The sequence below is a fragment of the Plantactinospora sp. WMMC1484 genome (assembly GCF_049315195.1).
Classification (GTDB): Bacteria; Actinomycetota; Actinomycetes; order Mycobacteriales; family Micromonosporaceae; genus Plantactinospora.
In genome coordinates, this window is sequence record NZ_CP186055.1 from 1,204,549 (window position 1) to 1,319,891 (window position 115,343).

General features: G+C 71.7%; 94 protein-coding genes, 2 tRNA genes and 1 pseudogene (2 of these 97 only partly in view). 39 read left to right on the plus strand and 58 right to left on the minus strand.

Features of this window, described 5'->3' with window-relative positions:
• Window positions 1-480, plus strand: the 3' portion of a protein-coding gene (locus ACN28C_RS05305) for a snapalysin family zinc-dependent metalloprotease (protein ID WP_422772453.1). The gene continues 93 nt to the left of window position 1, outside the view; 480 of the gene's 573 nt are visible here — the last part of the coding sequence; its start codon lies beyond the left edge, outside the window; it ends in the stop codon at window positions 478-480.
• Window positions 481-802: 322 nt separating this feature from the next.
• On the opposite strand, the gene ACN28C_RS05310 is transcribed toward ACN28C_RS05305, so the two are convergent.
• The 6 genes from ACN28C_RS05310 to ACN28C_RS05335 all read right to left on the minus strand — a co-directional run bounded on the left by ACN28C_RS05310 (window position 803) and on the right by ACN28C_RS05335 (window position 9,423).
• Window positions 803-1,450 (minus strand): MBL fold metallo-hydrolase, encoded by a 648-nt coding sequence (locus ACN28C_RS05310; protein WP_422772454.1) that lies wholly within the window; start codon window positions 1,448-1,450, stop codon window positions 803-805.
• 112 nt (window positions 1,451-1,562) lie between these two features.
• Window positions 1,563-2,453 carry a hydroxymethylglutaryl-CoA lyase gene (locus tag ACN28C_RS05315; protein WP_422774532.1) on the minus strand — a complete coding sequence of 297 codons (891 nt, stop codon included), beginning with the start codon at window positions 2,451-2,453 and terminating at the stop codon, window positions 1,563-1,565.
• Window positions 2,454-2,461: 8 nt separating this feature from the next.
• Window positions 2,462-3,790 carry an acetyl-CoA carboxylase biotin carboxylase subunit gene (locus ACN28C_RS05320; RefSeq protein ID WP_422772455.1) on the minus strand — a complete coding sequence of 443 codons (1,329 nt, stop codon included), beginning with the start codon at window positions 3,788-3,790 and terminating at the stop codon, window positions 2,462-2,464.
• 88 nt (window positions 3,791-3,878) lie between these two features.
• Complete coding sequence (locus ACN28C_RS05325) at window positions 3,879-4,487, minus strand: TetR/AcrR family transcriptional regulator (protein ID WP_422774533.1); 609 nt, start codon at window positions 4,485-4,487, stop codon at window positions 3,879-3,881.
• A 93-nt stretch (window positions 4,488-4,580) separates the two neighbouring features.
• Window positions 4,581-7,625, minus strand: a complete 3,045-nt coding sequence (locus tag ACN28C_RS05330; protein ID WP_422772456.1) for a hypothetical protein — start codon at window positions 7,623-7,625, stop codon at window positions 4,581-4,583.
• Between the two features lie 4 nt (window positions 7,626-7,629).
• Window positions 7,630-9,423: an HSP90 family protein gene (locus ACN28C_RS05335; RefSeq protein ID WP_422774534.1), complete on the minus strand. Its 1,794-nt coding sequence runs from the start codon at window positions 9,421-9,423 to the stop codon at window positions 7,630-7,632.
• Between the two features lie 212 nt (window positions 9,424-9,635).
• Between ACN28C_RS05335 and ACN28C_RS05340 the strand changes: the two genes are divergently transcribed.
• The 4 genes from ACN28C_RS05340 (at window position 9,636) to ACN28C_RS05355 (ending at window position 12,794) form a co-directional block, all read left to right on the plus strand.
• On the plus strand, window positions 9,636-10,958 hold the full coding sequence (locus ACN28C_RS05340) for an MFS transporter (RefSeq protein ID WP_422772457.1): 1,323 nt from the start codon (window positions 9,636-9,638) through the stop codon (window positions 10,956-10,958).
• A 428-nt stretch (window positions 10,959-11,386) separates the two neighbouring features.
• On the plus strand, window positions 11,387-11,632 hold the full coding sequence (locus ACN28C_RS05345) for a hypothetical protein (protein WP_422772458.1): 246 nt from the start codon (window positions 11,387-11,389) through the stop codon (window positions 11,630-11,632).
• Window positions 11,629-12,354: a DddA-like double-stranded DNA deaminase toxin gene (locus ACN28C_RS05350; protein WP_422772459.1), complete on the plus strand. Its 726-nt coding sequence runs from the start codon at window positions 11,629-11,631 to the stop codon at window positions 12,352-12,354. Before ACN28C_RS05345 ends, ACN28C_RS05350 begins: the two co-directional genes overlap by 4 nt.
• Window positions 12,351-12,794: an Imm1 family immunity protein gene (locus tag ACN28C_RS05355; RefSeq protein ID WP_422772460.1), complete on the plus strand. Its 444-nt coding sequence runs from the start codon at window positions 12,351-12,353 to the stop codon at window positions 12,792-12,794. The genes ACN28C_RS05350 and ACN28C_RS05355 overlap by 4 nt, the downstream gene beginning before the upstream one ends.
• Window positions 12,795-12,950: 156 nt before the next feature.
• Here the strand turns inward: ACN28C_RS05355 and ACN28C_RS05360 are convergent, their stop codons facing one another.
• The gene (locus ACN28C_RS05360; protein WP_422772461.1) at window positions 12,951-13,898 is read right to left on the minus strand and encodes an NAD-dependent epimerase/dehydratase family protein; all 948 of its coding nucleotides are present in this window, start codon (window positions 13,896-13,898) and stop codon (window positions 12,951-12,953) included.
• Between the two features lie 72 nt (window positions 13,899-13,970).
• On the opposite strand from ACN28C_RS05360, the gene ACN28C_RS05365 reads away from it, so the two are divergent.
• Complete coding sequence (locus tag ACN28C_RS05365; protein ID WP_422772462.1) at window positions 13,971-14,420, plus strand: MarR family winged helix-turn-helix transcriptional regulator; 450 nt, start codon at window positions 13,971-13,973, stop codon at window positions 14,418-14,420.
• 178 nt (window positions 14,421-14,598) lie between these two features.
• Window positions 14,599-16,062, plus strand: a complete 1,464-nt coding sequence (locus ACN28C_RS05370) for a hypothetical protein (RefSeq protein ID WP_422772463.1) — start codon at window positions 14,599-14,601, stop codon at window positions 16,060-16,062.
• Between the two features lie 22 nt (window positions 16,063-16,084).
• Here the strand turns inward: ACN28C_RS05370 and ACN28C_RS05375 are convergent, their stop codons facing one another.
• Window positions 16,085-16,987: a sulfurtransferase gene (locus ACN28C_RS05375; RefSeq protein WP_422772464.1), complete on the minus strand. Its 903-nt coding sequence runs from the start codon at window positions 16,985-16,987 to the stop codon at window positions 16,085-16,087.
• A 63-nt stretch (window positions 16,988-17,050) separates the two neighbouring features.
• Between ACN28C_RS05375 and ACN28C_RS05380 the strand changes: the two genes are divergently transcribed.
• A complete protein-coding gene (locus tag ACN28C_RS05380; protein ID WP_422772465.1) occupies window positions 17,051-17,662 on the plus strand; it encodes a pentapeptide repeat-containing protein in 612 nt (203 codons plus the stop codon).
• Between the two features lie 62 nt (window positions 17,663-17,724).
• Here the strand turns inward: ACN28C_RS05380 and ACN28C_RS05385 are convergent, their stop codons facing one another.
• The gene (locus ACN28C_RS05385) at window positions 17,725-18,510 is read right to left on the minus strand and encodes an SGNH/GDSL hydrolase family protein (protein WP_422772466.1); all 786 of its coding nucleotides are present in this window, start codon (window positions 18,508-18,510) and stop codon (window positions 17,725-17,727) included.
• A gap of 227 nt (window positions 18,511-18,737) precedes the next feature.
• Here ACN28C_RS05385 and ACN28C_RS05390 point away from each other — a divergent pair, with 227 nt between their 5' ends.
• Window positions 18,738-20,483 carry a proline--tRNA ligase gene (locus tag ACN28C_RS05390; protein ID WP_422772467.1) on the plus strand — a complete coding sequence of 582 codons (1,746 nt, stop codon included), beginning with the start codon at window positions 18,738-18,740 and terminating at the stop codon, window positions 20,481-20,483.
• A 7-nt stretch (window positions 20,484-20,490) separates the two neighbouring features.
• Here the strand turns inward: ACN28C_RS05390 and ACN28C_RS05395 are convergent, their stop codons facing one another.
• Window positions 20,491-21,147, minus strand: coding sequence for a dTDP-4-dehydrorhamnose 3,5-epimerase family protein (locus ACN28C_RS05395; RefSeq protein WP_422772468.1), 657 nt, complete (start codon window positions 21,145-21,147; stop codon window positions 20,491-20,493).
• Between the two features lie 206 nt (window positions 21,148-21,353).
• Between ACN28C_RS05395 and ACN28C_RS05400 the strand changes: the two genes are divergently transcribed.
• Window positions 21,354-21,791: a SufE family protein gene (locus ACN28C_RS05400; protein WP_422772469.1), complete on the plus strand. Its 438-nt coding sequence runs from the start codon at window positions 21,354-21,356 to the stop codon at window positions 21,789-21,791.
• A 112-nt stretch (window positions 21,792-21,903) separates the two neighbouring features.
• Here the strand turns inward: ACN28C_RS05400 and ACN28C_RS05405 are convergent, their stop codons facing one another.
• Window positions 21,904-22,986 (minus strand): helix-turn-helix domain-containing protein, encoded by a 1,083-nt coding sequence (locus tag ACN28C_RS05405; RefSeq protein WP_422772470.1) that lies wholly within the window; start codon window positions 22,984-22,986, stop codon window positions 21,904-21,906.
• A 426-nt stretch (window positions 22,987-23,412) separates the two neighbouring features.
• On the opposite strand from ACN28C_RS05405, the gene ACN28C_RS05410 reads away from it, so the two are divergent.
• Complete coding sequence (locus ACN28C_RS05410) at window positions 23,413-23,697, plus strand: hypothetical protein (protein WP_422772471.1); 285 nt, start codon at window positions 23,413-23,415, stop codon at window positions 23,695-23,697.
• Window positions 23,698-23,958: 261 nt separating this feature from the next.
• Here the strand turns inward: ACN28C_RS05410 and ACN28C_RS05415 are convergent, their stop codons facing one another.
• Both ACN28C_RS05415 and ACN28C_RS05420 read right to left on the minus strand, forming a co-directional pair.
• Window positions 23,959-24,510, minus strand: a complete 552-nt coding sequence (locus ACN28C_RS05415) for a YbaK/EbsC family protein (RefSeq protein WP_422774535.1) — start codon at window positions 24,508-24,510, stop codon at window positions 23,959-23,961.
• Between the two features lie 75 nt (window positions 24,511-24,585).
• Window positions 24,586-24,780 carry a hypothetical protein gene (locus ACN28C_RS05420; protein WP_422772472.1) on the minus strand — a complete coding sequence of 65 codons (195 nt, stop codon included), beginning with the start codon at window positions 24,778-24,780 and terminating at the stop codon, window positions 24,586-24,588.
• A gap of 126 nt (window positions 24,781-24,906) precedes the next feature.
• Here ACN28C_RS05420 and soxR point away from each other — a divergent pair.
• The 4 genes and pseudogenes from soxR to ACN28C_RS05440 form a co-directional block, all read left to right on the plus strand.
• A pseudogene (gene soxR, locus ACN28C_RS05425) lies at window positions 24,907-25,344 on the plus strand (redox-sensitive transcriptional activator SoxR); the annotation flags it as partial.
• A 365-nt stretch (window positions 25,345-25,709) separates the two neighbouring features.
• Complete coding sequence (locus tag ACN28C_RS05430; protein WP_422772473.1) at window positions 25,710-30,191, plus strand: HAD-IC family P-type ATPase; 4,482 nt, start codon at window positions 25,710-25,712, stop codon at window positions 30,189-30,191.
• A 237-nt stretch (window positions 30,192-30,428) separates the two neighbouring features.
• Window positions 30,429-32,339, plus strand: coding sequence for a PPC domain-containing protein (locus ACN28C_RS05435; RefSeq protein ID WP_422772474.1), 1,911 nt, complete (start codon window positions 30,429-30,431; stop codon window positions 32,337-32,339).
• A 215-nt stretch (window positions 32,340-32,554) separates the two neighbouring features.
• Window positions 32,555-33,532, plus strand: a complete 978-nt coding sequence (locus tag ACN28C_RS05440) for an aldo/keto reductase (RefSeq protein ID WP_422772475.1) — start codon at window positions 32,555-32,557, stop codon at window positions 33,530-33,532.
• A 101-nt stretch (window positions 33,533-33,633) separates the two neighbouring features.
• Here the strand turns inward: ACN28C_RS05440 and katG are convergent, their stop codons facing one another.
• Together katG and ACN28C_RS05450 are read right to left on the minus strand one after the other, a co-directional pair.
• Window positions 33,634-35,865, minus strand: coding sequence for a catalase/peroxidase HPI (gene katG, locus ACN28C_RS05445; RefSeq protein ID WP_422772476.1), 2,232 nt, complete (start codon window positions 35,863-35,865; stop codon window positions 33,634-33,636).
• Window positions 35,866-35,916: 51 nt separating this feature from the next.
• Complete coding sequence (locus ACN28C_RS05450) at window positions 35,917-36,357, minus strand: Fur family transcriptional regulator (protein ID WP_422774536.1); 441 nt, start codon at window positions 36,355-36,357, stop codon at window positions 35,917-35,919.
• A gap of 291 nt (window positions 36,358-36,648) precedes the next feature.
• Between ACN28C_RS05450 and ACN28C_RS05455 the strand changes: the two genes are divergently transcribed.
• Both ACN28C_RS05455 and ACN28C_RS05460 read left to right on the plus strand, forming a co-directional pair.
• Window positions 36,649-36,927: a type II toxin-antitoxin system Phd/YefM family antitoxin gene (locus tag ACN28C_RS05455; RefSeq protein ID WP_422772477.1), complete on the plus strand. Its 279-nt coding sequence runs from the start codon at window positions 36,649-36,651 to the stop codon at window positions 36,925-36,927.
• Window positions 36,924-37,334, plus strand: coding sequence for a type II toxin-antitoxin system VapC family toxin (locus ACN28C_RS05460; RefSeq protein ID WP_422772478.1), 411 nt, complete (start codon window positions 36,924-36,926; stop codon window positions 37,332-37,334). Before ACN28C_RS05455 ends, ACN28C_RS05460 begins: the two co-directional genes overlap by 4 nt.
• A 231-nt stretch (window positions 37,335-37,565) precedes the next feature.
• Here the strand turns inward: ACN28C_RS05460 and ACN28C_RS05465 are convergent, their stop codons facing one another.
• The 8 genes from ACN28C_RS05465 to gyrB all read right to left on the minus strand — a co-directional run bounded on the left by ACN28C_RS05465 (window position 37,566) and on the right by gyrB (window position 45,607).
• Window positions 37,566-37,967, minus strand: a complete 402-nt coding sequence (locus ACN28C_RS05465; protein WP_422772479.1) for a type II toxin-antitoxin system VapC family toxin — start codon at window positions 37,965-37,967, stop codon at window positions 37,566-37,568.
• The gene (locus tag ACN28C_RS05470; protein WP_422772480.1) at window positions 37,964-38,218 is read right to left on the minus strand and encodes a FitA-like ribbon-helix-helix domain-containing protein; all 255 of its coding nucleotides are present in this window, start codon (window positions 38,216-38,218) and stop codon (window positions 37,964-37,966) included. Before ACN28C_RS05470 ends, ACN28C_RS05465 begins: the two co-directional genes overlap by 4 nt.
• Before the next feature lie 113 nt (window positions 38,219-38,331).
• Window positions 38,332-38,404 (minus strand) — tRNA-Ala (locus ACN28C_RS05475).
• A 48-nt stretch (window positions 38,405-38,452) separates the two neighbouring features.
• Complete coding sequence (locus ACN28C_RS05480; RefSeq protein WP_234359542.1) at window positions 38,453-38,581, minus strand: DLW-39 family protein; 129 nt, start codon at window positions 38,579-38,581, stop codon at window positions 38,453-38,455.
• A 43-nt stretch (window positions 38,582-38,624) separates the two neighbouring features.
• Window positions 38,625-38,698, minus strand: a tRNA-Ile gene (locus ACN28C_RS05485).
• A 174-nt stretch (window positions 38,699-38,872) separates the two neighbouring features.
• Window positions 38,873-39,778, minus strand: a complete 906-nt coding sequence (locus tag ACN28C_RS05490; protein ID WP_422774537.1) for a DUF3566 domain-containing protein — start codon at window positions 39,776-39,778, stop codon at window positions 38,873-38,875.
• A 162-nt stretch (window positions 39,779-39,940) separates the two neighbouring features.
• Window positions 39,941-43,501, minus strand: a complete 3,561-nt coding sequence (gyrA, locus tag ACN28C_RS05495) for an intein-containing DNA gyrase subunit A (RefSeq protein ID WP_422772481.1) — start codon at window positions 43,499-43,501, stop codon at window positions 39,941-39,943.
• A 162-nt stretch (window positions 43,502-43,663) separates the two neighbouring features.
• On the minus strand, window positions 43,664-45,607 hold the full coding sequence (gene gyrB, locus ACN28C_RS05500) for a DNA topoisomerase (ATP-hydrolyzing) subunit B (protein ID WP_422772482.1): 1,944 nt from the start codon (window positions 45,605-45,607) through the stop codon (window positions 43,664-43,666).
• A 598-nt stretch (window positions 45,608-46,205) separates the two neighbouring features.
• Here gyrB and ACN28C_RS05505 point away from each other — a divergent pair.
• Window positions 46,206-46,760 carry a hypothetical protein gene (locus tag ACN28C_RS05505; protein WP_422772483.1) on the plus strand — a complete coding sequence of 185 codons (555 nt, stop codon included), beginning with the start codon at window positions 46,206-46,208 and terminating at the stop codon, window positions 46,758-46,760.
• A 47-nt stretch (window positions 46,761-46,807) separates the two neighbouring features.
• On the opposite strand, the gene ACN28C_RS05510 is transcribed toward ACN28C_RS05505, so the two are convergent.
• The 5 genes from ACN28C_RS05510 to dnaA form a co-directional block, all read right to left on the minus strand.
• Complete coding sequence (locus tag ACN28C_RS05510; RefSeq protein ID WP_422774538.1) at window positions 46,808-47,482, minus strand: DUF721 domain-containing protein; 675 nt, start codon at window positions 47,480-47,482, stop codon at window positions 46,808-46,810.
• 73 nt (window positions 47,483-47,555) lie between these two features.
• A complete protein-coding gene (gene recF, locus ACN28C_RS05515) occupies window positions 47,556-48,731 on the minus strand; it encodes a DNA replication/repair protein RecF (RefSeq protein ID WP_422772484.1) in 1,176 nt (391 codons plus the stop codon).
• Window positions 48,732-48,733: 2 nt separating this feature from the next.
• Window positions 48,734-49,606 carry a phosphogluconate dehydrogenase (NAD(+)-dependent, decarboxylating) gene (gnd, locus tag ACN28C_RS05520; protein ID WP_422772485.1) on the minus strand — a complete coding sequence of 291 codons (873 nt, stop codon included), beginning with the start codon at window positions 49,604-49,606 and terminating at the stop codon, window positions 48,734-48,736.
• Between the two features lie 49 nt (window positions 49,607-49,655).
• Window positions 49,656-50,789, minus strand: a complete 1,134-nt coding sequence (dnaN, locus tag ACN28C_RS05525) for a DNA polymerase III subunit beta (protein ID WP_422772486.1) — start codon at window positions 50,787-50,789, stop codon at window positions 49,656-49,658.
• A 733-nt stretch (window positions 50,790-51,522) separates the two neighbouring features.
• A complete protein-coding gene (gene dnaA / locus ACN28C_RS05530) occupies window positions 51,523-53,712 on the minus strand; it encodes a chromosomal replication initiator protein DnaA (RefSeq protein WP_422772487.1) in 2,190 nt (729 codons plus the stop codon).
• Between the two features lie 659 nt (window positions 53,713-54,371).
• On the opposite strand from dnaA, the gene rpmH reads away from it, so the two are divergent.
• The 9 genes from rpmH (at window position 54,372) to ACN28C_RS05575 (ending at window position 63,140) form a co-directional block, all read left to right on the plus strand.
• Complete coding sequence (gene rpmH / locus ACN28C_RS05535) at window positions 54,372-54,509, plus strand: 50S ribosomal protein L34 (RefSeq protein ID WP_318399805.1); 138 nt, start codon at window positions 54,372-54,374, stop codon at window positions 54,507-54,509.
• Window positions 54,510-54,544: 35 nt separating this feature from the next.
• On the plus strand, window positions 54,545-54,970 hold the full coding sequence (gene rnpA / locus ACN28C_RS05540; protein WP_422772488.1) for a ribonuclease P protein component: 426 nt from the start codon (window positions 54,545-54,547) through the stop codon (window positions 54,968-54,970).
• 26 nt (window positions 54,971-54,996) lie between these two features.
• Window positions 54,997-55,260: a membrane protein insertion efficiency factor YidD gene (gene yidD, locus ACN28C_RS05545; protein WP_422774539.1), complete on the plus strand. Its 264-nt coding sequence runs from the start codon at window positions 54,997-54,999 to the stop codon at window positions 55,258-55,260.
• Complete coding sequence (gene yidC, locus ACN28C_RS05550; protein ID WP_422772489.1) at window positions 55,257-56,309, plus strand: membrane protein insertase YidC; 1,053 nt, start codon at window positions 55,257-55,259, stop codon at window positions 56,307-56,309. Before yidD ends, yidC begins: the two co-directional genes overlap by 4 nt.
• A 222-nt stretch (window positions 56,310-56,531) precedes the next feature.
• Window positions 56,532-57,203: a protein jag gene (locus ACN28C_RS05555; RefSeq protein WP_422772490.1), complete on the plus strand. Its 672-nt coding sequence runs from the start codon at window positions 56,532-56,534 to the stop codon at window positions 57,201-57,203.
• Window positions 57,204-57,210: 7 nt separating this feature from the next.
• Complete coding sequence (locus ACN28C_RS05560; protein WP_422772491.1) at window positions 57,211-58,113, plus strand: 16S rRNA (guanine(527)-N(7))-methyltransferase RsmG; 903 nt, start codon at window positions 57,211-57,213, stop codon at window positions 58,111-58,113.
• 880 nt (window positions 58,114-58,993) lie between these two features.
• Window positions 58,994-60,091 carry a ParA family protein gene (locus tag ACN28C_RS05565; RefSeq protein ID WP_422772492.1) on the plus strand — a complete coding sequence of 366 codons (1,098 nt, stop codon included), beginning with the start codon at window positions 58,994-58,996 and terminating at the stop codon, window positions 60,089-60,091.
• 27 nt (window positions 60,092-60,118) lie between these two features.
• The gene (locus ACN28C_RS05570) at window positions 60,119-61,156 is read left to right on the plus strand and encodes a ParB/RepB/Spo0J family partition protein (protein WP_422772493.1); all 1,038 of its coding nucleotides are present in this window, start codon (window positions 60,119-60,121) and stop codon (window positions 61,154-61,156) included.
• Between the two features lie 1,081 nt (window positions 61,157-62,237).
• Window positions 62,238-63,140, plus strand: a complete 903-nt coding sequence (locus ACN28C_RS05575) for a hypothetical protein (RefSeq protein ID WP_422774540.1) — start codon at window positions 62,238-62,240, stop codon at window positions 63,138-63,140.
• Between the two features lie 234 nt (window positions 63,141-63,374).
• Here the strand turns inward: ACN28C_RS05575 and ACN28C_RS05580 are convergent, their stop codons facing one another.
• The gene (locus ACN28C_RS05580; RefSeq protein WP_422772494.1) at window positions 63,375-64,403 is read right to left on the minus strand and encodes a D-alanine--D-alanine ligase family protein; all 1,029 of its coding nucleotides are present in this window, start codon (window positions 64,401-64,403) and stop codon (window positions 63,375-63,377) included.
• A gap of 8 nt (window positions 64,404-64,411) precedes the next feature.
• The gene (locus tag ACN28C_RS05585; RefSeq protein WP_422772495.1) at window positions 64,412-65,728 is read right to left on the minus strand and encodes a PLP-dependent aminotransferase family protein; all 1,317 of its coding nucleotides are present in this window, start codon (window positions 65,726-65,728) and stop codon (window positions 64,412-64,414) included.
• 306 nt (window positions 65,729-66,034) lie between these two features.
• On the opposite strand from ACN28C_RS05585, the gene ACN28C_RS05590 reads away from it, so the two are divergent.
• Window positions 66,035-66,694, plus strand: a complete 660-nt coding sequence (locus tag ACN28C_RS05590; protein ID WP_421496240.1) for a GNAT family N-acetyltransferase — start codon at window positions 66,035-66,037, stop codon at window positions 66,692-66,694.
• A 34-nt stretch (window positions 66,695-66,728) separates the two neighbouring features.
• On the opposite strand, the gene ACN28C_RS05595 is transcribed toward ACN28C_RS05590, so the two are convergent.
• From ACN28C_RS05595 to murJ, 7 genes are all read right to left on the minus strand, one after another.
• Window positions 66,729-67,895, minus strand: a complete 1,167-nt coding sequence (locus ACN28C_RS05595; protein WP_422772496.1) for an N-acetylmuramoyl-L-alanine amidase — start codon at window positions 67,893-67,895, stop codon at window positions 66,729-66,731.
• Between the two features lie 389 nt (window positions 67,896-68,284).
• On the minus strand, window positions 68,285-68,608 hold the full coding sequence (trxA, locus tag ACN28C_RS05600) for a thioredoxin (protein ID WP_422772497.1): 324 nt from the start codon (window positions 68,606-68,608) through the stop codon (window positions 68,285-68,287).
• 37 nt (window positions 68,609-68,645) lie between these two features.
• On the minus strand, window positions 68,646-69,602 hold the full coding sequence (gene trxB / locus ACN28C_RS05605) for a thioredoxin-disulfide reductase (protein ID WP_422772498.1): 957 nt from the start codon (window positions 69,600-69,602) through the stop codon (window positions 68,646-68,648).
• Window positions 69,603-69,785: 183 nt separating this feature from the next.
• On the minus strand, window positions 69,786-70,910 hold the full coding sequence (locus ACN28C_RS05610; protein ID WP_422772499.1) for a hypothetical protein: 1,125 nt from the start codon (window positions 70,908-70,910) through the stop codon (window positions 69,786-69,788).
• Complete coding sequence (gene sigM, locus ACN28C_RS05615; protein WP_422772500.1) at window positions 70,907-71,827, minus strand: RNA polymerase sigma factor SigM; 921 nt, start codon at window positions 71,825-71,827, stop codon at window positions 70,907-70,909. Before sigM ends, ACN28C_RS05610 begins: the two co-directional genes overlap by 4 nt.
• Window positions 71,828-71,873: 46 nt before the next feature.
• Window positions 71,874-73,496, minus strand: a complete 1,623-nt coding sequence (locus ACN28C_RS05620; protein WP_422772501.1) for a protein kinase family protein — start codon at window positions 73,494-73,496, stop codon at window positions 71,874-71,876.
• Window positions 73,497-74,077: 581 nt separating this feature from the next.
• A complete protein-coding gene (gene murJ / locus ACN28C_RS05625; RefSeq protein WP_422772502.1) occupies window positions 74,078-75,796 on the minus strand; it encodes a murein biosynthesis integral membrane protein MurJ in 1,719 nt (572 codons plus the stop codon).
• A gap of 155 nt (window positions 75,797-75,951) precedes the next feature.
• Between murJ and ACN28C_RS05630 the strand changes: the two genes are divergently transcribed.
• Complete coding sequence (locus tag ACN28C_RS05630; RefSeq protein ID WP_422772503.1) at window positions 75,952-77,430, plus strand: CCA tRNA nucleotidyltransferase; 1,479 nt, start codon at window positions 75,952-75,954, stop codon at window positions 77,428-77,430.
• A gap of 41 nt (window positions 77,431-77,471) precedes the next feature.
• Here ACN28C_RS05630 and ACN28C_RS05635 read toward each other — a convergent pair whose 3' ends face one another.
• Entirely contained in the window at window positions 77,472-78,209 is a 738-nt protein-coding gene (locus tag ACN28C_RS05635) for an NIPSNAP family protein (protein ID WP_422772504.1), read from the minus strand.
• Window positions 78,206-78,673, minus strand: a complete 468-nt coding sequence (locus tag ACN28C_RS05640) for an Rrf2 family transcriptional regulator (protein WP_422772505.1) — start codon at window positions 78,671-78,673, stop codon at window positions 78,206-78,208. The genes ACN28C_RS05635 and ACN28C_RS05640 overlap by 4 nt, the downstream gene beginning before the upstream one ends.
• Window positions 78,674-78,794: 121 nt before the next feature.
• On the opposite strand from ACN28C_RS05640, the gene ACN28C_RS05645 reads away from it, so the two are divergent.
• Window positions 78,795-79,415: a hypothetical protein gene (locus tag ACN28C_RS05645; protein WP_422772506.1), complete on the plus strand. Its 621-nt coding sequence runs from the start codon at window positions 78,795-78,797 to the stop codon at window positions 79,413-79,415.
• A gap of 92 nt (window positions 79,416-79,507) precedes the next feature.
• On the opposite strand, the gene ACN28C_RS05650 is transcribed toward ACN28C_RS05645, so the two are convergent.
• The 7 genes from ACN28C_RS05650 to ACN28C_RS05680 form a co-directional block, all read right to left on the minus strand.
• Window positions 79,508-81,037, minus strand: coding sequence for a flotillin family protein (locus tag ACN28C_RS05650; RefSeq protein ID WP_422772507.1), 1,530 nt, complete (start codon window positions 81,035-81,037; stop codon window positions 79,508-79,510).
• Between the two features lie 145 nt (window positions 81,038-81,182).
• Entirely contained in the window at window positions 81,183-81,695 is a 513-nt protein-coding gene (locus ACN28C_RS05655; RefSeq protein ID WP_422772508.1) for a hypothetical protein, read from the minus strand.
• Window positions 81,696-81,817: 122 nt separating this feature from the next.
• Complete coding sequence (locus tag ACN28C_RS05660; protein ID WP_422772509.1) at window positions 81,818-82,642, minus strand: class I SAM-dependent methyltransferase; 825 nt, start codon at window positions 82,640-82,642, stop codon at window positions 81,818-81,820.
• Window positions 82,643-82,830: 188 nt separating this feature from the next.
• Window positions 82,831-84,051 carry a hypothetical protein gene (locus ACN28C_RS05665; protein WP_422772510.1) on the minus strand — a complete coding sequence of 407 codons (1,221 nt, stop codon included), beginning with the start codon at window positions 84,049-84,051 and terminating at the stop codon, window positions 82,831-82,833.
• Window positions 84,048-84,572: a SigE family RNA polymerase sigma factor gene (locus ACN28C_RS05670; RefSeq protein WP_422772511.1), complete on the minus strand. Its 525-nt coding sequence runs from the start codon at window positions 84,570-84,572 to the stop codon at window positions 84,048-84,050. The genes ACN28C_RS05665 and ACN28C_RS05670 overlap by 4 nt, the downstream gene beginning before the upstream one ends.
• A 202-nt stretch (window positions 84,573-84,774) precedes the next feature.
• Entirely contained in the window at window positions 84,775-86,967 is a 2,193-nt protein-coding gene (locus tag ACN28C_RS05675; RefSeq protein WP_422772512.1) for an MMPL family transporter, read from the minus strand.
• A 63-nt stretch (window positions 86,968-87,030) separates the two neighbouring features.
• Window positions 87,031-87,570, minus strand: coding sequence for a TetR/AcrR family transcriptional regulator (locus ACN28C_RS05680; protein WP_422772513.1), 540 nt, complete (start codon window positions 87,568-87,570; stop codon window positions 87,031-87,033).
• Between the two features lie 251 nt (window positions 87,571-87,821).
• On the opposite strand from ACN28C_RS05680, the gene ACN28C_RS05685 reads away from it, so the two are divergent.
• Window positions 87,822-88,325: a methylated-DNA--[protein]-cysteine S-methyltransferase gene (locus tag ACN28C_RS05685; protein WP_422772514.1), complete on the plus strand. Its 504-nt coding sequence runs from the start codon at window positions 87,822-87,824 to the stop codon at window positions 88,323-88,325.
• Window positions 88,326-88,389: 64 nt separating this feature from the next.
• Here the strand turns inward: ACN28C_RS05685 and ACN28C_RS05690 are convergent, their stop codons facing one another.
• Both ACN28C_RS05690 and ACN28C_RS05695 read right to left on the minus strand, forming a co-directional pair.
• A complete protein-coding gene (locus ACN28C_RS05690) occupies window positions 88,390-89,469 on the minus strand; it encodes an inositol-3-phosphate synthase (protein WP_422774541.1) in 1,080 nt (359 codons plus the stop codon).
• A 35-nt stretch (window positions 89,470-89,504) separates the two neighbouring features.
• Complete coding sequence (locus tag ACN28C_RS05695; RefSeq protein WP_421496221.1) at window positions 89,505-90,137, minus strand: PadR family transcriptional regulator; 633 nt, start codon at window positions 90,135-90,137, stop codon at window positions 89,505-89,507.
• 200 nt (window positions 90,138-90,337) lie between these two features.
• Between ACN28C_RS05695 and ACN28C_RS05700 the strand changes: the two genes are divergently transcribed.
• The 3 genes from ACN28C_RS05700 (at window position 90,338) to ACN28C_RS05710 (ending at window position 95,580) form a co-directional block, all read left to right on the plus strand.
• Window positions 90,338-90,811 carry a DUF5318 domain-containing protein gene (locus tag ACN28C_RS05700; protein WP_422772515.1) on the plus strand — a complete coding sequence of 158 codons (474 nt, stop codon included), beginning with the start codon at window positions 90,338-90,340 and terminating at the stop codon, window positions 90,809-90,811.
• Window positions 90,812-91,011: 200 nt separating this feature from the next.
• On the plus strand, window positions 91,012-93,915 hold the full coding sequence (locus ACN28C_RS05705) for a transglycosylase domain-containing protein (RefSeq protein WP_422772516.1): 2,904 nt from the start codon (window positions 91,012-91,014) through the stop codon (window positions 93,913-93,915).
• Window positions 93,916-94,077: 162 nt separating this feature from the next.
• Complete coding sequence (locus ACN28C_RS05710; RefSeq protein WP_422772517.1) at window positions 94,078-95,580, plus strand: glycosyltransferase family 87 protein; 1,503 nt, start codon at window positions 94,078-94,080, stop codon at window positions 95,578-95,580.
• Window positions 95,581-95,630: 50 nt separating this feature from the next.
• Here the strand turns inward: ACN28C_RS05710 and ACN28C_RS05715 are convergent, their stop codons facing one another.
• Both ACN28C_RS05715 and ACN28C_RS05720 read right to left on the minus strand, forming a co-directional pair.
• A complete protein-coding gene (locus tag ACN28C_RS05715; protein ID WP_422772518.1) occupies window positions 95,631-97,799 on the minus strand; it encodes a hypothetical protein in 2,169 nt (722 codons plus the stop codon).
• Window positions 97,800-97,810: 11 nt separating this feature from the next.
• Window positions 97,811-98,590: a deoxyribonuclease IV gene (locus ACN28C_RS05720; protein ID WP_422772519.1), complete on the minus strand. Its 780-nt coding sequence runs from the start codon at window positions 98,588-98,590 to the stop codon at window positions 97,811-97,813.
• A gap of 1,013 nt (window positions 98,591-99,603) precedes the next feature.
• On the opposite strand from ACN28C_RS05720, the gene rpsF reads away from it, so the two are divergent.
• The 4 genes from rpsF (at window position 99,604) to rplI (ending at window position 101,269) form a co-directional block, all read left to right on the plus strand.
• Window positions 99,604-99,894, plus strand: a complete 291-nt coding sequence (rpsF, locus tag ACN28C_RS05725; RefSeq protein ID WP_101368798.1) for a 30S ribosomal protein S6 — start codon at window positions 99,604-99,606, stop codon at window positions 99,892-99,894.
• 92 nt (window positions 99,895-99,986) lie between these two features.
• The gene (locus ACN28C_RS05730; protein WP_422772520.1) at window positions 99,987-100,517 is read left to right on the plus strand and encodes a single-stranded DNA-binding protein; all 531 of its coding nucleotides are present in this window, start codon (window positions 99,987-99,989) and stop codon (window positions 100,515-100,517) included.
• A gap of 48 nt (window positions 100,518-100,565) precedes the next feature.
• The gene (gene rpsR, locus ACN28C_RS05735; protein WP_007073789.1) at window positions 100,566-100,805 is read left to right on the plus strand and encodes a 30S ribosomal protein S18; all 240 of its coding nucleotides are present in this window, start codon (window positions 100,566-100,568) and stop codon (window positions 100,803-100,805) included.
• A 14-nt stretch (window positions 100,806-100,819) separates the two neighbouring features.
• A complete protein-coding gene (gene rplI / locus ACN28C_RS05740; protein ID WP_422772521.1) occupies window positions 100,820-101,269 on the plus strand; it encodes a 50S ribosomal protein L9 in 450 nt (149 codons plus the stop codon).
• Window positions 101,270-101,502: 233 nt separating this feature from the next.
• Here rplI and ACN28C_RS05745 read toward each other — a convergent pair whose 3' ends face one another.
• On the minus strand, window positions 101,503-104,136 hold the full coding sequence (locus tag ACN28C_RS05745) for a hypothetical protein (protein ID WP_422772522.1): 2,634 nt from the start codon (window positions 104,134-104,136) through the stop codon (window positions 101,503-101,505).
• 476 nt (window positions 104,137-104,612) lie between these two features.
• On the opposite strand from ACN28C_RS05745, the gene ACN28C_RS05750 reads away from it, so the two are divergent.
• Window positions 104,613-108,275: a replicative DNA helicase gene (locus tag ACN28C_RS05750; protein WP_422772523.1), complete on the plus strand. Its 3,663-nt coding sequence runs from the start codon at window positions 104,613-104,615 to the stop codon at window positions 108,273-108,275.
• Window positions 108,276-108,350: 75 nt separating this feature from the next.
• On the opposite strand, the gene ACN28C_RS05755 is transcribed toward ACN28C_RS05750, so the two are convergent.
• From ACN28C_RS05755 to ACN28C_RS05785, 7 genes are all read right to left on the minus strand, one after another.
• Complete coding sequence (locus tag ACN28C_RS05755) at window positions 108,351-109,139, minus strand: maleylpyruvate isomerase N-terminal domain-containing protein (RefSeq protein WP_422772524.1); 789 nt, start codon at window positions 109,137-109,139, stop codon at window positions 108,351-108,353.
• Window positions 109,140-109,319: 180 nt separating this feature from the next.
• Window positions 109,320-109,712 (minus strand): zf-TFIIB domain-containing protein, encoded by a 393-nt coding sequence (locus tag ACN28C_RS05760; RefSeq protein ID WP_422772525.1) that lies wholly within the window; start codon window positions 109,710-109,712, stop codon window positions 109,320-109,322.
• Window positions 109,713-109,731: 19 nt separating this feature from the next.
• Entirely contained in the window at window positions 109,732-110,364 is a 633-nt protein-coding gene (locus tag ACN28C_RS05765; protein ID WP_422772526.1) for a phosphoribosyltransferase, read from the minus strand.
• 170 nt (window positions 110,365-110,534) lie between these two features.
• Window positions 110,535-110,915 (minus strand): fluoride efflux transporter FluC, encoded by a 381-nt coding sequence (locus ACN28C_RS05770; protein WP_422772527.1) that lies wholly within the window; start codon window positions 110,913-110,915, stop codon window positions 110,535-110,537.
• Between the two features lie 126 nt (window positions 110,916-111,041).
• Window positions 111,042-111,674, minus strand: coding sequence for a CrcB family protein (locus ACN28C_RS05775; protein ID WP_422772528.1), 633 nt, complete (start codon window positions 111,672-111,674; stop codon window positions 111,042-111,044).
• A complete protein-coding gene (locus ACN28C_RS05780; protein ID WP_422774542.1) occupies window positions 111,671-113,173 on the minus strand; it encodes a glycosyltransferase 87 family protein in 1,503 nt (500 codons plus the stop codon). Before ACN28C_RS05780 ends, ACN28C_RS05775 begins: the two co-directional genes overlap by 4 nt.
• 127 nt (window positions 113,174-113,300) lie before the next feature.
• Window positions 113,301-115,343: the 3' portion of a putative bifunctional diguanylate cyclase/phosphodiesterase gene (locus tag ACN28C_RS05785; RefSeq protein WP_422772529.1), read on the minus strand. The gene runs 486 nt beyond the window's last position; the window shows 2,043 of its 2,529 coding nt (coding positions 487-2,529); its start codon lies off the right edge, out of view — the gene reads right to left on this strand; its stop codon occupies window positions 113,301-113,303.

Below are 115,343 nucleotides of genomic sequence, written 5' to 3' on the forward strand. Positions count from 1 at the left end.
GCCGCCATGACCATCTGCTACAACACCAGCCAGGCACCCAGCTACGTCAGCATCGCCAACCAGGCCGCTTCGATCTGGAACAACGCCACCTCGAACCTGACCCTCAGCGCCAACTGCGGCAACAACCTGCGGATCTACCAGATCACCGGCGGCGGCTCGTACGCGATCCGGACCAGCCTCGGCAACGGCCGGGTCTACATCGACACCCAGCAGGCGCAGCAGTACAGCCCGCTGCGGATCATGTCGCACGAGATCGGGCACATCCTCGGGCTGCCGGACAACTACAACGGCAACTGCGCGCTGCTGATGTCGGGCGGCAGCGCCGGCACGAGCTGCACCAACCCGTACCCGAGCAGCGCCGAGGCCAACCGGGTCACCCAGCTCTTCGCCGGCACCCGGGTCGGAGCCGAGCGCGCCGAGAGCGTCGGCGGCGAGGTCTTCCCGGACAGCTGGCCGGCGGTACTCGCGCCGATCGGCTGAGCCAACCGGCGGTAGCGCGGTAGACCGGCGGTAGCGCGGTAGACCGGCGGTAGCGCGGTAGACCGGCGGTAGCGCGGTAGACCGGCGGTAGCGCGGTAGACCGGCGGTAGCGCGGTAGACCGGCGGTAGCGCGGTAGACCGGCGGTAGCGCGGTAGACCGGCGGTAGCGCGGTAGACCGGCGGTAGCGCGGTAGACCGGCGGTAGCGCGGTAGACCGGCGGTAGCGCGGTAGACCGGCGGTAGCGCGGTAGACCGGCGGTAGCGCTAGAACCGTGACGGGAGGGGTCGGCGCGGTGCCGGCCCCTCCCCGTCGTGTGCCCGGTCAGTCGAGGGTCACCGACCGGCCGGGCGCGATCCGGGCGTACTCGGTCTCGGACTTCTGCTCGAACCAGCGGTCCACGATCGGCGCCCCGCGCTCGCTGACCAGCGCGTCGTGGATCGAGTAGGCCCGCCGCGGCTTGACCGCCCGGACGAAGTCCAGCGACTCCGAAACCTTCAACCACGGTGCACTCGTCGGCACCAGCAGCGTCGCCACCGGCAGATCCGGGACGAAGAAGGCGTCACCCGGGTGGTAGAGGCCACCATCGGCAGTGCCGACGTCGATCACGTAGCCGAGGTTCGGGATGCCCGGCAGCCCCTGGTAGATCTCGGCGTGGTCGCCGCCGACAACCCGGACCGGAAACCCGCCCGCGTCGAACTCGTCACCGGTGGCGACGGGGACGAGCGCCGGACCGAGCTCCTTCAACTGCCCGGCGACGTCGGCGTGGGCGTGGATCCGCAGCGCCGGGTTGGTGGCCACCGCCGCGCTGAGCCGCTCGACGTTGAGGTGGTCGGGGTGCTCGTGCGTGATCAGCACGTGGTCGACCCCGTCCAGCGCCTCGGCCTCGGTCCACATGCCCGGATCGATCACCAGCGACTGTCCGTCCGCCTCCAGCCGTACGCACGCATGGGTGTACTTGATCAACCGCATTGGCCGAGCGTATCCCGGTTTGCCGCTCCGTGAGCCGTTAACAGGGGGCCCTTCCTATGCAGAATGCGATAAGCGGGGGCCCTTCCTTACACCCCTTCCTTACACCCCTTCCTTACATTCGGGGGCCGGCGCGGAGGACGCCGGAGGGGAGTTCCCGGCCGACGAGCTGCTCGGCGTAGCGCGCCGCCCCGAGGAGTGCGTCGAGGTCGATTCCGGTGTCGATGCCCATGTCGTGCAGCATGTGCACCACCTCCTCGGTGGCGACGTTGCCGCTCGCCCCGGGCGCGTACGGGCAGCCGCCGAGCCCGCCGACACTGGCGTCGTATTCGGTGATGCCGAGGTCGAGCGCGGTGAGCAGGTTTGCCAGCGCGGTGCCTCGGGTGTTGTGGAAGTGCAGCAGCACCGGGATGTCGGGCTGCCGGTCGCGGACGGCGGTGACCAGCTCACGGACCCGACGCGGGGTGGCCATGCCGGTGGTGTCGCCGAAGGCGATCCGGTCCGCCCCGTCGGCGACCACCCGGTCGACGATCCCGGCCACTCGGGCCGGGTCGACGTCCCCCTCGTACGGGCAGCCGAAGCTGGTCGCCACGATCACCTCGGCGGTCGCCCCGGCATCGTGCAGCAGGGCGATCAGCCCGGCGATGTCGTCCAGCGACTCGGCGGTGGGGCGGTTGACGTTGCGCCGGTTGTGCGTGTCGCTGGCCGAGACGACCACCTCGATCTCGGTGAAGCCGGCGGCCAGGGCCCGCTGGGCGCCCTTCGAGTTCGGCACCAGGGCCGAGTAGCGCACGCCCGACGCCCTCGTCGCCCGCGCCCACACCTCGTCGGCGTCGGCCATCTGCGGGATCGCCTTCGGGTGCACGAAGGAGACCGCCTCGATCCGGCGTACGCCGGTGGTGGCGAGCAGGTCGAGCAGGCGTACCTTGCCGTCGGCCGGGACCGGGTCCTCGTTCTGCAGGCCGTCACGGGGTCCGACCTCCCGGATCGAGACCGCGGCCGGCAGGTCGGCGCTCACTTCGTCGCCCGCATCCGGGCGACGATGCCCGTGTCGTAGTCGCCGCCGAGGAACTCGGGGTTGTCGAGGAGTTCGGCGAAGAACGGCAGGTTGCACTTTGGGCCGGCGATCTCGAAGCCGGCCACCGCCGTCCGGGCCCGGTCGATCGCCTGGGCCCGGTCGGCGCCGTGCACGACCAGCTTCGCCATCAGCGAGTCGTAGAAGGGCGTGACGGTGGTGCCGAGGGCGTACCCGGAGTCGACCCGCACCCCCTCGCCGGTCGGCTCGGTCCACGCGGTCACCGCGCCCGGGCCGGGCAGGAACCGCTTCGGGTCCTCGGCGTTGATGCGTAGCTCGATCGCGTGCCCGCGCGGCGCCAGCGCATCCGGGTCGAAGGTCGGCGCCAGGCCGGCGGCGACCCGCAGCTGCTCCTCGACCAGGTCGACGCCGTGGACCAGCTCGGTCACCGGGTGCTCGACCTGGAGCCGCGTGTTCATCTCCAGGAAGAAGAACTCCCCGGTGGTGGTGTCGAGCAGGCACTCGACCGTGCCCGCGCTGCGGTAGCCGACCGCCTCGCCGGCCCGGACCGCCGCCGCGAGCAGCCGCTCCCGCAGCGCGGCGTCGACGGCCGGTGACGGCGACTCCTCGACCAGCTTCTGGTTGCGCCGCTGCACCGAGCACTCCCGCTCGCCGAGCGCCACCACCCGGCCGTCGGCGAGGCCGAGGATCTGCACCTCCACGTGGCGTACCCGGGGGAAGTAGCGCTCGATCAGCACCGAGCCGTCCCCGAACATCCGCTCGGCGAAGGCGCGCACCTTGTCGTACTCGTCGCGCAGGCTCGCCGGGTCGGTGGCGACCGCCATCCCCATCCCGCCACCACCGGCGGCGGCCTTGACCATCACCGGGAAGCCGATCGCCGCGGCGGCGTCGGCGGCCGGGTCGGTGGTGCCGGGCGCGACCGGCACCCCGGCCGCGGCCATCAGGTTACGAGCATTGATCTTGTCGCCCATCGCGCTGATCGCCTCGGCGCCGGGCCCGACCCAGACCAGGCCGTTCGCCTCGACGGTACGCGCGAAGTCCGCGTTTTCCGACAGGAAGCCGTAGCCGGGGTGAATCGCCCGCGCACCTGTCGACTTCGCGGCGGCGAGGACCGCCTCGGCGTTCCGATAGCTCTGCGCCGGGTTCGCCGGCCCGACGCAGACCGCCTCGTCCGCCTCGCGCACGAACGGCAGGTCGGCGTCTGCCTCGGAGTAGACCGCAACCGTCCGCACCCCGAGTCGCCGGGCGGTACGGAGGATCCGGCGGGCGATCTCGCCACGGTTCGCGACGAGCAGGGACTCGATCATGTTCAGTTCGCTACCTCTCAGTACTCGGTCCGACAGCGCTGGCGGACCGTCGTGCGCCGACGCGGCGACGTGGAGCGCGGGGAGTGCCTCAGTCGTCCGGATCGGCCAGCAGTGCGGCCAGGGTAGCGGCCCGCAGCAGCACGGCCCGGCGCTGGCGGTCGACCTCGCCACCGAGGAACGGCGTGGAGTTCATCAGGCCGAACGCGGCGTGCGCCAGCACCCGGGCCTCGCCGGCCGGCAGCTTCGGGTGCAGCGCCGTCAGCACACCCACCCACTCCTCGACGTAGAGTCGCTGGAGCCGCCGGATCTGCCGCCGGGGCTCCTCCGGCAGTCGATCCAGCTCGTGCAGGTGCAGCGCGATGACCGCCGGGTTGGCCAGGGCGAACTCCACGTGGAAGTCGATGAGTGATTCGAGCGCGGCCCGGGCGTTCTCCGGATGCTCTGCGACCCGCTGCCGGCCACCCGCCAGCAGCCCGTCACTCACCGGCATCAGCGCGGCGGCGAGCATCGCCTCCTTGCCGGCGAAGTGATGGTAGAGGGCCGGACCCGTCACCCCGGCGGCCGACCCGATGTCGTCCATCGAGACCCCGTGGTATCCGCGCGCCGCGAAGAGGCCGACAGCGATCTCCAGGATCTCCTCGCGACGGGACCGCCGTCGCCGTACGCCGCTGGCGGGGGCGTCGGCCGCCGTCGCCAGCACCTGTTCTTCCACCGTCACCCGCCCAGCCTAGTCAGCTGTCAATCTCCTGCGGCCCGGCAAGTGTCGTGCACCACTGCACGACCGGGCCGGCTAGTCGTCGTCGCCGTCGAGGCCGTACTCGGCGCGCAGGGCGTCGGCCTCGGTCGTGCGCCCGAGCGCGGCGAGCGCGCCGCCGAGCAGCCAGGCCGCGCGGCGTACCGCGTCGGAGTGTTCGGGCAGGCTACCGAGGGTGACCCGGAGCAGTGGCTCGGCCTCGGCCGGACGGTCGAGCCGAAGCAGCACCTCGCCGGTGAGCAGGTCGACGAGGAGGGCCTCGCCGAAGGCCTGGATCGACCGCAGGGCGTCGGCGGCACCCTCCAGCCTGGTCAGCGCCTCCTCCGGCCGGTCCGCGCCGACCAGCGCCCGGGCCGCCGCGTCGGCCAGCATCGCCCGCTCCCAGCGCACCGCCGCATCGGTGTCGGCATCCTCCTGATCCGGGGCACCGGTCTTGTCCGGTAGCGCCGCCGCCACCCGGTCTGCGGCAGCCAGCGCGGCGAGCGCCGCTTCCGGATCGCCCGCCCAGTGCTGGGCGGAGATCTCCCGGCGGCGCGCCCGCAGTTCGTCGAGCGGAAGCCCGGCGAGCTGGAACGCCGTCGCCGCGACGCCGAACCGCTGCGCGGCGAGGTTGTCCCGGTCCTGGGCGTAGAGCAGGTCGCCGGCCTCCTCCAGAACACCGGCCCGGGCGGGCAGATTGTCCGGCCCGTCCAGGTTTTCGGCGAGCTGGTCCAGCAGGGCCAGGGCCGCACCCTCCTCGCCCATCGAGCGGTAGATGCCGGCAAGCAGGTGCCGGCACCGGTCCGCGTCCGCCTGCCGGCCGAGCCGGTCCAGCTCGCCGACCGCCTCCTCCGCCGCCTCGGCCGCCTCCACCGGGCGGCCGGCCTGCCGGTAGGCGTCGGCCAGTTCCCAGCGCAGATAGGCCACGCCGTCGGTGATGCCGCGCTCGGCGCAGAGCGCCACCGCCTCCACCAGGTCGTCGACCGCCTCGCCCGGCCGGCCGGCGGCGACCAGCGCCCGAGCCCGACCGGTCCGGGCCGGCAGCGCCAGCCTGTCGTTGGCGAGGCGCACCGCGTCGTCGTACGCGACGACCGCCTGCGCCGGATCGTCGAGGGAGCCCGCATAGCCGAGGCTGGCGATCGCGGAGTGCTCGGGCAGGCCGAGTTCGTCGTAGAGTTCCCGGGCACGCAGCGCCGCCGCGCCGATCTCGACCCGCCGGCCCAGCAACTCCAGGACACGGAGCCTGGTCAACGCGACCCGGGCGACCAGATGCCGGTCGCCTGCCGTGGCCGCCTCGGTCGCCGCCCGGTCCGCCGCCGCCACCGCCTCGTCGCCCCGACCCCGCTCGGCGAGGGCGATTGCCAACCGGTCCTGTGCGGCCGCCCGGTGCCAGGCGTCGCCGTGCGCCATCAGGTAGTCGGCAGACTCCTCGACCAGCGGCACCCCCTCCTCCGGCTCGCCGGAGAGCAGCAGCAGTACGCCGAGCCGCCCGGCCACCACCTGCGCGCGGTGCGGATCCGGGATCTGCCGGTGCAGCGCCAGCGCCTCCCGGTTCGCCGCCACCGCCGCTTCCAGGTCGCCGTCCACCTGCCGCTCGACGGCCCGGAACTCGGCCCGGCGGGCGACGACGCCCGGCTCCTGCTGCTGGCCGGCGAAGCGCTCGTCGAAGACCGCCAGCAGTGCGGACATCTCGTCGTCGCGCTCACCGCGCCAGGCCGCGTCGACCAGGTCGAGCAGTTGCTCGGCGGTGGCGTCCGCCGGCACCTCGGGCCCGGATGGCGGAGAGGCCGTCACCCGGTCGCCGGAGTGCCCGACGGCGGTCCGGGCGGCTCCGGCGGAAGCATCCGCAGCGGCGTCACCGCTCCCGCTCCCAGTGCTCGTGCCGCTGCCGCTGTTTGTTCCACTGCTGGTGCTTGTGCCACTGCTGGTGCGGCCGGGGGCGGCACCGGTGGGTTTCGGTCCGGGCGTGGGGCGGCTGCGCGCGGTCGCGGAGAGTGGCAGGTAGTCCCCGACCGGTTCCCGGGCGAGCACCTCGGCGACGAAACTCGTCTGTGCGGTGCTGCCGTTGCGGACGTCGAACCGGGCGGCCAGCTCCCGGGCCGTCCCGGCCAGCTCGTCGGCGAGCACCGCCACCGGCACCTCGGTCGCCGGCCGATCTCCGAACTCCCGGCGGCGCACGGGCAGCTCGGCGTGCCCATCGGCGGCCAGCCGGCGCAGCAGCAGCGCGGCGCTGGCGGCGAAGGCCATCGCGTCGCCCGGTGACGGCGCCCGGTCCAACCACTCCAGATGCCGTTCGAGGATCTCCAGCCCTCGCGCCTCGTTGCCGGTCACCGCGCAGAACGCCAGATGATCGCCGATGTTCCACAGGTCCGCCAGGTTGGCCCGGTGCCGGCGGTACGCCCGCAGGTGCGCGTCCCGGGCCTGCTCCCGCCGCCCCGTGTGCAGGTACGGCAGCAGCAGTGCGGCGAGGACGTTCTGCGGCTGCTCGGTGCAGCTCAACCGGCCGGCGAGCACCGGCTCGGCCAGCGCCACCGACTCCTCGTAGCGGCGCAGGGTGTTCAGGTAGCCGATCTGGCCCGTCGGGTCGCAGCCGGCGCAGTCGGAGAGGTCGTCCCGGGGCGTGGTGGTCCACCGCCTGTACCACTCGGCGGCCTCGTCGGCAGCGCCCACGTGCAGGGCGACCTGGTGCCGCTGCTTGTAGACCGCCTGGAGGCTGTGGCCGCCGTCCCGGTAACGCCGCTCCATGTCGTCGAGCACCGCCCTGGTCCGGTCCAGCGGTATCTCCGGGAAGTAGAGCAGGGCGCTGATCATGTGCTTGAAGTACCAGAGCAGGTTGTGCTCGTACGGCCGGTGGTAGGGCCGCGGGTTGCGGTCGAAGTCGGCCAGGCACCAGGAGAAGCTGACAAAGGACCTGGCCGGCTCGCCACCGTAGTAGTAGGCGCTGGTGGCCAGCATCCGGGCGACGAAGGCCAGCCGCTCGTCGTCACCGGCGGCGTCGACCTGCCGGAGCAGCTGCTCGACGGCGGCGATCTGACCGCTGCCGAAGGGCATCTCGGCGACCCGGTCGAGCGTGCGCCAGAGTTCGTCGGTGCCGGACGTCATCGCCTCACTCCTGTCCGGGTACGGCCCGACCGAGCAGGCCGAGGAACGAGCTGTTCAGCAGGGCGGCGTCGGCGGGGCGGATCGGATGGTAGCCGAGCAGCAGTGCCTGCCCGTACAGGGCTTCGACGGCGAGCGCGATCAGCTCCGGATCGCCGAGGGCGCTGACCCGGCGGACCAGCGGGTTACGGTGGTTGAGCACCAGCTGCGGACGCTCCGCCGGGCCGGAGGCGGCGAGCGCGTCGAGCACCCCGGCCCAGGTCTCGTCGGCCCGCTCCCGGGTCGAGCGGAGTTGCTCCTCGAAGGCCGCCGACCGGCTGACGACATAGAGCGCCGGCAACGACGCCGGGGCGTACGCCCGGAGCACCACCTCGCAGCCGAGCCGGTCCAGGGCGCGCTGGGCGGCGACGACGAAGGGCCGCAGCGCCAGCTCGGTCGCCGGGTCGAGAGCGTCGAAGCGGGTCGTGAGATCGTTCGGCTCCAGCCGCTCCACCAGAATCGACCGGTCCACCGTCGGCAACCGCTCGATAATCTCGGTGTCGTACGTGTAACCGGCGTTCACCACCGCCACGTCCTGCGCCGCCGCCACCCCGGCGAGCTGGCGAAACTCGTCGATGCTCGCCGCGTAGCGGATCAGGCCGTGCCGCTGCCGGAACTCGGCCAGGGTGGTCTGCCCGGTGTTGGTCTCCATCGACCACCAGCGCTCGACCAGCCGCAGCATCTCGTCGTCGTGCAGGGCCAGCGCCTTCACCCCGAGGTGGTGCACCTGGAGAAACTCGGCGAGCCGGCGCGGCGCACCGCCGGCCAGCCGGACCAGCCAGCCCCGGAGCTGGTCGCCGAGCGCCTCCCGGGTCGCCTCCAGCAGGCTGTCCTCGTAGAGCGCCTCCCGGCTGGCGGTCGGGCGCAGCTCCGTGGAGTCGACCACGCAGCGGGCGAAGAACGCCCAGTCCGGCAGCAACCCGTCGGCGCCCTCGGTGAGCAGCATCCGCTTCAGGTAGACGCGGTGCCCGGGCCGGGCCGCCGGGTTGACCGGGGTGGGCAGGACGAACGCGGCTCCGGTCAGCCCCGCCTCCGGCACCGAGAGCGGTACGACGTCGAACGGGGTGAAGCCGAGCGCCTCGCGGGCGTACCGGAGGAGGTTCTCCCGGCGGGCGGCGGGAGAAGTGCCGGCGGCGGCCGACCACGGCGGCGGCCCGGCGGTCGTCTCGACCTCGCCGACGCTGACCCGGATCGGCAGCAGCGACCCGAAGAGTCGGGCCAGCTCGGTCACTGTCGGCCCGGTCAGCCACTGCTCGGCGCCGTGTCGGGGGACAAGGGTGACGGTGGTGCCCGGCTCGGCGCGCTGGGCGGCGGCGGCGGCCCGCTCGACCCGGTAGCGGCCGTCGGAGTAGCCGGTCCAGAGCACCGTCGGCTCGTCACCGTGCCGGGTGCTGACCCGCACCTCGTCGGCGACGAGGAAGCAGGAGAGCAGGCCGATGCCGAACTGCCCGAGGAACTCGTGGCGGGCGAAGCCCAGCTCGTCCCGCTTGGAGCTGCGGCCGATCGTGGCCAGCAACTCGTGCACCTGCTCCTCGGTGAGGCCGATGCCGGTGTCGTGCACCCGCAGGGTGCCGTCCCCGGTCAACTCCGGCGGCTCGATCCGGACCACGGCCGGCGCGCCCGGCTCGACGGCCCGGCGGGCGGTGATGGCGTCCACCGCGTTCTGCAACAGCTCCCGGACATAGACCCGGGGACTGCCGTAGAGGTGGTGGCTGAGCAGGTCGACCACGCCACGGAGGTCGACCTGGAAGGTCCGGTCCACGATCTCCTCGCCCACTCCCGTCCGTAACGCTGCTTCGCCGCTGTCCGGTGCCGGCACCACACCCCGGCGCGGTGACGGCGCTCACGGTACCGGCCCGACACGACACCTCGCCTCCTGCGTTCCCACCCGCGCCGTGGCGACCGGGCGGCTTGACTCTCGACCCGGTCGAGACCGCAGCCTCGGGCAGCCGGTGGTGTTGAGGGGAGGCGGTCATGCGGCTCGGTGGCTTCTGGACATTGTGGACGGGCGCGGTGGTGTCCCGGCTCGGTGACGCGCTGCGTACCCCGGCGCTGGCGCTACTCGCCGCGTCGGTGAGCCGGGACCCGCGCGCCGTCGCGGCGGTGGTGGCCGCCGGGCAGCTTCCGCCGCTGCTCTTCGGCCTGGTCGGCGGCGTCTACGCCGACCGGTGGGACCGGCGGCGGACCATGGCCACAATGGACGGCCTGCGCGCTGCCCTGGTCGCCGGCTTCGCGTTGCTGGTCGCCACCGGTGACGCCGGGATCGCCGTGCTGGTCGGCTGCGCGTTCCTGCTCGCCACCCTCGGCACCGTCTTCGACGCCGCCGCGTTCGCGGTGTTGCCCGGCATCGTCCCCGCCGACCGGCTCGCCGCCGCGAACGGTCGGCTCCAGGCGGGTACGGCGGTGGCCGGCGGGTTCGTCGGCGCACCGCTGGCCGGGGTGCTCTTCGCGCTCTCGGCTGCCCTGCCGTTCGCCGTCGACGCCGTGACGTTCGCGCTCGCCGCCCTGCTGGCGCTGACCCTGCGGATACCGACAGCACTCCCGACAGCACGCGCGACGACCGGCCCGGCGCGGCCCAGCGCTGGCGCCGGACGCGGCGACGGTGCCGGGCACCGTGCCACTGCCCGGCACCGTGCCACTGGCGGGCACCATGCCACTGCCCGGCACCATGCCACTGCCTGGCGGGTGGTCGGGGACGGGCTGCGGTGGATCTGGCGGGACGGCACGCTGCGTCGGATCACCCTGCTGACCGCGATCACCAACCTCGCCACCAGCGGCCTGATCGCGATCATCGTCCTCTACGCGCTGGAGGTGCTGGCGGTGCCCGCCGCCGGCTACGGGCTCTTCATGTCGGCGGCGGTCCTCGGCGCGCTGGCCGGTGGACTCTGCGCGGGCCGGGTCGCCGCCCGGCTCGGCACCCTGCCCGGCCTGCGTGGCGTGCTCGTGGTCGAGACGCTGGCGCTCGCCGCGCTGGCGCTGGCCCGGCAGCCGGTGCCGGGTGCCGTCGCACTCGCCGCCTTCTCCGCCGGCACCGCGACCTGGAACGCGCTCTGGTCGGCGTACGGGCAGCGGAACGTCCCCGCCGAACTGCTCGGCCGGGTCGGCAGCGCCCAGCGTACGGTCGGCATGCTGGCCGCCCCGGTCGGCGCGGTCGGCGCCGGCCTCCTCGGCTCCGCCGCCGGACTTTCCTCGGTGCTCTACGCCGCCACCGCCGTCTTCGCCCTCGCCACCGCCGCCTCCTGGCGCACCCTCCGCAGCAAGCCACGGTACGACAGCAGATCCCCTGCCATCACCTGACCACCTTCGCCCGCCCGCCAAAGGTTCAGATTGGTGCCCAACCTCGTCGGAGCGCGTGGACAGTGTCAATCTTGATGACTTGTTGCGCCCGGAACGACAAGAGGTCGTCAAGATCTGTTCGCGTATGCGTCCTGCTCCGAGTGGATCGAGGACGGTCGCACGGCAGGACGCCCTGATTGTTTCGATCCTTGGCCAACCGCCAATATCGATCGACCGGAGAAGGGCGCGCATCGATTTTCGCGGCATGTGCAGAGTCGCGGAGGATCGACCTCCGCATCCAGCTATCTCGATACGGTTACCCGACCGGGTCAACTGTCATCGACATCGGTAACAGCTTCGCAGCACGCCAGAACGCTCTCCACAGTTCAACCCGCTCAGTCGGCAATTCCGACCCCGACCTGGGTCGGATCCTTCCGCGAGGATGATCTATGGCGACGCTCCGCAACGAATGCGAGGACATCCTCGACCGGTTGCCCACGCCCGCGCTCGCCCGGATGGCTACGGAACTGGAGGCGACGGGCCAGCAGTTGGCGGCGGTCCTGCGCGGAACCGACCATGAAAGCGCCCGTGACGCCGTCCGCGAGGTGGAGGCGGCGGCGGAGGCGCTCGTCGAGGCAGTGCAACGGCTCAGTCGCTCCGCGTCCGTCGGTCGCCGGTTCGCGGAGTTGCTGTGATCGGAGCGGTCGCGGGCGAACTGCGTCGGGTGCTGGCTGCGCTACCCATCAGAGCCCTGGTCGGCGCCCGGCAGGAGATCCAATCCAGCTACCTGCGTTGGCACCGGGCCACCCGGGGATCGGCCCGACAGGATCCGCTCGACGCGCTGACCGAGATGCGGGTGGCCCGTGGGTTGGTCGACGAGGCGGTCGCCCGGCTGCAGAAGGCCCGCGAGGGGATCGGGGCGTACGCGAGCCACATCGAGGGCGTGGCCGCGCGACCTCCCCCCGTGCCGGATACCGGCAGCGTCCATTCGCCGCCGTCAATGGCATTCGACCCGACTCCACACCTGCCGCCGCCCGCGCCACCGCGCACCCCGGGTGATCGCACCAAGACCCGTGGCAACTATGTGCGGGGGGACCGGGTCGAGGAGCTGGTCAGCGGTGAACACGACCGCTTCTCGGCGCAGGTCAACCAACACGCGCGGCGGCTCGGCCTCGTTGGACCCGATGGAGGGTTGCGGGCAGCCGCCGATGTGGAGCTGCGGTTCGCCATGCGGATGCGCGAGGAGGACATCAGATCGGCGATCATCCTGATCAACCGCGAGCCCTGCAAGGGGCGGTACGGCTGCGATGACCTGCTGGAGCGATTCCTGCCACCGGGCGCGACCCTGACCGTCTACTGGTCCGATCGGGAGGCCGGCTGGCGACAGAAGACCTACCGAGGAGGTGAGCATGGATGACGGGCGACGTGACGGCCTACTACCTGCACCAGCACGGCGACGCTCCGGTCGTGGTCCGGACCGTCGAGGAGATGGACCGGCTGATCGACGACCTGCTGTCGCAACCCTTCGACAACAGCGTCTGCACGATGTATTCCTCGGCCCGTCCCGACCGGCCGAACGGTTTCCCCGACCACGAGTTCGCGGTGGCGGTCAACCCGGAGGACGCCGTCGGCGGCCTCTGGTTCGACGACTTCGACGCCAACTGGTACACCCTCGGCACCCCGAGCAGGCACGACCAGGTCTCCTATTACTACATGGAGAGCGAGCGGGATTTCCCGCACGACTCGGAGATCCCGCTCGCCCTCGTCCGACAGGCCGCCCGGGAGTTCCTGGTCAGCGGTGGGCAACGACCCACCTGCGTGTCCTGGCAGCGAGTCCCGCCGCCCGACCTCAGGTGAGCTCGGCGCGCGTCCCGAGCCGCCGGACGAACGACCGCCACGTCTGCGGGTCGAAGGTGCCGCCGTGACCGCACGTGACGAATGCCCTCCTGAGGCGGCAGACAGCAGCGGCCCGTCCCCGCCCCATCATGCGGGCGGTTACCCGTGGGTCGAGGCTCAGTATTCGTTTCCCGCATGCAGCCAGGAGATGTAGTCGGCGACCGCACGTTCGGTGTCGTATTCGGGTTTGTAGCCGGTGTCCTGCTGGAGTCGGGTGATGTCGAGATAGTTCTGCTGCCTCGGCCCTCCGCTGGGCAGGTCGACCCGGGCGTCGGGGATCACCTGCCTGATCGCGGCGATGATCTCGGCGTTGGTCGTCGCGCGACCGGACGCGACGTTGTAGGTGCGGTGGTTGAGCCGGTCAGCGAGTTGGAGGAGTGCGATGGCCCGGCCGGTGTCCTTGACGTAGCACAGGTCGATCGAGTCCTCCGCGTGCGCGGGTACGTAGAGCGTGGAGAGGTCCGGCTCGGTTCCTCTGGCGGCGGCATGGATGAGTTCGGGGGCGGCGAAGAACAGCGCGCCATGGGGATCGCGCGGGCCCCAGGTGCCGGAGATGCGGTAGTTGACGACATCGATGCCGGTGACATCGGACAGGTGGTCGTTGAGGATCTCACCGATCTTCTTGAACGTCGGGATGACGTGGGGTGCGGTCATCGGCAACGGCATGTCCTCGCTGAGCCTGCCCGCGCCGGCCACGCCGGAGTAGACGCCGATCGTGCTCGCGACACCCACTCGGTCCACGCCCCAGTCCCGGGCGACCTGAATGATGTTGAGCAGACCGCCCAGGGCCTCCCGGGTCTGCTCGACGGGCCGCTCGGGTTCGGGCGGCCAGGGCATGGAATAGGCGAGGTGGACGATGCCGGTGATCTTGTGGCGCCTGCCGACATCGCGCAGCGCGCTCAGGTCGGTGATGTCGGCCTGCTCGACCGCCACCTCCTCGCCGACGAAGTCTGCGCGGGTCTCAGGGGCCCGGCGCTGGACCAGCACGCAGGCCGCGCCCAGGTCGAGCAGTGCCCGAACGGTCTGGGAACCGATGAAACCCAGACCTCCAGTGACCAGGATCATTACCCTTCCCTTTCAGTCGTTGAGCTGATCGTCAGCATCACTGACAATCAGCTTAGCGATAGCATGGGCGACATGTCCAGTGACGACGACGGGCCGGGCCCCGCCTTGAGCAGAAACCTGGTCTATCTGCTCAAGCACGCACAGCTCCGGATGACCGAACTGACCACGAACGCGTTGACGCCGTTCGGCATCGACGGGCGCGAACTGGGGGTGCTGCTTGCCCTGACCGGCCGCGAGCCGGCGTCTCAGCAACAGGCGGCGCAACGGCTGGGCATCGACCGCACGACGATGGTCGCGCTGCTGGACGCGCTGGAGGGTAAGGGCCTGGTGTCACGCCACCCGCACGTGGAGGACCGCCGCCGCAACGTCGTCGAACTGACCGACGCCGGAAAGGACACCCTCCAAAAGGCCACCGAGGCAAGCGATGGCGCCGAGCGTCAGTTCCTCGCGCCGCTCAGCCCACAGGCCGCAGAGCAGCTACGGAACTCACTGCGGACGATCGTCATCCCTCCAGGCAGCTAGATCCGATCTCACTCGGGTGCGTGCCGGACCCGCGTTGACAACCAACAGCGGGTCTCCTCTGCCCGGCGCGCCGCTACGCCCACGGTTCAGCGCTACGCACCTGTTCAGCGCTACGCCCACGATCCGATCACGGACCGGGGCTGAGGAACCGGCCGGCGGTGCCGTGCCTCTACCCGGCATGACGACGACAGAGCGCGACGACGCGCCGGGGTGCGCCCCGGCCACACCACCCGGCAGCACGACACCAGGGCGTTCCCCGGCGACGAGGCGCGATGTGCTGCGGTTGGCAGGGGCGGCGCTCGCCGGAGCGACCGGGGTCGGGGCGATTTCGGCGAGCGCCGGCTGCCAGTTCCGGGCCGGAGAGCGGGCCGCCGGGCGTGGCGTGCCGGGACCACCGGACGCGCTCGTGGTCGAGTTGACCGGTGGGAGGCTGGCGGTGGTGGAGGCGGCAACCGGGCAGCTGCTGGTCCAGCCCGCACCGGCGGTGCTCAGCGGCGACGGTCGCCGGCTGGTCCGGGCCGAGCAGTCGGCCGGGACGACCCGGTTGACGGCTCACCGGTTGCCGGCCGGCACGGCCGTCAGCGCCGGCACGCTCACCGGCGCGCTCGCGGTCCGGGCCACCTCCCCGGACGGCGACCTGGTGGCGCTCGCCGACGACACCGGGCCGGACCACACTCCCTACCGGCCGGGTCCTCGGGCGCGGACCACGATCGTGATCGCCAACGGCGCCGGCCAGCGCCGCCGGCTGGAGCTGCCGGGCAACCTGGAACCGGAGGCGTTCGACGCCGCCAGGCAGGCGCTCTTCGTCCTCGACCACCTGCCGCCGACCGCGCCGGACCGCTACCGGGTACGGGTCGTCGACATCGCCTCCGGCCGGGTCGAGCCGCTGCTGACCAGAGTGAAGGCGGTGGTGCCGGAGGGTGTGGAGGAGGAGATGCGCGGCGAGGGCCGGCAGGCGGTCTACGACCCGGTGCGCAAACGACTCTTCACGCTCTACACCCACCAGCCGGACCACGTGCACACCCGGGACCGGGTCGCCGCCACGAACGGGGCCGGGGACGGGGACGAGGCCGGGGACGGTGCCGCCGGGGCCCGCGAGGACGCTCCGCACGTGCACGCCTTCGTGCACACACTCGACCTGACCGAACGCTGGGCGTTCTGCGTCGACCTGCCGGCGCCGTACGGCGAGCTGTCGGCGGTGGGGCACACGATCGCGCTGAGTCCGGACGGCACCCGGCTCCACGTGGCGGACACCGGCAGCGGAGCACTGGCCACGATCGATCCCGAAGGACTCACCGTGCTGGAGAGCTTCCGGTTCGACCCGCCGACGGGCGGCACCGGGGCGGCCGGCGCGGCCCCGGTTGACGCCGCGCCGGCCGCCTCGACCGCGCACGCCGACGGGATGGTGCTGGTCGGGGCCGGTCGCGAGGTGGTCGGCCTGGCGGGCTACACGCGCGGTAACGACCCGCGCTGGTCCACCCCCGCCGAGGTACGCGGACTCGCCGCCCCGTCCTCCGGCGACCGGCTCTACGTCGGCCAGCCCGACGCGGTGCTCCGGGTGGAACCGCGCAGCTGGGCGATACGGCAGCGTATCGACGTACCCGGTCTGGTGGCCGTGCGCCGGGTCGTCCCCGCCGGCTGACGGACGCCCCGGCCGACTCCGGTCAGGGGGTGAGGCTGCCCGGCTGGTCGCCCTTGACCACGGGCGCCCGGACCAGGTTGCCCCACTCGGTCCACGAGCCGTCATAGTTGCGCACCTGCGGATAGCCGAGCAGGTGCCGCAGCACGAACCAGGTGTGACTGGAGCGCTCGCCGATCCGACAGTACGCGATGACGTCGTCGTCCGAGGCCAGCCCGAGCTGGTCGGCGTAGATCGCCCGCAGCTCGTCGGGGCCCTTGAACGTGCCGTCGTCGTTCGCCGCCGACTTCCACGGCTTGCTCAGCGCACCCGGAATGTGCCCACCGCGCAGCGCGCCCTCCTGCGGGTACTCCGGCATGTGGGTCAGCTCGCCGGTGTACTCCTTCGGCGAGCGGACGTCGACCAGTGGCCTGCCGGCCGCGATGTGCGCCAGCACCTGGTCCCGGTACGCCCGGATCGGCGCGTCGTCGCGCTGCGGCGTCGGATAGTCCGCCGGGGGACGCTCGGTCTTCTCCCGGGTGAGTTCCCGACCCTCGGCGACCCACTTCTGCCGGCCGCCGTCGAGCAGCCGCACGTCGGGGTGGCCGAAGAGGGTGAAGACCCAGAGCGCGTACGCCGCCCACCAGTTGAAGTTGTCGCCGTAGAAGACGATCGTGTCGTCCCGGCCGATCCCCTTGGCCGCACAGAGCCTGGCGAACGCCTCCGCGTCGAGGTAGTCCCGGGTCACCTGGTCGTTCAGCTCAAGGTGCCAGTCGACCTTGACGGCGCCGGGGATGTGCCCGGTCTCGTAGAGCAGCACGTCCTCGTCGGACTCGATCACCACCAGGCCCGGCTGGCCCAGGTGCTCGGCCAGCCACTCGGTGGTGACCAGGCGCTGCGGGTCGGCGTAGCCCTGGAGGCTCGGTGCGGAATCGCTCGGCATCGGCATGATCCCCACCGTACGCCGGGCGCCTGCTGGAGGAGGCCGGCTCGTCTCGGTTAACGTCGTCACATGGCGGATCCGACCCGGACAGGTGTACGACACGAGGGTCGGACCTTCCGGCGCGAGGACTGGTACGGCGACGAGTTCGTCGAACACGAGTACGTCGACTGCGAGTTCTTCGACGTCGACCTGACCGAGGCGACCGTGCAGCGGAGCAGCTTCACCAACTGTGCCTTCGGCAACGTCCGGTTCAACGCCTCCCGGCACACCGACTCGGCCTTTCTGCGCTGCACCTTCACCCGGTGCAACTTCTTCGAGGCCGAGTTCGCCGGCTGCAAGCTGGTCGGCAGCACCTTCACCGAGTCGGCGGTCCGGCCGCTGACCGTACTCGGCGGGGACTGGTCCTTCGTCGGACTCCCCGGCGCGGACCTGCGCGGTGTCACCATCCAGGGAGTACGGATGCGCGAGGCCGACCTGACCGGCGCCAACTGCACCGACGCGATCCTCACCGGCGTCGACCTGTCCGGGGCGCAGTTGCGCGCGGCCCGGTTCGTCCGGTGCGACCTGCGCGGCAGCGACCTCAGCACGCTCGACCCGACCACCGTCGAGCGCTCCGGCGCGATCGTCGACCCGACCCAGACGATCGTGCTCGCCCAGGCCCTCGGCTTCCAGGTCGGCTGAACCGGCCGCACCCGGCACCGGCCGCACCGGCGCTGGATGGACCGGCGCTGGATGGACCCCGGTCAGTCCACGGGCGACTGCCGCTGCGGGTACGGCCCCAGCGTCGGCCGCTTTGCGGTGATCGTGTCGCCGGAGGAGCGGCCGGTGAGCCGGCGTCGCACCCAGGGAGCGAGGTACTGCCGCATCCAGCGCAGGTCCGCGCCCCGGGCTGCCAGCCACGGCGTCGGCGCCGGCCGGGGCGGGACCACCAGCCAGCTCTCGACCGGGGAGATACCGAGGGCCGTCAGCACCCGGGCCGCGACCCGGCGGTGCCCGGCCGCCGACAGGTGCAGCCGGTCGGCGCTCCAGAGCACCGGGTTGCCGAAGACCTCGTCGGCGTAGAGGTCGACCAGGGTGGCGCCGTGCCGGTCGGCGATCTCACCGATGCCCCGGTTGAGCACCGCCACCCGGGGTGCAACTATCCGCTGGCCGGGCAGCCTGGCCATCACGTCGGCGAACCGGAACAGCAGCACGTCCGCACCGGAGGCCCGGAACTCCTTGATCACCTGGTCCGCGCGCTCGATCAGTGCGTACGGGTCGCAGCTGCGGCGCAGCACGTCGTTGCCACCGGCGGCGAAGCTGACCAGATCGGGGCGCATCTCGAGGGCCGTGGGCACCTGTTCGGCCACGACGTTGTCGAAGAGCCGGCCCCGGATCGCGAGATTGGCGTACCCGAAGTCGGGCCCGGCCCCGGCGGCCAGCGTCGCGGCCACCAGGTCGGCCCAGCCCCGGAAACCGCCGTCCGGGTACGGGTCGTCCAGTCCCTCGGTGAAGCTGTCTCCCACCGCCACGAAGGTGCGCCAGCGCACGTGCGCCTCCCCTGCTGCTTCCCCACAAATTCCCACTTGGGCCGACCCGGCGCCAGTCTGTCAGCCGGTCCCGGCTCCGGCACACAACCGCGGCCCGGCGTGACCGGCGCCGCACACCCGAGCGCCTCGGCAAACCGGGTGCCCGCGACCGCCCCGGCGGTTCCGGTGGCCGCGACCGCGCCCGCAAATCCGGTGCCCCGCTCCCGAGCCGGGTCTAGGCTGCCCGGATGCTGCTGCGGATGTCCACGCTGTTTCTGCGTACGCTGCGCGAGGACCCGGCCGACGCGGAGGTGCCGAGCCATCGGCTGCTGCTCCGGGCCGGTTACGTCCGCCGCGCCGCCCCGGGCGGCTACACCTGGCTCCCGCTCGGCCGGCTGGTGCTGGACCGGGTCACCGAGGTCGTCCGGGAGGAGATGGTGGCGATCGGCGGTCAGGAGGTGCTCTTCCCGGCCCTGCTGCCCCGGGAGCCGTACGAGACGACGGGCCGGTGGACCGAGTACGGCGACGACATCTTCACCCTCACCGACCGGCGGGGCGCCGACTATCTGCTCGGCCCCACCCATGAGGAGATGGCCACCCTGTTGGTCCGGGACACCCTCACCTCCTACCGGGACTTCCCGGTCTCGATCTTCCAGATCCAGACGAAGTACCGGGACGAGGCGCGGCCCCGGGCCGGGCTACTGCGCGGGCGGGAGTTCCTGATGAAGGACTCCTACTCTTTCGACCTGGACCGGGCGGGGCTGGCGGCGGCGTACGACCGGCACCGGGCGGCGTACCAGCGGATCTTCGACCGGCTCGGGTTGACGTACACCATCGTCGCGGCGACCTCGGGCGCGATGGGCGGCTCGGCCTCCGAGGAGTTCCTCGCCGCCACCGAGGTCGGCGAGGACACCTTCGTCGGCTGCACCGCCTGCGACTACGCCGCCAACACCGAGGCGGTGGCGACCCCACCGGCAGCCGTCGGCGACGTGCACGCCCATCCGCCGGCGCAGGTGCACGACACCCCGGAGACGCCGACCATCGAGTCGCTGGTGGCGCTCGCCAACGACCGCCGGCTCGGCGGCCGGAGCGGCTGGACGGCCGCCGACACCCTGAAGAACGTCGTGGTCGAGCTGCGCCGGCCCGGCGCGGACGAACCGGAACTGCTGGTCGTCGGCGTACCGGGGGACCGCGAGGTGGACCTGGAGCGGCTCGGCGCGGCGGTGAGCCCCGCCACCGTGTCGATGTTCGACAACTTCGCCGGCCGGCCCGAGCTGGTCCGGGGCTACCTGGGCCCGCAGGTGCTGGCCAAGCTCGGCATCCGCTATCTCGTCGATCCCCGGGTGGCCACCGGTACCGCCTGGCTGACCGGCGCCAACGAGCCGGGTCGGCACGCCACAGACGTGGTCTGCGGTCGGGACTTCACCCCGGACGGGACCATCGAGGCGGCCGACGTGCGGGCCGGCGACCCGTGTCCGGCCTGCCGGCCCGGGGCGCTGACGATCCGCCGGGGCATCGAGATCGGGCACGTGTTCCAGCTCGGCCGCCGCTACACCGACGCGTTCCGGGTCGACGTGCTGGGCCAGGACGGCAGGCCGGTCCGGCCGACGATGGGCTGCTACGGCATCGGCGTCTCCCGGGCGGTGGCCGCGATCGCCGAACAGCACCACGACGGGCAGGGCCTGGTATGGCCGTCGGCGGTGGCGCCCTGCGACGTACACCTGGTGGCAGCGGGCAAGGGGCCGCAGGTGGAGGCGGCGCTGGAGTTGGCCGAGGAGTTCGCCGGGCGTGGGCTGCGGGTGCTTGTCGACGACCGGACGCACGTCTCGGCCGGGGTGAAGTTCGCCGACGCCGAGCTGATCGGCATCCCGCGTACCGTCGTGCTCGGCCGCCGCTGGGCCGACGGGTACGTCGAACTGCGCGGCCGGGCCACCGGCGAGCGTACCGAGCTGCCCGCCGCAGCGCTGTGGGAGCTACTCACCCCCTCGCGCTAGCCCGAGGTCAGCTCAACGGGATGCCGTCCGCCCGTTCAGGAACTGCTGGCGCGCCGCCCCGATGCTCCGCGCACCGGGCCTGATAGAACCGCTGGCACTCGTCGTACCGCGGCAGCAGGTCGGCGGCACGCAGCTCGGCCAGGGTTGGTGCGTGGGCGTCGCGCTCGGAGAGGACCGGATCGATCTCGGTCGGCCAGGGCAGTGCCAGCTCCTCGTCATGCACGTGCACGATCCGCTCGCGCGCCGGAGCGTACCGGGCGGAGCAGAGGTAGCTGACGATGCTCTCCTCCTCCAGCGCCACGAAGGCGTGCCCGAGCCCTTCGGCGAGATAGACGGCGCGGTTGTCGATGGTGTCCAGTCGGGTCACCTCGTGCCGGCCGAAGGTCGGCGAGCCGACCCGCAGATCGACCACGATGTCGAGGACGGCACCGCGCGGGCAGTAGACGTACTTGGCCTGGCCGACCGGTACGTCGGCCCAGTGCACCCCTCGGATCACACCCCTGCGGGACACGCTCTGGTTGGCCTGGGCAACGGGGAGGTCGAAGCCGAGGGCGTCGGCGAAGGCCGCCGCGTCGTACCAGACGAGAAGCCTGCCCCGGTCGTCGGAGAACTGCTGTGGGAGAAACTCCCAGGCTCCCGGGATGGACAGCTCGGTAACCTTCACTGGTCACACCTCCACAATCGCGCGGCCCCCTCCGACTTATCGGGCTAAAGGCACGATACCGCCCAGCAACCCAGAGTGGCCGATCGGAAACCCGACATGGTGTAAGCGTGCCGACCAAGGGCGGTCATGGGCCAGCGGCACGCCGAGCGTTCCTACGGCGTACCCGAAGCCGACCGAGGCCGGAGCGGTCTCGGTAGCCTGGGGCCATGCCGCAATCGATGCCGCCGAAGCTCGCCGAGATCGTGGCGGAGTTCGCCGCCGCCCCCCGGGACGTGGTCCTCGAGATGCTGCTGGAGTTCTCCGACGCGGTGCCGCCGCTGCCGACGGAACTGACCGGGCACGCCGGGATGGAGCAGGTCCCGGAGTGCCAGACCGCGTTCTTCCTCCGCGCCGAGGTGGCTCCCGACCGCACCGTGACCACCTGGTTCGACTGCCCGCCGGAGGCACCCACCACCCGGGCCTTCGCCGGCATCCTCGCCGAAGGACTGGCCGGGGCGAGCGCCGACGAGGTGCTGGCCGTGCCGGACGACCTCTACCAGCGGATGGGTCTGGCCCAGGCGATCAGTCCGCTGCGGGTGCGGGGTGGCAACGCCATCCTGGCCCGGCTCAAGCGGCAGGTCCGGGAGCAGCTCGGCGGGGTGTGACCGGACGCGGACGGGCTCGGCACCCGGGTTCCGGGGCGCTGGCCGCGACGCAGCAACGTTTCACGTGCAACAGTATCGACATCTGTCACTTTCAGGTGGGCTTGCGAACAGGTCACACCGCCGCGCCGGCCACCCGTTCCACCTCGGTCAGCATCAGTCGCAGCGACAGGCTGTGCCGCTCGGGCGGCAGCCGGTCCAACGCTCGCCGCGCGTACCCGAGGCCGCCGGCGGCGTCTCCGGCCGACGCCATCATCAGTCCCCGGTGCAGCTCGATGTGGGTGGCGAACCGGGGCAGGATGGCCGGCCGGGCCCGGTCCGCCGCCTCCTGCGCAGCCACCGCTGCCGGGTGGCCGAGCCGGGAGAGCAGCATCGACTCGAAGGTGTGGAACCGCCACTGCGGCACCGCGAAGTCGGAGATCTGCTCGGAGCTGCCGGCGGCGTCGAAGAGCCGGCGGGTATCGTCCAGTTTGGCCAGTGCGACGGTTGCCTGTCCGCGACAGGCGGCGACGTGCGCCTGTGCCGTCAACGCGTTGAGGCGGCCCAGGGTCGGGCGGTCGGAGAGCGCCACCGCCTGCCCGGCGAAGCGGGAGGCGACCGGCAGGTGTGCCCCCTCGTACGCGAGCGCGAGCGCGGCACGACCGCGTACCCAGACTCGCGTCGCCAGGTCACCGGAACGGTCCGCCGCGACCGCCGCCATCTCGTACGACCGGATGGCCCCCCGGCCCCCGTCGTTGCTGGGCAGGGTCTTGCCGTGCACCGTCATCAGCCGGGCCGCCACGCCCCACAGGTGCGGGCTGTCCAGCTCCTGTTGCAGCACGACGAGATCGGCGGCGAGCCGGGCCTGCAGTTCGGCGGCACCGAGTGACATGTAGTCCTGCCCGTACGCCTCGGCCCGGGCGACCCACTCGTCCACGTCCCGCCGCGGGCCGATGGCGGCGGCGAACCCGTGCTGGACCAGGTCGGCCACGGCGGAGGAGACGACGACGGTCGCGGCGAGCGCGAGGGCACCTCTGCGGTTCACGCTGTCTCCCAACACCCGCTCGTAGGCCAGGACCAGGTCCGGCGTGGCCGGCCGTTTGCCGAGCTCGACGTTGCACAGATGACTCTTGCTGTAGTTGGTGCGCGCCGCCATCTGGGTCAGGGTGACCTGGGCGTCCGTGCGCGCCACCCTCAGCCTTGCGCCGACGTGATCCATCCGTCTACCGCCTGTGCGCTCGGGAAAACACCTGAAAACCGCGCCTACTATCGGTAGTTCTCTGGTTACGGGAACGTGGGGATGTGGATCGCTTCTGTTCGATATGGCACCGGTCAATGTTCTACCGCTTCCGGGCCCGCAATGTAAGCCCGGGGTGACCTCGGGACCGGCGCCGGGACAGTAGCCCCACGGCCCGCGGGTATGACGCGGCCGGCCTCGACGGTCTCCAGGTCGGCCCGTGATCGGTCCGCGCGGACCGGGGTGCGAGCCCGCTCTCTTCCCCCTGGGAAGCGTGGCAGCGCCCCACCGGGTGCGGCGGTCGTGCCGGCGGCCGCCGCACCTTTCCAGGCAGCTCAGGAGGCGGCTCGTGCGCGGGAGGGGCCCGGTGCGCAGCCGGGGAGGGCGCCGGAGGCGCGGCGGCCGGTCATGACCGGTCCCGCCGCCCGCCGGGCACGCAACCGGATGGTGCTCTCCGCCCGGCTGATCGTGATCGAGCACTGGCCACGCGCCGATGGCCTCTGCCCCATCTGCAAACTGTCGGGCTGCCGCGCTCTGGCGACGGCACGCGCCTATTTGGAAATGGTGAACGATCCATTCGTACCCACACAGCCGGACGTCGATGTGATAGACATCGACAGCCGCGCTGCCTCCTCGGCACGTGCGACCGGCGCGGAGCCCGTCGACGGGGGCCCGCTCGACGGGGGTGGTTAGCAGAATGGCCTGCGAGTTCGCGGGATGCACCGGGTGGGCCACCGGATGAGCGAGACGACGCTCTGCCTGCCGTGCGCGCTGGCCCTGCGTCCGCCGGTAACCGAACCGCCACATTACTGCCCCGGACAGGTACGTCTGGTCTCCGGCACCGGCCAGGTCCGGGTGGTCCGCTGTGGGTGCCCGGTGTGCTGGCCGGACCTCGCCACCGCCGGGCCGGACTCCACCGCCGGGCCGGACTCCACCGCCGGGCCGGACCGGTCGTCAGCCGGCTTCCCGGGCCAGTCCGTCGACGACCTCGGCGGTGGGCAGCAGGCGGAGCGCGGCCCCGGGGAGGGCGATCTTGCTGTGCCGGACACCGGACCCGATGATCACGTACGGAGTGTCGACGACCCTCGGATCGACCAGGACCGGCCATGACCCGGGCAGCCCGATCGGGGTGATCCCGCCGTACTCCATCCCGGTCAACTCGACCGCCTCGTCCATCGGCGCGAAGCTCGCCTTCCGTACGTCGAGATGGCGGCGCACCACGCCGTTCACGTCGGCCCGGGTGGTGGCCAGTACGACGCAGGCGGCGTACCGGACCGTACCCTCCCGCCTGCCGGCGACCACCACGCAGTTCGCCGAGACGTCCAACCCGACCTCGTAGGCGGCGCAGAAGGCGGCGGTGTCGGCGAGGTCGGGGTCGATCGGTGCGACCAGGACGTCGTCGACGCCGACCGGTGCGCCGGCGGCCCAGCGGTGCAGGGCCTCGGCCACCGGGGGCGCGAGCAGGTCGTGGCGGGTCCGGGCCGGCTCCGTCTTCAGGGTTCCCATCACGCCCGTGATCCTCGCACCGACCCGCCCCGGCCGGCGAGGTTGGCCCGCAACCGCCCACCGGCGGGGAGCGGATCAGCTCCCGGCGAGGAAGGCGTTGTCCGGCACCAGGGTGCGCTCCCGGAGCCGGGCCTGCTCCGGCGCCTCGGCGGCCCGCTGCCGCCGCACACTGATGTCCTCGATGCCGTGTCGGACGGCGAGCCGGACGACACCGTAGAGGAAGACGAAGCCGCAGACGTACATCATCCCGGCCAGAGCCATGTAGATCATGATGTCGAGCCTAGGCAGCGTAGAAGAGGATGTTTCGCATACCGGCCGAAGTCGCCCGGTCGGGTAGCGCCGACCGGGGCGAGGAGACCTGGACATTGGTTGAGGTATTCGGGATAGCCTCGACCGGTGACCGAAGCCGTACACACCCTGACCGTCGGGCAGCTCGCCGAGCGCAGCGGCGTGGCCATCTCCGCCCTGCACTTCTACGAGGCCAAGGGGCTGATCACCAGCACCCGGACGAGCGGCAACCAGCGGCGGTACGGCCGCGACATCCTGCGCCGGGTCGCCTTCATCCGGTTCGCGCAGCGGGTCGGCGTGCCACTGGCCCAGATCCGGGAGGCACTGGCCAGCCTTCCCGAGCAGCGCACACCCACCCGGGACGACTGGGCCCGGCTCTCGTCGAACTGGCGTGGCCAACTCGACGAGCGGATCAGCGCCCTGCAACGACTCCGCGACGACCTCGCCGACTGCATCGGCTGCGGCTGCCTCTCGCTGGACCGGTGTGCGCTCTCCAACCCCGACGACGTACTGGCCAGCACCGGTCCCGGCCCGCGCCACCTGCTCGCCGGCCTCACCGGACCGGCACCCGCACCCGACGACACCGCCGGCGAGGCAGCCCACGAGCGCCCCGGCGCTCCGTCCGGCGGGCCCGCCGGTGGCGGGACCTGCGCCGGGGGCGCCGCCTGCACCCCGGCCGGGACCGCCGACCCGGCCATGACCCGGGCCTGAGCCCGGCCGGGGCCGCTTCGACGGCGGTGTAGGGGAATTGCCGCCGGAAACGGGCATAAGGCCCCGTTGACCGGGAACGCAGGGCCGATCCACGGCTCTGGGAAACGGCTGGGAGGGTGAAGCATGCGGTACCCGAGTGCGGTCAGCGACATCCGCACCGCCCGGCGGTGGAGCGGCCGGCCAGCCGGCGGCTCCGGTCGATGACCCCCCTCGGGCTGAGACTTCCCGGGGTGGACCTGCGTCGCGTCCACCTGCCCAGCCTGCCCGAAGCCCTCTCCCCGCGCGGCGTGCCGCAGCTCGTCGCCGGGGTCGCGCACAACGCGGAGTCGATGGCCGCCCGCGCCGCCCGGGCCGCCGGATTGCGGCGCCGTGCCGTCTGGTCCCGGCCGGGCCGGCACCATATCGAGGTGCACGGCGTGGCACAGCCAGGGGGCGAGCGGCTGGCCGCCCGGATCGAGGACGCGCTGCAGCGGCTGCCCGGGGTCGAGTGGGCCCGCGTCAACGCGCCCTCCGGGCGGGTGGTGGTGGCGGTAGCCCCGACCGGTCCCCGGGTGCGGGAGCTGACCGCGACGGTAGCCGCCGTGGAGCGTACCGATGGATGGGAGCCCGACCCGGACTGCGCCGAACCGCATCCCCCCGAGGAAGGCCCGCGGACCCGGCGCGCGATGACCCGGCTCGCCACCGACGCCCTCGGGCTCGGACTCTCGGCCGCGGTCCGGATCATGCCGTTCACCCGGGCTCCCGGGGAACTCGCCGGCCTGCTGCGCGCGGTCGACCTGCACCCGAAGCTGCACGAGCTGGCCGGGCGGGGACTCGGCGGCGACCACCGGGCCAACTCCTGGCTGCCCCTGGCCACCGTGCTCGCGCAGGGCCTGACCGGCGGCTGGGCCGGAATCGCGCTCGACGGCGCCCAGCGCGTGTTGCAGTGGGGCGAGGCCCGGGCGCAGCTGGCCGCCTGGGAAGAGGCCGAGCCGATGCTCGCCGGCACCCCGGACCGGGCCGGAGCGGTCCCGCCGTCGGACGAGCGACCACGGCCGAAACCGGACGGTCCGGTCGAGCGGTATCTCGCCCGGGTGCTGGAGTCCGGCACCGTCGCCGGAGCCGCCCTGCTCTCCCTCGCCGGGCGGAAACGCGCGGCCGCACTGGCGCTGGCCAGCATCCCGAGCGCGGCCGTCGCCGGCCGGGAGGGGTACGCCGCCCGGCTCGGCTGGCTGCTCGCCCGCCGGGGTGTGATCGCCATGGACCGCAGCGTGCTGCGCGAGCTGGAACGCCTCGACGTGCTCGTGCTGGACGCCGCCGTGCTGCGCTCCGCCCGTGGCGTCCTCACCGACCTGGCCCCACTGCCCGGCGCCGACGCCGAGGAGGCGGCGACCCGGGCGTTCGACCTCTTCGACCCCGACGCGCCGGACCGGGTACGCGATGCCGACGGCTGGAGCCTCGGTCCGCTCGATGCGCTGCGCCTGCCCGTCGGCGCGGGTGCCGAGGAGATCGCCCGGATCCGCGCCGACGGCGGCAAGCTGCTCGGCCTGACCAGCGACGGGACGCTCGCGGCGGTGGTCCGGGTGGCCGCCGAGCCCGCCCCCGGCGTCGACGCGCTGCCGGCGGCGGCCCGGCGGGCGGGCCTGCGCCTGCTGGTCGCCGCGGACGGGGACCCCGACGACGAGGAGTACGACTTCGCCGACGGTCGTCTTCCCGGCGGGCAACGGCTCGCGGCGTCGATCCGATCGCTCCAGCGCGACGGCGCCATGGTCGCCCTCGTCTCCGCCGATCCGCGGGCGCTGGCAGCCGCCGACTGCGGCCTGGGAGTGTGGCACGCCGACCAGCCGCCGCCGTGGGGCGCCCACCTGCTCGTCGGCGCAGACCTGGCGGTGGCGGCGCTGGTGGTCGAGGCCGCCGGCACGGCCCGCACGGTGGCCCGGCAGAGCATCGCGCTGGCCGGTGCCGGCAGCGGGCTGGGTGCGCTGGCGGCCTTCACCTCGGCCCCGGCGCAACTGCCGGGCCGGACCATGGCGCCGGTGAACGCCGCCGCCGGGCTGGCGATCGGAAACGGTGTCTGGCGGGCGGGTCGGCTGCCCCGGCGGCGTGGCTCGGCCGCCGCGCCGCCGACCCCGTGGCACCTGATGCCGGTGCGGGCCGTGCTGAAGCGGCTCCGCACCGACGAGGCGGGGCTTCCCGGCGAGGAGGCCGGCCGGCGCGGCCGGCCGGCGGCGGCCGGTCCGACCGACGGTGTCGACCTGTCCCGGGCGTTCGTCGAGGAGTTGGCGAACCCGCTCACCCCGGTACTCGCCGGCGGTGCCGGGCTCTCGGCCGCGGTCGGTTCGGTGGCGGACGCCGCACTCGTCGGCGGCGTGATCGGGCTGACCGCGCTGATCGGCGCTGCGCACCGGGTCTCGACCGAACGTTCGCTGGCCGAACTGCTCTCCCGGTCGGCGGTGACCGCCCGGGTCCGGCGTGACGGTGCCGAACGGATGGTGACCGCCGACCAGCTCGTCCCGGGCGACATCGTGCTGCTGGAGCCCGGCGACGCGATTCCGGCGGACTGCCGGGTGCTGGAGGCGGACGGCCTGGAGACCGACGAGTCCTCGCTCACCGGCGAGTCGCTGCCCGTGCCCAAGACCAGTCAGCCGGTGATCGCCGCCGCCGTCGCCGACCGCCGGTCCATGCTCTACGAGGGGACCACGATCGCCGCCGGGCGCGGTGTCGGCGTGGTGGTGGCGACCGGCGCGGAGACCGAGGTCGGCAGGGGCATGGCGCTGGCCGGGGAGGCCGCTCCGACCAGTGGCGTCGAGGCCCGGCTCGGCAGGCTGACCAAGATGTCGATCCCGCTCGCCGCCAGCTCGGCGGTGGCGGTCGCCGGGGCCGGGCTGCTCCGGGGCGTACCGCTGGTCGAGTCGGCCGGCACCGCCGCGAACCTGGCGGTCGCCTCCGTACCGGAGGGGTTGCCGTTCCTGGTCAGCGCCGCCCAGCTGGCCGCCGCCCGCCGGCTGGCCGAACACGGCGCGCTGGTGCGCAACCCGCGCACCATCGAGGCGCTCGGCCGGGTCGACGTGCTCTGCTTCGACAAGACCGGCACCCTGACCGAGGGCGAGCTGATGCTGGCCGGCGTCGGCGACGGCGACCGGTACGCCGACCTGGACGCACTGGACAAGCCGCTGCGTCCGGTGCTCAGGGTGGCGCTGCGGGCCACCCCGGCGGCCGACCGGCCGGAGGAGGTCAGCCAGCAGACCGACCGGGCGGTGCTGACCGGCGCCCGGCGGGCCGGCGTCGGCACCGGAACCCGGGCCCACGGCTGGCAGCAGGCGGACGCGCTGCCGTTCGAGCCGTCCCGGGGCTACCACGCCACGGTCGGCCGCTACCGTGGCCGTCACCTGCTCAGCGTGAAGGGTGCGCCGGAGACGATCCTGCCCCGGTGCACCCGGCAGCGGCGACCGGACGGCGACCGGGCACTGGACGAGGCCGGTAGCCGGGCCCTCCGGGAGGTGCTGGACCAGCACGCCGGCGCCGGCCAGCGGGTCCTGGCGGTTGCCGAGCGGGAGCTGCCCGGCGACACGGTCAGCGAGGACGATGTCGGGGAGCTGACCTTCGTCGGCTTCCTCGCCCTCTCCGACGGGGTCCGGCAGAGCGCCGCCCCGGCGGTGGCACGGATCCGGCAGGCCGGCGTACACACCATCATGATCACGGGAGACCATCCGGCGACGGCCGAGGCGATCGCCGCGATCATCAGTACCGACGGCACCGCCCAACGGGTGGTCACCGCCATCGAACTCGACCGGCTCGACGACGACGCGCTGGCCGAGCGGCTGGCCCGGACCGACGTGGTGGCCCGGTGCACGCCGACGCACAAGGTGCGGATCATCCAGGCGTTGCAGAAGTGCGGCCGTACCGTGGCGATGACCGGGGACGGCGCCAACGACGCGCCCGCGATCCGGCTCGCCGACGTCGGCATCGCGCTCGGCCAGCGGGGCACCCCGGCCGCCCGGGCCGCCGCCGACCTGGTGGTCACCGACGACCGGCTCGAAACGATCATCGCCACCCTGGTCGAGGGGCGCGCCATGTGGTCCTCGGTACGGCACGCCCTGAGCATCCTGGTCGGCGGCAACCTCGGTGAGATCGCGTTCAGCGTGCTCACCGCCGCGCTGACCGGCCGGTCGGCGCTGAACGGCCGGCAGATGCTGCTGGTCAACCTCCTCACCGACCTGGCACCGGCGATGGCGATCGCGGTCCGGGCCCCCCGGCCGGACCGGATGGACGGCCTGCTCACCGAGGGGCCGGAGACGTCCCTCGGCGCCACCCTCAGCCGAGAGATCACGCTGCGGGCCGGGACGACGACCCTCGGCGCCACCACCGGCTGGACGCTGGCCCGCTACACCGGCACCCGCCGCCGGGCCGGCACCGTCGCGCTCGCCTCGCTGGTCGGTACGCAGCTCGGCCAGACCGTGCTGGACGGCGGGGCGAGCCGCAGCGTGCTCGCCTCGACCGCCGTCTCGGTGGCGGTACTCGCGGGGGTGATCCAGACGCCGGGGCTGAGCCAGTTCTTCGGCTGCACCCCGCTCGGGCCGGTCGGCTGGGGAATCGCCGCCGGCAGCGCACTGAGCGCGACACTCACCAACACCGCCGTGAGCCGCCTGATCACCCCGCCGGCCGCCGACGGTCGCGGAGACGCGGCCCCGGCCGGCAGCTGAGACCCTCCGGCCGATCAGGACGGTCGACGTCGCGATCGAGAAGCCGGTCGATACCGGCACGCACCTTACGGCACTGCCACGGCTCGCCCACAGATACGGTCACGGTCCCCGTGACCGTATCTAGCAATGTAGTTAGATATGTCGCTCATTCTATTAATTTCCCTTCGAGATCAGTAGCGTCACGGTAGCCATCTGGTGGCGGGGGCCACCGATCGATGGCACGACGGAGGGGGATACATGCGTCGACCAATCGCGATGCTGGCTGCCGGAACGCTGGTGGCCGCGGTCCTGACACCCACCGGTGCACAGGCCCGGCCGGGAGCGGACCAGCACACCACGGGCGCCACCGCCGCACCGCCGGCCGGCCTCGTCACGCTGAAGCCGGGAGCCGCGAAGCAGCCGTCCGGAGCGAACCCGTACCTCGCGCTGCTGCCCGACCCGGCAAAGGCCGACCACGTCGGCTGGCGGAGCTGGCTGGCCCAGAAGGGTGAGCAGCGGGCCGGCCTGCGGGCCCAGCAGCGGGCGGCCGCCGCCGCGCCGATGCTCGCCGACGAGGAGGAGCCGACCGGCGTCCGCGGCGGCAACGACAGCCCGGCCACTGCTCAGCGCATCGCCGGCTTCGGTACGGGCGGAAAGGACAACAACCGGCTGCGGATCCTCGGCACGCTCTCCCCGGAGCAGGTGGAGGCGGAGGAGATCGAGCCGAACCCCGAGGACGACGGCGCCATCCCGCTGGCCGGCGAGACCGGTGTCGGCGCGGGCCGGCAGGCGGTCACCACCTCGGCGGAGATCGGGGACGGCCCGCACGGCAGCGACGGCACCGGCAGCGGTGACTTCGACTTCTACGAGGTGACCGGCACCGCCGGGCGGACGCTGACCGTCGACATCGACACCCCGACCGGTGATCTGGACCCGGTCGTGCTGCTCTACACCGCCGACGGCGAGCTGATCGACCTCAACGACGACAGCCCCGAGGGCCTGGACAGCCTCCTGGTGCACCAGTTCGCGGCGGACGGCACCTACTACGTGGCGGTGATCGGCTTCCCGACCCTGCCCCAGGACCCGTTCGACTCGGGCAGCGGCGCGGGCGCCGGCAGCGAGGGCCCCTACCAGGTCACCATCTCCACCGCCGACCAGGACACCGACTTCTTCGCGGTACGGCTCCGGCCGGGTGACGTGCTCGGCGCCTCGGTCGAGGGCTCGGCCGCCAAGATCACCGTCTTCGATCCGGACGGCCGCGAGGTGCACGGCTCCCCGCAGGACGCCACCGCCCTCTACCCGCCGAACAGCCCCCTGCCGGGCGGCGGCAACGCGGTCACCGATCACGTGGCGTCGAAGGCCGGCTGGCACTACGTCGGCGTCACCCTCGGCGACGGCATGTACGACATCACTGTCGAGGCGTACCGGCCGGGGCAGCAGCCACGGCAGACGCTCTTCCTCGACTTCGACGGCGCGCGGATCAACACCGCCATGTTCGGCGGGCCGGGCGTGCGCACCCTCAGTCCGATGCGGGCCTTCCTCGGCCGATGGGGTCTCACCGCCGCCGACGAGGACGCCGTGATCGACGCGATCGTCGCCGAGGTCCGGGAGAACCTCCGCCACGACATGGTCCACAGCGGGCTGAACCCCCGCTTCGACATCCGGATCCTCAACAGCCGGGACCACGCCGACCCGTTCGGGCAGGCCAACGTCAGCCGGGTCATCGTCGGCGGCACCATCGCCGAGTCGGGGGTGCCGACCATCGGCATCGCGCAGTACATCGACCCGGGCAACTTCGGCACCGAGGACTCGGCACTGGTCCTGCTCGACGTGCTGAGCGAGCCGGCCGGCGACGACCCGTCGCTGAACACGTACCTGACCGCCGAGAGCGACCGGATCGGTTTCGTCGGCCAGGCCGTCGGCAACGTCACCGCGCACGAGGCCGGCCACTTCTTCGGCAACTGGCACGTCGACCAGTTCAACGAGCAGCCCAACCTCATGGACCAGGGCGGCAACTTCCCGGTCATGTTCGGGGTCGGCCCGGACGGGATCGGCGGCACCGCGGACGACATCGACGTCGACTTCGGGGAGGACGAGTTCAACCCGGGTGAGGGCTTCACCGGCATCGAGGACACCCTCGGCCGGATCGCCTTCACCGTCACCCGATGACCGACGACTGAACCTCGACGAGGCGCCCCTTCCGGCCGGACTTCCGGCACAGGAGGGGCGCCTCTGCCGTGCCCGGAGGGGTACGTTGCCGAGGTCGGCACGGGTTTCGCGTACGCCCGCCCGCCGGTACGTTGCGGAGGACCGGTGATCGACAGCTCGCCGGTGACAGACGCGGCCACGGTGACCCGCGGCCACGGACGCGGCAAGGAGTGCTGATGCGGTACGTACGGCTGGGCGGCTCGGGACTGGAAGTGTCGAGCATCGTGCTCGGTTGCATGACCTACGGCGACCCGCAGCGCGGCACCCACGCCTGGTCGATGGGTCTCGACGAGGCGCGGCCCTTCTTCCGGCAGGCGATCGAGGCCGGGATCACCACCTTCGACACGGCGAACGTCTACTCCCTCGGCAGCAGCGAGGAGATCACCGGCCGGCTGCTCGGCGAGTTCGCCCGCCGCGACGAGGTGGTCATCGCCACCAAGGTGCACGGCCGGATGGGCCCCGGGCCGAAGGGCGGCGGGCTGTCCCGGGCGGCGATCCTCACCCAGGTCGACGAGAGCCTGCGCCGGCTCGGTACCGACTACATCGACCTCTACCAGATCCACCGCTACGACCCGGAGGTGCCGATCGAGGAGACGATGGAGGCGCTGCACGACCTCGTCCGGGCCGGCAAGGTGCGGTATGTCGGTGCGTCCTCGATGTGGACCTGGCAGTTCGCGCAGGCGCAGTACACGGCCGACCTGCACGGTTGGACGCGGTTCGTCTCGATGCAGGACCAGTACAACCTGATCATGCGGGAGGAGGAGCGGGAGATGCTTCCGTTCTGCCTGGACCAGGGAGTCGGGGTGCTGCCCTGGAGCCCGCTGGCCCGGGGCCGGCTGACCCGGGACTGGGACGCCACCACCACGCGCAGCGAGAACGACCGGTTCGGCGGCACCCTCTACCGGCAGGCCGAGGAGGCCGACCGCCGGGTGGTCGGCGCGGTCGCCGAGGTCGCCGCTGAGCTCGGCGTGTCCCGGGCGCAGGTCGCGCTCGCCTGGCTGCTGCACCAGCCGGCGGTGACCGCGCCGATCGTCGGGGCGACCAGGCCGGAGCAGATTACCGACGCGGTCGCCGCGGTCGACGTGATGCTCGACGAGGAGGCGCTGCGCCGGCTCGGCCAGCACTACGTACCGCATGCGCCGGAGGGCTTCTGACCCGCACGCCGCCAAGGACCACCGCGGAGAACATCGCGGGGTGCGCCGTCACACGTCCAGGCCGGCCGGGTGGGCCGGCCTGGACGGCACGGACTCGGGACTCAGACCAGGTCGAACCGGTCGAGGTTCATCACCTTCACCCACGCGGCGACGAAGTCCTGTACGAACTTCTCCCGCGCGTCGTCGCCCGCGTAGACCTCGGCGAGGGCGCGCAGTTCCGAGTGCGACCCGAAGACCAGGTCGGCCCGGCTGCCGGTCCACCTGACCTCGCCGGTGGCCGAGTCACGACCCTCGAAGGTGCTGGCCTCCTCGGAGGTCGGCTTCCACGTCGTACCCAGGTCGAGCAGGTTGACGAAGAAGTCGTTGGTCAGCACCCCGGGGGTGCTGGTGAGGACACCGAGCGGCGACTGCTGGTAGTTGGCGCCGAGGACCCGGAGACCGCCGACCAGCACCGTCATCTCGGGTGCGCTCAGGGTGAGCAGGTTCGCCCTGTCGACCAGGAGGAACTCGGCGGGCAGTCGTACGCCCTTGCCGAGGTAGTTGCGGAACCCGTCGGCGGCCGGCTCCATCGCGGCGAAGGACTCCACGTCGGTCTGCTCCTGCGACGCGTCGGTGCGCCCCGGCGTGAACGGGACCTCGACCGGGTAACCGGCGTCCCGGGCCGCCTGCTCGACGGCGGCCGAGCCGGCCAGCACGATCAGGTCGGCGAGGGAGACCCGCTTGCCGCCGGTCTGGGCGGTGTTGAAGGACTGCTGGATCCCCTCCAGAGTGTGCAGCACCCTCGCCAGCTCGTCGGGGTTGTTGACCTCCCAGCTGTTCTGCGGCTGGAGGCGGATCCGCGCCCCGTTCGCGCCGCCGCGCTTGTCGCCGCCGCGGAACGTCGACGCCGACGCCCAGGCGGTGGAGACGAGCTGCGACACCGACAGCCCGGAGGCGAGGATCCGGTCCTTGAGGGCGGCGACGTCGTCGACGTCGACGAGCTCGTGGTCCAGCGCCGGAACGGGGTCCTGCCAGACCAGCGTCTCGGCGGGGACCTCGGGGCCGAGGTAGCGCTGGATCGGGCCCATGTCGCGGTGGGTCAGCTTGAACCAGGCCCGCGCGAACGCGTCGGCGAACTCGTCGGGGTTCTCCATGAACCGCCGCGAGATCTGCTCGTAGACCGGGTCGAAGCGGAGCGCGAGGTCGGTCGTGAGCATGCCCGGGGCGTGCCGCTTCGCCGGGTCGTGCGCGTCGGGGACGGTGCCCTCACCGGCGCGGTGCTTGGGCTTCCACTGGTGCGCGCCGGCCGGGCTCTTGGTCAGCTCCCACTCGTACCCGAAGAGGTTCCAGAAGAAGTTGTTGGTCCACGTCGTCGGCGTGGTGGTCCAGGTGACCTCCAGACCGCTGGTGATGGTGTCCCCGCCCTTGCCGGTGCCGAAGCTGTTCCGCCAGCCCAGTCCCTGCTCCTCGATCGGGGCGGCCTCGGGTTCCGGGCCGACGTGGTCGGTGGTGCCCGCGCCGTGGGTCTTGCCGAAGGTGTGGCCGCCGGCGATCAGGGCGACGGTCTCCTCGTCGTTCATGCCCATCCGGCGGAACGTCTCCCGGATGTCCCGCGCCGCCGCGATCGGGTCCGGGTTGCCGTTCGGGCCCTCCGGGTTGACGTAGATGAGGCCCATCTGCACCGCGGCGAGCGGGTTCTCCAGCTCACGGTCGCCGGTGTAGCGTTCGTCGCCGAGCCAGGTGGTCTCCGGCCCCCAGTAGACGTCCTCGTCAGCCTCCCAGACGTCGGGACGGCCGCCGGCGAAGCCGAAGGTCTTGAAGCCCATCGACTCCAGGGCGACGTTGCCGGTGAGGATCATGAGGTCTGCCCAGGAGATCTGCTGGCCGTACTTCTTCTTGACCGGCCAGAGCAGGCGCCGCGCCTTGTCCAGGTTTCCGTTGTCCGGCCAGCTGTTGAGCGGCGCGAAACGCTGCTGCCCGGCGCCGGCGCCGCCCCGGCCGTCGCTGATCCGGTACGTACCGGCGCTGTGCCACGCCATCCGGATCATGAACGGACCATAGTGGCCGAAGTCGGCGGGCCACCACTCCTGCGAGGTCGCCAGCAGCTCCGCGATGTCCCGCTTCACGGCGGCGAGGTCGAGGCTCTTGAACGCCTCGGCGTAGTTGAACTGGTCGCCGAGCGGGTTTGCCACGGCGGGGTTCTTGGCGAGGATCTTCAGGTTGAGCTGGTTCGGCCACCAGCCGCGGTTCCCGCCACCCTGGGTGGGGTGCGGGGCGCGTCCGTGCGCGACCGGGCAGCGGGACTCGCTGCCCGCCTCCGCGTCGTGTACGACGGCGTCGTGGTTCTCGGACATCGGGTTCCTTCCATGGCGTGGCGGATCGGGACGATGGGATCGGCAGAGGAATCAGGAGTTGCCCCTGGTGGTGCAGCCGGGACAGGTCCCCCAGTAGATGACCTCGGCCTCGTCGACGGCGAAGCCGCCGTGGCCGGAGGTGCTTGGGTGGGAGGTGCTCAGGCAGGGCGCCTCGCCGACAGCGCGGTCGACGTCGGCGATGAGACCGCAGGACCGGCACACGAGGTGGTGGTGGTTGTCGCCGACCCGAGCCTCGTAGCGGGCCGGTGAGCCGGACGGCTGGATGCGCCGCACCAGGCCGGCGGCGGTCAGCGCGTGCAGCGAGTCGTAGACGGCCTGCTGGGAGACGTCCGGGAGATCGCCGCGAACGGCACTGATGATCGATTCCGTGTCGGCGTGCGGATGCGCGTATACCGCGTTGAGCACGGACAACCGAGGACGGGTCACCCGCAACGCGGCCCCGCGCAGCACCTCGTGGAGTTCCGGAGCCAGGGGCACGCCGTGAAGTCTGGCCGCTTTTCTGGAATGAGTCAAGATTATGGGCCGAACGTCACCCGCAAGCCCGTCGACGTGCGAAGAACAGCGCCTGCACGTCGCATACTGGGCAGGAGGGGCGTCCAGACCTCAACGTGCGTCACACGCGGACACTTCCCCATTTCACCCGCCGGCAGCCGGGCCAGTCACCATGGCCTGGACCTCGTCGACCTCTCTGGTCGGCGAACCGGCAGCCCAGATGACGCCAGAAGGCAGAAACGTAGAACATTTAGTTCTACACTCGTGTCCATGGAACGCATCGGTGTCCGGGAGCTGAACCAGAACACGAGCCAGGTTCTGGCCCGGGTAAGGGGCGGCGAGACCGTCGAGATCACCGACCGCGGACACCCGATCGCCCGACTTGTTCCGGTAGGCGACGACAGGTCGATTCTGGCCAAGCTGGTAGCGGCAGGACGAGCCGTCGCCCCCACCGGCGGCGGCTCTGTGCCACTTCCGCCAAAACTCGGTGACGAAGAGGTGGACGTGGCGGCCTCCCTCGCCGCGATGCGTGACGAGGAGCGCTGGTGATCTATCTCGATTCAGCTGCCGTCGTCAAGCTGGTTCGGCAGGAAATGTGCAGTGCCGACCTTGTCTCCTGGCTGAACAAGCACGAAGACGTGCCGCTGGTCTCCTCCGCTCTCGTCGAGGTGGAAGTGCCCAGAGCGCTGCGCCGATCAGCTCCGCAAGCGTTGATCGGAGTGCCGGCCGCCGTCGGACGGCTTTTCCGACTGGAGATCGACGGTACGATCCGCGCGACCGCAGCCGCGTTCGCCGAGCCGACGCTCTGCAGCCTCGACGCCATCCACTTGGCCACTGCCCAAGTGCTGACCAACGAGTCCGGCGCAGCACTGACCGCCTTCGTCACCTACGATCGGCGGCTGCTCGAATGCGCGAAAGAAGCAGGACTACCCGTAGCAAGCCCTGGCCAGAACTGACCCACGAATCCACCACCCGGGTGCAAGGTTCCGGCCGCCGCCCGGCAGTGCGGCCACGGCATCGACCATGGCCTGCGCTTCTGCCACCTTGCACCCCTCCGTTTGGGTATCCGTTTCGGTGGGCCGGAGGTACCACCATGCGAACCAGCCCGCGACGATCGACGGTGATCCGCTTCCACTCAGGTTGTCCGGCCCGAGGGCGTCAGGCCGATGATCCTCGGGCGGTCACCGTCAGGACACCGCGAGCAGTCGGAACTCGCAGCGGACGCCGCTGGCCTTGGCGAGCCGACCATCACCGGTCACGAGTGGGCAGGCCAACAACTCCGCCGCCGCGACGTAAGCCGCGTCGTACGCCGTGACATTGCCCCGCAACTGCCACACTCGGTCGAGCAGCATTGCGATGGCAACCTCATCGATGACCAACGAGGGCAGGGTGCCGATCGCCTCCTGAGCCCGGGCAAGGCCGAGCTTCCCACCGAGGACCTTGCCTCTGATCACCGACATGACCTCGACCAGAAGATGGCTCGGTGCGGCCCAGTGCGGATCACCGGTCAGCTCCGCCCGCGCCGCGTCGCCGACCGGCCCGTCGTCGACCAGGGCGTCGGCCAGAACCGACGCATCGACGACGATCATTCGGCGGTTCCCCGTGGTCCGCGCTGCTCCCGCTGGTCATTCAACTCGGCCACGCTCTCCCCCGGTAGGGAGCGAGCACCGTCCGATCGGCCGGCAAAGCGATCAAGGGCCGCGGTGTTGCGCAGCCGCCGAGCCTGGGTCTCCACCAGATCCAACAGGTACGCCTGGAGTGACTGCCCGCGCGCCTTGGCCTGCGCTGCCAGGGCGTCTCGTACGTCTTCCGGCACGTCCCGAATCTGGAGAGCAACCATGCATTCATTATGCATGCAGCATCACCCGCTCGCCAGGAAAGGCTCGAGGATTCGATCAACCGGTTCGCATGACGCCTGCGACACGGCGAAGCACCGCCGTTCAGAGAAGTCCGTGGAGCCGAGGGGACTCGAACCCCTAACCCCTGCCTTGCAAAGGCAGTGCTCTGCCAGTTGAGCTACGGCCCCGGGCCCAGGACGACGACGCCTCGGCGACGACGGCATCCGGCGGGGGAACTACCGCAGGTCGGGTGCGGTGGTGGCCTCGTGCCAGAGGGCACGCTCGTCGTTGGATTCCCTGACCTTCTTGTAGACGAGGGCCGCGACACCCACGACGCCGACAACGAGCAGGATCTTCTTCAACATGGGACGCATCCTTACGCTCGACGAGCCGTCGGACGGTATGAAGTGGGGCTAGATGGAATCGAACCATCGACCTCAGAGTTATCAGCTCTGCGCTCTAACCGACTGAGCTATAGCCCCCCGTTGCGACGAGCAAGGTTACCGTACCCGTCGCGTCGTCCCCAACTCGGGGGGCGCCGGATCGGAGCCGCACCCATCCCACCAGGCACGACGCAGACCATACTGGAACGACGAACGCCGGGGCCACCGCTTTACGGTGGCGGCCCCGGCGTTTAGAAGCCTGATGGCGTCCGCTCAGTCCCGCTCGGCGAGGGTCAGCTCGACCCCACCGACCAGGTCCGCGCAGACGTTGTAGATGAATGCACCGAGGGTGGCGAGCGCGGTGAACAACACCACGTTCACCAGGCCGATCAGGCCGGAGGTGAGGATGACGCCCCGGGCGGTGATCTGGAAGGTGTCGCCGCCCTGCCCGCCACTCGCACTGATCATGTCGGTCAGTGTGCTGTTCACGCTGTCGAAGACGCCCATCGCGTCGAGCGCCAGGTAGAGCACCGAGGTTGCGACGATCACCACGATGAAGAGCACCAGCGAGACCGCGAAGGAGAACTTCATCACGGACCAGGGGTCGATCCGCTTCAGGTTCAGCCGGGCGCGGCGGGGCCCCCGGGAGGCGGCGGAACTGACGGTGCTACGGGCGGCGCGAACGGCCTCGGTCACCCGGGCCGCACCGACGGCACCGCCGGCGGGCCCGCCGGGGGCACCGGCCCCGGCGCCGCCGGGGGCACCGGTGGTCGGCCGCGCCGCCGGACCGCCGAGGCCGAACCGGCTGGTGCCGGCGGACGGGGCTCCGCCACCGGCCCGGCCCGGCCGGAACGCGCCGGGCGAAGCACCACCCGAGATCGGCTGCGTCGACTCGGCGCCGGCGCTCCCTGCGGAACCGGGCCGATCGGACCGGCCCGGCAACCGCTCGGTGCGGTCCGGCGAACCCGGCTGCTCCAGCCGGCCGGTCGTGGTCGAATCAGCCTTGCCAACCTGACCGGACCGGCTCGTGCCGGTGACCGGAGACGCCGAACCGGTCGCCGCCGGAGACGTCGCGGCGGTCCCGGCTTCTTCCGTGCCCGACGCCGACGAGCCGCCCTCGGCCGCACCCGCCGAGGAAGCGGCCGGCTCCTCGGGAAGCTGGTCGGGTGGCGGCGGCATGCCCGGCGCCCGGGTGAACTTTGGGGACGGCGTGTCGGCGCTGACCATCGCCCGGCCGACGGCCGCGCGTCCGGTCGCGGCGCCGCCGGAGGCGGCCTCCTCGTCGACCGGATTGGCCGAGGTCCCCGCAGCCCCCGACTTCGCCTGTGTCTCCGTCATCAACTAGTCCTGTTCGTCAGGCTCGTCGGCATTGCGAGCAATCGCCACGATGGTCACGCCATCTGGTAGGTCCATCAGTTTGACCCCCATTGTGTTCCGGTCACGCGTTCGGCGTACAGGCTTCACCGGAGTCCGGATCACGCCGCCGTTGCTGGTGATCGCAAACAACTCGTCGTCCGGGCTGATGACGACCGCGCCGACCAGACCGCCGCGGCGCTCGGTGATCTTCGCGGTCAGCACCCCTTTACCTCCCCTACCCTGCACGGGGTATTCCTCGATGGGCGTACGTTTCGCGTACCCCCCGTTGGTCGCCACGAGGACATCCAGGTCCATGCCCTCGCGGACCACCTCCATCGCCAGCAGGACGTCGTCGTCGGTGAACCGCATCCCGATCACACCGGAGGTGGCCCGACCCATCGGCCGGAGCGCCTCGTCGGTGGCGCCGAACCGGATCGCCTGCGCCTTCTTGGAGACCAGGAGGAGATCGTCCTCGGGCCCCGCCAGCGCCGCCCCGACCAGTTCGTCCTCGTCGCGGAGGTTGATCGCGATGATGCCGCCGGAGCGGTTGGAATCGAACTCCTCCAACCTCGTCTTCTTCACCAGACCCTTCCTGGTGGCCAGGACCAGGTACGGCGCCACCTGGTAGTCCGGAATCTCGATCACCTGGGCGATCTGCTCGTCCGGCTGGAAGGCGAGCAGATTGGCCACGTGCTGGCCTCTCGCCACCCTACTGGCCTCCGGCAACTCGTACGCCTTGGCCCGATAGACCCTCCCCTTATTGGTGAAGAAGAGCATCCAGTCGTGCGTGGAGCAGACGAAGAAGTTGCTGACGATATCGTCCTGGCGCAGCGTCGCACCACTGACCCCCTTGCCGCCCCGGCGCTGTGAGCGGTAGAGGTCGACCTTGGTCCGCTTGGCGTACCCGGTGCGGGTGATGGTGACCACCACGTCCTCGCGGGCGATCAGGTCCTCCATCGAGACCTCGCCCTCGAAGGGCACGATCTTGGTCCGCCGCTCGTCGCCCCACTTGGTCACGATCTCGCCGAGCTCCTCGGAGATGATCCTCCGCTGCCGCTCCGGCTTGGCCAGGATGTCCTTGAGATCGGCGATCTCCAGCTCGATCTTGGCAAGCTCGTCGATGATCTTCTGGCGCTCCAGCGCGGCGAGCCGGCGGAGCTGCATGTCCAGGATCGCCGTCGCCTGCACCTCGTCGATGTCGAGCAGCTGGATCAGCCCCTGCCGGGCCTCCTCCACCGTCGGCGAGCGTCGGATCAACGCGATGACCTCGTCGAGAGCGTCCAGCGCCTTGACCAGACCGCGCAGGATGTGCGCCCGCTCCTCGGCCTTGCGCAACCGGTACGCCGTCCGCCGCCGGATCACGTCGATCTGGTGGTCGACGTAGTAGCGGATGAACTGGGCCAGGTTGAGCGTGCGCGGCACCCCGTCGACCAGGGCCAGCATGTTGGCGCCGAAGGTCTCCTGGAGCTGGGTGTGCTTGTAGAGGTTGTTCAGCACCACCTTCGCGACGGCGTCGCGCTTGAGCACCAGCACGATCCGCATACCGGTACGCCCGGAGGACTCGTCCCGGATGTCGGCGATCCCGGCGAGCTTCCCCTCCTTGATCAGCTCGGCGATCCGCTCGGCCAGGTTGTCGGGGTTGACCTGGTACGGCAGCTCGGTGACGACCAGGCTCGTCCGGCCCTTCTTGTCCTCCTCGACCTCCACCACCGCACGCATCCGGATCGAGCCGCGCCCGGTCCGGTACGCCTCCTGGATCGGGGTGGTCCCCACGATCAGCCCGTGGGTCGGGAAGTCCGGCCCCTTGACGATCCCGAGCAGCGCGTCGAGCGTCGTCGTCTCGTCGTCGTCCGGGTGCTCCAGGCACCACTGCACGGCCTGGGCGATCTCCCGCAGGTTGTGCGGCGGGATCTTGGTCGCCATGCCGACCGCGATGCCCTCGGAGCCGTTCACCAGCAGGTTCGGGATCCGCGACGGCAGGATCGTGGGCTCCTTGGCCCGACCGTCGTAGTTGTCCTGGAAGTCGACGGTGTCCTCGTCGATGTCCCGCAGCATCTCCATGGCCAGCGGGTCGAGCTTGCACTCGGTGTTGTGGCTGACGAACCCGTCGCTGACAAAGGAGTGATCGTCGGTGTCGATCCGCAGGCTGTAGACCGGTTGCACGCCCGCGTCGGTCACGTCCGTGACCTCGGCGTAGTAGAACCGGCCGTCGACCAGCGGTTCGACGACGTCCAGCACCTCCCGGTCGGTGATCCGGGCCGCGATCTCGGCTCGGTCCCGCTCCCACCGCTCGACCCGGTCGACGTTGTGCCGGCGCAGCCAGTCCCGCTCGGTCCAGCGCTGCGCGCCGTGCTCCCGGATGAACTCGCCGACGTACGGCACGTGGTCACTGGCAAGCGTCGTGCTGCTCGTCGGCACGCTGGCCAGCTCGGACTCCAGTTTCGCCTGCTTGCGGCCGAGGAAGCCGACGTGCCGGGCGAAGAGCCGGGCGTCCCGGCCGTTCGTCACCACGACCTTGATCTCGCCGCTGTCGTACCGGCACTGTCGGCTGACCACGCCGAACTCGAGCAGCAGTTGCTGGACCTCGCGGGCCAGCCGCTCACTTTGGGTGGAGTACGAGATCTGGATGGTGTCGCGGGCCAGCGACGACAGGCCGTCGCCCTCGAAGAGTGCCTGGAGGAAGGCCCGCTTGACCGCCGCCGGCCCCTGCCAGACGAACTCCGGCACGAACTTCGCCGCACTCCGCGCGGCCTGCACGGCCACCTCGACGTGCTCCAGCATCGGGTAACCGATCTCGTCCGGGACCGTCCGCTGCAACACCACCCGGTCGGCGGGACGGACCTCGGCGAGCAGCTTCCAGAGCAGGGTCGGCACCCCGGCCACCCGCACCAGGCAGAGCACCGGGTGGTTGTGCGTACCGGTCAGCTCGTAGCCCTCGCGGGTGCGCAACCGCAACGTGGGGTGCTCGCCGGAGTGGAAGAACTTCGAGGCGCGGACCAGCTCGCCGTTGCGGTCCCGAACCTTGAGGTCGATGTCGGTCTCGGAGCTGGGCGTGGCGTCGGGAACGATCTGGTCGATCCGGACCGATCCCTCGGCGGTACGAACTCGGGCATCTCCGGTCATGCAGTAACGCATCGCCGCAGCTGGATCATTTCCGGGCGAACCAAAGTTGCCGTTGCCGTCGACCAGCGGGTAGCGCAGCGACCAGGTCTGGGCCATCCGGACCAGCGCGTCGTAGATCGCCGAGTCACCGTGCGGGTGGAACTGGCCCATCACGTCGCCGACCACCCGGGAGCACTTCACGTACCCCCGGTCCGGTCGGTAGCCGGAGTCGAACATGGCGTAGAGGATCTTGCGGTGCACGGGCTTCAGCCCGTCCCGTACGTCCGGCAACGCCCGCCCGACGATCACGCTCATCGCGTAGTCGAGGTAGGAGCGCTGCATCTCCACCTCGAGCCCGACCGGCTCGATCCGGTCGTGCGCCACGACGGCGGCAATCGCCTCCTGCTCCGACTCGTTGGCGGAGGACTCGGGAGTATCCGTCACTGTCAACCCTTATCAGACTCAATGCCGCAATCCGCTGTGGATAACGGCTGTGGAAACCGCGGAAGCTGTGGATAACTGTGTGGAACGGCGACCCCGGTAGGCCGTTCGGCCGGGTCGGTCCTGACCCGTCCGGCCCACCGGCGCCGGGACCGCCGGCCGCCGTCAGATGTCGAGGAAGCGCACGTCCTTGGCGTTGCGCTGGATGAACGAGCGGCGTGCCTCCACGTCCTCGCCCATCAGCACGCTGAACAACTCGTCGGCGGTCGCCGCGTCGTCGAGGGTGACCTGACGCAGCGTACGCGTCGCCGGGTTCATCGTGGTCTCCCACAGCTCCGGGTAGTTCATCTCGCCCAGACCCTTGAACCGCTGGATGTCGTCCGGCTTGGCGTTCGGCTTCTTCTGCTGCCGGAGCGCGATCAGCCCGTCCCGCTCCCGGTCGGAGTAGGCGTACTGGGCGTCGTCGCCCTTGCGGTTCCATTTGATCTTGTAAAGCGGTGGTGCGGCGAGGTAGACGTGCCCCAGCTCGACCAGCGGACGCATGAACCGGAAGAGCAGGGTGAGCAGCAGCGTCTGGATGTGCTGGCCGTCGACGTCGGCGTCGGCCATCAGCACGATCTTGTGGTAGCGCAGCTTCTCGATGTCGAAGTCGTCGTGGATGCCGGTGCCGAGCGCGGTGATCAGCGCCTGGACCTCGTTGTTCTTCAGCACCCGGTCGATCCGGGCCTTCTCCACGTTGAGAATCTTGCCCCGGATCGGCAGGATCGCCTGGGTACGCGGGTCCCGGCCCTGCTTGGCCGAACCGCCCGCCGAGTCGCCCTCGACGATGAAGACCTCTGACTCGCGCGGGTCGGTGGACTGGCAGTCGGCCAGCTTGCCCGGCATCGACCCGGACTCCAGCAGCGACTTGCGCCGGGCCAGCTTGCGGGCCTGCTGCGCGGCGATCCGGGCCCGCGCGGCCTGGGTCGCCTTGGTGATGATCAGCTTGGCCTCACCCGGGTTCCGGTCGAACCAGTCGACCAGCCACTCGTTGCAGACCCGCTGCACGAAGCTCTTCACCGGGGTGTTGCCGAGCTTCGTCTTGGTCTGCCCCTCGAACTGCGGGTTCGTCAGCTTGACCGAGATGATCGCCGCAAGCCCCTCCCGGATGTCCTCGCCGGAGAGCTTCTCGTCGCTCTTGAGCAGCTTCTTGTCGGTGCCGTACCGGTTGACGACGCTGGTCAGCGCGGCGCGGAAGCCCTCCTCGTGGGTGCCGCCCTCGTGCGTGTTGATGGTGTTGGCGAAGGTGTAGACCGACTCGCCGTAAGACTCGTTCCACTGCATGGCGATCTCGACCGACATCCCCTCCTCCTCCGAGCCGAACTCGACCACGGTCTTGTGGATCGGGTTCTTGGAGGCGTTGAGGTGGCGCACGAAATCGGCGATGCCGCCCTTGTAGCAGAAGGTCACCTCGCGCGGCTTGCCGTCCTCCTCCTGCACCCGCTCGTCGCGGAGCTGGATGGTCAGACCGCGGTTGAGGAAGGCGTACTCCTGGATGCGCCGGTAGATCGTCTCGAAGACGAAGTCGACGGTCTCGAAGACCGACGGGTCGGGCCAGAAGGCGACCGACGAACCGGTGGTGTTGGTGGTCTCGCCCTTCTCCAGCGGCGAGGGCTTGGAGTTGGTGTAGGACTGGCGCCAGACGTAACCGTCCTTGTGGATCTCCACGAACATCCGGGTGGAGAGCGCGTTGACCACCGACACGCCGACGCCGTGCAGGCCGCCGGAGACCGCGTACGCCTTGCCGTCGAACTTTCCGCCGGCGTGCAGCACGGTCAGCGCCACCTCGACACCCGGCTTCTTCAGCTTCGGGTGCAGGTCGACCGGGAAACCCCGGCCGTTGTCGGTGACCCGGACACCGCCGTCGGCGAGCAGCACCACCTCGATGGTGTCGCAGTAGCCGGCGAGCGCCTCGTCCACCGCGTTGTCCACGACCTCCCAGACCAGGTGGTGCAGACCGCGCTCACCAGTCGATCCGATGTACATACCGGGCCGCTTGCGAACGGCCTCCAGCCCCTCCAGGACCGTGATCGACTCGGCGCCGTACTCCTGCTTCTTCTGCGCTGCCACCTTGGCCACTTTCTCGCGCCACCCGACGCCGGTCGGCGCGGGGACGCGGGTTTGGTGGGCGGCCCGCGACAGGCACGTGGGCCGGCACCACGAAACATTCCGGGGTACGGTCAAACGTGCCGGTCGCCGTGGCTGCCCACGGATCGTGATCGGCTCGGACCCGACGCGGCGCCGGCCCGGACCATCCTGACCCGGATCCCTGCACCACGCCGTGTCGTCGTCTCACCGTCAATCTTACTGTGCCCAGATGACATATTGGGTATGCGGCACCCCTGCGAGACGGCCTCAGACCTCCGTAGGCGGCCGTACCCCGCTCCCACGACTCCCCCCACAGGCGCGGTGTCGAACCGCAGGCGGGTTCCGGCATGCGTCGTACCGTCCGGGTCCCGCCCGCTCCGCGGCGCGGCGCCGCCGTGGCCGGCCCGACCGGTGGTCGCGGCCGTGCCGGCCGGGCCGCCGGATCCGGGGGTCGCGCGAGGGTGCGCGGTGCCGTAACTTGACGACGCCGGAAGTAAGCTCCGTGGCCAGGGATGCCGGGTAGGTGCATCGGGCGCCCCGAACGACCGGTTTCGTCAGGTGTATGAAGAGGTGACGCCCGATGGGGCTGGACAACGTCGCGGTGCGCTGGCCGCGGACCGGCCGCTTCTACGATCCGGTCGCTCCGGCCGAGTTCGTCGACTTCGGCGAGTTCGCCGACGACCCGGAGGTGGCTGCGCCGACGGCGGCGCTCGCCGGATACATCGCCAAGAACGGGTCGGTCCGGGCGACCGCCTACACGGAGTTGGTCGACCTGTTACTCGGCCTGGACGGTGTGCTCTACGCCACCGAGGCGGCCGCCGAGGACGAGGATCCGGTGATCGACCCGGACGGCTGTGCCTGGATCGCCGGCGGTCTGGAGCGCTTCGTCGACGGGCATCGGGAGCACGGCGAGATCGTGACCTTCGACACGGTCAGTGCCGTGCTGCGGGCGGCGCTCGCCGACGGCCGCCTCGCCGACCAGCAGCTGCGCTGGCTGGACAGCCGGCTCGATGCGCTGCGCGACGATTCGGGGGCGCCGCCGCAGTGGAGCTTCCCCCGCTCGGAGCTGGCGGTGCTGGGCGGCTTCTACCGCCGCTGTGCCGAGCGCGGCTTCGCGGTCTACGCCGACTCCTGAGACAGGCCGGGCAGACAGGCCGGCCGGGACCGGAGGGGTGCGGCGAGTCAGCCGTAGGTGTCCCGGGGGCCGCGTCCGCGTACCCGCCGGGGGCCCCGGGACCAGGACGGCGCCGTGGGGCCGTGCACGTGCAGTCGGCGGACCACGCCGTGCCCGACCTCGGCCGCGATCCGGCGCAGCAGCGATCCGGCCAGCAGCCGGAGCTGGGTCGCCCACGCCGTCGACTCCGCCTCGACCGTCAGCTCTCCGTCCTCCAGCTTCACCGGGCGGCTGTGCTTCGCCACCTCCGCGCCGACCACCCGCTCCCAGGCGCCGAAGACCGTCGCCTCGGCGGCCGGCTGCTGCCAACCCCGGGCCTTGACCAGCCGGGCCAGCACCGTACCGAGGAGTTGCGGATCCCGGGGGTCGGGCCCCGGCCCGGAGTAGCCACGCGGCCGGCGCCGATACCCGCCCGGACGCCCGCCCGAGCCGGCACCGCCGGGCGCGCCGTCGGCCGCCGGCTCCGCGTCCGGGTCGGCCCTCCCGGGGGTACGCCGGCGCGGGCCGGACGCCTTCCGCCGGGCCAGCGCGGCATCGAGGACCGCCCGGGCCAACGCCGGCCCGGCCAGCTCGCCGTGCTCGCCGTCGGTCGTCGGCGAACCGGCGTGTGCGGGCTCGGCACCGCGATCGCCATTGCCGCCGCGGGCGGCCTCGGTACCGTGCTCGTCGTTGCCGGCGCCCACCCCCCTGCCGGTGCGATCGTCCCTGCCGGTGCGGTGGGCGGCCGGGGGATCCGCCGAGCCGCGCGGCTCCGGATCAGTGGACACGGTGCACCTGCCCGTCCGCCACCTCGTAGCGGGCGCCGCGCAGGGCCTGCGGCACGTCGTCGGCGACCGCGCAGGTGACCAGGAGCTGGCTGGCGCCTACCACCAGCTCGGCGAGGCGTTCCCGGCGGCCGCTGTCCAGCTCGGCGAAGACGTCGTCCAGCACGAGCACCGGCTCGACACCGTCGGCGCGCAGCAGGTCGTAGGCGGCGAGCCGGAGCGCCAGCGCGTACGACCAGGACTCGCCGTGACTGGCGTAGCCACGGGCCGGCAGCGTGCCGAGGGTCAGGGTCAGCTCGTCGCGGTGCGGGCCGACCAGCGTCACCCCGCGCTCGACCTCCGCCGGCCGTGCCTCGGCGAGCGCGGCGTGCAGGGCCGACTCGAGCGTCGAGCGGTCCGGCGCCGGGTCGGCCAGTTCCACCGACGGGCGGTACGCGATCCCGGCCGCACCCCGGCCGGCGGCCACCGCGTCGTACGCCTTGGTCACGTGCGGCCCCAGGGCGGCGACCAGCTCCAGCCGCCCGGCGAGCAGTTCCGCACCGTGCCGGGCCAGGTGGGCGTCCCAGACCGCCAGGGTCGACAGGTCGCCACCGCCCCCGGCCGGTTGCTCGGCGTCGGTGCGGGTCGACCGGCCCCGCCCTCCGGCGCTCTTCCGGGCCAGATAGGCGGTACGCAGCAGCGCGTTGCGCTGTTTCACCACCCGATCGTAGTCGGCGCGTACCGCCGCGTACCGGGGCATCCGGGTGACCAGCAGGTCGTCGAGGTAGCGGCGCCGCTCGGCCGGATCGCCCCGGACCAGTTCCAGATCCTCCGGGGCGAAGAGCACCAGCCGCAGCGCGCCGAGCACGTCCCGGGCCCGCCGGGCCGGCGAGCGGTTCAGCCGGGCCCGGTTGGCCCGGCCGGGGGCGATCTCCAGCTCGACCAGGAGCTCCCGGCCATCGTGCACGATCGCGCACCGCAACACCCCGGTCGCCGCGCCGGCCCGCACCAGCGGGGCGTCGGTGGCGACCCGATGGCTGGCGAGCGTCGCCACGTAGCCGAGCGCCTCGACGAGGTTGGTCTTGCCCACCCCGTTCGGGCCGACGAAGACGTTCCCACCCGGCTCCAGGTCCACCCCGACCCGCTCGTACGAGCGGAAGTCGACCAGTTCGAGCCGGCGGACGTACACGGCTAGTTCTTGCGGACGGCGTGCCCGCCGAACTGCTGGCGCAGCGCCGAGACCGCCTTCAGGGCCGGCGAGTCGTCCTGGCGGGAGGAGAACCGGGCGAAGAGCGAGGCGGTGATGACGTTCAGCGGCACGGCGAGCCGGACCGCCTCGTCCACCGTCCACCGCCCCTCGCCGGTGTCCTCGGTGTAGTCGCTGAGATCGGAGAGGTCGGGGTCCTCCTCGAGCGCCCGGTCGAGCAGGTCGAGCAGCCAGGAGCGGACCACCGTGCCGTCGCGCCAGGACTTGAAGACGCCCGGCACGTTGGTCACCAGTTCGGAGGCGGTGAGCAGCTCGTAGCCCTCGGCGTAGGCGTGCATCAGGCCGTACTCGATGCCGTTGTGCACCATCTTGGCGTAGTGCCCGGCGCCGACCGGCCCGGCGTGCACGAAACCGAACTCGCCCTCCGGCTTGAGCGCGTCGAAAATCGGCATCAGCCGACCGACGTGCTGCTCGTCGCCGCCGACCATCAGGGCATAGCCGTTCTGCCGCCCCCAGATGCCGCCGGAGACGCCGACGTCGAGATAGCCGATGCCGTGCCGGTCGAGCTTCTCCGCCCGGGGCAGGTCGTCGGCGAACCGCGAGTTTCCGCCGTCGATGACGATGTCGCCGGGAGAGAGCACCTCGATCAGCCCGTCGACGGTCGCCTCCGTGTACTGCACCGGCACCATCAACCAGACGGCCCGGGGCGCGGCGAGCCTCTCGGCCAGTTCGGCGAGGCTGGCGACATCGGTCAGCGCCGGATTCTGGTCGAAGCCGATCACCTCGTGCCCGGCGGCGCGCAGTCGGTCGCGCATGTTGCCGCCCATCCGGCCGAGGCCTACCAGGCCGAGTTGCATGAACTTTCCTTCCAGAATCGCGTGGGCTTTCCTGCCGGAACCGGTCCGCTCAGCGGGTGACCCGGATCGGCATGATCAGATAGCGGTAGCCGGGGACGATCTCGCCGTCCTCGCCGCAGGGCGAGATCACCGCGGGCTTGAAGGCGTCGACGAAGGAGAAGACCGCCAGCGCCGAGCCGAGGTTCTGCAGCCCGTCGATCAGGTACTGCGGGTTGAAGCCGATGGTCAGCGGCTCGCCGGTGAAGGTGGCGTCCATCGCCTCGCTCGCCCGGGCCTCCTCGGTGCTGCCGGCCTCGACGACCAGGCCGTCGGAGCTGAAGTTGAGCAGCACCGGCGTGGTCCGGCCGCCGACCAGCGAGACCCGCTTGACGACCTCGGTGAGCGCGGCGACCGAGACCCGGGCCTCGGCGTTGGAACTGGCCGGGAAGAGCGAGCGCACCGGCGGGTAGTTGGCGCCGTCCAACAGCCGGCTGGTGGTCCGGCGGGTGCCGCCGGCGAAGCCGATCAGCCCCTCACCGGCGGCGCCCTGCGACAGCGCCATGGTGACGTCGCCACCGAGCGGGCCGAGTGCCTTGGCGGTGTCGTGCAGGGTCCGGGCCGGCACCAGCGCGTTGATGCTGACCTCCGGGTCGTCCGGCCGCCAGTCGATTTCGCGCAGGGCCAGCCGGTAGCGGTCGGTGGCGAGCATCGCCAGGGTCGAGCCGTTCAGCTCGATGCGCACGCCGGTCATCATCGGCAGTGTCTCGTCCCGGCCGGCGGCGATCGCGACCTGGCCGACCGCGGCGGCGAAGGTGGCCGCGTCGATCGTGCCGGCGCTGCCGGGCATCTCGGGCAGGGACGGATAGTCCTCGACGGGCATCGTCGGCAGGGTGAACCGGGCGCTGCCGCAGACCAGCTCGAGGTGTGCCCCGGCGGCGGCGATGTCGACCGGCTTCGCCGGCAGCGCCTTGGTGATCTCGGCGAGCAGTCGCCCGGAGACCAGCGCGGCGCCCTCCGCCTCGCTCTGCACGTCGACGGTCACCTGGCTGGAGACCTCGTAGTCGAAGCCCGAGACGTGCAGGCCGCCCTCTCCGACCCGGAGCAGGACGCCGGCGAGCACCGGCACCGAGGGCCGGTTGGGGAGACTCTTCGCGGTCCACGCCACGGCGTCGGCGAGCGCGTCACGCTCCACGCGGAACTTCATGCCTTGCCTCCGGATCGACGTCAGCGACAACTGTCTCATGCCGGCGGCCGCCTTCCGGCCCCGCCAACCGTGCGGGTCTGCATCGCACCTTAGGCCCCGGCCGCATCGGCTGTGCGCCCGACCCCGGTCCTTCGGCAGATCCTGACCTGTGGGTACGACAGATCAAAAGACTCCACAGGATGCCCAACGCCGGTGATTGTTTTTTGTTCTCTTGAAGAGATAACTCAATCGTCTTCATCGGTGCTGTGCAAACTGTGGAGAAGCCGCCTTCGCGCAGGTCAGCGCCTTGTCCACAGGTGTGCGAGGTGTGGAGGACCGGGACGAAAAGTGGCTCCGCGATCCACAGGCGCCGCCGACTCACAGGTTTTCCACGGTTGTCCACCGGCCGTCCACCGGGTTACCCACCGGCTTTTCCCCATCTGTGGGCACAGCCTGCCAGAGATCGACGGGCGCTGTCCCCAGAACCTTCAACACGTCGTGCACAGCCCCGGTCGGGGCGGTGGAGAAGTTGGTGGCTCCGGGTAATCGTCCACACACGTTTCCCCAGGCTCGTCCACAACCTGTGGGTTGTCCGGTCGGCGGGGGCCGGAGTTATCCACCGTCCGTGGACAACCGACTGTGGACAGCCTGGGTACGACACGCCGCTGCCGCGTACGACCGACCTACGGCCGAGGGCCGGGTACGGGGCCGACGCGACCCGGTACCCGGCCCTCGGCCGGCCTCTCCGGTTACCTCAGGTGTTCTGCTTGATGCGGTTCGTCAGTTCGGCGATCTGGTTGTAGAGCGAGCGGCGTTCCGCCATCTGCTGTCTGATCTTCCGGTCGGCGTGCATCACCGTCGTGTGGTCCCGGCCGCCGAAGGCCTGACCGATGCGGGGCAGCGACAGGTCGGTCAGTTCCCGGCACAGATACATGGCCACCTGTCTGGCGTTCACCAGCACCCGGGACCGGGACTGGCCGCGCAGGTCCTCCAGGCTGACGCCGAAGTAGTCGGCGGTGGAGACCATGATCTGGTCCGCGGTGATCTCCGGGCCGGAGCCGTCCGGGATGAAGTCCCGGAGCACCTCCTCGGCCAGCGATAGTTCCACCGGAGACCGGGTCAGCGACGCGAACGCGGTGACCCGGATCAGCGCGCCCTCGAGTTCGCGGATCGAGTTGGCGATCCGGGAGGCGATGAACTCCAGCACGTCCGGCGGGGCGAAGAGCCGCTCCTGTGCCGCCTTCTTCTGCAGGATCGCGATCCGGGTTTCCAGGTCGGGCGGCTGGATGTCGGCGAGCAGGCCCCACTCGAAGCGGGTACGCAGCCGGTCCTCCAGTGTCGCCAGGTCCTTCGGCTTCCGGTCGGAGGTGATCACGATCTGCTTGTTGGCGTTGTGCAGCGTGTTGAAGGTGTGGAAGAACTCCTCCTGGGTCCGCTCGCGGTTCTCCAGGAACTGGATGTCGTCGATCAGCAGGATGTCGACGTCCCGGTAGCGACGCTGGAAGGCACTCGTCTTGTCGTCCCGGAGCGAGTTGATGAAGTCGTTGGTGAACTCCTCGGTCGAGACGTAGCGGACCGAGCGGGCGTTGCCCAGGGTCGTCGCGTAGTGGCCGATCGCGTGCAGCAGGTGGGTCTTGCCCAGCCCGGAGCTGCCGTAGATGAAGAGCGGGTTGTACGCCTTTGCCGGGGACTCGGCGACCGCGACCGACGCGGCGTGGGCGAACCGGTTGGAGGAGCCGATCACGAACGTCTCGAACATGTACTTCGGATTGAGCCGGTTACCGCCGACGTCCCCGGCGCCGCCGACGCCGCCCGGCCGGCGGTCGTCCCGGCCGCCTGGTCGGTGTGCGGGGTTGGCACCGCCCCGCCCCGGCCCGCTGTCGGTCCCGCCGTCCCGTCCCGGCCCGAGTCGTCCGCCGGAATCCCGGGTGTCGTGGTAACGGTGATCCGCCGGCCGGTGGTCGACGCCGAACTGGCCGAGTTCGCCGGTGTCGAGCCCTCGCTCCTCGAAGCCCCGTCGATCCTGGTGCGGCGCGGTCGGCCGGTAGGGCTCCGGGTACGGCGCGCTGAAGAGCGTCTCCTGGCCGTCCCGGCTGGACGGGATCATGTTGGTGCGGGGGGCGTCGGGCCGGGGGATGTCGCGCCGGCCGGACGGCCGATCAGTGCCGTCGATCGGCACCTGGGCCGAGCCGGTGAAGGTCGGGGGTTTGCGGCCGGCTGGCTGGTCCGGCACGAGGCCGCGGTTTCCGGGTACGTCATGCTCCGGCCCGTCCGGACGCTCGTGATCCGGTCGTGCCGGGTACTCGCGATCCGGCCGCTGCGCCGGATACTCGTGTTCGGTCGGGTTCGGGAAGCGGAGCGGCTCGGCACGGTAGCCGACCGGCGGATCCGGACTGCCGTAGCCGGTCGGCGGATCCGGAACGCCATGGCCGGGCGACGGCTCGCGGTCGCCGTAGCCGCCGGCCGGATTCGGGTAGCCACCGGACGGATCGGTCGGCGTCGGCCCGGCGTACCCGTCCGGCGGGGCGTCCTCGTATCCGCCGGTGGTCCCGGTCTGGTTCGGGAGGCCCTCCATCGGATAGCCGGACGCGCCGCCCGATCCCGGCTCGGCCGGGGGCCCGGCGAGCGCGGTGTCCGGCCCGGCGGGGTAGCCGGCACCGGCGGCGGGGCGGGCGGGGCCGTCGCCGGGCGAACGTACGGTGACCGCCACCTGGACCGCCCGGCCCAGGCGGCGGGAGAGGGCTTCCGTGATGGCGGGGCGGAGCCGCGTCTCGATCACGTCCCGGGTGAAGGCGTCCGGTACGGAGAGCAGCGCGGTGTCCTCGATGATCGTGTGCAGGCGGGTCAGCCGGAGATAGGCGCGCTGCTGAGCCGAGATGATCTCGTCGGCCAGCTCCTCGGTCGTCGCCGCCCACACCGCGCCAAGGTCGATCGTGTCGGCCACCGTCGCGCCACCCCCATCGCCTCTGCGTCTCCGGCCGCCGTTGCCGTCCCAGTCGACCGTTCCAGGCTTGCTAACCGTGCTCGAACAGGCACGACGCGGCGTCCGGCGGTTGCCGGCGCCGTCCACAGGTTATCCACAGCCTGTGTATCGACCGATTGTGTCGCCCGGCCGGGCGTCCGTGTCGTCTACCCCCGGCCCGACCGGCGTTGACGCGGGTTCATCTGTCGAACGATCGACGAGCTTGTCCGGTTTTGCCCGTCAGCGGCATCCCCACCCCTTGACGCTGACGTGCAATCGGGCACGCTAACAGCGTTGTCCACACCCCATCAACCGTCGGCCCGCCGGACGCCTGTCAACACCCTTGTCAACATCAGCGAAATCCCCCGCCGGCCGGGTCGTGACCGCGCCGCCCACCCGGCGGAGCAGCCCGGGGCGGCTACGACGTTTGACGGCCGTTGTCGGGCTGCGTAGGCTCCAACGGTTGCTCTCCGACCCTCTGCTAGGGTGGGAGAGACTTGACTGCGGCCCGGCACGGGCCGTGGCTGATTCCTGGGCGGTGCCGATTGCCGGACGGCACCGGGCCGCCCGGTGGTCGACGCCAGACAATCACACGACCCCGCTCTCACACGACCGGGGCGTAGGACGACGGAGAGCCTGACGTGAGCAAGCGCACCTTCCAGCCGAACAACCGCCGGCGCGCGAAGACCCACGGCTTCCGGCTGCGCATGCGCACCCGGGCTGGCCGCGCCATCATCTCGGCCCGCCGTGGCAAGGGTCGCACCCGCCTGTCGGCCTGACGGCTGGCGGGGCCGGTCCGGGGATGTAGGCAGTCGTGCTGGCGGCCGCACAGCGACTGCGGCGCAGCAGTGACTTCGCCGCAGCGATCCGGGGTGGACGACGTGCCAACCGAGGCTCCGTCGTGGTCCACCTCGACCTCACCGCCGTACCCGTCTCCCCGATGACCGAAACGACATTGAAGCCGGCCCCGGGTGCCGGTGCCGGGCAGGAGCCCGCGCCGGCCCGGGCCGGCTTCGTCGTCTCCAAGGCCGTCGGCGGCGCGGTGGTCCGCAACCGGGTCCGCCGCCGCCTGCGCCACCTCGTCCGCGACCGCCTGCCGGGCCTGCCGCCCGGCGCCACTCTCGTGGTACGCGCGCTACCCGTCGCCGCCCAGGCGTCCTACGCCGCGCTCGGCGCCGACCTGGACGCCGCCATCGCGGCGTCGCTGGCCCCCCGGAAGCCCTCCCGGCGGCACCGATGACGGACTCCTCCGCCCGTACGCGCGGGATGACAGTCGGTGCCCGAGTGCTGACCGGAGCCATCGTCGCGTACCGTCGTTGGATAAGCCCGGCGCTGCCGGCCCGCTGTCGGTTCTACCCGTCGTGCAGCGCGTACGCCCTGGAGGCGGTCACGCGGCACGGTGCGATCCGGGGAGCCTTCCTGGCGGTACGGCGGCTCTTGCGCTGCCACCCCTTCCACCCCGGTGGATATGACCCGGTGCCGGAGCCGGGCGCACGCCGCCACGCCGATGTGACTGGAGCCCCGAATTGAGTCTCGACTGGATCTACTGGGCGATCTCGTGGATCCTGCTGCTCTGGCACTCCGCCTGGGACGCCATCGGGGTGTCGGCGGACGCGGTGCTGGGCACCAACTGGTCCTGGATCCTGGCGATCATCTTCCTGGTGGTCACCCTGCGGGTGATCCTGTTCCCGATCTTCGTCAAACAGATCAAGTCGCAGCGGGCGATGCAGGCGCTCCAGCCCCAGCTGAAGGCCCTGCAGGAGAAGCACAAGGGTGATCGGGAGACGCTCCAGAAGGAGATGATGGAGCTCTACCGGAAGGAGAAGGCCAACCCGCTGATGGGCTGCCTTCCGATCTTCCTGCAGGCTCCGGTCTTCATCGGTCTCTTCCACGTGCTCCGCCGGCTCGACCCGGCGAACCAGGGCAAGACCCGGTACGGCTGGACGGTCGAGCAGTTCGAGAGCGCCACCCACGCGCGCCTCTTCGACGTGCCGATCGCCGGCAAGTTCGGCTCCAGCGCGGCCGAGCTGGCCCGACTGAACGCCAGCGGCGTTTCGGTCAAGGTCCTGGCCGGGGTCCTGGTGGCCATCATGATCGCCACCACCTACCTGACCAGCCGGCAGATGATCCTCAAGACCGGCTGGGCCGAGGACCCGCAGCAGCGCATGATCCAGCGGTTGATGCTCTACGGCATCCCGGCTTCGCTGCTGGTCTCCGGCGCCATCTTCCCGATCGGTGTGGTCATCTACTGGGTCACCAACAACCTCTTCACCCTCGGCCAGCAGCAGTGGGTGCTACGCAAGTACCCGCCGCCGCCGACCGCGACCATGGGGCGGCTACCGAAGCCGGGCGAGTCGGCCCCTCGGCGTACCACCGCTACCGGCTCCCGGCGCAGCACCGACGCTCGCAACCCGGTGCAGTCCGGCAAGCCGGCGAAGCCGGCCGGACGGTTTGGCCGGTCCAAGGCCAACGGCGCGCAGCCGGAGAAGCCGGCCGTCGACACCAAGGCGCTGGCCCCGAAGCCGGGCGCCAAGCCGGTCAACCCGAAAAAGGGACGACCGGCGAAGCGTCAGGGTTGACGCGAAGGGTCACTGTGCCGTAACTGTCGGTCAGTGACTCGAGAGGACTCCGGCCCGTGCTGCCACCACCAGCGTCGGCGCCGGACCGGAGTCCGCCGCGCCCCGTGACGACGGGCATCGTTGCCCGCGCAGACGTGCCCGTGGCACTCGGCGATCTCCCGCCGGGCCCGGGAAACCAGCGGGACCGTTACGGTCCGGCCGAGAGAGTACGGAGATGAGACCGTGACCGACACCAGTATTCCGCGTGCCGAGCAGCCCGTCGGCGACACCGAACCGGACCTGCCGGCGGGCTCGTCCGCGGAAGCCGAAACCACCGAGCCCGCTGCGGTTGCCGGGAAGAGCGCGGACGCCGGTCTGGACCAGGAGGACGACGCGGACGGCGACGAGGCCGACCCGTCCGGCAACGGCGGCAGGCCGGCCGGGGCCACCAGCGACGAGGACCTGTTCCGGCAGAGCGAGATCGCCGCGGACTACGTCGAAGGGCTGCTGGACATCCTCGACTACGACGGCGACATCGACGAGCTGGTCTCCGCTGGGCGGCCGGTGGTCGAGGTGGTCGGCGGCCGGTTGCAGGCGCTGGTCGGGCAACGCGGTGCCACGCTGGAGGCGCTGCAGGAGCTGACCCGGCTCGCCGTGTTCCGGCAGACCGGCTCGCCGAGCCGGTTGCTGCTGGACGTCGGCGGCTACCGGGCGAACCGGCGCAAGGAGCTTTCCGCGGTGGCGAAGAACGCCGTGGAGAAGGTCAAGCAGCATGGCGACGCGGTCCGGCTGGAGCCGATGTCGGCCTTCGAGCGCAAGTGCGTGCACGACGTGGTCAACGCGATCAGCGGGGTGGAGAGCGAGTCAGAGGGCGTCGAGCCGAACCGCCGGATCGTCGTACGGCCGGTCGACTGAGCGGTCGATGACGCCTCGATCCGATCCCGGCCCGGGTGGTGCACCACCGCCCGGGCCGTTGCCTGGGCGGGCCGGTACGGGCCCGGACCCCTCCGGTCCTCCGGTCATCCCGCTGCCGGCGGGCCTCGTCGACCCGGCCCGTACCCTCTTCGCCGACCGGCTCCCGCTCGCCGCCGCGTACGCCGAACTGCTCGCCGGTCCCGGGGTGCTGCGCGGTTTGATCGGCCCCCGGGAGACGACCCGGATCTGGGACCGGCACCTGCTCAACTGCGCCGCGATGGCGGAGTTCGTCCCGGCCGGCTCCTCGGTCGTGGACGTCGGCTCCGGTGCCGGGCTGCCCGGGATCGTCCTGGCGATCGCCCGACCGGACCTGACGGTCACGCTGGTGGAGCCGCTCGCCCGCCGGGCCACCTTCCTGGCCGAGGCGGTGAGCGCACTCGATCTCTGGGAGACGGTCACCGTGGTAAGGGCACGCGCGGAGGAGCTGACCTCCGGCCGGCGCGCCCGGCGTGGCACGCGCCGCGCCGGCAGGGGCGGCCGGCCCACGGACGCGCCTCCGCTCCGGCCGGGCGGGCCGGTGGAATTGGCCGATCTTCCGGACGATCTTCAGGTGCCGGCCGATGTCGTGACGGCACGGGCCGTGGCGCCGCTCGACCGGCTCGCCGGCTGGTGCCTTCCGCTCGCCGTCCCCGGCGGGCGGCTGCTGGCGCTCAAGGGGGCCAGCGCCGCCGACGAGGTGGCGCAGCACGCCGAGGCGGTACGCCGGTTCGGTGGCTCGCCGCCGCTCGTCCGGCTGGCGGGTGTCGGGCTGGTCGACCCGCCGACGACCGTGGTTGAGGTGCAACGGGAGCGCATCCGTCCTCCGGCCGCCACGCCGCCGCGTGTTGCGGACGCCCGACGCCGCCGCTAGCCCTCCCGGCCACCGCCCGCCAGAGCCCTCCCGGTCACCGCCCGCCAGTCGACGGCCGCGTTCGGCCCCATCGTCGGGACAGCTCCGGAGCAGGGCGGCATCGCTCCGACCGGAGCGAACTCTCGTCCAGTTCCCGTCCAGTCACCGACCCGGCCCTGCGGAGCGGCTCCCCGAAGGCACGATTTCTTGCCGGCCGGAAAGCCCCGAATCTGCTGACCAGACGCGGTTTCGGCGCCGCGTTCCGCGTCGGAACGGTTTTCAACCTACGGACAGCCGTGGCCCTGGTTGCCCAGCGGCCGTAGGCTGACCGCGCGTCGATAGTGTAGACCGGGCAGCGGATGGCACCCTCAGGCTTCCGCTGATTCTCGCCGGACCGCACATATTACGCCCTGAAGCGCGGGCATGGGCGCTGATCGGGCCGACACCATCCGAAGTTGGCAGGGATGACACGGTGCATGACAACGGTAGGTACGACGATCCAGGAATGACGGACCCCGGGGGCTACCACTCCGCCGGCGCTGATGTTTCACGTGAAACCGACTACGAGGGTTGGTCGGCCAGCGGCCGGGCTCGGCCGCCGGGCCGGACCGATGAGCCCGACGGCCAGCCGACCGGGTACGACCCGACTCCCTCGCACGCTCCGAGCCGTGGCACGGCCCGGGTCACGCCACCCTCCGGAACGCCGGAGCGCGGTGGGCCGGCCTACCACCAGGCGGGCTCACCCTTTGCTCCGGACGCGGCCGCACACGGGCGGGCCGCGGAGCTCCCTCGACAGCCGAGAGGCGAACCGAGGCCGGAGCAGCCCGGGACCGATCCGGACTACCCGAGGTCCGCCGGGCGGGCCACCACGCCGACGTTCACCGCACCGTCTGACGAACCGGTGCCGTCGGTGGGCCAGCACGGTGGCGGTCAGGCCGCGCCGGCGGTCCCGGCCGCACCGCAACCGCGGGCGCGGCTGGAGGAGACGCGGCCGGATACTCGCGGAGGCGCCGAGTCTCGGTCCGAGTCGCCACCAGACACGCCGCCCGCGACGGCGGAGCCCTTCCCAGAGGACGCCGATTCCGACGCGTACGTTTCACGTGAAACATCGACGCGCGACCAGGACGATCCCCCGTTGGCAATGGAGGCAATGCGCGCTGTGCAAATCCTGAACCCGAGCGGCGAGGTGACGATGCCGCGTCCGGACCGGCCACGGATCATGTGTGTCGCGAACCAGAAGGGGGGCGTCGGCAAGACCACCACCACGGTCAACCTGGCGGTGGCCCTGGCGCTGCACGGCAACCGTGTCCTCGTCGTGGACCTCGACCCGCAGGGGAACGCGTCCACCGGGCTCAACGTGCCCCACCACGCCGGTGTGCCGGACGTCTACGACTGCCTGATCGACAACGTCCCGCTGGCCGAGGTGGCTCAGACGGTGGAGGGGATCCCGGACCTGTGGTGCGTACCGGCGACCATCGACCTGGCGGGTGCCGAGATCGAACTCGTCTCGGTGGTGGCCCGGGAGTCGCGCCTGGCGAGGGCCATCGCCGGGCATCCGGCCGAGTTCGACTACGTCTTCATCGACTGCCCACCCTCCCTCGGCCTGCTCACGGTCAACGCGTTGGTCGCCGCCCAGGAGGTGCTGATCCCGATCCAGTGCGAGTACTACGCACTGGAGGGTCTCAACCAGCTGATCAACAACATCAACCTGGTACGACAGCACCTGAACCCGACCCTCGAGGTCTCGACCATCCTGCTCACCATGTACGACCGGCGGACCCGGTTGGCGGATGCCGTCGAGCAGGACGTCCGGAACCACTTCGGCGACAAGGTGCTGCAGGCGGTGATCCCGCGCAATGTGCGGGTCTCGGAGGCTCCGAGCTACGGCCAGTCCGTGATGACTTACGATCCCGGTTCGCGGGGCGCCACGAGCTACTTCGAGGCGGCCCAGGAGATCGCGATGCGCGGCGTCAAAGAGTCTGTTGGCCGCAATGCATAGCTCGGTTGATGCGTCGGGAGGCGTGACATGAAGAACCGTCCGCGGGGCGGGCTGGGGCGAGGTCTGGGTGCGCTGATTCCCACCGGACCGGAGTCCGCCGCCGGAGTGGTGACGGCGGAACCGCCGGCCAGCCGGTCGGAGGCCGGGGCGCCCGCGTCCGGCACGGCCTCCTGGTCCGCCCCGGTGCCTGCCGTTCTGGAGCAGCCGACGGAGCTGGAGCTGGAGCTGGCGCCGGTGCCCGGTGCCCGGTTCGCCGAGATCCCGCTCGACGCGATCGTGCCCAACCCGAAGCAGCCACGTCAGGTCTTCGACGAGGAGGCCCTGGAGGAACTCAAGCTCTCGATCCAGGAGGTCGGCTTCCTCCAGCCGATCGTGGTACGCCAGCTTGCCGACGACCGGTTCGAACTCGTGATGGGCGAACGGCGCTGGCGCGCGGCACAGGCGGTCGGCCGGGAGTCGATCCCGGCAATCGTCCGGGACACCCGCGACGACGCGATGCTCCGAGACGCGCTGCTGGAGAACATCCACCGGGCCAACCTCAACCCGCTGGAAGAGGCGGCGGCCTATCAACAACTGCTGGAGGAGTTCGGCGCGACGCACGAGGAGCTGGCTCGGCGGATCGGCCGCAGCCGGCCACAAATCTCGAACACCATCCGGCTGCTGAACCTGCCGGCGGAGGTGCAGAAGCGGGTGGCAGCCGGGGTGCTGTCGGCCGGGCATGCTCGGGCGCTGCTCAGTCTCGACAGTCTGGCCGCGCAGGAGGAACTGGCCCGCCGGATCGTGGCAGAAGGGCTCTCCGTACGGGCCACCGAGGAGGTTGTCAAACTCGCCGAGGCGTCGCCCAGCCGTCCCAGCCCGGCGAAGCGGCGCCCCAAGGTACACGCTCCGGGACTGGATGATCTGGCGGACCGGCTCTCGGACCGGTTCGACACCCGAGTCAAGGTCGACATCGGTCGCAGCAAAGGGAAGATCACGATCGAGTTTGCCACCGTGGACGACCTCGAACGGATCGTCGGCCTAATCGGGATGACGGGTGCCGAGGCGGAGGCCGACGGGTCGCCCTGATCGTGCGGTCGGACCGCCTCGCGCAAGCGGGTGACGGGCCGCGATCTCGACAGCTCCAGCGATGGCCACGGCCCGGATCTACCGGGAGCCGTGGCCATTGCCGTTGCGCTGCGGACGATGCCCCCCGCGCTGCGGACGAGCCCGTGTCGTGGTTTCACGTGAAACGACGGCATGCGGCTGGCGGGCGGGCGGCGGTCGCTCCTGTGCCTCCTTCAGCGGCCAGGCAAGGACGGGCCGTGCCGGGGAGGTGAACGCCGGGCGGTGGGCGGCCGGGCGCCAATGTTGCGCCAGGCCAGCGGTCGTGCCTGAAGCAGCGGTCGTGCCTGAAGCAGCGGTCGTGCCTGAAGCAGCGGTCGTGCCGTGAAGAAGACGGGCGCGCCGACGCGTGCGGTCACGCCTGACGCATGCGGTTGGACGGGTCTGATCGGAGGCGACCGGCCCGTCAGGGCGGGCAGCTCCGTCGAGGTGGTCAGCTCTGTGGGCGGCGGTCAGCTCTGTGGGCGGCGGTCAGCAACGCTTCGCGCAGGGCTCGAGTCCGGCGCAGCGGTATGTACAGCGCTCGTATGTACAGCGCTGGAGCGTCGCGGGACGGCAGGCATGCCCTCCCGGCCGGCGGCGCCATCCGTCCGTCTGGGCTCAACGCACCCGTCAGCCGACACCGTTCTTTGTCCGGTCGGTCCGGGTCCGGGCTCGGACGCGGCTGGCGCCGCCGACACGCCCTGGGCGCGGGTGCATGGCCGCGGGTACGACTGGTGGCAAGCTGCGGCCAGCGCCGGACATCTACGGCCTGTCCGAGCCGCGGGGCCCTGGGCGTCAGCACTCCACCCGAGCCGCCTCTGCGCCGCCTGGGACGTCTGCGGTAGTCCACAGGAGTTGTCCACAGGGCACCCTCGTTTCACGTGAAACAGCGCGTGGCACGCGGTGTGGGCCTGTGGATGACGGAGTAGGAAACGGTCGTCGGAGGCGCCGTGGCCGGTCGGACGGCCCTGATCCGACGGCCGGAACCGGCGGCCGAAACAGGGTAGGGACAGCGGTGCCGAACTCGGTTAGGGTCAGCCTCGTGCCCCACACCCCTCCCGCTGTGCCGGACTTCACCAGGTGGCCTTCGTTCCCCTTCGAGGGGGAGTTCCGGGTCAAGCAACTCGACGAGCCCGTAGCGGTGGAACCGCCGCGCAAGGGCGAAGGTTCCAGCGAATGCCACTCCTGTAATGCTCCCGACGACGCCTACATCTGGGTCAGTGAACGCTGGCGGGTACGTGCCATGGATCGGCCGACCGGTCTGCCGATGGTGCTGATCCTCGAATCACGTTCGCATCTGGATCTGGGCGACCTACCCAATCTGCTCGCCGCCGAACTCGGCGTGATGACCGTTCGCCTGGAGCGTGCCGTACGGTCGCTCGACGGTGTGGCCAGGGTGCACGTCAACCGCTGGGGTGACGGCGCGGCCCACCTGCACCTGTGGTTCCTGGCCCGGCCGTACGGTCGGCTCCAGTTGCGCGGCACCTTCCTCTCCCTCTGGGACGACATTCTGCCCCCGATCCCGGAAGCACAGTGGCGGGAGAACCTGGCCATGGTGGCGGCCTGGCTCGCCGAGTTCGGCGGACGTCCGCTCGCGGAACCACCTCGCATCCAGTGGCAGGCGCCGTCCAGCCTGGCTCAACAGATCAGTGCGGAGCCACCCGCCAATGCTCCGGATGACGGTCCGCTCCTGGTGCCGGTCGAGCCGGCCCTCGATGCGCCGGCCGCTTCACCCGTGCCGACGGCCCCGCAGGAGACGATGACGGAGAGCCTGGTGACGGAGAATCTGGCAGCGGAGGCACCGAGCATGGAGACGGCGACGGTGGCAACGGCCGGGGGCACCGAGCCGACGGGCACCGAGCCGACCGGAAACGAGCCGACCGGAAACGAGCCGACGGCGCAGAGCAGCAGCCGCCCACCCGGCATCCCAGAGGCGCCCGAGGATCCGGCCATCCGGACCCGGTAGCCGCGGCCAGGACGCCCGGACGTCGCACCTCGCACCGGACTCCGCACCCGCATGCAGGGAGCGAACGGCGACCCGAACCGCATCGGCCCGACCGGATCTGGGACGACCGGATCTGGGACGACCGGTCGGGCCGGGAGACGAACGACCGGACGGACGTACCGGGTCGGGTCGGGCGGTAGCTACCCCGGCTCGGTGCGCCGGCCGGGATGAGCCGCTACCGGCCCGACCGGTCGGTCACGGGCGGCCGGGACCTCGCCGCCGGGACGCGCGGGTGACCAGCGTACGGAGCAGCTTGCCGAAGTCGAGACCGGCGGCGGTGACGGCGAGCGGTAGCAGCGAGGTTTCGGTCATCCCCGGTGAGACGTTGACCTCCAGCACGTGCGGCTGGTCGGTCTCGTCGACGATCAGGTCCACCCGGGACAGGTCCCGGAGCCCGAGCGCGGAGTGGGCCGCGAGGGCGGTCTCCGCCACCCGGGCCGCCACGGCCTCCGACAGCCGGGCCGGGGCGTGCCAGGTGGTGAGCCCGGCGGTGTAGCGAGCGGCGTAGTCGTAGACGCCGTTGCGGGGGACGATCTCGACGGCGGGCAGGGCCTGCGGGCCGTCACCCAGGTCGACGACGGAGACCGCCACGTCCATTCCGGGCACGTAGCGCTCGACGAGGGCTGTCGAGTCGTACGCGAAGCAACCGACCATGGCCGCCGGCAGCGCCGCCGGATCCCGGACCACTGCGGCGCCGAGGCCCGATCCACCCTGGGCCGGCTTGATCATGAGTGGCAGGCCGAGCCGCTCCACGATCCGCTCCAGTACCGCCACCGCGCCGAGTTCGGAGAAGCGGTCGTGTGGCAGCGCCACCCAGTCCGGGGTGGGGATGCCGCTCTCCCGGAGCACCGCCTTCGCGGACGGCTTGTCCCAGGCGAGCCGCGACGACCGGGCGTCACAGCCGACGTACGGCACGTCGCAGATGTCGAGCACGCCGCGGAGTGAGCCGTCCTCGCCGGTCGAGCCGTGCAGGGCGATCACCACCGCGTCCGGGGGGTCGTCGCGGAGCAGCGGGAGCAGGGAGACGTCCGCGTCCCGGAGCTCCGCCTCCACCCCGGCCGACCGGAGAGCGTCGAGCACCCGCCGGCCGGACTTGAGCGACACGTCCCGCTCGTACGACAGGCCACCGGCGAGCACCAGCACACGGAGTTCCGCCGTGAGCTCCGGTACGAGCTCCGGCCAGTCGGCGGCGTGCAGGGGATCGTCGGCTGAGTGCGTACCCATGCCGGAGATCATGCCAAGTCGGGACCTGGCACGTCCGCGCCGGCCTGTCCTCGCCGGCTCCGGGACGGTGCCGCCACCGTGCCGAAGACCTCGCGCATCGCGGTCTCCTGCTCCATCACGGTGGCCAGCCGGCGTACGCCCTCGCGGATCCGCTCCGGCGGTGGGAACGAGAAGTTGAGCCGCATGTGCCCGGCGCCGGTGCCGTCGGCGAAGAAGCCGGTGCCGGGAACGTAGGCGACCCGGGCGGCGATGGCCCGGGGCACCATCGCCTTGGCGTCCAGGCCGTCGGGAAGAGTCGCCCAGACGAAGAGACCGCCACCGGGCTCGGTCCAGCTCGTGCCGGCCGGCATGTAGTCGGCGAGCGCGTCGAGCAGGGCGTCGCGGCGCTCCCGGTAGACCTCGCGGTAGATCTTGAGCTGCTGCCGCCACGGCATCGTGGTCAGGTAGGTGGTGACGGCTGCCTGGGCGAAGGCGCTGGGGCAGAGGATCTGCGCCTCGCTGGCGATGACCAGCTTGTCGCGTACGGCGTGCGGGGCCAGGATCCAGCCCACCCGCAGCCCGGGAGCAAAGGTCTTGGAGAAGGTGCTGAGGTAGAAGACGCCGTCGCGGCGACGCGCCCGCAGCGGCCGTGGTGCCTCGCGGTCGAAGCCGAGCTGGCCGTACGGGTCGTCCTCCACCACCAGCAGGCCGGCGCGCTCGCAGATGTCGAGCACCCGCTCCCGCCGCTCCTCGCTGAGCGTCACGCCGGCCGGGTTCTGGAACGTCGGGATCGTGTAGAGAAACTTCGCGCGCCGCCCCGAACGGGCGACCTCGGCGATGGCCAGCTCCAGCGCCTCGGGGATCAGGCCGTCCGCGTCCATCGGGACGTGCACCACCTGGGCCTGTGCGCTCTGGAAGACGCCGAGGGCACCGACGTAGGTCGGTCCCTCGGCGAGCACGACGTCGCCCGGGTCGAGGAAGAGGCGGGCGATCAGGTCGAGTGCCTGCTGGCCGCCGACGGTCACCACCACGTCCTCGGGGGAGGCACCGCAACCGACGTCGATCCCCGAGAGCGCCATCACCTCGCAGATCCGCTCCCGGAGCTCGAGCGTGCCCTGGCCGATGCCGTACTGCAGTGTGCTGGTGCCCTGCTCGGCGGCGAGCTGGTTGAGCATCTCGCCGACCGCGTCGAGCGGCAACGCCGCGATGTAGGGGGCACCGCCGGCCAACGAGACGACCTCCGGACGGCTGGCGACGGCGAACAATGCGCGGATCTCCGACGCCGTCATTCCCCGTACGCGCCGGGCGTACCGGTCCGTGTAGTCGTCGAGCGTGGTGCCGGTCATCAGGCTGCCTCCTCGCTGCGCTCCTGGTGCGGTCTCGGGAGTCGGCCGGCAACTCCGCCGGTCGGCGCTCGTCGATCGATCGTAGTCCGGCTCACCCGGGCAGGCCCTCGGACCAGCGGGTTGGTCCACATGTCGGACCGGCCGACCCTGCCGGCCAGCGCCTGATCGGGCGGAACGGTGCGTAGTCGAGCGGTCCTCTCCCCACCAGGGAGGTTCCGGCGTACGATCACTCGTTGGGGGTAGGGGCCGGAGATGGCGACATTTGCCGTCTTGGGGCCTCCAAGGATGATTTGTGGGGATGCGCCGATGTCGCGACGTCTGGTCAGTCTGACCCTCGACACTCTGGAAGACCTGCCTCGGCCGTGTCGCCAGTGCGTCTACTGGGAGCTGGATCCGGTGGCGGCCGGACGCGCACGCGAGGCGGGCGACCCGGGCCTGGAGAAGGAGGCCTGGGTCTCCCAGACACTGCTGGAGTGGGGCTCCTGCGGGAAGCTGGCATACGTGGACGGTATGCCCGCGGGATTCGTGATGTATGCCCCGCCCGCCTACGTTCCTCGGTCGATGGCGTTTCCGACCTCCCCGGTCTCGGCGGACGCCGCGCTGCTGACCACCGCGCACATCGTCACGGCCTTCGCCGGTGGCGGTCTGGGCCGGATGCTGGTCCAGGGGGTCGCGCGCGACCTGACGAAGCGCGGGATCAAGGCGATCGAGGCGTTCGGCGACGCGAAGTTCGGCGATGCGGGCGAGGGCGCCGGAGGATGCGTCGCCCCGGCCGACTACTTCCTCTCCGTCGGCTTCAAGACGGTACGACCCCATCCGCGCTTTCCCCGCCTGCGGCTGGAGTTGCGTACCGCGATGTCCTGGAAGTCCGACGTCGAGTACGCGTTGGAGAAGCTGCTCGGCTCGATGAGCCCGGAAGGGCTGCTCCGCCCGGTGCGTCCGGCCACCCGCTCGGCCGTCGGTTGAGAGCCGGAGCGGGCGGCGGTCGGCAGGGCGGCGCTCAGTCGAGCGAGGCGCCCGCCGCGACCACCGCGCGCAGCTCGCTGACGTCGATCGAGCCGGTCGGTACGTCCTCCTCGACCGGGAAGTACATCCGTTGCACCGCCGCGACGACGGCGTCGACGACCCGGTCCCGGAACCGGGGATCGATCAGCCGGGCCCGGTCGGTGGGCGAGGTGAGGTAGCCGACGTCGACCCGGACCGCCGGCATCCGGGTCAACCGGAGCAGTTCCCAGGTCTTCGCGTGGGTCTGGCAGTTGCGCAGCCCGGTCCGGACCACGATCTCCCGCTGGACGAGCCCGGCGAGCCGTTCACCGACCGTCGAGGTCACGCCGTTGGAGGTGCCGTAGTGGTAGGTGGCGACGCCGTCCGCCTCCGGGTTGGCGTGCCCGTCGATGTGCAGCGAGATGAGCAGGTCGCCGCCGAGTTCGTTGGCCAGCTCGGCCCGGTCGAGGTCGGCCAGGGGCGCGGCGGGTGCCGGACCCCTGGTGAGGTGGACTCGCATGCCGGCGGCGGCGAGCCGGCCCTCCAGCCGTGCGGCGAGGTCGTAGGCGAGGTCCGCCTCGGTCCAGCGCAGCGCGCCGTCCTGGACCACGAAGCCCGGATCGAACGGGTCGTGGCCCGGGTCGATGACGATGACCTTGCCGACCAGGTTCGGGCCCGACTGGCGGAACGCGTCGGACTCGCGCAGCAGGGTCGGCCGGCCGCCGACCACCTTCCGGCCCAGCCGGCGCAGCGCGTGCATGGTCTGCGGACCGCAGGCGCCGTCCGGGGAGAGGCCGACCTCGCGCTGGAACTGTGCGACGGCGCGGGCGGTGCGGGCTCCGTACACGCCGTCGGCGCGGCCCACGTCGTAGCCCATCTCCAGCAGGCGCTCCTGGAGGGTACGGACGTCCTCGCCGATCAGCGGGTCGGGGATCGCCTGGTAGAGGGTGCGGGCCCCGAGGCGCCAGCGGGCGGCGTCCAGCGCGCGCCAGGTTTCCGGGCCGACCTGGCCGTCCACGCTGAGCCCACGGTCCTGCTGGAAGGCGCGTACCGCGCGCTCGGTTTCCTCCTCGAACTCGTCGGCGCCGGGCGGGCCACCGGCGGGCAGCAGGTTCAGGCCGACCAGGACGGCCCGGATCTCGGTGACCGCACGTCCCCGGTCACCACGTCGGATCGGACGCACGGACGACCTCCCTCTGTCTGGCGGCGGCTGCTCTGCCCGACGGGCAGGCGATGTCGGAACGGCGTCGGCGACCGGGCCGGCGGCCGACGGTGTGCTGCTCCGGCGGCGGCGGACGTTCTGCTGCTCCCGACCGCCCGCCGCACCACCGGAGGCGGATCCGCGTCGGGTGGCGCCGGCCCACCCTCGGCGAGAAGGAACGCTTCCGGAGCGTACCGTGACACTCCGGCGCCCGCCCGTTGTTGACCGTACGCGATCGGGCCAACCCCTCCGGAGCTGGGGATATCTCCGCTATGACCGCCGACGTGGTCGGCCGGTGCCCGGCGGCGGAAAGCCGGCGCGCCCGCTCCCCGGGCTGCGGAGGCGGGCGCGCCGGCGTGGCGGTGCGGCGGCTACAGGGCCGTCTCGATGAGCTTGATCAGGTCACTCTTGGGGCGGGCGCCCGCGATGGACTGCACGGGCTCGCCACCCTTGAACATCGTCAGGGTCGGCACCGACAGCACCCGGTAGGCACGGGCCGTCTCCGGGTTGTCGTCGATATTGAGCTTGACGATGCGGACCTTGTCCCCCATTTCGCCGGCGATCTCTTCGAGCAGGGTGTCGACCTTGCGGCACGGTCCGCACCACTCGGCCCAGAAGTCCACCAGTACCGGCGTGTCGGACTGCAGCACGTCACTGGCGAAGTTGGCGTCGGTGACGGCGCTTGTTGCTCCCACTAGTCCTCCTCGGGGGTTGCTTTCGTGCGTCTGACAATCAGTCTTCTTCGAGCGTCGCGAGAAACCGCTCGGCGTCGAGGGCGGCGGCACAGCCGGTGCCGGCCGCGGTGATCGCCTGGCGGTACGTGTGGTCGACGAGATCGCCGGCGGCGAACACTCCGGGGATGTTGGTCCGGGTGCTCGGTGCGTCGACCTTGACGTAGCCGTTGTCGTCCAGCTCCACCTGCCCCCGGAAGAGCTCGCTGCGCGGGTCGTGACCGATGGCCACGAAAACGCCGCTGACGTCGAGCGTCTTGGCCTCGCCGGTGTGCGCGTTGCGTAGCCGTACGCCGGAGACCTTGCCGTCGTCGCCGAGCACCTCCTCGACGACGCTGTTCCACTCGACGTGGATCTTTTCGTTGGCCAGCGCGCGATCGGCCATGATCTTGCTGGCCCGGAACTCGTCGCGGCGGTGCACGATGGTCACCTTGCTGGCGAACTTGGTGAGGAAGGTCGCCTCCTCCATCGCCGAGTCGCCACCACCGACGACCACGATCTCCTGGCCCCGGAAGAAGAAGCCGTCACAGGTGGCACAGGACGACACCCCGTGCCCGAGATATTCCTGCTCGCCCGGCACGCCGAGCGGCCGCCAGGCGGAACCGGTGCTCAGGATGACCGCCTTCGCCCGGTAGGCCGTCTCGCCGACGTAGACCGTGCTCGTCGCGCCGGAGGCCGGCACGCCGGTGTCGACCAGCTCGACCCGGGTCACGTCGTCGGTGACGAACTCGGCCCCGAACCGCTCGGCCTGCTTGCGCATCGAGTCCATCAGCTCCGGGCCCATGATGCCGTCCGCGAAGCCGGGGAAGTTTTCCACCTCGGTGGTGGTCATCAGGGCACCGCCGGACTGCACACCCTCGATGACCAGCGGTGTGAGATTGGCGCGCGCCGCGTAGACCGCCGCGGTGTAACCGGCCGGTCCCGAGCCGATGATGATGAGGTTGCGGACCTCGTCCACTGCCGTCTCCCGATGTGTGTCTCAGCGCCACCGGCGCCAGGCGCCGACGGCGGTCCGAGCGCCGGCCGCGTACGGCACCGGCACCTGCAAGCCAGAACGTCATCGTACGAACCGGGGATTCCCGAGCCGGTCATCCGGTGGGTCACGTCACTGCGTCGACGAAACGCGCCGATGAGGCGCTGTTCACCCTACCCGCGTCTGATAGGTGACGTCGGCACCGCCGGCCGGGGAGCCGCACTGCGGTCCGGTCACCCACGCCCAGCGGGCCCCCGAGCGATCGGTGAAGACGACGACCAGGGCGGCCCGGCCCTCGAACGTGGCGTAGTCGACCAGCTCGACCGCGACCGGGCCCTGGGCGTGGGTTGCCGCGATCGCGTCGAGGCACTCGGCGAGCGCGGAACGGTCACTCAGCCGTTCCAGCCCGCTCTGCGCCCGCATCGGCTGGCAGCACGCCTGGTCCGCGGCTGCCTTGTCCGGAGGGGGCGGCGTCCCGGCGGTCGGTCCGGCGCTCTCCCGCCGGGGCGGGGAGCTCGGGCTCACCGGTGGCGGGGTGCGGCTGGCCGACGCGCCCGGAACGGCCTGCCGGGTCAGGCCCGAGACGGTGTCGGGCAGGGAGGTCGGGGTGTAGTCGGTGCCGGTGGCCAGCATCCGCTCGGCGGAGGGTTCGAGCACCACCCTGGGCGGCCCGGAGCCGAAGACCTGGGGCGCGGCGGCGTCCTCGGCGGCACCCGCCGCCGTGTCCGTCTGCGAGTTGCTCCCTACCCCGACGGTGACGAGACGGCCGACCGCGAACCCGCCGAAGCCGGCGACGACGGTGGCGACCAGGACCGGCCCGGCCAGCCGCCGCATCCAGCGCCGCCGCCGGCTTGCTCTGCCGGAGCCGCCGCCCTCGGCCCGCCCGGGTACACCGGGACCGATCGGGCCGGGTCGCCCGGCCGGATGCGTCGGGCCGGCCGGCCGGGCGCCACCCGACGGCTTCCCCGCGGTGTCCGACGGCTTCCCGAGGTCTTCCGGGGAGGCGGTGGCTGCGGTCGCGGTGGGGACGGCGGTCACGGGCGCGTCGCAGAGCGCCGCCGTGAGCCGGTCGACCACCGCCGACGGCATCGGGGTCGGTTCCGCGGCCCAGCCGGTCAGATCGAGCCGTACGGCGTCGACGGCGGCGGTGAGTTCCGCGTATGCCTCCGCCCAGGACCGGTCCTCTGCGATCAGGCGGGCGACCTCGTTCTCGTCCGAGGTGCCGTCGAGCGCGCCGCCGACATAGTCGGCCAGCAGGTCGAGATCGACCTCCTCGAACTGGCCCCCGGTCACGATTCCTCCTGGTCCTGGTTGTGCCGAGCCCGCCCCCGGGGCTCCTGACTGCCCGCTCCGAGCCGACTCGACCCTGATCGGACGCCCGGAGCTGGCCGGGGGTTCCCGCCGGTGACCGAGCGCACCTCGGCGCCGGACGCGGCGCGGTCGCGATCCTCTCCGCCGGTCCGGAGGTGGCCGAGCAGCACCGCGAGCCGGGCCCGTCCCCGCGCGCACCGGCTCTTCACGGTGCCCTCGGCGACGTCGAGCATCTCGGCCACCTCGGCGACCGGATAGCCCTGCAGGTCGACGAGGACGAGGGCGGCCCGCTGCTCGATCGGGAGTTCGGCGAGTGCCTGCCGTACCACGAGGGTCGTGTCGTGGTCGGTGGCCGGGGCGGCCGGCTCGACGCCGCCCTGCCAGCGCGCGGCGTCGCCCGACCGGCTGCCCTCCGGCAGCGGCACCGTGGGATGGGCCTGCCGGCGGCGGATGCGGTCGAGGCACGCGTTGACCACGATCCGGTGCAGCCAGGTGGTGACCGCGGCCTCGCCCCGGAACCGGGCCGCCGACCGGTGTGCCGAGAGGAGGGCGTCCTGGAGGGCGTCCGCCGCCTCCTCCCGGTCGGTGACCGTACGCAGCGCCACCGCCCAGAGCCGGTCGCGGTGGCGGTGGAAGAGGGTGGCGAAGGCGTCCCGGTCGCCGTCGACGTGTGCCCGGAGCAGTTCCGCGTCGCTGCGCTCGGGGTCGCCCGGCGATGCCGACCCGGCCACCGGTACGGCCCGGTCCGGGCCCGGCCGACGCACCGTGCCGCTGCTCTCCGGGGCGTCCGCCCGATCGTGCCCCTGCCCGGCCGCACGGGGGCGCGGGGTCGGCTCGTCGTCGGTCCAGTCGGCCGGGGCGACCCGGCCGACTGCGTCGGAACCCCGCCCGCCGGTCATTGCCGCACGATAGCCGAACCGTGCACGCGACGGCACGACCGGCGGGTCACCGGCTGTGGACCGTGATCTCCTGGACGCCGATCTTGTATCTGCCGGAACCGGGCTCGGTCTCCGGCAGGTCGGTGATCCACAGCAGCAGGTACTGGTATTCCTGGCCCGGGGTGAACTGGCTGAAGGAGACGTTCGCCCCCTCGGTTTTCTCGGACGCGTTGCCGATCCGGTTGCTGTACGCCTCGATCAGGTCCTGGTCGCCGCTGCCGGTCGCCGGGAAGTCCCTGGTGCCCCAGCGCAGCTCGGCGGAGACGCCGCTGTCGGAGAACTGCACCTGCACATTGGTGACCTCTCGGGGCTCACCCAGGTTGACCAGGATGCCCATGCCGGGCTTCTGGTTGCCGAAGTTCGACCTGCTCCGGTAGGTCTCGGTCTCCCAGCCCTCGTTCGCGTCGCCGTCGACCACCTTCTCCGCGCCGTCCAGCTCGCTCCGGGTGCCGCCCGGGTCGATAACCCGGACCTGGTCGCCCTTGAGCGCGACCTTGCGGGGGGTGGCGGCCGGCTCGGGATCGCCCGCGACCGCGGGCTGGCTGCTGGCCTGCGTGCTGGGTGCCGGACCGGCCTGGTCGGCGGCCGTGCCTCCGTCGCCGACCAACGCGTTGATGCCGAGCGAGAGCCCGACCAGCGCGACCACGAGCAGGGCGGCGATCCCGATCAGCATCCTGCGGTTGCTCGGCGTCGAGGGGTCGGGACCGCTGTCGTCGCCGGAGGTGAAGCGGAGCGGGCCGCTGTCCAGGTAGTGCTCCTCGGCGGCGGCGTCCAGCCGACCCAGCTCCGCGGCGAGGACGTCCGAGGACGGCACGGCGAGCTGGGCGTCGAGCAGGTCCATGGTGAGGTCGTCGAGGTAGGCGGGGACACCGGCCCGGACCTGACGGGGAGCGGCGATCGTGCCGCTCGCGTCCCGTACCGCGTCCGGTAGCGGCGAGCGGGACCGGCGGGTGGATCCGGCGGTCAGGGACGCCTCGGCGTGCGGCCAGTGGCCGGTCAGCGCGTAGTAGAGGATGCCACCGACCGCCCGTACGTCGGTTTCGGGAGTGTCCGCGCCGTCGGTGCGCGCGTCGGCGAGCACCACCCGGCCGTCGTCGGCGACCATCACCGTGCCCGGGTGCAGGTTGCCGTGCACCATGCCGGTGGCGTGGATGGCGGCGATCGCCCCGGAGACGGCGTGCGCGATGCTGGTGGCCCGTGCCGGGTCGAGCACGCCCTCGGAAATCAGTTCGCGCAGGGAGTGACCGTCGACCCACTCGCGGACGACGTACGCCCGGTCCTCCTCGTCGATCGCGTCGTAGACGCCGACCAGATTGGGGTGGATCACCCGGCTGGCTGCCACCGCAGCCTGGAGCATCTCCTTCGCCGAATCACCACCGGGATAGCGCAGCACGACGGCCACCGGCCGGCGGAGTATGACGTCGACGCCGCGCCACACCTGGCGGCCTGCGCTGTCGTCGTTGATGTGTTCGGCAAGCTCGTACCGCTCGGCCAGGACCTCACCGACGGCGGGCGCACCGAAGGTCATTACGGACGGGGTCGCCTCGTCCGCCTCCTGACCTTCGCCGACCTGGGTCACCCGTCCTCCCTCGGTGATCGTCTCGATCGATGGACCCGTGCTGCTGGGCATCTGGCTTCCCGCTCCGCCTCGAAGGAAATCGGACGGCCACCGGCACTCCTAGCCTAGGCGCTCGCCGCACCCGTCGAGAGCGACCTTACCTGGGTCTGACTGATCCCCGACACGTCAGCTTCCGGCCCTGTGCCGACCCGCTGGGCGGATCTGCCGGGTAGTGCGCTGCATCGCCCGCTCTCAGCCACGGTGATGGCCTGTGCATTTAAGCAATGTATAGGTTAATTTCAACAGTTTGCTACCGGGCCGGTGCGCCTGCCCGCCCGCCACCACCGCCCGGCAGTCCTGTCGTCCGGGGCGTCGGCGTGCATCCGGCGCCTTCCCCTGTGCGCCGGAAGTATGCCCGACGCGCCAGGTCGAGAGCATCGGGGTCCTCGCGGACGAACCGACTCCGCTACCTCCGCCGGGTGATGCCGCCGGGTCATGTCGGGCCGTGACAATTGGTCAGTCGATCCTGACGCGGCGTTGTCCACAGCCCGTGTTCCGTGGCGAGCCGGGACGCGCCAGGTTTTCCACAGGATTGTCCCCAGCCCTTCACCGCCACGGGTTGACGGGATCGGCGGGATCGGCGGGGTCGGCGCTCATCGGCCGAGCCGGCGCCGGACCAGTCCGACCACGTCGGTGATCTCCCGGATCCGTAGCAGCAGTGCCAGCCCGAGGTAGGTGGCGCCGATCGCCGTACCGCCGATCGCCACCTCCAGGAAGCCCAACCAGCGGTTCTCGAGCGCCTCGCCGGGAAGCAGGACGACCACCAGGAGGCCGACCAGGGCCGCGCCGAGGGCGGCCACCAGCACCCGACCGAAGGTGTTGACCACCGCGCCGAGTCCGATCCGGCCGATCCGGGGGCGCAGCAACCAGGCGGAGATCACCGCCGCCGCGACGTACGAGACCGCGTTGCCGAGCATCATCCCGGAAGCGAGCACCGAGGTGGAGAAGGCGACGAAGACCAGCACCTGCACCAGGATCCGGAGCAGGACGACCGGGATGTTGATCAGGGCCGGCATCCGGGTGTCGGGCAACGCCCAGAACGCGAAGGTGAAGACCTGGCTGACCGCGAAGGGAATCAGGGCGAGCGCGGCGACCAGCAGCACCGGGGAGATCGCCCCGGCGTCGCCCCGGGCCGCGCCGTAGTCGAAGAGCGTCACCGCGATCGGCTCGGCAAGCACGGCGTAGCAGACCGCGATCGGTGCGAGCACCGCCGTGACGGTCCGGACCGTACGGGACAGATCAGCCGTCATGTCCCCGAACCGGCCGTCGGCGGCGGCGGCGCTCATCCGGGGCATCAGGGCGGTGATGATCGAAACCGAGATGATGCCGTGCGCCATCATCAGCAGGAGGAAGACGTTGTTGTAGATGGCCGGCCCGGCCGACTCGCCCTCCACCTGGTTGAGGAGGTTGAACAGGACGATCAGGCCGACCGAGTTGACCGCGACGTAGCAGAACATCCAGCCGCCGAGCCGGCCCAGCTCGCGCAGGCCAAGCGCCCGGAAGTCGAACCGCCACCGCCAGCGGAAGCCCACCCGGCGCAGTGCCGGCAGCAGGCCGACGGCCTGGACCACGATCCCGAGCAGGGTTCCGCCACCGAGCAGCAGGATCCGGCCCGGACCCATCTGCGCCGGGTCGATGACCCGGGCGCCGTAGACGGCGATGTAGAGCGCGCAGGCGGCGATGATGACCAGGTTGTTGAGAATCGGCGTCCACATCGGCGCCGCGAAGTGGCCCCGGGTGTTGAGCACGGCGGCGACCAGGGCGCTGAGGCCGGAGAAGAAGATGATCGGCAGCAGCAGGTAGGAGAGCCTGGTGACCAAGCTCTGGTATTCGTCGCCCCGGCCGCCCGCATAGATCTCGGTGAGCAGGGGCGCGGCGGCCATCGCGAAGACCACGGCCACGCCGAGGGCGAAGACCGCCAGGGTGAGCAGGCGCTGCGCGTACGCCTGGCCGCCGTCGCCGTCGAGCTTGCGGCGGCGTACCAGCACCGGCACGAGCACGCTGGTCAGGATGCCGCCGAGCAGGAACTCGTAGACCATCTGCGGGATGATCAACGCGGTGGCGTAGGCGTCGTTGACGGCGAACGCGCCGAGCGCGGCCGTCACCATCAGGGTGCGCAGGAAGCCCGTACCCCGGCTCACCAGGCTGCCGATCGCCATGATCGCGCTGTTGCCGGCGGCGCTGCCGGCGGTCTCCGGCGGCGGGTTCGTGCTCTCGATGATCGGCGCCGTCGAGATCAGCGTGGCGCCGTCCTGGGGCGGCGGGACGCCGTCGGGCATGGCGTTCGCGCTGCGGTACAGCCCGCCAGCCATGTCAGCCTCCCAGGGGTACGGCGGGCAGGGCACCCGCCGGCACTGTTGGAACCATAGTCAACCGGGTCACCGCCGACCGGTGCCGGGCGGTGCGTCGCCGGTGCCGCCCGGCCGGTGCCGGACCGTGCCGACCAGTTCAGTACGCTGGCGATCCCATGTCCGAAACATCCGCCCCGCACGACGCCCGCGCCACGCCGTCCGCCAGCCGGTCGGCCCTGAGCGCTGCCCAGCGCAACGCCGTCGCGGAACTGCTCCGGGTCTCGCCGGTCGCCGACGAGCTGGGCCGGCGCTTCGCCGGGGCCGGCCACGAGCTGCATCTGGTCGGCGGTTCGGTCCGGGACGCCCTGCTCGGCCGGCTCGGCGAGGATCTCGACTTCGCCACCGACGCACATCCGGACGAGACACTCCGGCTGCTGAAGGGGTGGGCCGAGGCGACCTGGGAGACCGGGCGCGAGTTCGGCACGATCGGCGCACAGCGGGCCGGGCTCCGACTGGAGATCACCACCTTCCGGGCCGAGTCGTACGACCAGGTCAGCCGCAACCCGGTCGTGCGGTACGGCGACAACCTCGCCGACGACCTGCGGCGGCGCGACTTCACCGTCAACGCGATGGCGGTCAGCCTGCCCGGCCACGACTTCACCGACCCGTACGGTGGGCTGGCCGACCTCGCCGACCGGGTGATCCGGACCCCGGGGACCCCCGCCGAGTCGTTCGGGGACGACCCGCTGCGGATGCTCCGCGCGGCCCGGTTCGCCGCGCAACTGCGCTTCGCGGTGCATCCCGTCGTCCGGGAGGCGATGCGGGCGATGGCGGCCGACCTCGACCGGATCACCGCGGAGCGGATCCGGGACGAGTTCACCAAGCTGCTCTGCGGAGCCGACGCGGTTACCGGGCTGCGGCTGCTGGTCGACACCGGGCTCGCCGACCGGTTCCTGCCGGAACTCTCCGGGCTGAAGCTGGAAATCGACGAGCACGCGCAGCACAAGGACGTCTACGAGCACACCCTCACCGTGGTGAGCAACGCGATCCGGCTGGAGGAGGGCGGCTGCGACTTCGTACTCCGGATGGCGGCGCTGATGCACGACGTCGGCAAGCCGGCGACCAAGGCGGTCGGACCGGACGGCCGGGTCAGCTTCCACCACCACGAGGTGGTCGGCGCCCGGATGACGAAGCAGCGGATGAAGGCGCTGCGCTATCCCAAGGACGTGATCGGCCAGGTGGTCGGGCTGGTCGGCCTGCACCTGCGGTTCTACGGGTACGGGCGCGGCGAGTGGACCGACTCGGCGGTCCGTCGGTATGTCACCGACGCCGGTGAGCTGCTGCCCCGGCTGCACAAGTTGACGCGTTCCGACTGCACCACCCGGAACCGGCGTAAGGCCGCCGCCCTGGCCGCCGACTACGACGCGCTGGAGGAGCGGATCGCGCGGATCCAGGCGGAGGAGGATCTCGCCCGGGTCCGGCCCGACCTCGACGGCAACGCCATCATGGAGCTGCTCGGCGTACCGCCGGGGCCGATCGTCGGGCGGGCCTGGCGGCACCTGAAGGAGATCCGCCTGGAGCGTGGCCCGCTGGACCGGGACGAGGCCGAGGCAGAGCTGCAGCGCTGGGCCCGGGAGCAGGGCGTCCTGGACTGAACCGGGTCACCCTGTCCCAGGTAGTCGACCAGGCCCGCGGTTCAGCGCAGTGCGGAGCGGGCGGTCGGGGCCAGGCGCAACTGCCGTAGCTCCGTCACGCCGAGACCGGTGAGGCCGGGCAGCACGGTCGCCTGCCAGTGCCGCGACCGGGCCAGCCGGTGCTGGTGGTCGTGCAGGTGGTCGAGACCGGCGAAGCGGGAGAACCAGACGAGGAGGTGCTCGCCGGTCCGGACCGGGAGCGCGGGGAAGGTGTTCTCGGCGTACTCGGTCTCGAAGCGGGCCAGTGGCGCGGCGCCGCTTTCGGCGAGTGCCGGCCGGACCTCCCGGTCGACGTACCCGGTGAGGGCGTCGTCGACCGGCACTCTCCGGTGGCAGAGCGTCACCAGCACGACCGACCCGGGACGCCGGGCGGTCCCGACCGGCGGCCGTGCGGCGGTGTTGGCCCGGAAGCCGTCCCGGGCACCCGTCGGCCGGAGCAGGTGGACGTCGTCAGAGTCGATCATCGTCGCGTTCGCCTCGTCCCGGTGCCGTTGCCAGACCGGACCGCCGTAGAAACGGTGCAGCGCCTCGGCCCGGCGGGGCATGTCGGGAAAACCGCGCAACCAGACGAAGCGATCCGGGTCGTCGATGTCCCGGAACTGCCCGACGACCGCCATCCCCGCCGCCTCCTGCGGCTCGACCAACTCCCGGTCGAAGAGGCCGACCAGCGCGTCCCGCGTGCCGGGGTGCAGGGTGTACTGCCGTAGTTCGACGATCGGGTGCCGGATGCCGTCGGTCATTTCCGCTCCGTCCCCATTATCCGGTCGAGTAGGGCGGCGATCGAGGTGCCCGCCAGTTGGCGGCGGAGCACCGCCTCGACGTCGCCGTAGACGGCTCGCAGCGCCGGTCGGATGCCCCGGCCGACCGGGCACTCCGGGTTGGGCTCGCCCGGGTGCATCGCGAAGATCGGATCGTGTTCGACGGCCGTGTACACGTCGAGCAGGGTGATCCGGTCCGCGGGGCGTGCGAGGCTCCAGCCCGCGCCCGCGCCGCGCCGCACCTCCACCAGGCCGGCCCGATGCAGCTCGCCGAGGCGACGCCGGATGACCACCGGGTTGGTCCGGACGCTCGCCGCGACCTCGTCCGAGGTGAGTACCGGCCGGCCGCGCCGCTGCGCCAGGGCCAGCCACGCCAGCGCGTGCGCGCCGATGGTGAGTCTGCTGTTTGCCGACATCGTGCGGAAGGAACTCCCCGTGCTCGCCATCCGTGGATGTAACAAAGCCTGTTACATCTGTCCGCGGGTTGTCAAGACACGCGCCTCCGCTGCCGGTGGCGTCCGCCGTCGATTAGCGTTCACTGTCTATCGGCAGCGGCAGGAGGTGACCGTGACAGTCCCGGGCGGGGCGGGCAACCGTTCCTTCCTGGTGCCGATCGTGGCGTTGGGCTCGACGCTTGTCGGACTGGTCGTGGCGATCGGGGTCGTCGTGGTGCTTCGCGCCGGTGTGGACGGCGGCGATGGCGGGCGACGCGAACCGGCCGGCACCGGCGCGGCATCACCGACGGCGGAGGGCACGTCGGCACGCGCTGACGCCCGGAGCTGCCTGGTGGGCCGGTGGCGGGTCACGTCGCACACCGAGCAGGTCGACGTGCCCGGGATCGGCGAGCTCAGTTTCACCGGTGCCGGATCGGAACTCTCGCTCGGCGCCGACGGGACCGGGATCGTCGACTACGGCACCGGCACCACCTACCGGAGCGGGTACGCGGGCCGGGACGTCGTACTGGAGCTGCGCGGCACGGTCACCTATCGCTACCAGGTCGCCGGTGACCGGGTCGAACTGGCGGACGTACGCTCCGAGGCCGAGGTGAGGCTCCGGGTCGGCGACGACGCGGCCGGCCCCTGGCGGCACTTCACCGCCTCGTCCGAGCCCTTCGACTACACCTGCACCGGCACCGGACTGACGCATAGGACCCTGGTCTACACCACGTCGTACCTCCGGTCCGGCTGACCACAACGGATCTGCCGGACCGGGGCGGACACGCCGGCGGCCCGCCGCGGAAGCCTGCGCTCCGGGGCCGGGCCGCCGCCGTACCTCCGGTGTCAGCTCTTCGACTCGACCGCCTTGCCGCCGTTGGTGAGCGTGCCGTCGACCACCTGGTCGTCGCCGCCCCGGGCCGCACCGAGCCGGGCGAGCAGCCCGGTCAGGTCGACCCCGGTCAGGTCGCTGCCGAGCTGGAGTCCCTGGGCCACGTTGGCAGCCACCGACTTGGTCAGCGACGACGCACCGTCGGTCGAGATCACCGTGATCTTGTCGATGGCGCCGACCGGAGCGCTCGCTGCCTCGACCACCTGCGGGAGCACCTTGACCAGCAGGTCGAGCACGGCCGCCTCGCCGTACTCCGCGAACGCCTCGGCCTTGCGGGACATCGCCTCCGCCTCGGCCTGGCCCCGGGCCAGGATGGCCGCGGCATCCGCCTGGCCCTCCCGCTCGACCGCCTCGGCGATGGCGGTACGCCGGCGCTGCTCGGCCTCGCCCTCCTTGGCGCCCTCGATCGCGTTCGCCTCGGCCAGCGCCGCCCGGCGGGCCCGCTCGCCCTCACCGGTCAGCCGGGACTGCTCGGCGGCGGCCTGGGCGGCGGCGATGGTGGCCTGCCGCTCGGCGTCGGCGGCGAGCACCGCCGCGTTGCGGGCCGCTTCGGCCTCCTGCTCCACCTTGTACCGTGCCGCGTCGGCCGGCTTGCGAACCTCGGTGTCGAGCTGGCGCTGCTTCAGCTCGGCGTTGCGCTCCGCGACCTTCTGCTGCTCGGTGAGGATCGCCTGGTCCCGCTCGGCCTGGGCGAGCGGACCGGCGGCGGCGGACTGGGCCTTGGCCGCGTCGATCTCGGCCTGGATGCCCGCCTGCTTCAGCGCCAGGTTCCGGTTCGCCTCGGCGATCTTCTCCTCGGCGAGCAGCCGTTCCTGCTCGGCGACCTGCCGGGCCCGCGCCTCGGCGATGGCCGCGTCCTTGAGCACCCGAGCCGCCTCCGGCCGGCCCAGGTCCTGGAGGTAGGAGCCCTCGGCCAGGATGTCCTGGAGCTGGAAGGTGTCCAGCACCAGACCCTGGTTGGTCATCGAGTGCTCGGCCTCCTCGGCGACCGCGCTGGCGAAGGCCGCCCGGTCCCGGATGACCTCCTCGACGGTGAGCCGGCCGACGATCGACCGGAGTGCACCGGCGAGCACCTCGCGGGTGAAGCTGTCGATCTCGTCCTGCTGGTGCAGGAACCGCTGTGCCGCCGCGCGGATCGCGTCCTCGGTGCCGCCGACCTTGACGATGGCGACGCCGTGCAGCTCGGTCCGGATGCCCTGCTTGCTCACCGCACCCTTGATGCTGACGTCGATCCGCCGGCTGGAGAGGTCGAGCGACTGGAGTTTCTGCACCACCGGCAGGACGAAGACCGAGGCACCGAGCACCACCTTCTGCCCGGACATGTCGGTGGAGCGGCTGCCGTCGGCGCCCTGGGTGGTACGGCCCTTGCGGCCGGTCACGATGAAGGCCTCGTTCGGCCCGGCGACCTTGATCCGGGAGAGCACGAAGAGGATGAGGATGAAGACCAGGAGCACTGCTCCGCCGATGGCGACGAGGATCAGCATGACACCGTCCATTTCGGATCGTGTTCTTGACGTGCGCGGTCGACGTGGTGATGGTGTGTGAGGGGTGAATACCGGGCAGGGTGGGCGGCGCCCGACCGGCGGGGTCGGTCCCGGTCGTCAGCTCCGGCCGGGACGCTGGTCTCGGTCAGTAGGCCTCGACCAGGACGCTGGTCTCGGTCAGGGCCTCGACCACGAAGATCTGTGTGCCGAGTGCGATCGGCCGTTCGGATCTGGCGTTGAGCTTCACCGGATGGCCACCCACCCGAACCCGCACCTCGCCGTAGCCGGCCTCCGGAATCGGAGTGACGACCACCCCGAGTGCCCCGACCACGTCGTTGCGGGTCGGGGTGGCATCGGTCCGCATGTTGCGGGCCGCCCGGGAGATCCGGGCCGCGAGCCAACCGGCCGGCACCGCCGCCAGCGCGCCCAGGCCGCCCGCGGCCGCGACCTGGGCCGGACTGTGCCCGCCGAGCACCTCGTTGGCGACGGCTCCGGCGAAGCCGAGTACGCCGGCGAAACCGGCGATCGCCTCCAGGCTGATCGGGCCCTCGACGTCCGGGTTGCCGAGGTGGACCAACTCCGTGCCGAGCAGGGCGAGCGCCAGCACCGCGACACCGGCGCCGCCGATGATGAGGAAGATCAGAGTCCCCGCTGCCACGACTGTAAGGTAACCGGCCCGGGCAACCCGACCGGTGGCCGCCGTCCGACGACGAGGATGTTGGCGTTGACGGCCGGCGTCGGCACCCTGACCGTGATGCCCGGCCAGGCGGCCGCATCCGCCTAGCGTGCCGGTGCGGGGGGATCCGTGCGGAGCTTGACCGCCCGGGTCGCGAAGTAGCCGGGCAGCCAACCGGCGGTCGCGTCCGAGTGGTGTGGCGCCTCGGCGAAACCGACCACGACGAACCCGGCGGCGAGCTGCCCGCCGATCTGCTCGGCCAGCGTGTGGCTGTACTCCAGCGGTACGTCCGCACCCCACACGCGCTCACGTTCCTCCGCCGGGACGTGTGTGAGGTCGCTGTAGGGCAGCCGGTGCCGTACCACCAGTTCGCCCCGCCCCTCCAACGCCTCGTGGTCGAAGAGGTAGACGTCGGGGTTGACGAAACCGCAGAGCAGCACGCCGCCCGGGCGCAGCACCCGGAAGCACTCCCGCCACACCGGGGCGAGTTCGGGGACGAACAGGTTCGAGACCGGATTGAAGATCAGGTCGAAGGAGGAGTCGGCGAAGACGGAGAGGTCGCGCATGTCGCCGAGGACCGTCCGCAGTTCCAGGCCGTCGCGCCGGGCGACCATCTCGTCCTGTTGGAGCTGGCGGGGTGAGTTGTCGAAGACCGTGACCCGGGCACCGGCGGCGGCGAGGATCGGCCCCTGCTGCCCGCCGCCCGATGCCAGGCAGAGTGTCCGCACCCCCACCAGCTCGGCCGGGAACCAGCTCCGGTCCACCGGTTCATAGCCGATCAGTACGACGGACCAGTCACCGGTGCGCGCTCGGGCAATCGTCTCCGCCGAGACCGGGCGCGACCACTCGTTGCCCATCTCGACCTGCCGGTCCCAGGCGGTCCGGTTGTGCAGTACCGGATCGGTGTGCGGCGCGGGATCGAGGTCCATCGCCCCACGCTAGCGGCCGGTGTGGTCCGGCCGCAGCATCCGGACGCCGGCCGGTGGGCGGCGGATCGGGGCCAGGTTCACCGCACCCACCATGGCCGGACGTCCGTGCGACAGTAGCCGCTCGCGATCCGTGAGGGACGGCAGAACCTGCTCCGCGGGCATTGTGCGTACCGGATCGTTACCGATCCTCAGCTGGCAGCGACGACGATCTCGTCGTCACCGGTCAGGCCGGCGGGCAGCTCGGTCCGCTCGATCTCGGTGCCCTTCGTGTCGACGAGTATCGCGGTGAGCCGGCCGGGGCGGACCTTGTCGTCCAGATAGAGCAGCCGGTCGCGGCCGATCCAGCTGACCTGGGCGGTCGGCATCTCCCGCAGTACCTTTCCGGTCTCCACGTGCACGAGTCGGGCGGGTGGAGTCGTGCCGGCCCTCGTGGGCGCATCCCCGCCGGCCCGGTCCGTCCGCACCGGGGCCCGCGGGGTCGGCGCCCCACCCGGAAGCCCTGGCGCGCCACCCGCTACCACCACCAGCGAGCCGTCCGGTGACCAGGCGGACACTCCGGCGACCTCACCTTCGACGCCCAGGGTCCGGGTCGGGATGCCGTCGTCGGCACTGAAGAGCTGCAGCCCGCGCAACGTTAGGCCGGCCACCGTCGACGGGGTGGTGCCTGGATCGGGTCCGTCCAGGGTCACCTCCTTGCCGCTCGGCAGCCAGCTGAAGCGACAGGCGGTACCGCAGGTGAGGGGGAACGCCTTCACCTGATACCGCTGGAGCGGTCCCTCGGTCGCCGTCAACAGCCCGATGGAATAGGCACCGGTCCTCTCGTCGAGAAGAGTGATCAAGAGTCGTCCGCCGTCCGACGACCACTCGGTGGCCAGCACCTTGTTGCCGGTGGGAAACCAGCGCACGTCGCCGGTGCGGATCTGGTAGAGCCCGACCTCGGCCGGGCGACCACTGTGCCGTACCGCCGCGACCATGCCGTGCGGAGCCGCCCGTACCCCGGTGTACTCGGCCGGGATGCTGACGAAGTGGCGCCGGGTGGGGTCGTACACCCAGGTCGGCTCGTTCCGCACCGACGATGCGACGCTGAGCACCAGGGCGCCGCCCGGCAGTGCCACGGGCCCGTCCCGCCAGCCATCCGACCGGTTCGGCGAGGGTGCCGGTGAGGCGGTCGCCGTGGGCACCGCGCCGATCGGGAGGGGCGGTGGCTCCGGGCCGGGCCGGAGCCAGACGTACGGTGCCGCGATGGCGCCGACCGCGACGGCGGCCGCTGCCGCCGCCACCGCCTGCCGCCGCCGTCGCATCCGCCGGCCCTGGACCAGAGCGGTGGCCACGAGGTCCGGCGACTGATGTGGGTTGCCGGCCAATTCGTGTACGGCCTCCCGCAGCAGCCGCTCCGCGCGCTCGCTCATCTGGCCGCCTCCACCCGCTCCGTCAGCTCCGCGAACTCCGGCACGAGTTCCCGGAGTTTGCTCAGTGCCCGGGAGGCCTGGCTGGCCACCGTGCCCGGTCGGCAACCGAGTGCGGCGGCGGTCTGCTCGACGGTCTGGTCCTCCAGGTAGCGCAGTACGAGTACCGCCCGCTGCCGGGGTGGCAGCATCTGCAGCGCGTCGCGCAGCATCAGGCGTACCGCCGTGTCGTGGTCGTGCTCCGCGCCGGCGCCGACCGGCTCCGGCACCTCGGCGTGCGGCACCTCGGCCCGCCGGCCGCGCCGCCGCCAGGCCGACACCTGGTCGTGGTAGAGGATTTGTCGGACGTACGGCTCCGCGTCGCCCCGGATCCGGGGCCACCTGGCGTACGCCTTCGCCAACGCGTTCTGCAACAGGTCCTCGGCGGCGTGGCGGTTACCGGTGAGCGCCTGGGCGGCGCGCAGCAGTGCATCGCCCCGTTCCTGGACGAATGCGGTGAACTCTCGCTCGGACGCCCGGCCCACGACACACCTCCCGATGCCTTCGACGCCGAGGACCGGGAAAAGTTTGCCTCGTCCGATAATCGGGTTGACCAGCGGCTCCGCCGCCGCGTGTCGGTAACCGCGCCGCCCGGTCCGGTGACGTTCCGGTTCCGCGGGGCCCCGATCCGTCACCAGCTCGTGCTCGTGGGAGGGTGGTGACGGACCGGGACCGCCGGATGACGGCTCAGACGCCTGCGGGGACGCGTTCCGGTTCGGGGTCCGCCAGGTGCCGGCGCAGCCGCTCGCCCTCGATGTCGACGTTCGGCAACAGCCTCGACAGCCAGCCCGGGAGCCACCAGGCACTCCGGCCGAGCAGCGAGATCACCGCCGGCACGATCGTCATCCGGACCACGAAGGCGTCGATCGCCACCCCGATCGCGAGGGCGAAGCCCATCGACTTGATCACCGGGTCGTCGAGCAGGACGAATCCGGCGAAGACCGAGGTCATGATCAGTGCGGCGGCGGTCACCACCCGGGCGCCGTGCCCCATCCCGTTGACGGTGGCCTGGGTCGGGGTGTCCCCGTGCACGAAGTCCTCCCGCATCCTGGAGACCAGGAACACCTCGTAGTCCATCGCGAGCCCGAAGAGGATGCCGATCAGCAGGATCGGCAGGAAGCTGACCAGCGGCCCCGGGGTGTCCAGCCCGACCAGGTCACTGAGGTGACCCTGCTGGAAGACCAGCACGGTGAGCCCGAAGGTGGCACCGACGGTGAGCAGGAAGCCGAGTGCCGCCTTCAGCGGCACCAGCAGCGACCGGAAGACCAGCATCAGCAGCAGCACCGAGAGGCCCACCACGAGCAGCAGATACCACGGCATCGCGCCGGCGAGTTTCGCCGAGACGTCGATCCCGACCGCCGTCTGGCCGGTCAGCGCGACCTCGGTGCCATCGGTACCGTCGATCGGCTCGACCCTGTCCCGGATCTGCTGCACCAGCGTCTCGGTGGCCGGGTCGGTCGGGCCGGTCGTCGGGATCACCGCCAGCAGCATGGTGAGCCCGTCCCGGCTCGGGTTCGGCGGGCTGACCGCGAGCAGGTTCTCGGTGCCCTGGAGGGCGGCGGTGACCTCCTGGGCGACCGTGGCGGTCCGCTGGGCCGAGTCACTGGAGACCACCAGCGCGAGGCGGTTGTTGAAACCGGGCCCGAACCCCTCGGTGATCAGGTCGGCGGCTTCGCGCTCCGGCGTACCGTGCGGCGCGGTGCCGTGGTCCGGCAGCGCGACCCGCATGTCGGCGGCGGGCAGTGCCAGCGCGCCGAGGCCGAGGACCGCGACGAGGATCAGCGGTATCCGCAGCCGGATGACCAGGCGGGCCCAGCGGAACCCGAAACCCTCGGCGCCGGCCGCCGACGCCACGGCCGGCCCGCTCCGGCGCAGCCGGCGGGGCAGCATCCGCGGCCCGGCGAAGCCGAGCAGCGCGGGCAGCAGCGTCAACGCCACGAGTACGGCGACCGCCACGGTCCCGGCCGCGGCCAGACCCATGATCGTCAGAAAGGGGATGTCGACCACGGCCAGTCCGGCGAGCGCGATGATCACGGTGACCCCGGCGAAGAGCACCGCCGAGCCGGCCGTGCCGATCGCCCGGCCGGCCGCCTCCTCGGGCGCGAGATCCTCCAGCAGGTTCTGCCGGTAGCGGGAGGTGATGAAGAGCGAGTAGTCGATCCCGACCGCGAGGCCGAGCATCAGGGCGAGCACGGGTGCGGTGCTGGTCAGCGCGACGGTGCTGCTCAGCGCGTACAGCCCGGCCATGCCGGCGGCGACCCCGATCAGCGCGTTGAGCATGGTCATCCCGGCGGCGACCAGCGAGCCCAGCGTCACGACCAGCACCACCAGTGCGACCAGTACGCCGATGCCCTCGGTGGAGCCGATCTCGGGCACGCTGGACATCACCTCGCCACCGTGTTCGACCCGCAGGCCGGCCGCCGTCGCCGCCGCGCCGCTCTCCTCGTACGCCTCACGCTGCTCGTCGGTGACCTCGTCCGCCTGCTCGGCGAACTGGACCTGGATGAGCGCGTATCGGCCGTCCTGGGAAACCGCACCGGTGGTGAAGGGATCGAGCGCGCCGACCGTGCCGGGCAGCGCACCGGCCTCGCCCACCAGCTCGGCGACTGCCGCCTGGTGCTGTGGCGTGCCGAGCTGCTGCCCCTCGGGCGCGGCGACCACGATGGTGCCGGTCGCGCCGCTCGCCTCCGGGAACTCCCGCTTCAACGCGTCGATCGCGCGCTGTGACTCGGTGCCGGGGATGGTGAAGTTCGTCGACGTCGGGCCCATGAACGCCACCGCCGCCCCGCCGAGCGCGGCCAGCAGGACGAGCCAGAGGACCACCACGAGCCGGCGGCGCCGGAACGAGGCCCGGCCTAGTCGGTAGAGGAGTGTCGCCATGTCCGTCGCTTCCTTGGTCGTCGTAATCCGTGCCCCGGCGGGACAGGGGGTGGTGGTCCGTGCTCAGGTGTCGGGGCGGAGCGCGCGGCGGGCCACCCGGACCAGCGCCGCGCGGAGTTCGGCCGCGTCGTCGTCGGGACAGTCGATGACGACCGCCGATATCCCGGCGAGCAGGACCCGGGCGGCGATCTCGTCCGCCGGGTCTGCCGACCGGCCGGCAAAGGCGGCGACCAGCCGGGCGGTCGCCGGTTGCAGGTCGGCGAAGATGGGATGGTCGAGCAGGTACGGCAGGTCGTGGTAGATGAGCGCGACCTCCCGTCGGTACGCCACCACCAGGTCGACGAAGCCGTCGATGGCGGCCTCCCGGGCGGCGTCGGCGTCGAGCGCACCGAGCCGGGCGTCGAGGTGGGCGAGATCCTGGGCGGCGGGTGCGACCAGGGCGAGGAGGATGGCCTCCTTGCTGTCGAAGTGGTAGAGCAGGGTCGCCTTCGAGCAGCCCACCTCGACCGCGATGTCGTGCAGGGACGTGCCCTTGAAACCCGCGTGTGCGAACTGCCCTGCCGCGACGGCCAGGATCTCCTCGCGTGTCCTGCCGCGTGCCATCCCGCTCACCTCCGTGCCCCAGCCTGCCTGACCGATCGGTCAGGAACTAACCGATCGGTCAGAATGTGAGCCGGTTAACTGAGCATCCCTCGCGTCGGACCGGGTCGGCTCCCGTGATCGGGGAGCGTTCTACCCGTGGAAGCGAGCAGGACGCTCCCCAATCACGGGTGCGGCCGTGAGGAGGTGGAGGTGCGGGTGCGTCGCCGGGGCAGCGGGGCAGCGGCCGGGCCGGTGGGGTGGAGAATGGGTGGATGCGCTGGGGTGTGCTCGACTCCCCGATCGGGGAGCTCTCCGTCGCGGTCGACGGTGTCGGCGTCTGCGGCGTGCGCTTCGGGCCGGTGGAGGATGCGATGCCGGTCACCGCGCCGTCCCGGGCGGCCGATCCGGAGGCGGCCGGGCTGGCGGCGGCGGTCGCGCAACTGCGGGCGTACTTTGCCGGCGAGCTGACCGAATTCGGCGTGCCGCTCTCGGTACGTCGGGGCTCCGAGTTCGAGCGGGCGGTCTGGACCGAGATGTCCAAGATCCCGTACGGCGAGACGCGCACCTACGGTGAGGTGGCGACGATCCTGGGTGACCCGGGAGCGGCGCGGGCGGTCGGGGTGGCCTGCAACCGCAACCCGATCCCGGTGATCGTGCCCTGTCACCGGATCGTCGGTGCCGGCGGCAAACTCGTCGGGTTCGGTGGTGGTCTCCCCCGGAAACGGAAGCTGCTGGAGTTGGAGGCGCGGGTCGCCTTCCCACTCGCCTGGGGCTGATCCCCGGGCAGACGGCAGCGGGGCCGCACCAGATCGGTCGGCCCCGCTGCCCGTAGCACGGGGTTCAGCGCTCGATGGTGCCCGCGATGAAGTCCTCGACGGCCTGGTGGGCGTCGTGGTCGGCGTACTGCTGCGGCGGCGACTTCATGAAGTAGCTCGACGCGGAGAGGATCGGCCCGCCGATGCCCCGGTCGAGGGCGATCTTCGCCGCCCGGACCGCGTCGATGATGACGCCGGCCGAGTTGGGGGAGTCCCAGACCTCGAGCTTCAGCTCGGCGTTGAGCGGGACGTCGCCGAAGGAGCGCCCCTCCAACCGGATGTACGCCCACTTGCGGTCGTCCAGCCACGGCACGTGGTCCGACGGCCCGATGTGCACGTCGCCCTTGTTGATCTCGTGCGGGATCTGCGAGGTGACCGACTGGGTCTTGGAGATCTTCTTGGAGACCAGGCGGCTGCGCTCCAGCATGTTCATGAAGTCCATGTTGCCGCCGAAGTTGAGCTGGTAGGTGCGGAGCAGCTCGACTCCCCGGTCCTCGAAGAGCTTGGCCAGCGCCCGGTGCACGATGGTGGCGCCGACCTGGCTCTTGATGTCGTCGCCGACGATCGGCAGCCCGGCGTCGGTGAACTTCTGCGCCCACTCCGGGTCGGAGGCGATGAAGACCGGCAGCGCGTTGACGAAGGCGCAGCCCGCCTCGATCGCGGCGGAGGCGTAGAACTTGGCGGCCGCCTCCGAGCCGACCGGCAGGTAGCAGACCACCACGTCGACCCGGGCCTCGCGCAGCGCCGCGACGACGTCGGCCGGCTCGCGGTCGGACTCCTCGACGATCTCCCGGTAGTACTGGCCCAGCCCGTCGAGGGTCGGACCGCGCTGCACGAGGACGCCGGTCGGCGCCACGTCACAGAGCTTGATGGTGTTGTTCTCGCTGGCGACGATCGCCTCCGCGAGGTCCATGCCCACCTTCTTGGCATCGACGTCGAACGCCGCGACGAACTCCACGTCCGAGACGTGGTAGTCGCCGAAGGTGACGTGCATGAGACCCGGGACGCGGTCACCCGGGTCGGCGTTGCGGTAGTACTCGACGCCCTGGACCAGGGACGAGGCGCAGTTACCCACACCGACGATGGCGACGCGGACGGAGCCCATCGCGTTTGCCTCCTTTGTGTTCATCACGGCCGCTCCTACTCGTTCCTGGACTTCCCAGGCGGAGGCGGGATCTTTTCTTCTGACGGACCCGGGGCGGTGCCCGGGGTGGACCCATCCGGGGTCCGGCCGGAGCGCTCGTTGGCGATGAGCTCCTCCAGCCAGCGGACCTCGCGCTCGCAGGCGTCGAGGCCGTGACGCTGAAGCTCGAGCGTGTACGCGTCGAGCCGTTCGGCCGCCCGGCTCAACACGTCGCGCAGGCCCTCACGACGCTCCTCCACCCTGCGGCGCCGGCCCTCGAGGATCCGGAGCCGGGTCGCCCGGTCGGTACGCGCGAAGAACGCGAAGTGCACACCGAACCCGGTGTCCTCGTAACTCTCTGGACCGGTCTGGGCGATCAGTTCGGCGAACCGTTCCTTGCCCTCCGCGGTGATTTTGTAGACGACCCGCCCTCGACGGCTGGTCAACGCGGGGATCTCCTCCGCGCCGGCCGGTGTCTCGGCCGCCTCGGTGATCCAGCCGGCGGCCTGCAACCGACGCAGGGTCGGATAGAGCGAGCCGTAGCTGATCGCCGCCCGGATCGCCCCGAGCTTGGCGGCGAGTTCCTTGCGGAGCTCGTAGCCGTGCATCGGGGACTCCTGCAGGAGGCCGAGAATGGCGAGCTCAAGCATGCGCGCCCCTTCCCTGTCTCCCGCCCGGACCTCCCGAGGCTGCCCGCCGTTGGGAGCCCGTTCACCGGCTCGATGTATCGGGCCGATACATCGCACGGTAGACCCTCCGGAGCAACCGCGCAAACCCCTCAGCGGAGAGGGTTGATCACAGTGCGTAAGGGCGGTCGCCTCGTCCGGCCGGACCCAGTACTCTTCTGCCCATGCGTTCGCAGCGCCAGGTCGTCGACTACTCGCTACAGAAGCGAGCGCTGCTGCGTGAGGTGCATTCGGGTCGGGTCGGGACCTACGAGGTCTGCGACGCCTCGCCGTATCTCAAGAACGCTGCCCGGTTCCACGGCGAGCCGACCGAGACGCTCTGTCCGGTCTGCCGGCGCGAAAATCTGACCCACGTCAACTACATTTACGGCGATGAACTCAAGCAGTCGGCCGGCCAGGCGCGCACCCGAGCGGAGCTGTCGGTGCTGGCGATGACCCTGCGTGAGTTCCAGGTCTACGTGGTGGAGGTGTGCCGCGGCTGTGACTGGAACCATCTCGTCGAGCAGTTCCTGCTCGGCCGGGACGGCGTCTCCGGTGACGAGGGCCTCGGTGTCGACACCGGGTCCGCCGCCGGCGCGGCCGCGTCCGCGTCCGCGACGGGCCCCGCGGTCAGACGAAGGCGCGAGGCGCGCCGGTGACCCTGACTCGCCCCCCGGCCCACGGGAACTTCCTCCGCCGACGGGACGAGTTCTTCTCAGCAAACCGGATAAGTCCGGTTTTTTCCGAAATCGCGCTATCCGGACATCGGCAGAACCCGTGTCCGGCGGGGCGTGTTCCAGCTCACGGCAACCCGGTGGTGGCGCGAGTGGCCATCATCGCGACCGGCAGGGTGTGACAAATGAACTCGTACGGCGATCCTAGTTCCGCGCGCGGTCGGGCCCAGTACCCGGGCGCGGACGGCGACCACGGAGCAGCGGACGATCCATACCAGCGCCCGTCCCGGGACGACCCGGGAGCCGCCCGCCGCTCCTCCGACGGTGCCCGGAGCGGCTGGCCCGCCAACAGCGGCCGGGCCGGTGGGGCATCGGGCCGGGCCTCGGCCGGCCGGGCCACACCGCCGGGTCGGGCCTCCGTGGACGGTGGCTGGGCCGCGCCCGTCTCGCCCGCCTCCGGGTCGGCCTCGGTCGGGTCCGCCGGCCCGGGGCGGGCCCGCGTCGGCGGCCGGGCCGGGGTCGGCAGCGCGTCGGCGCCCGACGCACCGGGCTCGGGCGGCGGCTACGGCGCCGGACGGGCCTCCAGCGGACGGGCCAGCGTAGGCAGCGCCTCGGTGAGCGGCAGCGCCTCGGTCAGTGGCGGCGGCGCGAACGGCGCCGCCGGCCGGGCGCGGGTCGGCCGGGCGGTCGTACCCGTCTCGCCGGCCGGTCCCGGTGGGCCGGACGACCCGGCCGGACCGGGGGGTCGGCGGGGCCGTCGCGGTGCCCTCGACCCGGCGGCCGCGAAGCGGGCCAAGAAGCGCAAGCGGATGAACCTGCTGATCGCCGGCTTCGCCGTGCTGATCATGCTCACCGGCGGCGGGGTGGTGGCCGGGACGTGGTATTCGACGAGTGTCCCGATGCCGGACCAGCTCCCGCTGCCGCTGGCGACCACCGTCTACGCGGCGAACAAGAAGACGGTCATCGCCAAGCTCGGTGACGAGAACCGGCAGATCGTCACGATCAAGCAGATCCCGGTGGAGGTGCAGCGGGCCGTCGCCTCGGCCGAGGACCGGAACTTCTACAGCCACGACGGTGTGGACTACGTCGGCATCGCCCGGGCCGCCTGGAACAACTTCACCGGCGGCAGCAAGCAGGGTGCCTCCACCATCACCCAGCAGTACGCCCGCAACGCGTACGACGACCTCCAGGACGACAGCTACCAGCGCAAGGTCAAGGAAGCGATCCTCGCCTCGAAGCTGAACGACCAGTTCAGCAAGGACGAGATCATGCAGCACTACCTCAACACGATCTACTTCGGCCGGGGTGCGTACGGCATCGAGATCGCGGCGCAGACCTACTTCGGCAAGCCGGCGGCGAAGCTCAGCGTCGCCGAGGGCGCGGTGCTGGCGGCGGTGATCAAACAGCCGCAGATCGACAAGGCGACCGGGCACAAGGGCTACGACCCGGCGGACAACCCCGAGGACGCGAAGGCGCGCTGGGACTACGTCCTCGACGGCATGGTCGAGAAGGGCTGGCTGGCGGCGGAGGAGCGGGCCAAGCTCACCTACCCCAAGGTGCTGGCGCGCAAGAGCGCCAACGAGGCCTTCGGGGTGAAGACCCCGGCCGGCAACGTGGTCAACTACGTCAAGCTGGAGATGGCCGAGCGCGGCCTCTGCACCCTCGGTCCGGCCGCCAACGGGAAGTCCAACTGCTCGGACGCGCTCCGCGACGAGGGTTACAAGATCACCACCACCATCGACTGGGACATGCAGAAGGCGGCCGAGGCCGCGGCCCAGCGCAAGAAGGGCTCGGAGATCTACGACCAGCCCAAGAACCTGATGGCCGCGCTGGTCGCCGTCGACCCGAAGAACGGTGAGGTACGCGCCTACTATGGCGGCGACAGCGGTGCAGACTACGACTACGCCGGCCTGAACACCGACTCCGCCGGCACCATCAGCGGCGGTCACCCGCCGGGGTCGAGCTTCAAGGTCTACACCCTGGCCGCCGGGATCGCGGAGGACGTCTCGATCGAGTCGATCTGGGACGCCCGGCCGTTCACGGTGAAGGACACCGAGATCAAGGTGCAGAACGCGGGCCGCGACGTGCGGCAGAGCTGCGACCAGTCCTGCACCCTGAAGGAATCAACGATCAAGTCGTACAACGTGCCCTTCTACCACCTGACCGAGAAGATCGGCGCGGAGAAGGTCCTGGCGATGGCCCGGCAGGCCGGCATCCGGACGATGTGGGAGACGAAGGACATCCCGCCGAAGTGGCACGACCTGACCAAGGAGAAGCCCGAGGAGCTGGCGCCGGATCCGTTCTTCAACGTGGTGGCCTACGGGCAGTACCCGATAACGGTGCTCGACCACGCCAACGGGCTTGCCACGCTCGCCAACGGCGGCGTCTACAACAAGGCCCACTTCGTCAAGACCATCGAGCAGCAGGACCCGGACACCGGCCAGTGGAAGAAGATCGGTGGCGCGAAGCTCGACCCCAAGCAGCGGATCGCGAAGGACGTCGCCGACCAGGTCACCTCGGTGCTGAAGAACATCCCGAAGGTGAGCAACGCCAACCTGCAGGGCCGGGAAGAGGCCGGCAAGACCGGCACCTGGGAATACGACAAGACCGAGTTCAACGCGCACGCCTGGATGGTCGGCTACACCCCGCAGTTGGCGACCGCGGTCTGGGTCGGCAGCAAGGACTCCAAGAAGCCCGAGATCAAGGACAAGAACAACAAGAACATCGGCGGCAGCGGGCTGCCGGCCGACATCTGGCAGCGCTTCATGGGTGACGCCCTCAAGGACGCGCCGGCGCTTCCCCTGCCGGACGCCCGGGAGATGGGCGACAAGGAGGCGGGCAACGGCAAGAAGAAGGTGGAGCCGCCACCTCCGCCGCCCGGTGGTGGCAACGGCGGCCCCGGCGGCGGCAACCCGGGTGACAACCCCTTCTGCCAGGGCCCGAACCCGAACCCGCTGCTCTGCCCCGGCGGAGGTAACCCCGGCGGAGGTAACCCTGGCGGAGGTAACCCCGGCGGCGGTAATCCGGACGTCCCACCGGGTGAGGATGACGGTGGTGGTGGCGGCAACGGCCGGGGTGGTGGTGGCTAGCCGTCCGGCGGTGCCCCGCGTACCCGGAAACTGAGACAGCTCGATCGATGCGGCCGGCGGCCGGGTCCCGCGACCCGGCCGCCGGCCGCGTTTCCGACTTCCCGCGCCGACACGGTGGACCGGGGGGACGGAACCCCGTCCGGTACGGCAGGATGCCTGTTCATGAGCGCGCAGTCGCCGGCTGGCATCGACGAACCTGAAAACGCCGACCACCCGTCCCGGTCGGACGGCTTCGTCCGGGGGCTCTCCGAGGTGATCGGCGGCCCGCTGGGCGAGCACGCCAGCGGGGCGAACCGGCGGGGCACCCAGGCCAGCGGCCGGTTCTGGACCGCCGCCCGGATCGTGCTGGCGCTGACCTGCCTCACCCTCGCCCTGCACTGGGTGCAGAAGTCGCCCTGCCAGGACGGCGCCTGGCAGAACAACATCCAGTACACCCGGTTCTGCTACACCGACGTCCTGGCGCTGTACTACGCCGAAGGGCTGCACGAGGGCAAGGTGCCCTACCGGGACCACCCCGTCGAATATCCGGTGGTCACCGGCTACTTCATGGGCGCGCTCGGCCTACCGGTGCACAACATCGGCGCGGACCGGCCGGAGATCAACCAGGCGCAGTGGTTCTACAACCTCAACGTGCTGGTCCTCGGAGCGCTCGCGGTGGCCACCGTGGCGATGATCCTGGCACTGCGCCGCCGCCGGCCGTGGGACGCCGCGATGTTCGCACTCTCCCCCGCGCTGCTGGTCACCGCCACCGTCAACTGGGACCTGCTCGCCATCGGGCTCGCCGCGATCGGCATGTACGCCTGGGCGAAACGACAACCCCTGGCCGCCGGGATCCTGCTCGGGCTCGCCACCTCGGCCAAACTCTGGCCCCTCTTCGTGCTCTGGCCACTCTTCCTGCTCGGGCTGCGTACCGCCCGGGTCAGGGAGATGATGGTGACGATCGGTTCGGCGATCGTCACCATCGTGGCGGTCAACCTGCCGATGGCGATCCTCTATCCGGAAAACTGGCGCCGCTTCTTCGACCTCAACAGCGAACGGGCGATCGACTGGGGCACCCTCTGGTACATCGGTCGCTACCTGGACTCCAAGTGGAACAGCGGCAGTCCCGGCGACCGGGGGCCGTTCCAGTGGCTCAGCGACAACATCCCGACCCTGAACACCCTCTCGTACGCCCTGATCACCCTCGCCTTCCTCGGCATCGGTGCGCTGGCGCTCTTCGCGCGTCGCCGCCCCCGACTGGCCGCGCTGGTCTTCCTGATGGTCGCGGCGTTCCTGATCTTCAGCAAGGTCTGGTCGCAGCAGTTCAACCTCTGGCTGCTGCCGCTGGTGGTGCTCGCCCGGCCGCGCTGGGGCGCCTTCCTCGCCTGGCAGATCGCCGAGGTCGGCTACTTCCTCGCCTTCTACGGCGAACTGCTGGTCGCCGGTGGGAAGCAGGTCTTCCCGGAGGGCGTCTTCGTGCTCGCCGCCACGTTCCGGCTGACCACCGTCGCGGTGCTCTGCGTGCTGATCATCCGGGAGATCCTGCATCCCGAGCGCGACCCGGTCCGGAGCACCTATCCCGACGACCCCGACGGCGGCGTCTACGACGGCGCGCAGGACGCGGGATGGCTGCGCCGCATCCGGGGCCGGCCCGCACCGGACCCGGCACCCGCCGCCAGCGTCTGAACGGCTTCCGGCGGCTCCGGGATGGCTGTCCAGGCGGGGACGGCGATCGATCAGAGCCGGTAGATCACGGTCTCCCCGACATCCTCCCGGCTGATGCCCAGGGTGTCGACCGGCAGGTCCACGGTGGCCTCCAGCGGAGTGCCGGCCACCCGGTCCCGGAGCACGACCACCGTACGCACGCCCATGGTGCGCAGGTAGTCGATGCTCGCCTGGTCGGGGAAGTTCGCCGTCACCTCGCGTACCTCCGCCAGGCGCTGCGGGGTGAACCCGCTGCCGCCGTTGACGATGTCCTGGAACTTGCTCGTCGACCAGAGCATCACGTGCTGGTCCGTCTTCTGGTCAGACGGCAGCACCAGAATCGGGCCGTTTTCGACCCGCATCGCCGCCGGTTGCAGCGGCACCACCGGATGCGGAGTCGTGTTGAGCCCCTCGGCGAGCACCAGGGCCACCGGTAGCAGGGTGACCAGGCGGAGGATCGGGCCCGGCCGGGGTGGTATCCGTTCGGCGGCCGAGATCTGCCGGGCCCGCTCCGCGAACGCCCCGACCGAGCCGGCGGCGAGCACGCCGAGCAGCAGGGTGACCCAGAGCATCAGCCGCCCTGGCGTACGCAGGCCGTCCCAGCCGGGCAGGTGATCGAAGAGCGGGAGGTAGCTGAAGGTGCCGCCGAAAAAGCGGGTGCCCATCGCCAGCACCCCGGCGACGAGGGTGGCGGCGAGCAGCAGCAGGCGCTGGCGTACCGTCCAGATCGAGAAGACGAGGCCGGCACCGGCGAGTGCCAGCAGGGCGTAGCCGGGCAGCAGGGTGGTCTCCGGCAACCCGGGCAGCCCGGCCCGGACCGGCTCGTGCAGGTCCCCCCAGATCAGCGACTCCGGCGGAGCGGTGAGGAAGCCACCCGGCGGCGGGGAGTAGTTGTGCAGATCCTCGGCGGTCCGCCGCGCATAGGGATGCAGGTCGGCGACCTTGAAGTAGGGGATCGCCAGCAGTGCGCCGGTGGCGACGAAGACCGCACCGCCCCAGAAGTCGGCGAGCAGCAACCGGATCCCGAACGGCTGCCGTGGCCGGCGCAGGATGCGCCGGACCAGCCAGCTCGCCAGCACCACGACCGCGATCAGGCCCAGCACGTACGCGAAGACGAGACCGATGCCGAAGCCCAGGCTGAGCTGCCAGGCGGCGACCACCCAACCGGCGAAGGCCCAGCCGGAGCGGCGGAGTTCGGGCCGGTAGCCGTGCCGGAGTGACCAGCCGTGCCCCCGGGCCAGCATGGCCAGGGCGAGCGGGATGCCGCCGTTGGAGAGGACGTGCAGGTGACCGGCCTGACCGAGCAGCCAGGGTGCGTACGCGAAGCTGATCCCCGCGACCGCCGCGCCGATCCGGCCCGAGCCGAGCTGCCGCACCAGTGCGTACGCCCCGACGGTGGCGAGCGCGTGGGCGAGGACGAACAGGATGTTGTAGCGGAGGATCGCGGCCTCGGGGCCCTGGCCGATCATGCCGGCCGGCGCGTACCCGAGCAGCGTGTCGGAGAAGGCGAAGGTCCAGGTCTCCGGGAAGAAGGCGTTGCTCTGCCAGAGCTGGGCGGGCTTGGTCAACAGGATGTGCCCGGACCAGGCGACCTGCCACGCCTGTAGCGTCGGGTCCCAGTAGTCCTGCGGCAGGGTGTGGCGCGGGTAGCGGAGCGTCGGCCAGGTCATCAGGACGGCCAGCGCCAGGGCACCGAGTGCGGCCAGGCTCCACTCGTGGACCAGCCGCCGGCCGACTGCCCGGCCGATCCGTCGGAGCCGGCCCGGGATCACCTCCGGTGCCGGCGCGAACGCGGCGAACGGGTCTGCCCGCTTCGCCGGTTCCGCATCGGCGGTCGGCTCCTTCGTCAGGTCCTCGTCCCCCTCCTTCTTTCCTTTCCCCTCGCTGGTCCTAACCTCCGTGTCCTTGTCCTCGGCCTCCGCGTTGTTCTTCTCCTCGGCCTCCCGGTCCTGGTCTTCGGTCTCCCGGTCCTGGTCCTTGGGGTCCGTTTCCCGCGCGTCCTTCTGCCTGTCCTCGCCCTTCGGGTTCTCCCGCTCAGCGTTCCCGTCGCTCGGGCTCCTGCCTTCCGCCTCGTCCCGAACGCTCCCGGAGAGCTGGTCCGGTCCGGTGATGCCGCCCGGTGCGGTGTCCGGCACGGTCGTCTCGGTGGCGGTCTTCGGTGACGTTGCCTCGCTGGCGGCGTTCGACTGGTCCGTCGACATCGATCCCGTCCCTACCGGCCGAGGTGATCACGGAGGAAGGCGATGTCCGCGGCCTGGCCGTCCACCCCGCCGGGTGTCTCGACGATGACCGGCGCACCGGCCGCGCGGACCGCGGCGACCACCAACTGCGGGTCGATGGTGCCGCTGGCCAGGTTGTCGTGGCGGTCACGGCCGGAGTTGAAGGCGTCCCTGGAACCGTTGGCGTGGATCAGGTCGATCCGGCCGGTGATCGCCAGCACCCGGTCGACGATGTCCAGCAGATCCTCCCCGCCCGCGTGCGCGTGGCAGGTGTCGAGGCAGAAGCCGACGCCGTACTCGCCCACGGCATCCCAGAGCCGGGCGAGGTTGTCGAACCTCCGGGCGCAGGCGTTGTCACCGCCGGCGGTGTTCTCGACGAGCACCGGGAGACCGTGCCCCCCGGCCTCGGTGGCCTGGGCGAACGCCTTCCTCCAGTTGGCGAAGCCGGTGGCGAGGTCGTCGCCCGCGTTCACGTGCCCGCCGTGCACGATCAGGCCCTTCGCGCCGACCGCGACGGCGGCCCTGGCGTGGCCGAGCAGGAGCTTGCGACTCGGGATGCGGATCCGGTTGTTGGTGGTGGCGAGGTTGATGACGTACGGCGCGTGGATGTAGATGTCCACCTCGGAGTCGCGCAGCTGGTCCGCGTCGGTTCGTGGTTGCGGCGTCTTCCAGTCCTTCTGCGGATCGGCGAGGAAGAACTGGACCGCGTCCGCCTTCCGGAGGGCCGCCTCCTCCAACGGATCCGTGGCGTCGACATGGGCTCCGATACGCATGGAGGCGAGCCTACGTCGCGCCGGTCGTGCCGGCGGGGACGGGCGTACCCGCGTCCCGCAGGTCGGTGTGCCCGCCCCGGCGCCCCGGCCCGCGTTACCGGGCGGCGGATGAATCGTTTCTCCAGGTGAGATCCGTTCGCCCGATCTCCGGGCCGGGTCGATCCATGAACTGTGCCGGAAGAGGGAAGACGTGGCCCTGTCGCTGCGCCGCCGCCGCGCCACCGTAGCGGTCGCCGCGCTCGTCGCGGGTACGCCGCCGCTGCTGTCCGGCGTGGCCGTCGCCGCGCCGGGGGCACCTTCCCCCGCGACCGCGGTCGCACCGGCCCGGATATTCCCCGCCGGATCGGTGGGGCGGATCGAGGTGGGGTCGGTGCCGCATGGTCCCGATGTGGCCGACCCACGGAGCGCCCAGGCGCCGCATCGCGTCGCGCCGGGCAGCTACCCTCCGCCGCCCGACCGACCCGGCGGGGGCTCCGTCGTCCTGGTACGGCCGGCCCAGCCGCCCCGGCCGACCGGACCGGGCCCCCTGCTGGCGCTGGTCGCCACCGTCTGTGTGGTCGGAGTCTCGGCAGGGGCAATCCGGGCAATTCTCGCTCAGCGCCCAACACCGACTGTTGTCGCGTAAGATGACAATACAATAGGCTCCGCGGGGCGCCTTCCGTCCAACTCATCGGTGTGGTCGTTCCTCCCCAGGTCCCACCCAAAGAATGCGGACGGGATGCGCCCCGCGGCTCTGCGCGGAAGAAGCCTCCTGCCGGTCGCCGCGGCCGCCGGGAGGCTCTTCTCACCCCCGGCCGCTTCTCACCCCGGCGGCTGCCGGCGTCGCTGTACCGGCATCGTCGGCGGCCCACCGGCGCCCGGGGGTCCGGCGAGGCTCGGCACCGGCAGACCGGGTATTCTGCTCAGGTTGTCCGCGGCGCGACGGGATCCCCCGGAGAGACCGCGCGGCAACGACGCACGACCTCCTGCCACGGAAGGACCGTGGCCGCTAGCCCAGAGGAGGTGAGCACGTCTTGCGTCATTACGAGATCATGGTCATCCTCGATCCAAGCCTCGAGGAGCGCACCGTCGCCCCGTCGCTCGACACGTACCTCAACGTGATCCGGACCGCGGGTGGCTCGGTGGAGAAGCTCGACGTGTGGGGTCGTCGGCGCCTCGCGTTCGAGATCGACAAGAAGGCCGAGGGGATCTACGCCGTCATCGACCTGCAGGCGACACCTGCGGCGGTGGCCGAGCTGGATCGGCAGCTGCGACTCAACGAGTCCGTGCTGCGCACCAAGGTCATTCGGCCGGAGACGCGCTGACGCGTTTCCGGCACGCCCGGATCAGCCTCATCGGCCCTGTCGTACTGCTCTGGCAGCCTGTCAGGGACTGATGAGTCCGCGAGGAGATGGTCATGGCAGGAGACACCACCATCACGGTCATCGGCAACCTGACCGACGACCCCGAGTTGCGTTTCACCCCGTCCGGTGCCGCGGTCGCCAAGTTCCGGGTCGCCTCGACGCCCCGGTTCATGGACAAGGCATCCGGTGAGTGGAAGGACGGCGAGCCGCTCTTCCTCTCGTGCACCGTCTGGCGTCAGGCCGCCGAGCATGTCGCCGAGTCGTTGCAGCGCGGTGCTCGCGTGATCGTCTCGGGCCGGCTCCGGCAGCGGTCCTACGAGACCCGCGAGGGCGAGAAGCGCACCGTCATCGAGCTGGAGGTCGACGAGATCGGCCCGTCGCTGCGGTACGCCACGGCGAAGGTGCAGAAGATGTCGCGCTCCGGTGGCGGCGGCGGGTTCGGCGCCTCCGGTGGCGGCGGCGGTGGTGGCGGTGGTCAGGGCGGCGGAGGCAACTTCGACGACCCGTGGGCCACGGCGGCTCCCGCCTCCTCGCGTTCGTCCGGTTCGGGCGGCGGAAACTTCGACGACGAGCCCCCGTTCTGACCGGGTGTGAAGCACAGCACCCGGGATCGCACACCAGGAGCAAGAGCAATGGCAAAGGCTGCGGCACTGCGCAAGCCGAAGAAGAAGGTGAACCCGCTCGACAAGGACGGGATCACCTACATCGACTACAAGGACACCGCGCTGCTGCGCAAGTTCATCTCCGACCGCGGCAAGATCCGCGCTCGGCGGGTGACCGGGGTCACCTCCCAGCAGCAGCGGCAGATCGCCCGTGCGGTCAAGAACGCCCGCGAGATGGCGCTCCTGCCCTACACGGCCACGGCCCGCTGAGGGGAGGCGCCGACATGAAGATCATTCTGACTCAGGAGGTGTCGGGCCTCGGCAGCCCCGGCGACATCGTCGAGGTCAAGGACGGCTACGGCCGCAACTACCTGCTGCCGCAGGGCTTCGCGATCACCTGGACCAAGGGCGCCGAGAAGCAGGTGACGGTGATCCGGCGGGCCCGCGAGGCACGGGAGATCCGGGACCTCGGGCACGCCAACGAGGTAAAGGCCCAGCTCGAAGGTCTCACCGTCAACCTGACCGCGCGTGCCGGCAACGGCGGGCGGCTCTTCGGCTCGGTGACACCCGGCGACGTGGTCAACGCGGTGAGGGCCGCGGGTGGGCCCTCGCTCGACCGGCGGCGGCTGGAACTGCCCGGCACCATCAAGTCGACCGGCAGTCACCAGGTACGGGTCAAGCTGCACCCGGAGGTCACCGCGCGGTTCGACCTGAAGGTCGTGCCGGGCAAGTAACGGGCTGCCCGATCCGGGCAGGAGACAGACAGATCCGGGGTGCCGTCCCAACCGGGGCGACACCCCGGAATGTCTCTCCGGTCCTCGTCCGCCGCGCCCGTGACGAGGGAACCGTCGCGGGTGCCGAGGAAAGCTTCGCGGTGCCGGGAGAGGTAGGTCTGCGCGGTCTCCCTTCCGGAGCGGCAGCGCAATCTTTTCCCGGTCTGTCAGGGCCGGGCGCGTCGGGCGAGCACTCAGCCGATCGGTTGGCCGCTGATCGCGCTGAAGATGACCGTGGAGAGCCCGCCGCCGACGACCGCGGCCGCGAGCCCCACCGTCACCGCACGCCAGGTACGGTTGAACCAGCGCACCAGGGCGGCGACCACCAGACCGGTCGCGAGCGCGGCGAGAAACCGTGGCACCCCGCCCAGCAGCGCGGACATCGCCTGCGACCGCTCCGACTCGCAGCCGCCGGAGACGCCGGGTACGCAGTCCACCGGCACGCTCGCGTCGAGCGTGAGTACCCAGACGAAGATGCCGAGGACGGCGACCGCGTACCAGGCGGCGGTGTAGAGGACGGCGGCGAGTGGGCCGCTGGGCTGCGCATCGAGCAGATCGTCTTCGAGCCGCCGGCTGAGTGGACTGGGACGGCCCGTCCTGGTCGTCGACGGCAGCGAACCGGCGCCCGACGGTCGCCGCCCGGCTCTCGTGCCCGTACCCCCGGTGCCCCGGGCATAGCCCACCGCACCTCCACGGCCCGCCACGCCGGTCCGGTCCGCCACGCCGGCACGGCCGCTGACCGGTGCCGCTTCGGCCCGCCGCCGGGGCGTCGGCGGGAGATCGCCCTGTCGCCGGGCCGGTGTCGCAGGCCGGGCGGACGGCGGAAACGCGACGGCAGGGGAGCGGGGGGCCGAGTCCGGGATGCCCATCCAGCGCGGATCGTCACCGGCCAGCCTGGTACCCGACCAGAAGGCGTCTCCGGTCTCCGGTTCGGCGGTCCGGTCCGCAGCCGCACCGGGTGCGCCGCCGACGGCGCTCTCCCGTCCGCCATCGCCCTCGCGGGTCGGTCCGGTGAGTTCGCCGTGCCGCCACTCGGTGGTGTCGGTGAACCGGTCCCAGTGGCCGGTGTCGGTGGACCTGTCCCACCCGCTCGGGTCGGTCCGGTCCCAGCGGCCGGTATCGGCGGGCCCGCTCCAGCGGTCGCTGCCGGCCGACGGGCCCCGGCGGCGCCCGGCCGTGGTGTCCGGCGGTTCGGAATCGGTGACGGGGTCGAGCATGCCGGTGTCCCCGAACCGTTCCCACGGCCCAGGATCACGCCACCCCGACGTCGGTCCGGAATCGCTGCGGACCGACGGCCCGGGATCGGCGCGCCGGGCCCGCCCGCCCCGGTCCTCGGTGCTTCCGCGTACCGGTCCGGCGGAGTCCCGGTCCCGGCGCACGGGCTCGGCATCCGGTTCACGCGTCGACCGGCCGGCCCGGCCGCTCGTGCCGCCGATGCCGCTCCAGCCGCCGGCGCCGGGCGAGGGGTCGGCGCCCCGGGCACGGCTGCCGGTCCCGCCGCCGGCCGCACCGGACGACCCGATCCACCGGGCGGTCGCCCCTGACCTGCCGGCCTCCCCCGGTCCGGCCGACGAGGTGGGTTCCGGTGGTGGCGCCGCCACCTCGGTCGGATCCTCGGCCGCGTGCCGGGACCGCCGTCGACCGGCGGACGGAGCCTCGCCGCCCACCGGATCCTCTGGCTGCCATCCGGCCCGCTCGGCGCGGCGTCGACGCCCGGAACGTGGCGCCGCGTCGGCCGCCGCTCGGCCGCCGCCGTCACCGTCACCGTCACCCTGGCCGCCGGCCCCGCCCCAGCGGCCGGACCCCGATCCCTCGGTCCGGTCCAGCCAACTCGGTGCGGTCTCGGCGTGGTCGGGCCGCCGCCGCCGACCGCCGCGGGTAGCGCCTGCGGCGGGCTCGTCGCCGGCTCCGACCCCCCAGCCCGAGGTGGGTGCCGCCGTAGGGTCGTCGTCCGGGTCGGACCGGCGCCGCCGGCCGCGCCTCGACGCCGGGTAACGGTCGTCGGGCAGATCGCCAGGCGCACCGGCACCGGTGGTGGGCGCGGCTGCGCTCCACGCGCCCGAGGTGGGGGCGTCGGCCATCCACCCGTTGCTGGTCGGGGAGTCGGACCATCCACCGGTGGTGGGCGCCGCCGCGATCCATCCGCTGGTCGGGGCGGCAGCGGCCCAGTGGTCGGTCTCGTCCCGGCGCGGCTCGCCGCCGGCCCGACGCGCCCCGCGCCTTCCGGTCGCCCGGCCGTCGGGGGCCGGACCGCCGGCGGAACCGCCGGCGGTTGCCCCGGTTGCCCCGGCGCTCCACCGGGTGCCGGTGTCACCGGTATCCCGCCATCCTCCGGCGGCGCTCGCGCGGCCTGCGGCGGTGTCGCCCGCGGCGGTGTCAGCCGCGGCGGTGTCGCCCGCCTCGCCCGGACCGTGCCAGTATTCACCGGTACTGTCCCAGGTCACCTCCGGGCCGATCCGACGGCCCGAGGATCCCGGCGACCGGGCGCCCGCCGTCGACGGTCCGGTCGGCGGGTCGGCCCGGAGGTGGCGGCCCCCGGCGCGGCGATCCGGATCGGAGTCCGCCGCCCATGTGGAGGTCTCGGCGGATGTCGGGGAGACGCCCGGCCGCAGCGGTTCGGTGGACTCCCGGGCCCAGGAGGGCGTGTAGTCGTCGGTGGGGTCCGGCGCGCCGCGGTGCCGGGCCCGGCGACGGCTCGGCGTGCGGTAGGTGCCGCCCGGACGCGCATAAGGATCGCTCGGCCAGGGCGTCGCCGGGTCGCTCCGGGCGCCACTGTCCTGCCACTCGTGTCGGGCGAGCTCACCCCGCCCCCGATCCCGATGGTCCACAGCCGAGGCGTGACCTTTCTGGTAAGTCGATCGCGAGGAGTCCGGCACGTCGTCGTGAGTAGCCGTACCCAGGATTGCCGTTGCCCGATGATACGCCGTCCCGGTAGCCCGAATTTGACCTGTTTCTTTCCTCCACAAGCTGGGGACCGAGTCGACGCAGGTCAGGGCTGGCCCAGGCTACCGTCCCCAATCCCTGTCCACAGCCTGTGCACAGGGCCGCGCACACCCCCGCCGAGCGCAGTCCACAGGTTGTCCCGAGCTCCGTCCACCGACCTGGTTGAGCCGCTGACCTCGACGTCCGTATCGTTGCGCCCTGACCCTGCCACCCGTCCCGGCATCCCCCGGCCGAGCCGACCGGGCAGGGCCGGTCCGGCCTGCAGCGGGGTCGGGGCGGTACGTGTCGCACGCCGGCGGTCAGAAATGTCGTACGTCGGCGGTTCGCTGTGAGCCAGCCGGTATGGCGGAGGGGGAGATCCGTGTCGGTCACCGACGACATCCGTGGGGAGCCGCGCCCGTCCACGCCGGCGACGGGGTCCCCGCCGCCGCGGGACGGGCAGTTCGACAAGACCCCGCCGCAGGACATCGCCGCAGAGCAGTGCGTGCTCGGCGGCATGCTGCTCTCCAAGGACGCCATCGCCGACGTCGTCGAGATCCTCCGCTCCAACGACTTCTACCGGCCGGTGCACGCGACCGTCTTCGACGCGGTCCTCGACCTCTACGGCCGGGGTGAGCCCGCCGACGCGATCACCGTCGCCGCCGCCCTCGCCGACTCCGGCGACCTGGCCCGGATCGGTGGCGCGCCCTACCTGCACACCCTGATCGCCAGCGTGCCGACGGCCGCCAACGCGGCCTACTACGCCCGGATCGTCGGCGAGCGCGCGGTGCTGCGCCGCCTGGTCGAGGCGGGCACCCGGATCGTCCAACTCGGCTACGGCTCGTCGTCCGGCGGCGGGCGGGACGTCGACGACGTGGTGGACCTGGCCCAGCAGGCCGTCTACGACGTGACCGAGCGCCGGGTCAGCGAGGACTTCGCCGTGCTCGCCGACATGCTCCAGCCGACGTTGGACGAGATCGAGGCGGTCGGCGCGCAGGGCGGCGTGATGACCGGCGTACCGACCGGCTTCACCGACCTGGATCGGCTGCTCAACGGGCTGCATCCCGGGCAGTTGGTGATCGTGGCCGGTCGACCGGGTCTCGGGAAGGCCCTCGCACTGGACACCCCGCTGCCCACCCCGAGCGGGTGGACCACGATGGGGGACGTGGGTGTCGGAGACCAGTTGCTCGGCGCGGACGGCCGACCGACCACGGTCACCAACGCCTTCGACGTCATGCACAACCGGCCGTGCTACGAGGTCGAGTTCTCCGACGGCTCGGTGCTGGTGGCGGATGCCGAACACCTGTGGAAGACGACCACGCGGGCCCACCGGCGGCACCTCGCCGGCGTGCTGCCGACGTACCCGCGGCGGGCATCGATCGCTGCTCTCGGTCAACGTGCCGGCGGCGTGATGACCGCCGCGACGACGGCCGAGCACAGTCAGGTCCACACCACCGCCGAGATCGCGACATCGATACGGGTCGGCGCGGACGGGCGTGCCAACCACGCCGTGCAGAACTGCGACGCTCTGGACCTGCCTGAGCGCGAGCTGCCCGTCCCTCCCTACACCTTGGGCGTGTGGCTCGGCGACGGAGACAGCGGCGCGGCCCTTCGGGAGGCGGGTGTGCTGGACGACAAGCACATTCCCGCGGAATACCTGAGGGCCTCGAAAGCCCAGCGGCACGCTCTGCTCGCCGGCTTGATGGACACGGCCGGCACGGTCGCCCCGACCGGCGATCTGCAGTTCGCCGCGACGTCCCGCCGGCTCACACTCGATGTGTACGAGCTGGTTGTCAGCCTCGGGCACCGCTGCACGATTACCGAGAGGCGGGTTCGCGGACGTTCGGAGGAATCCTCGACGGCCTACATCCTGGACTTCAGCGCGCTTGACGACATCTTTCGGCTGGGCCGGAAGCGGGAGGCGCACGCCGCCCGGCGACGAGATGTCGGCCCGCAGCCAACAGGCAGTCGATACATCGTCGACGTCCGGCAGGTGCCGAGTGTTCCGGTCCGCTGCGTCACCGTCGACAACGCCGACCACCTCTATCTGGCCGGCCGGTCGATGATCCCGACCCACAACTCCACGGCTTCGATGGACTTCGCCAGGAACGCGGCGATCCGGCACAACTGCGCGAGCGCCATCTTCTCGCTCGAAATGAGCAAGGTCGAGATCGTGATGCGGCTCCTCTCGGCCGAGGCGAGGGTGCCGTTGCACGTCCTGCGCAGCGGGCAGCTCTCCGACGACGACTGGACCAAGCTGGCCCGTCGGATGGGTGAGATCAGCGAGGCGCCACTCTTCGTCGACGACACCCCCAACATGAACCTGATGGAGATCCGGGCGAAGGCCCGTCGACTCAAGCAGCGGCACGACCTCAAGATGATCGTGGTCGACTACCTCCAGCTGATGAGTTCACCGAAGCGGACCGAGAGCCGCCAGCAGGAGGTCGCGGAGCTGTCCCGAGGGATGAAGCTGCTGGCCAAGGAGGTCGAGTGTCCGGTGATCGCGGTCAGTCAGCTGAACCGTGGGCCGGAGCAGCGTACCGACAAGCGACCGCAGTTGTCCGATCTGCGCGAATCTGGGTGCCTTACCGCTGAGACCCGTCTCATCCGCGCCGACACAAACGCCGAAATCACCCTCGGGGAGCTGTTGACGAACGGCGTACGGGGGATCCCTGTCTGGGCATTGGACGAGAAGTTGAGGTATGCGGCCCGCACCCTGACTCATGCATTCCCCAGCGGGACCCAGCAGGTCTACCGGATGACCCTTGCTTCGGGCAAGCAGATCGAGGCGACCGCCAACCACCCATTCCTGACGGTCGACGGTTGGGTTCCGCTGCGCGAGCTGACGATCGGCTCCCGGCTTGCCACGCCTCGGCACATCCCGGCTCCTCTGGCGGTTCGACCGTGGCCGAACGCGCGGGTGATCATGCTTGCTCACCTCCTCGGCGATGGATCCTTCGTCCACAGGCAGCCGATCCGGTATGCCAGCCGGGATGAGGAGAACCTCGCCGCCGTGGCGGCCGCGGCAGGAGATTTCGGGATCACCGCGGTTCGCGACGACCATCCGGCGGCCCGTGTCACCACGTTGCGTCTCCCCGCTCCCGACCGCCTCGTCCGGGGTCGCCGAAACCCTGTCGCCGAGTGGCTGGATGGTCTTGGGCTGCTCGGGCTGCGGTCGCACGAGAAGTTCGTACCCTCCGAGGTCTTCGCCCTGCCGAAGGAGCAGGTCACCTTGTTCCTCCGGCACCTCTGGGCAACGGACGGCTCGGTGACGGTCAACAAGGCCGGGCGAGGGGGGCGGGTGTACTACGCCTCCACCAGTCGCCGAATGCTCGAGGACATCGCCCGACTGCTGCTGCGCTACGGCATCACCGCACGAATCAGGGAGATTCCAGGGCAAGGGCAGCGACCGCAGTACACGCTGGATGTCCCTGAGCGCGACGACCAGCTTCGTTTCCTACGCGAAATCGGTGTGTACGGCGACCGGGCACAGGCATGCGACCGGCTCCTCTCGGCTATCCAGGAGGCGACGAATAGCAACACCACCGTCGACACCCTGCCGCGTGAGGTGTGGGATCGGGTTCGGGAAGCGCTGACCGAACGTGGCGTGTCACACCGGGCGTTCGCGGCATCAGCGCAGACCCGGTTCCGCGGCGGCGCCCTGTGGAAGCGGGCACCGAGCCGTGCCCGGCTTGCCGAGGTTGCCCGGGTGTTGGACTGTGCGGATCTGGAGCTGCACGCCACCAATGACGTCTTCTGGGACGAGGTGCGTTCTGTCGAGCCCGTGGGTGAGCGTGAAGTGTACGACGCGACCGTGCTGGGACTCCACAACTTCATCGCGAACGGAATAGCCGCGCACAACTCGATCGAGCAAGATGCGGACGTCGTCATACTCCTGCACAGGGACGACTACTACGACAAGGAGTCACCCCGAGCCGGCGAGGCGGACTTCATCGTCGCCAAGCACCGGAACGGGCCGACCGACACGGTGACGGTGGCCGCACAGCTCCACCTCTCGCGCTTCGTCGACATGGCGATCGTCTGACCCGCCGGCACCGGTCGCCGCCGGGCCGCGGCCCGGACCAGCAGCAGCGAAGAGATCAATAGCAGCGGGAACAGCTCAGCCCAGCAGCGGGAACCAACCGGCGGCCTCGCCGAGCACCATCCGGTCGTGCGCGGTCAGCGGGGCCCGCCCCGTCCCCTTCAACAGATAGTCGACGTCCGACCAGTCGGCCGGGCGGATCGCCTCGTCGCTCAGCAACCCGTCCAGGGTCGCCACCGCGATCGTGACGCCGCCCGGCTCCGGCCCCGGCGCGTCGGGCAACTCCACCGTCAGGTCGAGGTGGTGCACCACCGCCTCGGTGACCAGGGTGGCGAGAAACTCCGGCACCGCCAGCACGTGTCCCTGGGTGGCCAGGTAGCCATGCGGGTCGGCGGCGGCAGCGGCCCGGACCGCCGCCGGTGCGGTGTCGGTCCACAGCCGGACCACCCCGCGCGGCCGGTCGAAGGCAGCGGCCGACCGGCGTACCCAGGTGGCGTGCCGCCCCTCGTCCGGGTCGCCCGGCGACCGCCAGTAGCTCACGCCGTCGACGTCGGCGGGACCCTCCGCCGGGCTGGCGAGGGCGACCAGCGCCCGCTGGGCGTCGAGGACGAGATGCTGCAGCAGGTCGACGACGAGCCAGCCCCGGCAGCGCGTCGGCCGGAGCAGGTCGGCGTCGGCGAGGCCGTCGACGGTCGCGGTGATCCGGTCGTACGCCGAGCCGAGCGCACGCTGCCGCAGACCCACCGCCCGGGCAGCGTGGTCGCGCACCGCCCGACCGGCGCCGTTGCCCGCCGCCCGGCGTGCCCCGTTGCCCCCTGCCCGGGCGGCGCGATTGCCCGCCACCCGGGGTCCGTCCGTGCCGCCCACCCGCCACCTCCCGGCGCGACGTTCCCGCAGAGCACAGGATCCCCGCACCCAGGGACATCCGCCCGCCCGTCGGTGCGCGGGTTTCGTTGCCTGGGCACGGGAATCCGGCGAAGACCCGTCAGCTGGCGGCAGCCCGAGCGGTCTCCCGGCGGAGCCCGGAACGCCTGCCGGCGGTGTGGATCAGTCGAAGAACTCGTTCAGGAAGCCCTTCCGCTTCTTGTGCCGGTAGTGCCCGTGGTAGCCGTAGTGCGGCTGCCCGTACGCCGGGGCCGGCGGATAGCCGTGGCCGGGCGGGGGTGGCGGCGGTGGCGGGGCGTGGCTCGGACCTCCGTAGCCGGGCTGGTGCGCGGGCGGGGGCGGTGGGGGCGGAGGCGGGTAGCCGGCACCGGGCGCCGCTGCGGGCCGCGCCGGTGACTGCTGCTGGCTCCAGTTGGCCTCGGCCTCGAACAGCTTCTCCAACTCGCCCCGGTCGAGGAAGATGCCACGGCACTCGGTGCACTGGTCAACCGTGACGCCGCTGCGCTCGTACTGGCGCATGTCGCCACGACACTTCGGACAGGTCATCTGCATCACTCGACGGTACCCGGTCGCCTCACCCACCTCCCGACAGCGCGGCCACCACTTCCGCGTCGGGCACCTCGTGGAAGTCGTCGTAGTAACGGCTGACGGCACCGAAGTCGGCCGGCCGCTCCGGGCAGATCACCTCGTCGGCGGTGCGGCTGAGCACCGCGTACGCCTCCGGCGCGCCGACCGGCACCGCGAGCACCACCCGCCGGGCGCCCAGTTGCCGGGCGACCCCGACCGCGGCCCGGGCGGTGGCGCCGGTGGCCAGTCCGTCGTCGACGACCACCGCGGTCCGGCCGTCCAGCCGCAGCGGCGGCCGGTCCGCCCGGTAGAGCCGCTCCCGGCGCTCCAGCTCGGCGGTCTCGGCCCGCACCACCGCCTCCACCTCCGCGTCGTCCAGCCGGCCGGCGATCTCCTCGTTGAGTACCCGTAGTCCGCCCGGGCCGACGGCGCCGAAGGCCACCTCGGGTGCCTCCGGCAGGCCGAGTTTCCGGACCACCAGCACGTCCAGTGGCGCACCCAGCCGCTCCGCCACCGCCGCCGCGACCGGCACGCCACCCCGGACCAGTCCGAGGACGACGACGCCGGTGTCACCGGCGGCCGAGAGCCGGTCGGCGAGGACGGCGCCGGCCTCCGCCCGATCCCGATAGGTCGCGTTCATGTCTCAGGTCTACGCCCTACCGGCGTACTCCGCCCGGAGACGACGCAGAAAACTCGTCGAGAGCAGTGCCGCCCTGACGATCATCAGGACACCGGTCACGTCGAGGTGGCCTTCGCAGGCGGCGCGATCGCCGGGCTCACGTGAGCCGGTCACAGGCTCAGCTGGGCCGATCACAGGCTGCCGAGCTGCCAGCCGAGGGCGGCGGCGCCGAGCCCGGCGGCGAGGGTGGCCAGGACGTTCAGTATTGCCTGCCGGCGCCCGACCGCCCCGCTCCCGAGCATGTGCACCGTCTCGTAGCCGAACGTCGACCAGGTGGTGAGGGCCCCGCAGAAGCCGGTGCCGGCCAGCGCCCCGAGCCAGCCCGGCAGCGCGGCGCCGGTGCCGGCGAGCAGGCCCAGCAGGAGCGAGCCTGCGACGTTGACCGCCAGGGTCGCCCGGGGCGCGGGACGGGACCGGCGTTCGACCAGCCAGTTGACCGTGAATCGGCCGACCGCGCCGGCAGCCCCGCCGACCAGCACCATCAGCCAGGTCAGCCCCGTCCCGGTCAGCATCGCGGCGCCGCCGTCCCGGTCAGCATCGCGGCTCCGTTCCGCCGGTCGGCATCGCCAGATCGCCTGCGTCGTCCGGCATCGCCAGATCTCCTCCGCCGGTCGGCATCGCCGGCTTCCCTCCGCCGGTCACGAGCGCAGCCGATCCGCCGCCCACATTCCCAGGCGTATGGCGACCAGCGCCCCGGCGAGCGTGCCGAGCAGGTAGCCGGCGGCGACCCCGGGGCGGCCGGCGGCGAGCAGTCCCCGGGTCTCCACGGCATAGGTGGAGAACGTGGTGAAGCCGCCGAGAATCCCGGTGCCGACGAAGGGCCGGACCAGCCGGTGCACCCCGGCACGAGTGGTGACCAGCCGCATCAGCAGCCCGATCAGGGCGCAGCCGGTGAGGTTGGTGACCAGGGTCGCCCACGGTACGCCGGCCGTGGCGTGCGGCCAGGCGACGGCGAGTCCGTATCGGCCGGCCGAGCCGAGCGCCCCGCCGAGGGCGACCACGGCGAAGACCTCCCAGCCCGGCCGGGCCGGCGTGACCGGCTCGTCGGGCTCGTCGGGCTCGACCGGTGCACCCGGCTGGGCGGCCTCGACCAGCGCGTCGGCCTCGACCGGCTCGTCGGGCTGGACCGGCTCGTCGGGCTGGACCGGCTCGTCGGGCTGGACCGGCTCGTCGGGCTGGACCGGCTCGTCGGGCTGGACCGGCTCGTCGGGCTGGACCGGCTCGTCGGGCCCGCGCGGCCCGTCGGGCTCGTCGGGGCGGGGCGGGTTCACGGGATGGTCGCCGCCGTCGGGCTGTTCGGCCGGGCGGACGCGGGCACGGGCGCGCCGGCCGGGGCGGCGAGGCGGAGCGCGGGAACCCAGCCGAGGAGGGCGGCGGGGTAGAGCAGGTACCCGAACCGGGTCGACGGCATCAGCAGGATCGCGGCGAGCAACCCGTACCCGCAGAGGAGCGCGGCGGCCTCGGCCGTGCGGGGCGGACGGCGGACGAGCAGGACGGCGATCAGCGCTCCGGCCGCGATCAGCAGCGCGGTGGCGACCACCCGGCCGGCGGGCAGCGTCTGTGCGATCAGATAGCCCGGGAACGGTGACGCGGCCGGGCTGCTGACCAGACCGTGGCCGAGCGGGAAGCGCAGCACGTTCTCGACCAGGGCGGCCGAGTCGACGAGCTGGGCGGGGACGAGCGCGACGATCGGCAGGCCGAGCGCCCCGGCGGCCAACCGCAGCCCGGTCCGCCGGCCCCGGGCGACGGCGTGCACCAGCAGTACCAGCGCGACCGGCCAGGCGAAGAGCTTCAGCGCGGCGGCCAGCCCGACCGCCAGCCCGGCGGCGACGGGCCGGTCCCGGGCGGCGCAGGCCAGGGCGAGCAGGCAGAGGGCCAGGACCGGCAGGTCGTCGCCGCCGGTCGCCAGGGTCAGCGCGCAGACCGGCAGTACGGTCGCGAGCTGCACCGCCCGGACCAGCGCGGCGTCCCGGGCGGCAGCACGTTGCCGCCACCAGGCCGGAACCGGCCCCGACGGCCGCCCTGCCGTCGCCGGGCCGGCACCGCCGGTGTCGCCGCCTGCGCCGGTGTCGCCGCCTGCGCCGGTGTCGCCGCCTGCGCCGGTGTCGCCGCCTGCGCCGGTGTCGTCCGCGCTGGTGTCGCCCGCGCTGGTCGGGCGGCGGAGCAGGAGCACGGCCAGGCCGAGCGCGACGGCGGTCGTGACGGCGAACCAGACCCGCGCGTCGGTCCACCACGCGGTGCCGGCCAGCGCCCGGGGCAACCCGAAGAGCGCCATGCCCGGCTGGTACGGCGTGTAGCCGAGGAGCTGCTCGCCTCCCGGCAGCGTGGCGATGGCGTCCCGCCCCAGGTAGGGCGTCCCGGTGTCGAGCAGCCGGGCTCCGGAGTGCTCGATCACCAGCACCTCCTCCTGGGCCCGGTCGAGCCGGCCGCCGGCCCGTTCGACGGCCTGCCAGACCAGCGGCAGCAGGGCGGTGGCGGCCCAGGTGAGGGCGGTCAGCACGCCTCGGGCGGCGGTGCCGGCCAGCCGGGAGCCGGGCCGGCGGTGCCGGAGCAGGAGTTGCCCGAGCACGGCGACGGTGGCGACCAGGTAGCCGGTGGCGGCGACGCCGCCCCAGGCGCGGTGCGGCAGCAGGGTGGAGGTGACGGCGGTGACGGCGGCGAAGCCGGCGGAGAGAAGATAGAGCGCCAGGTCGGCGGCGAGCCCACCGGCCGCCCGGTCGGCCCGGCGCCAGGAGCCCCGGTGCCGCTGGGCCCGGCGCCCGGTGTCCAGTTCGTCCGTGTCACTCACGCGGGCAAGTCTGGCAGACCACCCGGCCCCGCACGGCGGTCAGGGCGGTCAGGCGGGCAGTGCTTCCGTGCGGCAGCCAAGGCGGGCAGGCAGTGCTTCCGCGCGGTGCTCAGGCGGGCAGGTGCGGGTGTGGCAGGCGTTCCATGCGGCGGGGTCCGGGGCGGCGGCCGGGCGAGAGGCGTACCACGGCGCCCTCGTCGTGCAGGACCGGCGCGAGCGTGCCGGGTCGGCCACCGGCGCCCTGTTGCAGCGCGACGAGCAGCCGGGCCGCCGGCATCGGCCGGGCGAAGAGGTGGCCCTGCCCGGCGACGCAGCCCAGCTCCCAGAGGGCGCGCCGCTGCGGCTCGCTCTCCACGCCCTCGGCCACCACCATCAGGTTGAGGCTGCGGCCGAGGTCGACGGTGGACCGGATCACCGCGACCGCCTCGGCCGAGGTGTCCATCGCGGTCACGAACGCCCGGTCGATCTTCAATTCGTGTACGGGGATCCGGGAGAGCACCGACAGCGACGAGTAGCCGGTGCCGAAGTCGTCCAGCGCGAGCTGGATCCCCGCGTCCCGGAGCTGCCCGAGCACCTGGTCGACGACCTCGAGCTGGCTGAGCGTCAGCGTCTCGGTCAGTTCCAGTACCAGCCGGTCCGGCGGCAGGTCGTGCGCGCGCAGCCGGGCGAGTACGGAGCCGGGGAACCGGGCGTCCAGCAGGCTGCGCGGAGAGACGTTCACCGCCACCGGCAGGTCGAAACCGGCCTCCCGCCAGGTGGTGGCGGCGATCAGCGACTGGTCGAGGACGGCCTCGGCGAACGCGGGGAGCAGGCCGGAGCGTTCCACCGTCTCCAGGAACCGGAGCGGGTCGATGGTGCCCCGGGCCGGGTGCCGCCACCGGGCGAGCGCCTCGGCGGCGATCACCTCGCCGCTGCGCAGGTCGACGATCGGCTGGAAGTTGACGGTGAACTCGCGGTCCGCCACCGCCCGGGGCAGGTCGCCGCCGAGCGAGAGCCGCCCGAGGTCGGCGGTGTCCCGGGTCGGCGCGTAGGTGGCGATCCGTCGGCCGGCCCGCTTGGCCTGGTACATCGCCACGTCGGCACGGCGGAGCAGCTCGGTCATCCCGCCGCTGCTCGGCGCGACCGCGATGCCGCCGCTGGCCTCGACGCTGATCCGCATCCCGTCCAGCTCGATCGGTTCGTGCAGGGCGTTGAGCAGCGACTCGGCCCGGTGTGCGGCGACCGCCGGGGCCGGCAGGGCGTGGAAGAGCACCGCGAACTCGTCCCCGCCGAGCCGGGCGACGAGGTCCTGGCCGTGTACGGCGGTGCGCAGCCGCTCGGCCACCTGGACCAGCACCCGGTCCCCGGCGGCGTGCCCGAGGGTGTCGTTGACCTCCTTGAAGTGGTTGAGGTCGAGCAACAGCAGCGCGACGACACCCTCGGTGCGGCGCTGACCGAGCTGTTCGGCGCCCCGTTCGAGCAGGTGCCGCCGGTTGGCCAGGTTGGTCAGCGCGTCGTGGGCGGCGGCGTGCGCGTGCTCCTCGGCCACCCGGTTCAGTTCGGCGTACGCGGAGGCGTTGCGGACCGCCGTGCAGAGCGCCGAGGCGAAGGTACGCAGGGTGTAGCGCTCCCGCTCGGAGAGCTTGACCGGGCCACGGAAGCGCAGCCGCAGCATCCCGATGTGACTGCCGTCGTGCCCCTTCAGCTCCATGGGAACGACTGTTCCGTTGATGGTGGAGGGATCGTCCGCGACTCCGTCGTACGTGACGGACTCACTGTTGCCCCGGACCGTCCGGCCGCTCTCCTGCAACTCCACCTCGACCTCGTCGGCGGAGAAGAGATTGGCGGCCTGGGCGACAGCGGTGTGCAGTACGGCGTTGATGTCCACCACGTTGAGTGCGTCGGTGGTGTGCGCCAGGTCCTGCCAGGCCTGGCGCTCGGCACGTGCCCGCACCCGCGTCGAGTACGCGAGATGCAGGCTCAGCACCAACGGTGGTACCGCGACGAGTAGCCAGGTCTCGACCTGGAGGAGCACCAGCGTGAAGACGGCGACGACGAACCGTACTCCGAAACCCACCAGTCGTAGGTCCCAGTTCGTGCCGAAATGGCGGAGAATGTTTGTACGGGCCGCGAGCGCGATGACAGGAATACCTATAGCCTCGTCGAGCAGTGC

Coding starts and splice junctions, on each gene's coding strand:
- ACN28C_RS05310 (WP_422772454.1), bottom strand. CDS start 1,450: ATGCGGTTGATCAAGTACACCCATGCGTGCGTACGGCTGGAGGCGGAC.
- ACN28C_RS05320 (WP_422772455.1), bottom strand. CDS start 3,790: ATGATCGAGTCCCTGCTCGTCGCGAACCGTGGCGAGATCGCCCGCCGG.
- ACN28C_RS05330 (WP_422772456.1), bottom strand. CDS start 7,625: ATGACGTCCGGCACCGACGAACTCTGGCGCACGCTCGACCGGGTCGCC.
- ACN28C_RS05340 (WP_422772457.1), top strand. CDS start 9,636: ATGCGGCTCGGTGGCTTCTGGACATTGTGGACGGGCGCGGTGGTGTCC.
- ACN28C_RS05345 (WP_422772458.1), top strand. CDS start 11,387: ATGGCGACGCTCCGCAACGAATGCGAGGACATCCTCGACCGGTTGCCC.
- ACN28C_RS05355 (WP_422772460.1), top strand. CDS start 12,351: ATGACGGGCGACGTGACGGCCTACTACCTGCACCAGCACGGCGACGCT.
- ACN28C_RS05360 (WP_422772461.1), bottom strand. CDS start 13,898: ATGATCCTGGTCACTGGAGGTCTGGGTTTCATCGGTTCCCAGACCGTT.
- ACN28C_RS05365 (WP_422772462.1), top strand. CDS start 13,971: ATGTCCAGTGACGACGACGGGCCGGGCCCCGCCTTGAGCAGAAACCTG.
- ACN28C_RS05370 (WP_422772463.1), top strand. CDS start 14,599: ATGACGACGACAGAGCGCGACGACGCGCCGGGGTGCGCCCCGGCCACA.
- ACN28C_RS05375 (WP_422772464.1), bottom strand. CDS start 16,987: ATGCCGATGCCGAGCGATTCCGCACCGAGCCTCCAGGGCTACGCCGAC.
- ACN28C_RS05380 (WP_422772465.1), top strand. CDS start 17,051: ATGGCGGATCCGACCCGGACAGGTGTACGACACGAGGGTCGGACCTTC.
- ACN28C_RS05390 (WP_422772467.1), top strand. CDS start 18,738: ATGCTGCTGCGGATGTCCACGCTGTTTCTGCGTACGCTGCGCGAGGAC.
- ACN28C_RS05400 (WP_422772469.1), top strand. CDS start 21,354: ATGCCGCAATCGATGCCGCCGAAGCTCGCCGAGATCGTGGCGGAGTTC.
- ACN28C_RS05405 (WP_422772470.1), bottom strand. CDS start 22,986: ATGGATCACGTCGGCGCAAGGCTGAGGGTGGCGCGCACGGACGCCCAG.
- ACN28C_RS05410 (WP_422772471.1), top strand. CDS start 23,413: ATGACCGGTCCCGCCGCCCGCCGGGCACGCAACCGGATGGTGCTCTCC.
- ACN28C_RS05415 (WP_422774535.1), bottom strand. CDS start 24,510: ATGGGAACCCTGAAGACGGAGCCGGCCCGGACCCGCCACGACCTGCTC.
- ACN28C_RS05420 (WP_422772472.1), bottom strand. CDS start 24,780: ATGATCTACATGGCTCTGGCCGGGATGATGTACGTCTGCGGCTTCGTC.
- ACN28C_RS05430 (WP_422772473.1), top strand. CDS start 25,710: ATGACCCCCCTCGGGCTGAGACTTCCCGGGGTGGACCTGCGTCGCGTC.
- ACN28C_RS05435 (WP_422772474.1), top strand. CDS start 30,429: ATGCGTCGACCAATCGCGATGCTGGCTGCCGGAACGCTGGTGGCCGCG.
- ACN28C_RS05440 (WP_422772475.1), top strand. CDS start 32,555: ATGCGGTACGTACGGCTGGGCGGCTCGGGACTGGAAGTGTCGAGCATC.
- katG (WP_422772476.1), bottom strand. CDS start 35,865: ATGTCCGAGAACCACGACGCCGTCGTACACGACGCGGAGGCGGGCAGC.
- ACN28C_RS05455 (WP_422772477.1), top strand. CDS start 36,649: ATGGAACGCATCGGTGTCCGGGAGCTGAACCAGAACACGAGCCAGGTT.
- ACN28C_RS05465 (WP_422772479.1), bottom strand. CDS start 37,967: ATGATCGTCGTCGATGCGTCGGTTCTGGCCGACGCCCTGGTCGACGAC.
- ACN28C_RS05470 (WP_422772480.1), bottom strand. CDS start 38,218: ATGGTTGCTCTCCAGATTCGGGACGTGCCGGAAGACGTACGAGACGCC.
- ACN28C_RS05480 (WP_234359542.1), bottom strand. CDS start 38,581: ATGTTGAAGAAGATCCTGCTCGTTGTCGGCGTCGTGGGTGTCGCGGCC.
- ACN28C_RS05490 (WP_422774537.1), bottom strand. CDS start 39,778: ATGCCGCCGCCACCCGACCAGCTTCCCGAGGAGCCGGCCGCTTCCTCG.
- ACN28C_RS05505 (WP_422772483.1), top strand. CDS start 46,206: ATGGGGCTGGACAACGTCGCGGTGCGCTGGCCGCGGACCGGCCGCTTC.
- gnd (WP_422772485.1), bottom strand. CDS start 49,606: ATGCAACTCGGCCTGGTAGGCCTCGGCCGGATGGGCGGCAACATGCGC.
- dnaN (WP_422772486.1), bottom strand. CDS start 50,789: ATGAAGTTCCGCGTGGAGCGTGACGCGCTCGCCGACGCCGTGGCGTGG.
- yidD (WP_422774539.1), top strand. CDS start 54,997: ATGACAGTCGGTGCCCGAGTGCTGACCGGAGCCATCGTCGCGTACCGT.
- ACN28C_RS05560 (WP_422772491.1), top strand. CDS start 57,211: ATGACGCCTCGATCCGATCCCGGCCCGGGTGGTGCACCACCGCCCGGG.
- ACN28C_RS05570 (WP_422772493.1), top strand. CDS start 60,119: ATGAAGAACCGTCCGCGGGGCGGGCTGGGGCGAGGTCTGGGTGCGCTG.
- ACN28C_RS05580 (WP_422772494.1), bottom strand. CDS start 64,403: ATGGGTACGCACTCAGCCGACGATCCCCTGCACGCCGCCGACTGGCCG.
- ACN28C_RS05585 (WP_422772495.1), bottom strand. CDS start 65,728: ATGACCGGCACCACGCTCGACGACTACACGGACCGGTACGCCCGGCGC.
- ACN28C_RS05590 (WP_421496240.1), top strand. CDS start 66,035: ATGTCGCGACGTCTGGTCAGTCTGACCCTCGACACTCTGGAAGACCTG.
- sigM (WP_422772500.1), bottom strand. CDS start 71,827: ATGACCGGCGGGCGGGGTTCCGACGCAGTCGGCCGGGTCGCCCCGGCC.
- ACN28C_RS05620 (WP_422772501.1), bottom strand. CDS start 73,496: ATGCCCAGCAGCACGGGTCCATCGATCGAGACGATCACCGAGGGAGGA.
- murJ (WP_422772502.1), bottom strand. CDS start 75,796: ATGGCTGGCGGGCTGTACCGCAGCGCGAACGCCATGCCCGACGGCGTC.
- ACN28C_RS05630 (WP_422772503.1), top strand. CDS start 75,952: ATGTCCGAAACATCCGCCCCGCACGACGCCCGCGCCACGCCGTCCGCC.
- ACN28C_RS05635 (WP_422772504.1), bottom strand. CDS start 78,209: ATGACCGACGGCATCCGGCACCCGATCGTCGAACTACGGCAGTACACC.
- ACN28C_RS05640 (WP_422772505.1), bottom strand. CDS start 78,673: ATGGCGAGCACGGGGAGTTCCTTCCGCACGATGTCGGCAAACAGCAGA.
- ACN28C_RS05650 (WP_422772507.1), bottom strand. CDS start 81,037: ATGCTGATCCTCGTCGCCATCGGCGGAGCAGTGCTCCTGGTCTTCATC.
- ACN28C_RS05660 (WP_422772509.1), bottom strand. CDS start 82,642: ATGGACCTCGATCCCGCGCCGCACACCGATCCGGTACTGCACAACCGG.
- ACN28C_RS05665 (WP_422772510.1), bottom strand. CDS start 84,051: ATGAGCGAGCGCGCGGAGCGGCTGCTGCGGGAGGCCGTACACGAATTG.
- ACN28C_RS05675 (WP_422772512.1), bottom strand. CDS start 86,967: ATGGCGACACTCCTCTACCGACTAGGCCGGGCCTCGTTCCGGCGCCGC.
- ACN28C_RS05680 (WP_422772513.1), bottom strand. CDS start 87,570: ATGGCACGCGGCAGGACACGCGAGGAGATCCTGGCCGTCGCGGCAGGG.
- ACN28C_RS05685 (WP_422772514.1), top strand. CDS start 87,822: ATGCGCTGGGGTGTGCTCGACTCCCCGATCGGGGAGCTCTCCGTCGCG.
- ACN28C_RS05690 (WP_422774541.1), bottom strand. CDS start 89,469: ATGGGCTCCGTCCGCGTCGCCATCGTCGGTGTGGGTAACTGCGCCTCG.
- ACN28C_RS05695 (WP_421496221.1), bottom strand. CDS start 90,137: ATGCTTGAGCTCGCCATTCTCGGCCTCCTGCAGGAGTCCCCGATGCAC.
- ACN28C_RS05700 (WP_422772515.1), top strand. CDS start 90,338: ATGCGTTCGCAGCGCCAGGTCGTCGACTACTCGCTACAGAAGCGAGCG.
- ACN28C_RS05705 (WP_422772516.1), top strand. CDS start 91,012: ATGAACTCGTACGGCGATCCTAGTTCCGCGCGCGGTCGGGCCCAGTAC.
- ACN28C_RS05710 (WP_422772517.1), top strand. CDS start 94,078: ATGAGCGCGCAGTCGCCGGCTGGCATCGACGAACCTGAAAACGCCGAC.
- ACN28C_RS05715 (WP_422772518.1), bottom strand. CDS start 97,799: ATGTCGACGGACCAGTCGAACGCCGCCAGCGAGGCAACGTCACCGAAG.
- ACN28C_RS05720 (WP_422772519.1), bottom strand. CDS start 98,590: ATGCGTATCGGAGCCCATGTCGACGCCACGGATCCGTTGGAGGAGGCG.
- ACN28C_RS05730 (WP_422772520.1), top strand. CDS start 99,987: ATGGCAGGAGACACCACCATCACGGTCATCGGCAACCTGACCGACGAC.
- rpsR (WP_007073789.1), top strand. CDS start 100,566: ATGGCAAAGGCTGCGGCACTGCGCAAGCCGAAGAAGAAGGTGAACCCG.
- rplI (WP_422772521.1), top strand. CDS start 100,820: ATGAAGATCATTCTGACTCAGGAGGTGTCGGGCCTCGGCAGCCCCGGC.
- ACN28C_RS05765 (WP_422772526.1), bottom strand. CDS start 110,364: ATGAACGCGACCTATCGGGATCGGGCGGAGGCCGGCGCCGTCCTCGCC.
- ACN28C_RS05770 (WP_422772527.1), bottom strand. CDS start 110,915: ATGCTGACCGGGACGGGGCTGACCTGGCTGATGGTGCTGGTCGGCGGG.